107 protein-coding genes and 1 pseudogene (1 of these 108 running past the window's edge) are annotated in these 115343 nt (G+C 71.7%); 54 read left to right on the forward strand and 54 right to left on the reverse strand.

The window, feature by feature from the left end; translation table 11 throughout:
• Positions 1–589: cellulose-binding domain-containing protein (locus B0I31_RS23645; RefSeq protein ID WP_181320301.1), on the reverse strand; the 589-nt coding region annotated here is incomplete at its 3' end.
• Positions 590–800: 211 nt separating this feature from the next.
• Here B0I31_RS23645 and B0I31_RS23650 point away from each other — a divergent pair.
• Entirely contained in the window at positions 801–1658 is an 858-nt protein-coding gene (locus B0I31_RS23650) for an SDR family oxidoreductase (RefSeq protein ID WP_106617581.1), read from the forward strand.
• Between the two features lie 6 nt (positions 1659–1664).
• Here B0I31_RS23650 and B0I31_RS23655 read toward each other — a convergent pair whose 3' ends face one another.
• The 12 genes from B0I31_RS23655 to B0I31_RS23710 all read right to left on the reverse strand — a co-directional run bounded on the left by B0I31_RS23655 (position 1665) and on the right by B0I31_RS23710 (position 13802).
• Positions 1665–2216, reverse strand: a complete 552-nt coding sequence (locus tag B0I31_RS23655) for a GNAT family N-acetyltransferase (RefSeq protein WP_106617582.1) — start codon at positions 2214–2216, stop codon at positions 1665–1667.
• The gene (locus tag B0I31_RS23660) at positions 2213–3685 is read right to left on the reverse strand and encodes an ABC transporter ATP-binding protein (RefSeq protein ID WP_181320302.1); all 1473 of its coding nucleotides are present in this window, start codon (positions 3683–3685) and stop codon (positions 2213–2215) included. Before B0I31_RS23660 ends, B0I31_RS23655 begins: the two co-directional genes overlap by 4 nt.
• On the reverse strand, positions 3682–4452 hold the full coding sequence (locus tag B0I31_RS23665) for an ABC transporter permease (RefSeq protein WP_245950312.1): 771 nt from the start codon (positions 4450–4452) through the stop codon (positions 3682–3684). Before B0I31_RS23665 ends, B0I31_RS23660 begins: the two co-directional genes overlap by 4 nt.
• Complete coding sequence (locus tag B0I31_RS23670; protein ID WP_106617583.1) at positions 4449–5393, reverse strand: ABC transporter permease; 945 nt, start codon at positions 5391–5393, stop codon at positions 4449–4451. Before B0I31_RS23670 ends, B0I31_RS23665 begins: the two co-directional genes overlap by 4 nt.
• Positions 5390–6925, reverse strand: a complete 1536-nt coding sequence (locus tag B0I31_RS23675; RefSeq protein WP_106617584.1) for an ABC transporter substrate-binding protein — start codon at positions 6923–6925, stop codon at positions 5390–5392. The genes B0I31_RS23670 and B0I31_RS23675 overlap by 4 nt, the downstream gene beginning before the upstream one ends.
• Positions 6926–6936: 11 nt before the next feature.
• Positions 6937–7734 (reverse strand): class I SAM-dependent methyltransferase, encoded by a 798-nt coding sequence (locus B0I31_RS23680; protein WP_106617585.1) that lies wholly within the window; start codon positions 7732–7734, stop codon positions 6937–6939.
• A complete protein-coding gene (locus tag B0I31_RS23685) occupies positions 7731–8912 on the reverse strand; it encodes an MFS transporter (RefSeq protein WP_106617586.1) in 1182 nt (393 codons plus the stop codon). Before B0I31_RS23685 ends, B0I31_RS23680 begins: the two co-directional genes overlap by 4 nt.
• Complete coding sequence (locus B0I31_RS23690) at positions 8909–9910, reverse strand: enolase C-terminal domain-like protein (RefSeq protein ID WP_245950314.1); 1002 nt, start codon at positions 9908–9910, stop codon at positions 8909–8911. The genes B0I31_RS23685 and B0I31_RS23690 overlap by 4 nt, the downstream gene beginning before the upstream one ends.
• Positions 9907–10956, reverse strand: coding sequence for a PLP-dependent cysteine synthase family protein (locus B0I31_RS23695; protein ID WP_106617587.1), 1050 nt, complete (start codon positions 10954–10956; stop codon positions 9907–9909). The genes B0I31_RS23690 and B0I31_RS23695 overlap by 4 nt, the downstream gene beginning before the upstream one ends.
• A gap of 20 nt (positions 10957–10976) precedes the next feature.
• Positions 10977–11816: a Rossmann-like domain-containing protein gene (locus B0I31_RS23700; protein WP_245950315.1), complete on the reverse strand. Its 840-nt coding sequence runs from the start codon at positions 11814–11816 to the stop codon at positions 10977–10979.
• Between the two features lie 55 nt (positions 11817–11871).
• Entirely contained in the window at positions 11872–13128 is a 1257-nt protein-coding gene (locus B0I31_RS23705) for an ATP-grasp domain-containing protein (RefSeq protein WP_106617589.1), read from the reverse strand.
• A 143-nt stretch (positions 13129–13271) separates the two neighbouring features.
• The gene (locus B0I31_RS23710; protein ID WP_106617590.1) at positions 13272–13802 is read right to left on the reverse strand and encodes a CGNR zinc finger domain-containing protein; all 531 of its coding nucleotides are present in this window, start codon (positions 13800–13802) and stop codon (positions 13272–13274) included.
• Positions 13803–13841: 39 nt separating this feature from the next.
• Here B0I31_RS23710 and B0I31_RS23715 point away from each other — a divergent pair, with 39 nt between their 5' ends.
• Complete coding sequence (locus B0I31_RS23715) at positions 13842–14777, forward strand: EamA family transporter (protein WP_106617591.1); 936 nt, start codon at positions 13842–13844, stop codon at positions 14775–14777.
• 33 nt (positions 14778–14810) lie between these two features.
• Here the strand turns inward: B0I31_RS23715 and B0I31_RS23720 are convergent, their stop codons facing one another.
• The 3 genes from B0I31_RS23720 to B0I31_RS23730 form a co-directional block, all read right to left on the reverse strand.
• Positions 14811–15791, reverse strand: coding sequence for a hypothetical protein (locus B0I31_RS23720; protein ID WP_106617592.1), 981 nt, complete (start codon positions 15789–15791; stop codon positions 14811–14813).
• Between the two features lie 150 nt (positions 15792–15941).
• On the reverse strand, positions 15942–16313 hold the full coding sequence (locus tag B0I31_RS23725; protein WP_106617593.1) for an RNA-binding S4 domain-containing protein: 372 nt from the start codon (positions 16311–16313) through the stop codon (positions 15942–15944).
• Positions 16314–16541: 228 nt separating this feature from the next.
• Positions 16542–17726 (reverse strand): serine hydrolase domain-containing protein, encoded by a 1185-nt coding sequence (locus B0I31_RS23730; RefSeq protein WP_106617594.1) that lies wholly within the window; start codon positions 17724–17726, stop codon positions 16542–16544.
• Between the two features lie 135 nt (positions 17727–17861).
• Between B0I31_RS23730 and B0I31_RS42645 the strand changes: the two genes are divergently transcribed.
• Together B0I31_RS42645 and B0I31_RS23740 are read left to right on the forward strand one after the other, a co-directional pair.
• Complete coding sequence (locus B0I31_RS42645; RefSeq protein WP_106617595.1) at positions 17862–18977, forward strand: sensor histidine kinase; 1116 nt, start codon at positions 17862–17864, stop codon at positions 18975–18977.
• Positions 18974–19723, forward strand: coding sequence for a response regulator (locus B0I31_RS23740; protein WP_106617596.1), 750 nt, complete (start codon positions 18974–18976; stop codon positions 19721–19723). Before B0I31_RS42645 ends, B0I31_RS23740 begins: the two co-directional genes overlap by 4 nt.
• Here B0I31_RS23740 and B0I31_RS23745 read toward each other — a convergent pair whose 3' ends face one another.
• Positions 19724–19945, reverse strand: a complete 222-nt coding sequence (locus B0I31_RS23745; protein ID WP_106617597.1) for a hypothetical protein — start codon at positions 19943–19945, stop codon at positions 19724–19726.
• Between the two features lie 33 nt (positions 19946–19978).
• On the opposite strand from B0I31_RS23745, the gene B0I31_RS23750 reads away from it, so the two are divergent.
• Complete coding sequence (locus B0I31_RS23750) at positions 19979–20356, forward strand: hypothetical protein (protein ID WP_146173915.1); 378 nt, start codon at positions 19979–19981, stop codon at positions 20354–20356.
• On the opposite strand, the gene B0I31_RS23755 is transcribed toward B0I31_RS23750, so the two are convergent.
• The 3 genes from B0I31_RS23755 to B0I31_RS23765 are packed head-to-tail and all read right to left on the reverse strand — an operon-like array spanning position 20353 to position 23548.
• A complete protein-coding gene (locus tag B0I31_RS23755; protein ID WP_106617599.1) occupies positions 20353–21129 on the reverse strand; it encodes an ABC transporter permease subunit in 777 nt (258 codons plus the stop codon). The two genes, B0I31_RS23750 and B0I31_RS23755, sit on opposite strands and share 4 nt — an antisense overlap.
• Positions 21126–22628, reverse strand: coding sequence for an ABC transporter permease subunit (locus B0I31_RS23760; protein ID WP_245950317.1), 1503 nt, complete (start codon positions 22626–22628; stop codon positions 21126–21128). Before B0I31_RS23760 ends, B0I31_RS23755 begins: the two co-directional genes overlap by 4 nt.
• Complete coding sequence (locus tag B0I31_RS23765) at positions 22625–23548, reverse strand: ABC transporter ATP-binding protein (RefSeq protein ID WP_106617600.1); 924 nt, start codon at positions 23546–23548, stop codon at positions 22625–22627. Before B0I31_RS23765 ends, B0I31_RS23760 begins: the two co-directional genes overlap by 4 nt.
• Before the next feature lie 158 nt (positions 23549–23706).
• On the opposite strand from B0I31_RS23765, the gene B0I31_RS23770 reads away from it, so the two are divergent.
• Together B0I31_RS23770 and B0I31_RS23775 are read left to right on the forward strand one after the other, a co-directional pair.
• Complete coding sequence (locus B0I31_RS23770) at positions 23707–24849, forward strand: sensor histidine kinase (protein ID WP_219910768.1); 1143 nt, start codon at positions 23707–23709, stop codon at positions 24847–24849.
• Positions 24846–25514, forward strand: coding sequence for a response regulator (locus B0I31_RS23775; RefSeq protein ID WP_106617602.1), 669 nt, complete (start codon positions 24846–24848; stop codon positions 25512–25514). The genes B0I31_RS23770 and B0I31_RS23775 overlap by 4 nt, the downstream gene beginning before the upstream one ends.
• Before the next feature lie 46 nt (positions 25515–25560).
• Here the strand turns inward: B0I31_RS23775 and B0I31_RS23780 are convergent, their stop codons facing one another.
• On the reverse strand, positions 25561–26589 hold the full coding sequence (locus B0I31_RS23780; protein WP_106617603.1) for a LacI family DNA-binding transcriptional regulator: 1029 nt from the start codon (positions 26587–26589) through the stop codon (positions 25561–25563).
• A 379-nt stretch (positions 26590–26968) separates the two neighbouring features.
• On the opposite strand from B0I31_RS23780, the gene B0I31_RS23785 reads away from it, so the two are divergent.
• The 4 genes from B0I31_RS23785 to arfA all read left to right on the forward strand — a co-directional run bounded on the left by B0I31_RS23785 (position 26969) and on the right by arfA (position 31690).
• Entirely contained in the window at positions 26969–28279 is a 1311-nt protein-coding gene (locus B0I31_RS23785) for an ABC transporter substrate-binding protein (protein WP_181320303.1), read from the forward strand.
• Between the two features lie 69 nt (positions 28280–28348).
• A complete protein-coding gene (locus tag B0I31_RS23790; RefSeq protein ID WP_245950319.1) occupies positions 28349–29314 on the forward strand; it encodes a carbohydrate ABC transporter permease in 966 nt (321 codons plus the stop codon).
• Positions 29311–30177 (forward strand): carbohydrate ABC transporter permease, encoded by an 867-nt coding sequence (locus tag B0I31_RS23795; protein ID WP_106617605.1) that lies wholly within the window; start codon positions 29311–29313, stop codon positions 30175–30177. Before B0I31_RS23790 ends, B0I31_RS23795 begins: the two co-directional genes overlap by 4 nt.
• 7 nt (positions 30178–30184) lie before the next feature.
• Complete coding sequence (gene arfA / locus B0I31_RS23800; RefSeq protein WP_106617606.1) at positions 30185–31690, forward strand: arabinosylfuranosidase ArfA; 1506 nt, start codon at positions 30185–30187, stop codon at positions 31688–31690.
• 161 nt (positions 31691–31851) lie between these two features.
• On the opposite strand, the gene B0I31_RS23805 is transcribed toward arfA, so the two are convergent.
• From B0I31_RS23805 to B0I31_RS23820, 4 genes are all read right to left on the reverse strand, one after another.
• Positions 31852–34242: an ATP-binding cassette domain-containing protein gene (locus tag B0I31_RS23805; protein WP_425444400.1), complete on the reverse strand. Its 2391-nt coding sequence runs from the start codon at positions 34240–34242 to the stop codon at positions 31852–31854.
• Positions 34243–34353: 111 nt separating this feature from the next.
• A complete protein-coding gene (locus B0I31_RS23810; protein ID WP_106617900.1) occupies positions 34354–34761 on the reverse strand; it encodes a VOC family protein in 408 nt (135 codons plus the stop codon).
• Positions 34762–34771: 10 nt separating this feature from the next.
• Complete coding sequence (locus B0I31_RS23815) at positions 34772–35215, reverse strand: helix-turn-helix transcriptional regulator (RefSeq protein WP_106617901.1); 444 nt, start codon at positions 35213–35215, stop codon at positions 34772–34774.
• A gap of 101 nt (positions 35216–35316) precedes the next feature.
• Positions 35317–36354, reverse strand: coding sequence for a sigma-70 family RNA polymerase sigma factor (locus B0I31_RS23820; protein ID WP_181320304.1), 1038 nt, complete (start codon positions 36352–36354; stop codon positions 35317–35319).
• A gap of 78 nt (positions 36355–36432) precedes the next feature.
• Here B0I31_RS23820 and B0I31_RS23825 point away from each other — a divergent pair, with 78 nt between their 5' ends.
• The gene (locus B0I31_RS23825; RefSeq protein ID WP_106617608.1) at positions 36433–37248 is read left to right on the forward strand and encodes an alpha/beta fold hydrolase; all 816 of its coding nucleotides are present in this window, start codon (positions 36433–36435) and stop codon (positions 37246–37248) included.
• Positions 37249–37360: 112 nt separating this feature from the next.
• On the opposite strand, the gene B0I31_RS23830 is transcribed toward B0I31_RS23825, so the two are convergent.
• Complete coding sequence (locus tag B0I31_RS23830; protein ID WP_106617609.1) at positions 37361–38563, reverse strand: MFS transporter; 1203 nt, start codon at positions 38561–38563, stop codon at positions 37361–37363.
• 189 nt (positions 38564–38752) lie between these two features.
• Here B0I31_RS23830 and B0I31_RS23835 point away from each other — a divergent pair, with 189 nt between their 5' ends.
• Complete coding sequence (locus B0I31_RS23835) at positions 38753–39736, forward strand: hypothetical protein (RefSeq protein ID WP_146173916.1); 984 nt, start codon at positions 38753–38755, stop codon at positions 39734–39736.
• Here B0I31_RS23835 and B0I31_RS23840 read toward each other — a convergent pair.
• The 8 genes from B0I31_RS23840 to B0I31_RS23875 form a co-directional block, all read right to left on the reverse strand.
• The gene (locus B0I31_RS23840) at positions 39697–40092 is read right to left on the reverse strand and encodes a pyridoxamine 5'-phosphate oxidase family protein (RefSeq protein WP_106617611.1); all 396 of its coding nucleotides are present in this window, start codon (positions 40090–40092) and stop codon (positions 39697–39699) included. The two genes, B0I31_RS23835 and B0I31_RS23840, sit on opposite strands and share 40 nt — an antisense overlap.
• A gap of 29 nt (positions 40093–40121) precedes the next feature.
• On the reverse strand, positions 40122–41582 hold the full coding sequence (locus B0I31_RS23845) for an MFS transporter (RefSeq protein ID WP_106617612.1): 1461 nt from the start codon (positions 41580–41582) through the stop codon (positions 40122–40124).
• A gap of 73 nt (positions 41583–41655) precedes the next feature.
• Positions 41656–42144, reverse strand: coding sequence for a MarR family winged helix-turn-helix transcriptional regulator (locus B0I31_RS23850; RefSeq protein ID WP_106617613.1), 489 nt, complete (start codon positions 42142–42144; stop codon positions 41656–41658).
• Between the two features lie 51 nt (positions 42145–42195).
• Positions 42196–43539: a glycoside hydrolase family 6 protein gene (locus B0I31_RS23855; RefSeq protein WP_219910769.1), complete on the reverse strand. Its 1344-nt coding sequence runs from the start codon at positions 43537–43539 to the stop codon at positions 42196–42198.
• A gap of 241 nt (positions 43540–43780) precedes the next feature.
• Positions 43781–44395 carry a lamin tail domain-containing protein gene (locus tag B0I31_RS23860; RefSeq protein ID WP_106617615.1) on the reverse strand — a complete coding sequence of 205 codons (615 nt, stop codon included), beginning with the start codon at positions 44393–44395 and terminating at the stop codon, positions 43781–43783.
• A gap of 202 nt (positions 44396–44597) precedes the next feature.
• Positions 44598–45248 (reverse strand): response regulator transcription factor, encoded by a 651-nt coding sequence (locus B0I31_RS23865; protein WP_106617616.1) that lies wholly within the window; start codon positions 45246–45248, stop codon positions 44598–44600.
• Positions 45233–46390: a hypothetical protein gene (locus B0I31_RS23870; RefSeq protein ID WP_245950322.1), complete on the reverse strand. Its 1158-nt coding sequence runs from the start codon at positions 46388–46390 to the stop codon at positions 45233–45235. The genes B0I31_RS23865 and B0I31_RS23870 overlap by 16 nt, the downstream gene beginning before the upstream one ends.
• The gene (locus B0I31_RS23875) at positions 46383–47447 is read right to left on the reverse strand and encodes a sensor histidine kinase (protein ID WP_106617617.1); all 1065 of its coding nucleotides are present in this window, start codon (positions 47445–47447) and stop codon (positions 46383–46385) included. The genes B0I31_RS23870 and B0I31_RS23875 overlap by 8 nt, the downstream gene beginning before the upstream one ends.
• A gap of 385 nt (positions 47448–47832) precedes the next feature.
• Between B0I31_RS23875 and B0I31_RS23885 the strand changes: the two genes are divergently transcribed.
• The 3 genes from B0I31_RS23885 to B0I31_RS23895 are packed head-to-tail and all read left to right on the forward strand — an operon-like array spanning position 47833 to position 50890.
• Complete coding sequence (locus B0I31_RS23885; RefSeq protein WP_106617619.1) at positions 47833–49233, forward strand: serine hydrolase domain-containing protein; 1401 nt, start codon at positions 47833–47835, stop codon at positions 49231–49233.
• Between the two features lie 26 nt (positions 49234–49259).
• Positions 49260–50237 carry a sensor histidine kinase gene (locus tag B0I31_RS23890; protein ID WP_106617620.1) on the forward strand — a complete coding sequence of 326 codons (978 nt, stop codon included), beginning with the start codon at positions 49260–49262 and terminating at the stop codon, positions 50235–50237.
• The gene (locus tag B0I31_RS23895; protein ID WP_106617621.1) at positions 50234–50890 is read left to right on the forward strand and encodes a response regulator; all 657 of its coding nucleotides are present in this window, start codon (positions 50234–50236) and stop codon (positions 50888–50890) included. The genes B0I31_RS23890 and B0I31_RS23895 overlap by 4 nt, the downstream gene beginning before the upstream one ends.
• Here B0I31_RS23895 and B0I31_RS42650 read toward each other — a convergent pair.
• Positions 50860–51642 (reverse strand): MerR family transcriptional regulator, encoded by a 783-nt coding sequence (locus tag B0I31_RS42650; RefSeq protein WP_281262313.1) that lies wholly within the window; start codon positions 51640–51642, stop codon positions 50860–50862. The genes B0I31_RS23895 and B0I31_RS42650 overlap by 31 nt on opposite strands.
• 105 nt (positions 51643–51747) lie before the next feature.
• Between B0I31_RS42650 and B0I31_RS23905 the strand changes: the two genes are divergently transcribed.
• Both B0I31_RS23905 and B0I31_RS23910 read left to right on the forward strand, forming a co-directional pair.
• Positions 51748–52644 carry an ABC transporter ATP-binding protein gene (locus tag B0I31_RS23905; RefSeq protein WP_106617623.1) on the forward strand — a complete coding sequence of 299 codons (897 nt, stop codon included), beginning with the start codon at positions 51748–51750 and terminating at the stop codon, positions 52642–52644.
• On the forward strand, positions 52641–53492 hold the full coding sequence (locus tag B0I31_RS23910) for an ABC transporter permease (RefSeq protein WP_106617624.1): 852 nt from the start codon (positions 52641–52643) through the stop codon (positions 53490–53492). Before B0I31_RS23905 ends, B0I31_RS23910 begins: the two co-directional genes overlap by 4 nt.
• A 31-nt stretch (positions 53493–53523) precedes the next feature.
• Here B0I31_RS23910 and B0I31_RS23915 read toward each other — a convergent pair whose 3' ends face one another.
• Entirely contained in the window at positions 53524–54456 is a 933-nt protein-coding gene (locus B0I31_RS23915) for a hypothetical protein (protein ID WP_106617625.1), read from the reverse strand.
• 261 nt (positions 54457–54717) lie between these two features.
• Positions 54718–55356 (reverse strand): hypothetical protein, encoded by a 639-nt coding sequence (locus B0I31_RS23920; RefSeq protein ID WP_106617626.1) that lies wholly within the window; start codon positions 55354–55356, stop codon positions 54718–54720.
• A 17-nt stretch (positions 55357–55373) separates the two neighbouring features.
• On the opposite strand from B0I31_RS23920, the gene B0I31_RS40770 reads away from it, so the two are divergent.
• The 5 genes from B0I31_RS40770 (at position 55374) to B0I31_RS23940 (ending at position 59467) form a co-directional block, all read left to right on the forward strand.
• Positions 55374–55547, forward strand: a complete 174-nt coding sequence (locus tag B0I31_RS40770; RefSeq protein ID WP_181320306.1) for a hypothetical protein — start codon at positions 55374–55376, stop codon at positions 55545–55547.
• Positions 55548–55623: 76 nt separating this feature from the next.
• Complete coding sequence (locus B0I31_RS23925) at positions 55624–57114, forward strand: amidase (protein ID WP_106617627.1); 1491 nt, start codon at positions 55624–55626, stop codon at positions 57112–57114.
• Positions 57115–57148: 34 nt separating this feature from the next.
• Entirely contained in the window at positions 57149–58003 is an 855-nt protein-coding gene (locus B0I31_RS23930; RefSeq protein WP_106617628.1) for an NAD(P)-dependent oxidoreductase, read from the forward strand.
• Between the two features lie 485 nt (positions 58004–58488).
• Positions 58489–59001 (forward strand): hypothetical protein, encoded by a 513-nt coding sequence (locus B0I31_RS23935; protein WP_146173917.1) that lies wholly within the window; start codon positions 58489–58491, stop codon positions 58999–59001.
• A 109-nt stretch (positions 59002–59110) separates the two neighbouring features.
• Positions 59111–59467 carry a DUF6292 family protein gene (locus B0I31_RS23940; protein WP_106617630.1) on the forward strand — a complete coding sequence of 119 codons (357 nt, stop codon included), beginning with the start codon at positions 59111–59113 and terminating at the stop codon, positions 59465–59467.
• 150 nt (positions 59468–59617) lie between these two features.
• Here the strand turns inward: B0I31_RS23940 and B0I31_RS23945 are convergent, their stop codons facing one another.
• The 4 genes from B0I31_RS23945 to B0I31_RS23960 all read right to left on the reverse strand — a co-directional run bounded on the left by B0I31_RS23945 (position 59618) and on the right by B0I31_RS23960 (position 61946).
• A complete protein-coding gene (locus B0I31_RS23945; protein ID WP_106617631.1) occupies positions 59618–60190 on the reverse strand; it encodes a hypothetical protein in 573 nt (190 codons plus the stop codon).
• Between the two features lie 5 nt (positions 60191–60195).
• Positions 60196–61356, reverse strand: a complete 1161-nt coding sequence (locus B0I31_RS23950; protein ID WP_106617632.1) for an L-histidine N(alpha)-methyltransferase — start codon at positions 61354–61356, stop codon at positions 60196–60198.
• A gap of 43 nt (positions 61357–61399) precedes the next feature.
• Positions 61400–61636 carry a hypothetical protein gene (locus B0I31_RS23955; RefSeq protein WP_106617633.1) on the reverse strand — a complete coding sequence of 79 codons (237 nt, stop codon included), beginning with the start codon at positions 61634–61636 and terminating at the stop codon, positions 61400–61402.
• 130 nt (positions 61637–61766) lie between these two features.
• Complete coding sequence (locus tag B0I31_RS23960; protein ID WP_106617904.1) at positions 61767–61946, reverse strand: hypothetical protein; 180 nt, start codon at positions 61944–61946, stop codon at positions 61767–61769.
• 119 nt (positions 61947–62065) lie between these two features.
• On the opposite strand from B0I31_RS23960, the gene B0I31_RS23965 reads away from it, so the two are divergent.
• From B0I31_RS23965 to B0I31_RS24000, 8 genes are all read left to right on the forward strand, one after another.
• On the forward strand, positions 62066–62485 hold the full coding sequence (locus B0I31_RS23965; protein ID WP_146173918.1) for a hypothetical protein: 420 nt from the start codon (positions 62066–62068) through the stop codon (positions 62483–62485).
• 121 nt (positions 62486–62606) lie between these two features.
• Positions 62607–63041: a hypothetical protein gene (locus B0I31_RS23970; RefSeq protein ID WP_106617635.1), complete on the forward strand. Its 435-nt coding sequence runs from the start codon at positions 62607–62609 to the stop codon at positions 63039–63041.
• 151 nt (positions 63042–63192) lie between these two features.
• Positions 63193–64224, forward strand: coding sequence for a GDSL-type esterase/lipase family protein (locus B0I31_RS23975; RefSeq protein WP_245950323.1), 1032 nt, complete (start codon positions 63193–63195; stop codon positions 64222–64224).
• 139 nt (positions 64225–64363) lie between these two features.
• On the forward strand, positions 64364–65362 hold the full coding sequence (locus B0I31_RS23980) for an efflux RND transporter periplasmic adaptor subunit (RefSeq protein ID WP_245950325.1): 999 nt from the start codon (positions 64364–64366) through the stop codon (positions 65360–65362).
• Positions 65359–66096, forward strand: a complete 738-nt coding sequence (locus tag B0I31_RS23985) for an ABC transporter ATP-binding protein (RefSeq protein WP_245950327.1) — start codon at positions 65359–65361, stop codon at positions 66094–66096. Before B0I31_RS23980 ends, B0I31_RS23985 begins: the two co-directional genes overlap by 4 nt.
• Positions 66093–67400, forward strand: coding sequence for an ABC transporter permease (locus tag B0I31_RS23990; RefSeq protein ID WP_181320308.1), 1308 nt, complete (start codon positions 66093–66095; stop codon positions 67398–67400). Before B0I31_RS23985 ends, B0I31_RS23990 begins: the two co-directional genes overlap by 4 nt.
• A gap of 507 nt (positions 67401–67907) precedes the next feature.
• Entirely contained in the window at positions 67908–68720 is an 813-nt protein-coding gene (locus tag B0I31_RS23995; RefSeq protein ID WP_106617638.1) for a nitroreductase/quinone reductase family protein, read from the forward strand.
• A 155-nt stretch (positions 68721–68875) separates the two neighbouring features.
• Positions 68876–70384, forward strand: coding sequence for a chymotrypsin family serine protease (locus tag B0I31_RS24000; protein ID WP_245950328.1), 1509 nt, complete (start codon positions 68876–68878; stop codon positions 70382–70384).
• A gap of 1066 nt (positions 70385–71450) precedes the next feature.
• On the opposite strand, the gene B0I31_RS24005 is transcribed toward B0I31_RS24000, so the two are convergent.
• Together B0I31_RS24005 and B0I31_RS24010 are read right to left on the reverse strand one after the other, a co-directional pair.
• On the reverse strand, positions 71451–72248 hold the full coding sequence (locus B0I31_RS24005) for a family 16 glycosylhydrolase (protein WP_106617639.1): 798 nt from the start codon (positions 72246–72248) through the stop codon (positions 71451–71453).
• 233 nt (positions 72249–72481) lie between these two features.
• Positions 72482–73054, reverse strand: a complete 573-nt coding sequence (locus B0I31_RS24010) for a TetR/AcrR family transcriptional regulator (protein ID WP_106617640.1) — start codon at positions 73052–73054, stop codon at positions 72482–72484.
• A gap of 201 nt (positions 73055–73255) precedes the next feature.
• On the opposite strand from B0I31_RS24010, the pseudogene B0I31_RS24015 reads away from it, so the two are divergent.
• From B0I31_RS24015 to B0I31_RS40075, 12 genes and pseudogenes are all read left to right on the forward strand, one after another.
• Positions 73256–74056: pseudogene (locus tag B0I31_RS24015) on the forward strand (S1 family peptidase); the annotation flags it as partial.
• 87 nt (positions 74057–74143) lie between these two features.
• Entirely contained in the window at positions 74144–74422 is a 279-nt protein-coding gene (locus B0I31_RS42960) for a proprotein convertase P-domain-containing protein (protein ID WP_342751503.1), read from the forward strand.
• Positions 74423–74757: 335 nt separating this feature from the next.
• Positions 74758–76992, forward strand: coding sequence for a DUF6801 domain-containing protein (locus B0I31_RS24020; protein WP_245950332.1), 2235 nt, complete (start codon positions 74758–74760; stop codon positions 76990–76992).
• Between the two features lie 353 nt (positions 76993–77345).
• Positions 77346–78644, forward strand: coding sequence for an FAD-dependent oxidoreductase (locus tag B0I31_RS24025; RefSeq protein WP_146173919.1), 1299 nt, complete (start codon positions 77346–77348; stop codon positions 78642–78644).
• An 84-nt stretch (positions 78645–78728) separates the two neighbouring features.
• Positions 78729–80258 carry a sensor histidine kinase gene (locus B0I31_RS24030; RefSeq protein WP_106617642.1) on the forward strand — a complete coding sequence of 510 codons (1530 nt, stop codon included), beginning with the start codon at positions 78729–78731 and terminating at the stop codon, positions 80256–80258.
• Complete coding sequence (locus tag B0I31_RS24035; protein ID WP_106617643.1) at positions 80246–80887, forward strand: response regulator transcription factor; 642 nt, start codon at positions 80246–80248, stop codon at positions 80885–80887. The genes B0I31_RS24030 and B0I31_RS24035 overlap by 13 nt, the downstream gene beginning before the upstream one ends.
• 77 nt (positions 80888–80964) lie before the next feature.
• Positions 80965–82035, forward strand: a complete 1071-nt coding sequence (locus B0I31_RS24040) for a hypothetical protein (protein ID WP_106617644.1) — start codon at positions 80965–80967, stop codon at positions 82033–82035.
• On the forward strand, positions 82032–82838 hold the full coding sequence (locus B0I31_RS24045) for a hypothetical protein (RefSeq protein WP_106617645.1): 807 nt from the start codon (positions 82032–82034) through the stop codon (positions 82836–82838). Before B0I31_RS24040 ends, B0I31_RS24045 begins: the two co-directional genes overlap by 4 nt.
• On the forward strand, positions 82835–83164 hold the full coding sequence (locus tag B0I31_RS24050) for a hypothetical protein (RefSeq protein ID WP_106617646.1): 330 nt from the start codon (positions 82835–82837) through the stop codon (positions 83162–83164). Before B0I31_RS24045 ends, B0I31_RS24050 begins: the two co-directional genes overlap by 4 nt.
• The gene (locus B0I31_RS24055; protein ID WP_106617647.1) at positions 83161–84252 is read left to right on the forward strand and encodes a hypothetical protein; all 1092 of its coding nucleotides are present in this window, start codon (positions 83161–83163) and stop codon (positions 84250–84252) included. The genes B0I31_RS24050 and B0I31_RS24055 overlap by 4 nt, the downstream gene beginning before the upstream one ends.
• A gap of 268 nt (positions 84253–84520) precedes the next feature.
• The gene (locus tag B0I31_RS24060) at positions 84521–85279 is read left to right on the forward strand and encodes a bestrophin-like domain (RefSeq protein WP_106617648.1); all 759 of its coding nucleotides are present in this window, start codon (positions 84521–84523) and stop codon (positions 85277–85279) included.
• Positions 85276–86523 carry a PQQ-like beta-propeller repeat protein gene (locus B0I31_RS40075; protein WP_146173920.1) on the forward strand — a complete coding sequence of 416 codons (1248 nt, stop codon included), beginning with the start codon at positions 85276–85278 and terminating at the stop codon, positions 86521–86523. Before B0I31_RS24060 ends, B0I31_RS40075 begins: the two co-directional genes overlap by 4 nt.
• Before the next feature lie 7 nt (positions 86524–86530).
• Here the strand turns inward: B0I31_RS40075 and urtE are convergent, their stop codons facing one another.
• The 5 genes from urtE to urtA are packed head-to-tail and all read right to left on the reverse strand — an operon-like array spanning position 86531 to position 91128.
• Positions 86531–87226 (reverse strand): urea ABC transporter ATP-binding subunit UrtE, encoded by a 696-nt coding sequence (urtE, locus tag B0I31_RS24070; RefSeq protein ID WP_106617910.1) that lies wholly within the window; start codon positions 87224–87226, stop codon positions 86531–86533.
• On the reverse strand, positions 87226–88002 hold the full coding sequence (urtD, locus tag B0I31_RS24075; RefSeq protein ID WP_106617650.1) for an urea ABC transporter ATP-binding protein UrtD: 777 nt from the start codon (positions 88000–88002) through the stop codon (positions 87226–87228). Before urtD ends, urtE begins: the two co-directional genes overlap by 1 nt.
• A complete protein-coding gene (gene urtC / locus B0I31_RS24080; protein WP_106617651.1) occupies positions 87999–89039 on the reverse strand; it encodes an urea ABC transporter permease subunit UrtC in 1041 nt (346 codons plus the stop codon). Before urtC ends, urtD begins: the two co-directional genes overlap by 4 nt.
• A complete protein-coding gene (gene urtB / locus B0I31_RS24085; protein ID WP_106617652.1) occupies positions 89036–89911 on the reverse strand; it encodes an urea ABC transporter permease subunit UrtB in 876 nt (291 codons plus the stop codon). Before urtB ends, urtC begins: the two co-directional genes overlap by 4 nt.
• Entirely contained in the window at positions 89911–91128 is a 1218-nt protein-coding gene (gene urtA / locus B0I31_RS24090; protein ID WP_106617653.1) for an urea ABC transporter substrate-binding protein, read from the reverse strand. Before urtA ends, urtB begins: the two co-directional genes overlap by 1 nt.
• A 232-nt stretch (positions 91129–91360) precedes the next feature.
• Between urtA and B0I31_RS24095 the strand changes: the two genes are divergently transcribed.
• Positions 91361–92518 (forward strand): DUF418 domain-containing protein, encoded by a 1158-nt coding sequence (locus B0I31_RS24095; RefSeq protein WP_342751495.1) that lies wholly within the window; start codon positions 91361–91363, stop codon positions 92516–92518.
• A 15-nt stretch (positions 92519–92533) separates the two neighbouring features.
• Here the strand turns inward: B0I31_RS24095 and B0I31_RS24100 are convergent, their stop codons facing one another.
• Positions 92534–94630, reverse strand: coding sequence for a caspase, EACC1-associated type (locus tag B0I31_RS24100; RefSeq protein WP_106617655.1), 2097 nt, complete (start codon positions 94628–94630; stop codon positions 92534–92536).
• Between the two features lie 103 nt (positions 94631–94733).
• On the opposite strand from B0I31_RS24100, the gene B0I31_RS42655 reads away from it, so the two are divergent.
• Both B0I31_RS42655 and B0I31_RS24110 read left to right on the forward strand, forming a co-directional pair.
• Positions 94734–95633 carry a LysR family transcriptional regulator gene (locus B0I31_RS42655; RefSeq protein WP_146173921.1) on the forward strand — a complete coding sequence of 300 codons (900 nt, stop codon included), beginning with the start codon at positions 94734–94736 and terminating at the stop codon, positions 95631–95633.
• A 49-nt stretch (positions 95634–95682) separates the two neighbouring features.
• On the forward strand, positions 95683–96546 hold the full coding sequence (locus tag B0I31_RS24110; protein ID WP_342751496.1) for a maleylpyruvate isomerase N-terminal domain-containing protein: 864 nt from the start codon (positions 95683–95685) through the stop codon (positions 96544–96546).
• A gap of 72 nt (positions 96547–96618) precedes the next feature.
• Here the strand turns inward: B0I31_RS24110 and B0I31_RS24115 are convergent, their stop codons facing one another.
• The 4 genes from B0I31_RS24115 to B0I31_RS24130 form a co-directional block, all read right to left on the reverse strand.
• On the reverse strand, positions 96619–98823 hold the full coding sequence (locus tag B0I31_RS24115; protein ID WP_106617657.1) for a discoidin domain-containing protein: 2205 nt from the start codon (positions 98821–98823) through the stop codon (positions 96619–96621).
• A gap of 149 nt (positions 98824–98972) precedes the next feature.
• Positions 98973–100016, reverse strand: coding sequence for a LacI family DNA-binding transcriptional regulator (locus tag B0I31_RS24120; protein ID WP_106617658.1), 1044 nt, complete (start codon positions 100014–100016; stop codon positions 98973–98975).
• A 512-nt stretch (positions 100017–100528) separates the two neighbouring features.
• Positions 100529–102889, reverse strand: coding sequence for a glycoside hydrolase family 3 C-terminal domain-containing protein (locus B0I31_RS24125; protein ID WP_106617659.1), 2361 nt, complete (start codon positions 102887–102889; stop codon positions 100529–100531).
• 208 nt (positions 102890–103097) lie between these two features.
• On the reverse strand, positions 103098–104324 hold the full coding sequence (locus B0I31_RS24130; protein ID WP_106617660.1) for an ROK family transcriptional regulator: 1227 nt from the start codon (positions 104322–104324) through the stop codon (positions 103098–103100).
• A 186-nt stretch (positions 104325–104510) separates the two neighbouring features.
• Between B0I31_RS24130 and B0I31_RS24135 the strand changes: the two genes are divergently transcribed.
• The 6 genes from B0I31_RS24135 to B0I31_RS24160 are packed head-to-tail and all read left to right on the forward strand — an operon-like array spanning position 104511 to position 111718.
• Complete coding sequence (locus tag B0I31_RS24135) at positions 104511–106169, forward strand: ABC transporter substrate-binding protein (protein ID WP_106617661.1); 1659 nt, start codon at positions 104511–104513, stop codon at positions 106167–106169.
• On the forward strand, positions 106166–107266 hold the full coding sequence (locus B0I31_RS43120) for an ABC transporter ATP-binding protein (protein ID WP_106617662.1): 1101 nt from the start codon (positions 106166–106168) through the stop codon (positions 107264–107266). The genes B0I31_RS24135 and B0I31_RS43120 overlap by 4 nt, the downstream gene beginning before the upstream one ends.
• Positions 107263–108243, forward strand: a complete 981-nt coding sequence (locus B0I31_RS24145; protein WP_106617663.1) for an ABC transporter permease — start codon at positions 107263–107265, stop codon at positions 108241–108243. The genes B0I31_RS43120 and B0I31_RS24145 overlap by 4 nt, the downstream gene beginning before the upstream one ends.
• A gap of 3 nt (positions 108244–108246) precedes the next feature.
• On the forward strand, positions 108247–109239 hold the full coding sequence (locus B0I31_RS24150) for an ABC transporter permease (protein WP_106617664.1): 993 nt from the start codon (positions 108247–108249) through the stop codon (positions 109237–109239).
• A complete protein-coding gene (locus B0I31_RS24155) occupies positions 109236–110276 on the forward strand; it encodes an ABC transporter ATP-binding protein (protein ID WP_106617665.1) in 1041 nt (346 codons plus the stop codon). The genes B0I31_RS24150 and B0I31_RS24155 overlap by 4 nt, the downstream gene beginning before the upstream one ends.
• A 41-nt stretch (positions 110277–110317) precedes the next feature.
• Positions 110318–111718 (forward strand): GH1 family beta-glucosidase, encoded by a 1401-nt coding sequence (locus B0I31_RS24160; protein WP_106617666.1) that lies wholly within the window; start codon positions 110318–110320, stop codon positions 111716–111718.
• A gap of 140 nt (positions 111719–111858) precedes the next feature.
• Here B0I31_RS24160 and B0I31_RS24165 read toward each other — a convergent pair whose 3' ends face one another.
• On the reverse strand, positions 111859–113976 hold the full coding sequence (locus tag B0I31_RS24165) for a discoidin domain-containing protein (RefSeq protein WP_106617667.1): 2118 nt from the start codon (positions 113974–113976) through the stop codon (positions 111859–111861).
• Positions 113977–114155: 179 nt separating this feature from the next.
• On the opposite strand from B0I31_RS24165, the gene B0I31_RS24170 reads away from it, so the two are divergent.
• Both B0I31_RS24170 and B0I31_RS24175 read left to right on the forward strand, forming a co-directional pair.
• Positions 114156–114674, forward strand: a complete 519-nt coding sequence (locus B0I31_RS24170; protein ID WP_245950334.1) for a DUF305 domain-containing protein — start codon at positions 114156–114158, stop codon at positions 114672–114674.
• Positions 114675–114758: 84 nt separating this feature from the next.
• Positions 114759–115343: the 5' portion of a DUF427 domain-containing protein gene (locus tag B0I31_RS24175; protein ID WP_106617668.1), read on the forward strand. 168 nt of this gene lie beyond the right edge of the window; only the first 585 of its 753 coding nucleotides appear in the window; its start codon is at positions 114759–114761; its stop codon lies off the right edge, out of view.

Raw genomic sequence — 115343 nt, forward strand, 5'->3', positions numbered from 1 at the left:
TCGTCTGGTGCACACTGCCCGCGTCAGTCGGCCACGGACCACTGCCATCACCGCCACCACCAGGGTTCGACGACGTCGTAGTGGTCGTCGTCGTCGTAGTGCGCGACGTCGTCGAGGTCGAAGTGGAAGTGGAGGTGCCCGTGGTCGAGCCGGTGCACGCGACCCCGTTGAGCTTGAACGACGTCGGCGCGGGGTTCGAGCCGGACCACGAGCCGTTGAAGCCCGGCGTCGTGCTCGCGCCCGTGGCCAGGGAGCCGTTCCAGCTCGTGTTCCGGACGGTCACCGTGCTGCCCGACTGGCTGAACTCGCCACCCCACAGCTGGTCCACGCGCTGTCCGGCGGTGAACGTCCACTCCAAGGTCCAGGACGACAGCGCGTCGCCCAGGTTGGTGATCGTGACGTTCGCGCCGAACCCGCCGCCCCACTGGTTGGTCACGGCGTAGTCGACGCGACACCCGACCGCCGCGTAGGCGCTCTGCCCACCGGCCGCCACCATCGTCGCGGCCATCGCCGTCACCGAGGCCGCGGCCGTGAACGCCGCGAACCGACCGTTCAGCTTTCTCTTGCGCGTGCCAGTGCGCAGACTCATGCGTCGCCTCCTTGCGAGCAGGGCTGGTCGAACGGTTCTGGGAGCGCTCCCAACGCAGGTTAACGCGCAAAGCCGGGAATGGGGAGAATGTTCATGCACGTGAATTCGACGGACGCGGGAATCGCTTTCGGAACATTAGTCGAAAGTTGTCGAATGCCGGTGAATTCACCACGTCCGGCCGTCGCGGGCGCGGAGTGGGAGACTCGGCCGCATGTCGACTCCCCGGCCACCGATCGCCGTCACCGGAGCCACCGGGCAGCTCGGTGGACGTGTCGCCCGCCGCCTCGCGGACGCCGGCCGCGCCCAGCTGCTGCTCGTCCGCGACCCGTCGCGCGCGCCGGACCTGCCCGGCGCCACCGTGGCGAAGGCCGGTTTCACCGACCGCGACGCCGTGCGCCAGGCCCTCGACGGCATCCCGACCGTCCTCATGGTCTCGGCCTCCGAGTCGACCGATCGCGTCGACCAGCACCGAGCCTTCATCGACGCCGCCGCGGACGCCGGGGTCGGCCACCTCGTCTACGTCTCGTTCGCGGGCGCCGCCCCGAACGCCACCTTCACGCTCGCCCGCGACCACTGGGCCACCGAACGGCACGTCCAAGGCACCGGCACGGCCTTCACGTTCCTGCGCGACAACCTCTACGCCGACTTCCTGCCCGCCATGGTCGGCGACGACGGCGTGCTGCGCGGTCCCGCCGGTGACGGTCGGGTGGCCGCCGTGGCGCAGGACGACATCGCCGACGCCGTCACCGCGGTCCTCACCGACCCGGCCGCCCACGTCGACCGCACCTACGAGCTCACCGGGCCGGAGGCACCGACCCTCCGCGAAGTCGCCGCCGTGCTGTCCGAAGCCACCGGCCGGACGATCACCTACCACCCCGAGACCGTCGAGGAGGCCTACCGCTCCCGCGCCTCGTACGGCGCGCCGGACTGGCAGGTCGACGCCTGGGTCTCCACCTACACCGCCATCGCCAACGGCGAACTCGCCAGGGTCACCGACGCCGTGCCGACCCTGACCGGGCACCCGGCCACGTCGTTGGCGGACCTGCTCCGCCGACGACGTGACCGGTAGCGGTGCTCAGCGCGGCAACGGGATCTCGAAGTGGACGGTCTGGAAGGTAATCGGGTCGCCGTCACGGGCGTCGTGCACCTCCTCCGCCACCGACCGCCAGAACGGTTCCGCCCCGGCGATCCGGGTGTCGGTGTGCAGGTACAGCCGTTCGTAGCCGGGCGTGCGCGCCACGAACTCCGTCGCCACCTCGACCAACGCCCTGGCCAGCCCGGAGCGGCGGTGGTCGGGCCGCACGTACACGCGGAACAACTGCGCCGTGCTGCCGTCCGGGTAGCGCTCGGCCAGCCAGGCGGGGTGCGGCGGGCTGGCCGGCGCCGTGGCGCGCACGCCGGTGGTCGCCACCACCTCGTCACCCTTGACCGCGACGAACAACGCGTGGCGCTCGGGACGCTGGTAGGCGCCGTCCAGGTCGATCACGTCACCGTGCCACTCGGGCCGGTAGCCGTAGCCGAACTCCTGGTAGAACGTGTCCAGCATGACGCTGCGCGCACCGTCCAGATCGGACTGGAGCGCGCGCCGGACCTCATAGGGCCCGACTTCGCGGTGGTACAGGCTCATGTCTTCCTCTCCTCTGTTCCTTCCATTGAGCGGCCCAGCAGGCCGATGGTCACCGGATGGGTGGGGGAGCCCAGGACGTCGCCCGCCGGTCCCTGCTCGACGACGTGCCCGCGGTGCAGCACGGCGACGCGGTCGGCGAGCCGTGCGACGACGGCCAGGTCGTGGCTGATCAACACGACGGTGCAGGTCAGCGCGGCGAGCTGGTCGAGCAGGTTCGCCTGGGTCAGGGTGTCCAGGCCGGACGTGATCTCGTCGCACACCAGCACGTCCGGCCGGGCCAGCAGGGCGCGCGCCAACGCCGCGCGTTGCAGTTCGCCGCCGGACAGCCCGGCCGGGCGCCGCGTCACGGTCGCCTCGTCCAGCCCCACGACCGCCAGTTCCACCAACGCCGCCGCCCGTGCGTCGGCGACACCACCGAGCCGCGCCGCGGTCCGGCTCACCTGGTCGAGCACCGTCCGGTAGGCGTCGAACGACGCGCGGGCGTCCTGGAACACGTACTGCACCGCGGCCAGCTCCGCGCGGGAACGGCGGCGCAACGAGCGGGGCAGCGGACGGCCGTCCAGCAGCACGTCACCGGTGAACCCGGCGTGCAGCCCGGCGACGCACCGGGCGAGCGTGGTCTTGCCGCTCCCGGACCGGCCCACGACGGCCAGGCACTCGCCCGCGCCCACCCGCACGTCCACGTCGTGCAGCACGGTGGTGGCGCGGTGCCGCGCGGTCAGCGACCGCGTCTCCAACCCGGGCGGCACGGCAGGGCGCTCCTCGGGCACCGTGACACGGGGCTGCGCCGCCACCAGCGCGGCGGTGTAGGCCGACCGCGGCCGGTCGAGCACGTCGGCGGTCGGACCGGCCTCCACGACCTGGCCCGACCGCAGCACCACGACCTCGTCCGCCAACGCGCGCACCACGTCCAGGTCGTGCGTCAGCAGCACCAACGCCACGCCCTGCGCCACCACCGACGACAGCTCGTCCACCACCTCGGCCCGGGTGATCGGGTCCTGCCCGGTGGTGGGCTCGTCCGCGACCAGCACCGCCGGGTCACCGATGAGCGCCTGCGCCAGCACCACCCGCTGTTGCTGGCCACCGGACAGCTCGTGCGGGTAGCGGCGCAACAACTCCGCCGGCACCCGGGCCCGCCGCAACGCGGTCGCGATCACCGTGTCGCGGTCACCGGGGTGCAGGGCGGCGATCTCGCGGAACACGCCACCGAGCCGCCGCACCGGGTTCAGCGCCGCCGAGGGCTGTTGCGGCACGAACCCGACCCGCCCGGTCACCGTGACCCGGCCGCTCACCGCCACCCCCGGCGCGTGCTCGCTGAGCAGCGCCAGCCCGGTGGTCGTCTTGCCGCTGCCGGACGCGCCGACCAGGGCCAGCACCTGCCCGGCGGCCAGCGCGAAGCTGACACCGTCGACCAGCGTGCGCGACCCGGCGACCGCGCGCAGGTCTTCCACGTGCACCACCGGCGTCACGTGCGGGCCTCCTTCTTCAACGCCCGGTCGAACACCAGGTTCAGCCCCACCGACAACGCCACGATCAGCAACGCGGGCACGACCACGGCCCACGGCTGGAGGAACAGCCCGACCCGGTTGCGGTCGACCATGACGGCCCAGTCGGCGGCGTCCGGCGCCACCCCGACGCCCAGGAAGCTCGCCGACGCCACCAGGTACAGCGCGCCGGTCAGCCGCACGCCCACGTCCGCCGCCAGGGTCCGCAGCATCGACCGTCCCGTGTAGACGATGGAGGTCCGCCACCACGTCTCGCCCTGCAACCGCATCGCCTCCAGCGCCGGACGTCCGGCGACCTCCAGCGCGGCGGCCCGCGAGATCCGCGCCACGTCGGGGAAGTTGACCAGCGCCACCACGCCGACGAGCACCGGCAGACCGGGACCGGCGATGGCGGCCACCAGGATCAGCACGAGCAGCGACGGCACCGCGAGCAGCAGGTCCAGGGGGCGCATCAGCGCCTCGTCCACGATCCGCAGCCGGGTCATCGCGGCCACCACGCCCCACGGCACGCCGACGAAGTACGAGCAGACCGTGGCCAGCACCGCGACCAGCACCACCGTCTGCCCGCCCGCGAGCACCTGGTGCCACACGTCGCGGCCGACGAAGTCCGTGCCCAACGACGAGTTCGCCACGAACGGCGCGCCCCGCGTCAGCTCGTCCGGCACGAACCACGGCCCCGCCAGCGCCAACGCCAGCGGCACCAGCAAGAGCAGCCAGCCGACGCCCTTCACGCGATCGCCACCGATCGGGGCGCGAGCCGGAACACGAGCAGGTCCGCGACCAGGTTCACCACCACCGTGGTCACCGCGAACACCACCGCCAGCCCTTGCACCACCGGCAGGTCACGGCCCGCGACCGCGTCCACCAGGATCGTGCCCAGGCCGGGGATGACGAACACCGCCTCGACCACGATCACGCCGCCCAGCAACCAGTCGGTGGTCCGCGCCACCTGTTGCACGGCCGGTGCGAGCGCGCTCGGCAACGCGTGCGCGAACCGGACCCGCGTCACACCGATGCCCAGCCGGAGCGCGTGCCGGACGTGGTCGGACGCCAGCGCGTCGATCATCCCGGCCCGCACCAGCCTGCTGATCGAGCACAACGGCCGGGCGACCAGCACCACCAGCGGCAGCACCAGCACGGCGGGCTGCGCGAGCAGGTCCGCACCCACCGCCGTGGGCGGCAGCCACCCCAACTGCACCCCGAACACCGCGATCAGCACCACGGCCAGCGCGAACTCCGGGATCGAGTGCAGACCCACGGTGACCGTCGTGACCACCCGGTCCACCGGCCCGCCTTCGCGCAACGCCGCCAGCACGCCCAGCAGCACCGACAACGGTATGAGCAGCACCAGCGCGAGCACCGCCAGCACGAGCGTCGGACCCAGCCCGTCGTGCAGGAACTCCACCACCGGCCGACCGGAGATCAACGACACGCCGAAGTCGCCCCGCGCCAACCCGCCGACCCACTCGCCGAACCGCTCGAGCGGCGGCCGGTCCAGCCCCATCGCGGCGCGGATCTGCTCGATCCGCCGCGGGTCCGGGTTGTCGCCCGCCAACGCCACCGCCGCGTCCCCCGGCAACGCCTGCACCAGCAGGAACACGACGGTGACGACGGCGAGCACCTGGACCAGCCCGAGGGCCAGCCGCCGCACCGCGTACCGGCGCAGGCTCACCCCAACCACACCTTGTCGAACCGCGCCCAGTCGAGCGTGTTCGCGGGCGCGGTGGAGATGCCGCCCACGTTCGGCGCCGTGCCGACGATCCAGTCCGCGAAGCCCCACATCAGGTAGCCGCCCTCGGCGTGCAGGGAGCGCTGCATCTCCCGGTACACCTCGCCCCGCTGCTTGTCGTCCACAGTGGACACCGCTTTGTCGTACAGCGCGTCGAACTCGGGCCTGGCCCACTTGGTCACGTTGGTGCCCGAGCCGCTGAGCAGCCGTTGCGCGATGTGCGTCTCGATCGGCATCGCGCCGGACCGGAAGCTCGACAGCGAGCCGTTCTTGAGCGTGTCGGACCAGTAGCTGTCCTTGTTGCCGGTGACCACCTCGACGGTCAGGCCCGAGCCCTTGACCTGGTCGGCGAACACCGTGGCGGCCTCGACCATGCCCGCCGCGGCGGTGGAGGTGTCCAGCTTGACGGTCAGGCCCTCGGCACCGGCGCGCTTGATCAGGAACTTGGCCTTGTCCAGGTCGCGGGTGCGCTGCGGGACGTCGTCGGCGTAGTGCTGGTAGCCCTTGCCGAACAGGTCGTTGCCGACCTGCCCGCTGCCCGCCAGCACCGACTCGACCAGCTGCGGCCGGTCGGCGAGCAGGAACATGGCCTCGCGCAGGTCGCGGTTGTCGAACGGCGGCCGGTCGAGCTTCATCGCGAACGCCTGCACGGCGCTGTTGGGCGCGCGGTGGATCGCCATCCGGTCGCCCGCCGCGTGGCCGCGCGCGGTGGTCGGGGTGAGGTCGTGCGCGTACTCGACCTGGCCGCCGAGCAGGGCGTTCGCCCGCGCCGACTCCTCGTTGGCGATCACGAACTCCAGCTCGTCCAGGTGCGGCGCGCCCTCCCAGTACCCGTCGTACCGCTTGAGCAGGACCGACCTGCCCGGCTCGAACGAGGTGAAGCTGAACGGCCCCGAGCCGACCGGGGTGGTGAAGTCCTCGGTGCCGGCGGGCACGATGTACGCGCCGAACGCGGCCAGCACGTTGGGGAACTCCACGAACGGCCGCTTCAGCGCGAACTCCACCGTCCGCTCGTCCACCGCGCGGCTGTTCGGCAGGTCGATCAGCGCGAGGCTGGACTTGGCCCGGAACGCGCGGGCGGGGTCGAGGATGCGGGCGTAGCTGGCCAGCACGTCGTCCGCGCGCACCGGCTGGCCGTTGTGGAACGTGGCCTGCCGCAACGTGATCCGCCAGCGCGTCAGGGTCGCGTCGGGCTCCCACTTCTCGGCCAGTCTGGGCTGGGCGGAGACGTCCGGGCCGAGGTCGGCGAGCTTGTCGTAGAGCGCCTTGGACCGGGCGGCCTCCACGAACAGGTTCGCCAGGTGCGGGTCGAGCACCTCCTTGGCGCCACCACCGGCGAACGCCGCGCGCAGCCGCCCGCCGGTGCGCGGGGTGGACGCGGCGGTGGTCGGTTCGGCGGTGCCGCACCCGGCGAGGGCGGCGAGCGAGAGTCCGGCGGTGAGGCCGAGGAAACCGCGGCGGTTGAGGGAGTGCATGGGAGTTCCTTTCAGTGGCGCAGGCGCGCGACGAGGTGCAGGCGGTCGCCGGACAGGGCTTCGCTGAGGTCGGCGTCGGCCGTCCACGGTTCGTCGGTCCGCGGCCCCGGCGAGTCGAACAGGGCGAGCACGTCGAACCCGGCGTGGTCGAGGAAGTGCCGCAGTTCCTGCGGGAACAGCAGCCGCCACGCCGAGCGCTGCACCAGCGGCTGGGCACCGGGCCACCACCACTCGCGTCGGCGGCGCAGCAGTTGGGCCGCGTGGTCGATCCAGAGCCTGGTGTGCGAGGTGTAGGACACGCCTTCCCAGACGACCGTGCGGCTGCGGACGCCGTCGAGTAGTTCGGTGTTGCCGAGGAAGAACGCGCCGTTGCGCATCTCCGCCACCAGCAGGCCGCCCGGTTCGAGGTGGTCGCGGCAGCGGCGCAGGAACCCGTCCAGGTCGGCGTTCGTGTGGCAGTACAGCAGCGCGCTGTCCAGGCACGTGATCACGTCGAAGCGGCGGCCCAGGGCGAACGACCGCATGTCGCCGAGCACGAACTCCACCGCCGGGTGGTGCGCGCGGGCGTGTTGGACCATCCGCTCGGAGCTGTCCAGCCCGACCACCCGGTAGCCGAGGCCCGCGAGGTGGCCCGCGTCACGGCCCGTGCCGCAGCCGACGTCGAGCAGCGCGCGCCCCCCGCCGAACCGCGTCACGACGTCGTGCGTGAACCGGGCGGCGACGTGGTCGGCGTCCGGGAACTGGTGCTCGTACAGCGCCGGGTTGTCGGTCAGCAGGTTCTCGCCCGCCGGGTTCTCGTATAGCGTCATCGGGCCGCCTCTCGTTGCGGGGTCAGCACGCCACGCCGGTGCAGCCACGCCACGGCCGCCGCGCACCCGAGCCCGATGCCGACGCACAGCAGCGACGCCGCAGGTGCCGACCGGCCGAACACCCACCCGATCGCCGCGTTGCCCAGTGCCGCGGCGAGGCCGGACACCAGGTAGAACACGCCGAAGTAGGTGCCCGCCAACCCGGTGCGGCCGAACTCCGGGATCAGGTCGTAGACGAACGGGTGCGCGATCATCACGCCGACCGACAGCAGCAGCGCGGCGACCAGCACGGGCGTGACGCCGCCGAGGGGTCCGACGTGGGCCGCCGCCGTGGCGCCGAACCCGAGCCCCATGACCGCGAGCCCGAGCGCGATGGCCCGGCCGCGGGCGAACCGGCCCAGCGCCCTGGTGATGCGCACCTGCAGCAGCAGCGTGGCCACGGTGGTGACGACGAACAGCGCGGCGACGGCGAACGACGAGCCGGTCAGCCGCCGCGCCTCCAGCGGCAGCACCAGGTACAGCTGGTTCTGCAGCACGAACATGCCGGTGAGCGCGCCGGTGAAGGCCAGGAACCGCCGGTCGGACAGGCACTCGCGCCAGTCGTCCAGCACCGTGCCCTGGTGCGGCGCCGCGGGCCGGTCGGGCAGCACGACGGCCTGCGCGACCGTGAGCACGGCGAAGATCCCGGCCGCGACCAGCGCCGCGACCCGGAAGTCCCAGAGCATCAGCACGCCACCCAGCAGCGGCCCGACCAGCGCGCCCGCCTGCCCGTAGGCGTTGAACAGCGCGAACGCACCCGCCCGGTCGGACGACTCCTCGGCGATGTACGCGCGCACAGCCGGGTTGAACAGCGCACCGGCCAGTCCGCTGAGGACGGACGCGGCCAGCAGCACCGCCACCGACTCGCCCGCCGCGAACAGCCCGAACCCGACGGCCCGGACCGCGCAGCCCGCGATGATGACCCGGCGCGGCCCCAGCCGGTCCGACGCCGAGCCGCCGAACAGGAACAGGCCCTGCTGGCTCAGCGTCCGCACGCCGAGCACGGTGCCGATGGCCGCCACCGACAGGCCCAGCTCGCCCAGGTGCGTGGCCAGGTAGGGGATCAGCAGGTAGAAGCCGGTGTTCACGCCGAACTGGTTGACCAGCAGCAGGCGCACGGACCACGGGAAGCGCCTCATCGGGCGACCACGCCGAGCCCCGGTGCGCCGGCCAGCCGCAACGTGCCGTCCTCGCCGCCGATACCGGTCCACGGGTCGTCCGCCACCAGCAGGTGGCCGTCCAGGTCGACCCACCGGGCGTGCCCGGTCAGGTGCACGGCGGGCGCGATGCCCAGCGAACTGGCCACCAGGCAGCCGAGCATCACGTCCAGCCCGCACGCGCGGGCCACGTCGATGATCTCCAGTGCCGCGGTGATCCCGCCGCACTTGGCCAGCTTCACGTTGACCCCGTCGACCAGGCCCGCCAGCGCCCGCACGTCGGCGACCGCGGCCGCGTCCTCGTCCGCGATCAACGGCACCGGGCACCGCTCGCGCAGCCACGCCAAGTCGTCCCACCGGCCGGGCGGTAGGGGCTGCTCCACCGCGTCCACGCCGGTGAGCCGCTCGACCACCCGCACGGTCTCCTCGGCGGTCCAGCCGCCGTTCGGGTCGAGGATCAGGCGGGCGTCGGGTGCGGCGGCCCGGACCGCCGCGACCCGGGCGACGTCGTCCTCCGACCCCACCTTGACCTTCAGCACGGTGAACCCGCGCGCGACCAACCCGGCGGCCTGCGCCGCGGCCTCGGCGGGTGACCCGATGCCGATCGTGTAAGCCGTCGGTACGTCCGTCCACTGTGGAACGCCGACCGCCGCGTGCACCGGCACACCGGCTCGCAGCGCCACCAAGTCGTGCAACGCGGCGTCCACCGCGGCGAGCACACCCGGCGGCAGCTCGGGCAGGCGGGCACGCAGCTCGTCGGGGCTGTCGCTGGAGCCCACCACGGGCGCCAAGTCCCGCAGCAGCCCGGTGATCCGAGCCACGTCCAGCCCGTAGTACCGGCTGCTCACGACCTCGCCGTGGCCGCGAACCCCGTCCCAACCGACCACCACGCGCACGGCGTCACGGCGGGCCATGACCGACCGCGAGATGCGCAGCGGGGTCCGCAGCTCCAGCCCGTACACCGTCCAGTCGAGCCTCACGCGGACACCCCGACCGGCTTGGGCGCGTACACCGTGCGGCACCGGGCCCAGCTGGTGACCTCGATCTCGGCGGTGTCGGCGATCTCCACCGGCCGGTCCTCCGGCCGGCCCAACAAGCCCCGTGAACGGCAGAAATCGTCGTCGAAGATGGTGCCCAGGTAGCGGTGCGGCCCGTCCGGGAAGATCGTCACCACGGTCGCGCCCGGCTCGACGCGCGCCACCCACGCCGACACCAGAGCGACCGCGCCGGTGCTCCAGCCGCCGGTGACGAAGCAGTCCCGCGCCAGCCTGCGGCACGCGTCGACCACCTCCACCGGACCGAGCCAGTGCACCTCGTCGAACTCCTCGTAGGCGACGTTGCGCGGGTGGATGCTGCTGCCGAGCCCGCGCATGACCCGCGGCCGGGCGGGCTGGCCGAAGATGGTCGAGCCGACCGTGTCCACGCCGATCAGCCGCACGCCCGGCCAGTACCGGCGCAGGGACGCGACGACACCGGCGCTGTGCCCGCCCGTGCCCACGCTGCACACCAGCACGTCCGCGTGGTCGAGCTGGGCCGCGAGCTCACGGGCCAGCCCCGCGTACCCGGCGGGGTTGTCGGGGTTGTTGTACTGGTCGGGCCAGTACGCGCCGGGCAGCTCGCGCAGCACGTCCTGGAGCCGGTCCAGCCTGGCCTGCTGCCAGCCGCCGATCGGGTGCGGCCGGTCCACCACCTCCAGCCGGGCGCCGTGGGCGCGCAGGATCGCGCGCATCGACGGCTCCAGCTCGTGGTCGACCACCAGCACGACCGGGTGCCCCAGCGCCTGGCCTGCGAACGCCAACCCGAGGCCGAGCGTGCCGCTGGTCGACTCCACGACCACCGCGCCGGGCCGCAGCTCGCCGCGCTCCCGTGCGGCTAACAGCATCGCGACCGCCGAACGCGCCTTCATCCCGCCCGCGCCCAGGTATTCCAGCTTCGCCCAGAACCCGCCGTGCCGGTGGGGCAGCGGCGTGTCGACGCGGGTGACCGGGGTGTTGCCGAGCAGGTCGAACAGGTGTGGGTTGCGCATGCCCGATCGAGGAAGCACGGTCACCGGGCCCGCCCTGGTGCGGCGCGGTAGTGGTGCAGCGTGGTCGGGCCGCCGTGCAGCCAGAAGAACGGGTACGGCTCGGCCGACACCGCCGTCACGCCCGAGCCGAGGAACCACGGCACGATCGCGCTCGCCGTCTGGGCGAACACCACCAGCGGCCGGTCGGCGGCGACGGCCGTGCGCAGCAGCGGTTCGAAGCTGCCGTTGCCGACCGTCATGCCGGAGGCCAGCACCAGGTCGCAGTCGGCCACCGCGGCGAGCGCGTCGGTCACGATCGGCTCGCCCCACTCGGTGCGCCCGCCCTTGAGGTCGCACGGCACGTACCGCAGACCGCGTTCGCGCAGGTGGTGCAGCAGCGAGTTCACCACGCCGACGACCAGCACCCGTTGGCCCGGCACGGCGTCCAGCAGGTCGACCACGGCCGACGCGCGGGCCATCGACTTGGTCAGCGAGTCGCCCGCGCCGATCACGACGTGCCGCGCGGCGGCGAGGTGGTGCGGGTGCGCGTGCATCAGGTACGCGTCCAGCACCGCCGTGCGGATCACGGGGTCGGGGTGGGCGAGCAGGTCGGCGGCGCTCTCGCCGACGCAGTCGGTCACGGTCGAGTCGTCCGCGCAGTCGGGCTCGACCGCGCACGAGCCGACCGCGTCACCGATCCGGACGCTGATCACCGTGTTGCGGTACGCCCGGCCGCGCGAGACGTGCCGCGCACCCTGGCGGGTGGTGAACGCGACGCTCACCCGGCAGTCGGCCGGGTCGGGACCGATCGCGCCCGCCCGCGCCAGCGCGACGAGTTCCGTGACGCCCGACAGGGGGCGCCGGTCGGCCTGCGCGGTCACCCGGCACCTCCCGCGCGCCGAGCCCGCGGTGCGCCGACCTGGTCTGCCGGCGCGGTCACGCGACGTCCTCCGCGTAACGCACGTCCAGCGTGCCGACCACGCGCTCGGCCCTGGTGCGGGCATCAGCGTCGGGCGAGGTCACCATGACGTGCCCGAGGTAGCTGTTGTTGCTGGTCGGCTCGCCGGCGCGGTGCCCGGCGGGCTTGGCCGCCCAGTCGACCACCTCCGGGTTCGCGGCCAGGGCCTCGACGCCGTCGATCCCGGCCACCACCCCGGCGCGCGGCGGCAGCAGGAACGAGATGGCGGCGCTGCGCACACCGGTCTCGCGAGGCCGCAGGTCGGGCTGGCGGCCCACCGCGAGGTCGGCGAACACCGATGGCAGGTTGACGCCGGTCACGCGGCGGACCAGCTCGGTGATCTGGTTGCCGGCCGGGCGCGGGTTGACCTCGATCAGCCGCGGCCCGTCCGCGGTCAGCTTGATCTCGGTGTGCGCCACCGCGTGGTCCAGCCCCAACGCCTCGATCGCGCTCACGGCGGTGTCCACGGCCGCGTCCCGGTCGGCGTCGCCGAGCGCGGCGGGGAACATGTGGCCGCTCTCCACGAACCACGGCCGCCCGGCGATGCTCTTGTCGGTCACCCCGATGACGTAGGTCGTGCCGGCCGCGGTCACCGTCTCCACGCTCACCTCGGGGCCGACGAGCAGCTCCTCCAGCAGCACGGTCGGCACCCGTTCCTGACCGCGCGCGTTGACCGGGAACGCTTCCAGCGCCTGGTACGCCTCGCGCAACGCGGCCTCGTCGCGCACCTCGCGCACGTGCATCCCCGCGCACAGGTCGACCGGCTTGACCACCAGCGGGTACCCCAGCTCGGCGGCGGCCTTCGCGGTAGCGGCCCAGTCCTGCGCCAGCGCGAACCGGGGTCCGGGCACACCCGCCGCCGACGTGGTCGTGCGGGTGAGGTCCTTGCGGTAGGCGCGTTCGACGGCCTTCGGGTCGGCGCCGGGCAGGCCCAGGTGCGCGGCCACGGCGGCGACCGTGGACAGGTAGTAGTCGCAGGAGGAGATCACGCCGTCGAACGCCAGCACGCCGTGCAGACGGTCCACATAGGACAGCAGGGCGGGCACGTCGTTGGTCTCGGCGGTGAGCACGTTCTCCGCGGCCAGCAACGGGTGCGGGTGCGCGGGCGCGGACCGCAGGTAGTGCTGGAGGTCGCGGGTGAGGAAGGTGAACCGGTGGCCGGACTCGTGGATCGCTCGTGGCAGCAGCGAACTCATCGCGCCGACCCAGCTCTCGATCATCAACAAGTGCGCCACGCGTGCTCCTCCGAAAGGGTGGCCGGACCGGGACTGGGAGAATGGTAATCATTATCAGTCCGGGTGCGTGGCCCCCATTCGGGTGATGTGACTCACTGGGTTCGACTACGCGGCTCCTCGGTGGTCGACAATGCGAGAGGTCGTCAGTTCCTGCGGGCGCGGTAGGCGGCGACGGCGATCCGGTTGCCGCACGCGGTGCTGCAGTAGCGGCGGGAGCGGTTGCGGGACAGGTCGAGCACCAGTCCGCCGCACGTGTCGTCCGCGCAGACCGACAGCCTGCTCAGCTCGTCGGCGCGGATCACGTCGACCATCGCCATGGCCGTCTCGACGGCGATCCGGTCGGCCAGCGGCGTGCCGGGGTCGGTGGCGTGCAGGTGGTAGTCGAAACCGTCGTGCCGCACCAGCTGCGGCACCACGTGGTGCCCGGCCAGGATGTCGTTCACGATGGTAACGGCGGTGTCGCGGTCGCTGGTCAGCAGGCGGCGCAACGGTGCCCGCACCGCGCGGACCGCCTCCAGCTCGGCCGCGTCGTGGGTGCGCGAGCCGGTGTAGCCGTGCTCGGCGAAGAACGCGTCGAGCTGGGCCCGGTCGGTCAGCGTGTCCGGCTCCTCGGCCGAGTTCACCAAGGCGACCGCGGCGACCAGTGCCGCCGTCGTGTCATGGGTGAAAAGCATGTTGACAGATTACCGCTGCGGTCCATAGCGTCATGAGTCATGGCGACGATGACACATGACACGCAGGTGGCTGGGCGGCTGCGGGCCGGGTTGGGCTTCGCGCTGCTGTCGGCGTCGTCGTTCGGGCTGTCCGGCCCGCTGGCCCGCGGGCTGATGGACGCGGGCTGGTCCTCGGCCGCCGCGGTGGCGGTGCGGGTGCTGCTGGCCGCCGTGGTGCTGGTGCCGATCGCGGTGGTGCAGCTGCGCGGCCGGTGGCACCTGCTGCGCCGCACCGCGCCGCTGATCACGGCGTACGGGCTGGTCGCGGTCGCGGGTTGCCAGCTGGCCTTCTTCAACGCCGTCGCGCACATGGAAGTCGGTGTCGCGCTGCTGGTCGAGTACACCGCGCCGGTGGCCGTGGTCGGCTGGCTGTGGCTGCGGCACGGCCAGCGCCCCACCCGGCTGACCGTGCTCGGCGGTGTGCTGGGCCTGGTCGGGCTGCTGCTGGTGCTCGACGTCGTGTCCGGCGCGCGGGCCAGCGCGGTCGGTGTGCTGTGGGCGTTGGCCGCGATGGTGGGCGCCGCCGTGTACTTCGTGCTCAACGCGCGGGACGCGGAAGGGCTGCCGGGCACCGTGCTGGCCGCGGGCGGGTTGCTGCTGGGCGGTGTCGTGCTGGTGGCGGCCGGCGCGGTGGGGATCGTCCCGTTCGCGGTGTCGGCCGCGCCGGTCGGGTTCGACGGGTTCACCGTGGCGTGGTGGCTGCCGGTGCTCGCGCTCGGCGTGGTGACGGCCGCCCTCGCTTACGTCACCGGTATCGCGGCGACCCGGCGGCTCGGCTCGCGGCTGGCTTCGTTCGTGGCGCTGACCGAGGTCGTGCTGGCGCTCGTGTTCGCGTGGCTGCTGCTCGGCGAGGCGCCGGGCCTGGTCCAACTGGCCGGTGGCGTGTTGATCCTGGGCGGTGTGGTGGCCGTGCGGCTGGGTGAGCCGCGGTCGTAGCCGGCCGCGTCCTCTGCGCGGGAAGCGGTTGCGCTAGACCTGGCCCGGATCCCGTGGCCGGGCAAGCACCTCGCGCCTGGCCCGGGTGACGCGGGCCGCCAGGGTCGGGTGCCCAACCAGCACGCGTTCGGCCGTCTCGAACTCGCGCAACGCCTCGGCCTCCGCCTCCTCGGACCCCAGCGAGGCCAACCCGACGCCACGCCACAGCCGCAGCACGCCGACCACCGGCGCACCGGGCACCTCGCGCTCGATCACGGCGAGGTGCCGGTCCAGGCACGGCAGGGCGTCGGTCGCGCCGTCCCGCGACAGCACCACCGCGCACCACCGGTCGACGGCGTCGGCCGTCACCGACGCGGCGGGTGCGTGGCGCAGCAGGAGGTCGATGCCGCGGACGAGGTGCGGCTCGGCCTCGTCCACCCGGCCGAGGTCGTCCAACGCCTGCCGCAGGCTGTGGTGGCTCACCGCCGCGGCGAGCCCGCCCGGTGCGACCCGCTCGGCCAGTTCGACGGCGTCCCGGGCGGCCTGTTCGGCGGCACACCCGTCACCGCGCAGCCTGAGCGTGTGGGACAGCTCGTTGAGCGTGCCGACCACGGTCTCACCGGTGCGGTCCACGGTCCGCTGGATGGTCAACGCGTCGGTGAACGCCGTGACCGCGTCGTCCAGTGCTCCCGTGTCCCTCAGCGCGCCCGCGCGGCAGACGAGCACCTGCGCGTGCAGGGCGCTGTGCGGCTCGGCTCGTTCGACCAGGTGCAGCGCGTTCGTCACCGTTTCCAGCGCGCGGTGCGGGTTGCCGAGTTCCAGGTCTGCCCGGCCGTGCCCGGCCAGTGCGTGCGCGAGGAGGGTGGCGACTTCGCGGTCACGCGGGTCCAGCCCGTCCAGCTCGTACGCGGCGACGGTGTACAGGTGGGCGGCTTCGGACCACCGGCCCGCGATCACCGCCGAGTCGCCCTCGCGCAACCGCCAGCGCGCGAGCCCGACCCGTGCGTTCCGATCTTCCCGCCGCTTCCGGGCCACCGCACCTCCCAGCCGCCACGTGGGGACGCCGTCCTCCTCCGTGATCGTCTCGGCGCGACACCCCGTTAGGTGGACTTCAGCTGATTCACCCGAGCGGTCCAGGGTCGGCGAGGGCCATCCGGTCGTGCCCGGATCGGCCACGCGGTGGGCTCAGAACCCGCTGCCGCGGAACTTGTCCAAGACCCGCCGTTCCCGTTTGGTGGGGCGGCCCGCGCCGCGTTCACGACGGGCGACGGGCGCCGGTGCCTCTGTGGGCTTCGGCGGTGGCGGGGTCCGGTCGATGAAGCAACCGACCGCGTCGGCGGCACCGACGCGTTTCTGGATCACCCGGACAACCTCCACGATCCGAACCGTGTCACCCACCCGCGCACGCACTTCGTCACCAGGTGTGACCGACGTGGCGGGCTTGGCCGGCTTGTCGTTGACACGCACGTGCCCACCCCGACACGCCGCCGCGGCATCGGAACGGGTCTTGGTCAACCGGACCGCCCACAGCCAGCGATCCACACGGGTGGACTCCACACCTACATCATGGCCTGCTCCCACCCCACCGCACCCAACCGCCCTGCCACGGCACCCTCACCGCCCTGCCCCCCACCGCCCCGCCACCCCGTCTGTCGCCCACCGCCTGCCGCCGGCCCGACCGCCATCGACCGCTGCCCAGCTACCCCGTGCCCGGCCGCCGGCCGTCGCGCGGGCGTGATGCCGGGGGTGGGGCACCGCCCGCGTGTCCCACCCCCCGCCATCACCTCACTTCAGGCCGCAGAGGGCGTGGTCGATCAGGGGCGAGGTGACGTCGCCGGCCGGCTTGGGCGCGCCCGGCCTGGCCACCATCGAGTCGGTGTTGATCGACACGACCACGCTGCGCTCGCCGTCCGCCGTCACGCCGTTGCGGGTCTTGAAGCCCGGGATGTCGCCGCCGTGCGACCAGTGCCCGCCGCACGAGTTCGGGATCCACATGATCCCCAGCCCGTACTCGGCACCGGGCCACGCCGGGTCCAGGCCGGGCGTGCGCACGGTCTTCGTCATCTCGGCGAGCTGCGCCGGCCGCAGCACCTCGCCGCCGATCAGCGCCTTGAGGAACTCGTTCGCGTCCTCGGTGGTGCTGATCATGTCACCGGCCGCCCCACCCCACGACGGGTTGTAGCGCGTCACGTCGACCGCCCGGCCCCACCGCGGGTCGTCCGGGTCGGCTTCGAGGCCCTTCTCCGGGAACCGCTCGTAGGCGGTGGCGTGCGGCCTGGGCAGGAACGGTGACGTGCCCGGCAGGAAGGTGTCGCGCAGGCCGAGCGGTTCGACGATGCGGGTGCGGACCTCGTGCTGCCAGGTGTTGCCGGTGACCCGTTCGACGATCATCCCGGCCAGGACGTAGCCGGTGTTGGAGTAGTTCCACCGCTCACCCGGCGGGAAGTCCGGCCGCGACGCGACGGCGAGCGCGACGAGCTGCTCCGGCCGGTAGGTCCGGAACCGGTTGTCCTCGAACTCCGACTCCAGGAACAGCTCCGGCATCCTGCCCACGTAGTTGGTCAGGCCGCTGGTGTGCTGCAACAGCTGCCGCACGGTGATCCGCCTGCCGTCGTTGCCGTTCCCCGCCACGACACCCGGCAGCCAGCGCTCGACACTGTCCTCAAGGGACAGTCGTCCCTCACCGACCAGTTGCAGCACGGTGGCCGCGACGAACGTCTTGGTGTAGCTGCCGATGCGGAACTTCGCCCGCCACGGCACAGGCGTTCGCCGGTCGACGTCGCCGTAACCGCTGCGGACCCGCACGTCGCCACGCGGTGTGTCCACTTCCACCAGCACACCCGGCGCGCCCTGGTCCAGCAACGCGTCGGCGTGCCGCTGGAGGGTGTCGGTGCGGTGGCCGGCGTGAGCGGTGCCCGCCGTGGTGAGCCCCAGCACCGCGACCATCACTGTTGCGCAGAGTCGTTTCATGTCACCGAACGGTAGGCACGCACCGGGTCGGCGTCGTCGCCCCACGACGGGATCCTGATCTACCACCGTGGGGGTAGGGCGGGATCAGCCCACGGGCTGGCGACGGGTGAGCCCGCCCGCGACTACGTTGGGCCGGTGCTGGCCAAACTCAAGCCGATCCGGCTCGACCTGCTGCTCGCGGTGGTGCTGACGTCGTTGACCGTGGCGACCACGGTGAGCCAGACCGGCGGTGGGTCGGGCTGGGCGGCGTACGTGGTGGGTGCGCTCACCGTCGCGCCGATCGCGTTGCGCCAACTCGCGCCGGTGGCCACGATGGCGGTGATGCTGGGCGCGTTGGCGCTCTACGGCGTGGTCGAGTTCGGTGGCCTGCCCAGTGGCGGCGTCGGCGCGCTGGTCGGCATGTTCACCGTGGCCACGCTGCGGTCCCGGCTCGTGGCGGCGGTCGTGTTCCTGGCGGCGGTGGCCGTGGTCGTCGTGGCGTTCCTCGGACTGCCCGGTGTGGTCGTGTGGTCGGAGGTGGCGCAGTCGGTGCTGGTCGTGTCGGGCGCCTGGATGCTGGGCGAGGGCACGAAGCGGTGGGCGCGGCGCGTCGAGCGGCTGGCGCAGGAGGCGGCGCGGGCGGTGGCGGACGAACGGGTGCGCATCGCGCGCGAGCTGCACGACATCGTCGCGCACCACATGTCGGTGATCTCGTTGCAGGCCGGTGTGGCGCAGTACGTGCTGGACACCGACCTGGCGACCGCGCGCCGGGCGATCACCACGGTCGGTGACACCAGCCGCGAGGCGTTGACCGAGATGCGCCGCTTGCTCGACGTGCTGCGCGTGGACCACGAGGACGACTACCGGCCGCAGCCGGGGTTGGCGGCCCTGGACGAGCTGGTGGCACGTGCCCGGGGCGCGGGGTTGCCGGTGGACGTGGCCGTGACCGGTGCGGCGCGCGAGCTCCGACCGGGGCCGGACCTGTGCGCCTACCGGGTGGTGCAGGAGTCGTTGACCAACGTGCTCAAGCACGCCGGGCAGGCCGCGGCGCGGATCGAGGTCGACTACGGGGAGCAGACCTTGGTGGTGAAGGTGACCGACAACGGCCGGGCGGCTCGGGTCGTGCCGAGTCCGGACCACCAGGCGCACGGCATCCGCGGCATGCGGGAACGCGCCGAGCTGTACGGGGGCGTGCTCACCGCGGGACAGACGGCCGGGGGTGGTTTCGGCGTGGTCCTGCGGCTGCCGATGAGCGAGGTGGCGGCCCGGTGACGATCCGCGTGCTCATCGCCGACGACCAGGCGCTCATCCGCGCGGGCCTGGTCGCCCTGTTCACCGCCGCACCGGGCTTCGAGGTCGTGGGTGAGGCGGCGGACGGGGGACAGGCCGTGGCGATGGCGGCCCGCACCTCGCCCGACGTGATCCTGATGGACATCCGGATGCCGGTGCTGGACGGCATCGCCGCGACCCGGCAGATCCTGGCCGCGCACCGCGAGCCGGGCCACGAGGCCGATCACGACCCCGGCCGCGAAGCCGATCGCGATCCTGACCACGAGTCCGGCACCGGCCGGGCGGAGCCGCCCCGGATCGTCGTGCTGACCACGTTCGACCTGCCCGAGTACGTCTACACCGCGTTGGGCGAGGGCGCGTCCGGTTTCCTGGTCAAGGACACCCCGCCGGAGCGGATCATCTCCGCGGTCCGCACCATCGCCGCCGGTGACATCCTGATCGCGCCCCACATCACCCACCGGCTGATCGAGACCTACGCCCAGCACCACCGCGCCACCGCCGTGGGCGCCCCACAACTGGCGGCCCTGACCGCGCGCGAGACCGAGGTGCTGCGCCTGGTCGGCAACGGGCTCACCAACGGCCAGATCGCCCAACGCCTCGTGCTCAGCGAGGCGACGGTGAAGACGCACGTCAAGCGGATGATGGGCAAGCTGGCCCTGTCCAGCCGCGCGCAGGCCGTCGTGGTCGCCTACGAGAGCGGCCTCATCGTGCCAACGGGTTCCGGCTAGTCACCTCGCCGGCCGCTCCAACAACGGCACCACCCGCGCGGGCTCGGGCAGGTCCGGCATCTCCGCCGAGATCACCAGGTCACATCCGGGCGGCACGGACCCCTGCGGCAGGCAGCGCTCGACGCGCACCCCGGGCCGTTGGGGGCCGAGCACGGCCGGGTCGACGTGCCGACCCACCGTGGCGATCACGTCCACCGGCAGGTCGTGCATCCCGGCGAGCACGCGCAGACACCACCCGGCACTACCATCCGCGCCGTGGACAAAACTCGGGTCGGGTGCTGGTCGGTGATCGCGCTGGTGGTGGCGCAAACGCTCGCCACGCTGTTGTCCGGTGGCCTGGCCGAACTGCGGATCGTCGGCGTGGCCTTCAACGCCGCCGCCGCGTTCTCCGCCTACCTGGTGCTGCGCCGACCGGACCGCAACCGCTGGCCGCTGGTCGCCTGGACGGCCGGGTTCTTCGGCTGGCACGTGACCGGCCTGCTCACCCTGGCCGGCGTGGTGACGACCGGGCTGGACGCGGTGTTCACGGTCGGGAACGACCTGCGGCTCTCCCTGCTCTACCAGGTCGTCCTGACGACCCTGGCGGGCTTCGCCGTGCACCTGCTGCTGCCGCGGCCCGACAAAGCCCGCTAAGCGTCACGCAGCTGCAGCACCAGACCGCCGGCCAGCAGCGCACCCGCTGCCCACAGCCCCAGCACGCCCAGTCCCGCCCACGGGCTGATCGGCAGGGCGGCGACGTCCGTGGTCGCCTGCACCGCGAGCCCGGCCGTCATCGGGCTGATCCGATGCAGGCGCTTGAACCAGTCCGGATCGGACACCACCGCCGCCACGATCGGGAACAGGTACAGCAGCCCGAGCACCACCCCGATGGCCGCCGCCGCGTCACGCACCACAGTGGCCACGCCGACGCTCAGCAGGCCCACCAGCACCAGGTACAGCACCGACCCGACCGCCGCGCGCACCACCGGCCCGTCCGCCAGCGACAGCACCGCGTGCCCGTGCGCCTCGGTGAACCCGTTGCCCGGCAGGATGAGCCGCCCCGCCAGGACCGACACCAGCACCGCCACCGCGCCCGCCACCAGCACCAGCGCACCGACCACGGCGGCCTTCGCGACCAGCACGGTGGACCGGCGCGGCAGCGCGGCGAACGTCACCCGGATCATCCCCGTGCCGTACTCGCCGCCGACCGCCAGCACGGCCAGCACCGCGACCACGGCCTGCCCGAACGCGATCCCGGTCAGGCTGATCTTCGCCGGGTCCTGCCCGCAGCCGGTGCCCGAGCAGGTGACGGCGGACGACGCGACCACCCCCAGCGCCACGGTCAGCAGCACCACGGCGGCCAGCAGCCACCCCGTGCCCGGCACGGTGCGCAGCTTCGTCCACTCCACGCGCAGCGCTTCCTTCACGCGTCCCTCCGCCGCAGCACGAAGGCCGCCACGCCCAGCGCGACCGCCGCGTAACCGCACAGCACCGCGAACCCACCCAACGGGCTCAACGGGAAGTAACCGTCCGCGGGCGCATAGGTGGCCGTGACCTGCTCGTATTCCGGCAGGCTCTGCTGGACGGCGAACGCGGCGGCCGGCGTGACCCGCAGCAGCCAGTCGGACGGCCCGGTCGGCAGCACCGACGCGATCGCCAGGATGTACGGCAGCACGATCGCCACGATCACCAGCGCGACCGCGCCCGCGCTGCGCCGCAGCACCGTGCCCACGGCCAGGGTGAACACCGCCGCGACCGCGAGCAGCGCCGCCGTGCCGACGATCACCCGGAGCTCGGTCGCCATCGGCACCGGGAACAGGAAGAAGCCCTTGTCCTCCTCCACCGCCCGCACCAACGGCACCGTCACCAGAGCGCCGACCAGCCCGGTGACGAACGTGACCGCGCCGATCACCGCGGACTTCGCCGCCAGCACCCGGCCACGCCGCGGGCTCGCGGTCAGGCTCGTGCGGATCAGGCCGCGCCGGTACTCCGAAGTCATGAACGTCGCCGCCACCACGATGATCGCGATCAGCCCGGCGAACGCGCCCACCAGCCGTCCCTCGACCGTCTTGCCCAGCCCACCGCGCCCGGCCACGATCGGGGCGATGTCGCCCTCCCCGCGCACCGTCACGCCATCGGCGCTCACCTCCACGTCGCCGTCACCACGGCCGCCGACGCTGCCGCCGGTCCACGTCCGGTCCGGCCACGAGCCCTGGAGCCCGATCCGGTCGAACTCGGCGGTCGCCATCGTGGGGTAGCTGATGCCGCTGGTGCCGGCGAACGACTCGGTGACCACCTCGTGGTGCGGCGAGGTGGCGAACAGCCCGGCGCGCACGGTCTGCGGCAGCCCGGGCAGCCGGACCGTGCCGACGAGGTGCCAGGCCACGCCGTCAGCGGACTCGTGGCCGGTGATCGTGTCACCCGACCGGGTGAGCCGCAGCCAGCTCGGCACCGCGTCCAGCGTGCCCGCGATGTCGCCGGTGAAGTTGTGCTGCAGCCGCACGCCGTGCCCGCCGGTCAGCGTCAACGCGGCGTAGGGCGAGCCCGGGGTGGTGCTCTCCTTGAGGATGATCCCGCCCTTGGTCCACGGCAGCGTGTCCGCCACCGGCGTCCCACCGTCCGAAGAGGACACCGCGGTCAGCGACGTCACCCGGGCCGTGATGCTGCCGTCACCGGTGAACGACTGGTGCGCGAACGCGAAGGCGTCGACCACCGGCTCGCCGCCCGGCCCCCGCGTCGGCGTGCTGCCCGCGCACGGCTCGCCGTCCGGGCCGCTGCACGAGATGTTGCTCGCCGTCGCCGCGAACAACCCCATCAGCACGATCACCAGAGCCGCCGCGACCAGGCCGGACACCCAGCCGCGCACGGTGCGCAGCTTCGTCCACTCCGCCCGCAGCGCCTGCCCGAAGCCGTCCCGCCCGCTCACCGCGCGTCACCCGCCGCGTGGAACTCGACCGCGTCCCTGGTCAGCTCCATGTACGCCTCTTCGAGGGACGCGCGGTGCGCGGACACCTCGGAGAACGGCACCGAGTCCTCACCGAGCAACGCCACCACGCGCTCGCCGGAGAGCCCGGAGACGGTGAGCGTGTCCGTCGCGGTGACCGCGACCGTCGCACCGGCGCGGGCCAGCACCGTCATCGCGGCGGTGCGGTCGCTGGTGCGCACCGTGACCCGTGCACCGGACGCGGCCTCGATCAGCTCCGCCACGCCGACGTCGGCGATGACCTTGCCCCGGCCCGCGATGACCACGTGGTCGGCGGTGTCCTGCAGCTCGCTCATCAGGTGGCTGGACACCAGCACCGCCCGGCCCTCGGCCGCCAGCGCCCGCAGGAAGCCGCGCACCCACCGGATGCCCTCGGGGTCCATGCCGTTGACCGGTTCGTCCAGCACCAGCACCGGCGGGTCGCCGAGCAGCGCCGCCGCGATGCCCAGCCGCTGCCGCATCCCCAGCGAGTAGCCGCCCGCCTTGCGCCGGATCGCCGACGTCAAGCCGACTCGTTCGGCGACCTCGTCCACCCGCCGCGCGCCGAGCCCCTGCGAGTGGGCCAGCCACAGCAGGTGGTTGCGGCCGGTGCGGCTGGGCTGCAACGCCGACGCGTCCAGCAGCGACCCGACCTGCCGCAGCGGGTGCCGCAGGCTCCGGTACGGCCGCCCGCCGACCAGCGCGTGGCCCTCGTCGACCGAGTCCAGGCCGAGGATCACCCGCATCGTGGTGGACTTGCCCGCGCCGTTCGGGCCGACGAAACCGGTGACCTTGCCCGGTGCGACGGTGAACGTCATCCCGTCCAGCGCCACGGTCGGCCCGTACCGCTTGCGCAGCCCGGAGACTTCGATGGTTGCTTCCATGCCGGGAAGGCTAGGGAGCGGGGGTGGGCGGAGTCGTCACGCGAGAGAGCAATCTCCGCTCTCGCTGACGTGGGGGAGACGTGTCCCTCGCGTGAGGGATGCCGGTGTCACCGCGTGCGGTGACGCCCGCACGCGCGTCGGCGACGACAATGGTCCGCGTGAGCGACGAGGGGTGGGCACGGCGGTTGGGCGGCGGGACGCACGCGCCGGTGGCCGCCGTGGTGTCGCTGGGCGTGGCCGCGGTGGGCGAGTCGGTTTCCCGGGCCGTCGCGGGCGACGCCGACCCGCAGCTCGTCCTCGTGCTCGGGCTGCTCGCCCTCGCGACCACGGCGCCGCCCGCGTTCCTGCGGCCGATGCCGGCGGCGGTCGCCGTCTCGGCGGCGGGGGTGCTGTCGCTCGGGCTGTTCCACGGCCTCACGGTGGCGGGGCTGGTGGCGCAGCTGATCGTGCTGTACCGGCTGGGACGGGCGGGTGGCCAGGTCGTGGCGACCTGCCTGGCCGTGCCGTACCTGGTGCTGGCGCTCGTGCGCGGCGCGGACGCGATGACCGTGTTGGCCGCGTCGTTGGGGTTGACGGCGGCGTGGGTGGGCATCGCCCGGTGGGCGCGCGACGAGGCGGTGGTGCACCGGGCGGCCCGGCAGGCCGTGGCCGAGAGCCTGGTCGAGCACACCGCCCGGGGCGAACGGGCCCGGATCGCGCGCGAGCTGCACGACGTCGTCGCGCACCACATCTCGATGATCGCGGTGCAGGCGGAGACGGCGCGGTTGACCACGCCCGGCCTGCCCGCCGAGGGCGCGCGGCGGCTGTCGGAGATCGGCGACACCGCGCGGGCCGGGTTGACCGAGATGCGGCGGCTGCTGGGCGTGCTGCGGGAGGACGCGCCGTCCGACATCGCCGAACGGCACCCCCAGCCCGGGTTGCGGCAGCTCACCGAACTGCTCGACGACGTGCGCGACACGTCCGGCGCGGGCGCGCGGCTCATCGTCTCCGGCACGCCCGCCGGGCTGGACCCGGGCGTCGAGCTGGCCGCGTACCGGATCGTCCAGGAAGCACTGACCAACGCGCGGCGGCACGCGCCCGGCGCGGCGGTCGACGTGGAGCTGCACTACACCGAGGAGGCGTTGCGGTTGCGCATCAGGGACAACGGGCCCGGACCGCCCGCCGCGGCACCCGCCGGCGGGCACGGGCTGACCGGTATGCGGGAACGGGCGGCGGCCGTGGGCGGCCGGTTGCGCACGGGTCCGGCGGCCGTGGGCGGGTTCGTGGTCGAGGCCAGCCTCCCGGCGAGGGCGGCCCGGTGAGCGGCGTCCGGATCGTGGTCGCCGACGACCACCAGGTGATCCGCACCGGGTACGCCGCGCTGCTCGACACGCAGCCGGACTTCACCGTCGTCGGCACGGCGTCGGACGGCGGCGAGGCGGTGCGGCTGTGCCGGGAGCTGTCACCCGACGTCGTGCTCATGGACGTGCGGATGCCGGGCGTGGACGGCATCGAGGCCACGCGCCGGCTCAGCGGTCCGGAGGGGCCGCGGATCCTGGTCCTCACCACGTTCGACTTGGACGAGTACGTCTACGACGCGTTGCGCGCGGGCGCGGGCGGCTTCCTGCTCAAGGACGTCACGGCGGAGCGGCTGTTCGACGCGGTGCGGGTCGTCGCGGCCGGTGAGGCGTTGCTGGCACCGACCGTGACCCGCCGCTTGATCAGCGAGTTCACCCGCCTGCGGCCCGAGCGGGACGCACCGGTGAACGCCGCGGTGGCCACCCTCACCCCGCGCGAGACGCAGGTGCTCCGGCTGGTCGCCGAGGGCCTGTCGAACCCGGAGGTCGCGGCCCGGCTCGTGGTCACGGAGGAGACGGTGAAGACGCACGTCAGCCGGGTGCTGAACAAGCTCGGCCTGCGCGACCGGACCCAGGCCGTGGTCGCCGCCTACGAATCGGGCCTGGTCGTTCCCCGCTTCCGCACCTAGCACCCCGCGTGTCCTGCGTTCGGAACAGGTGAGTCGAACGTTCGGGTCAGGGCGTGGCGGTGCGGCCCAGGGTGCTCCGGCGGGCGATCAGCCGGTGTCCGGCGCGGACCTCGATGCCGGGTAGCGGCTCGGTGCTGCCGATGCGCGCGAGCAGCCGTTCCACCGCCGTGGCCGCGATGGCGACCTTGTCCGGCGAGATCGTGCTGATCGGCGGGTTGGAGTAGCGACCGTCCTCGATGTCGTCGTACCCGATGAGGGCGATGTCCTCGGGCACGCGCAGGCCGCGTTCCAGCACCTCGTGCAACGCGCCGAGCGCGACCAGGTCGCTGTAGCAGAACACGGCGTCCGGCGGGTCGGGCCGGTCGAGCAGCAGCCGCATCGCGCCCGAGCCGTCCGCCCGGTTGAACCTCGGCGTGTGGATGATCAGCGACTCGTCCACCCGCAACCCGGCCTCGGCGTGGGCCTGCCGGTAGCCGAGCGTGCGCAGTTGCGCGGCCTCGCCGGTCGGGTACGGCTGGTCGCCGATGGCCGCGATCCGGCGCCTGCCCAGGCCGATCAGGTGCGCGGTGGCCTCGCGGGACGCCGCCACGTCGTCGATGCCCACGTGGTCGAACGTGCCGTTGGACGACCGCTCGCCGAGCACGACCAGCGGCAGCGTGGGATCGCCGTCGTCCAGGTCCTCCTGGGCCAGCCCGAGCGGGCTGAAGATCATGCCGTCGAACAGCAGCGCCCGCGCGCCGCGGCGGATCAGCTCGCGCTCGTGCGCCGGGTCGCCGTCGGTCTGGTCGATCAGCACGTTGTAGCCGCGCTCGCGCGCCCTGGGGATGATCGCCTGCAGCAGTTCCGCGAAGTACGGCGTGTCCAGGTAGGGCACGACCACGGCGATCTGGCCGGAACGCCCGTTGGCCAGGTTGCGGGCCAGCACGTTGGGCCGGTAGCCCAGCTCCGCGATCGCCCGCTCCACCTTCTCGCGGGTCCGCTCGGTGACCCTGGCGTAGCCGTTGACCACGTTCGAGACCGTCCGCGCGGACACGCCCGCGAGCTCAGCTACGTCACGCAGCGTGGCGTCGCGCATCGTTCTCCTCCGTCGGACCGGCGCGGCGGCCCACCGCTGCAGCGCTGCAAAGGAGTGTGCATCGCGGCCTCCGCCACGACAAGCCCGGATGGCTCGCGCCGCGCAACCGTCTCAAATCTCGTTTGAATTAACTTCAGATGAGGTCTTGCAGCGCGGCAAAAGGCCGTCCATAGTGCTTTGCAGCGCAGCAAGACCGGTGCCACGGCGGCAGACACGGTCGGATCCCCGGGACCCGCCGGCTGTGGTGCGACACCCGGACCCGACCCCGAGGCACCAGATCGCGCCTCGCGGGGTCGCCGCTTACCTTGTACGTCTCGTTCACGCACCGTGATCGCGGTCGCGCATGCCCTCACGCATGCCGCGACGGAAAGGCGCACTCATGCTCGGCACCACCTGGTTGGCGAAACTCCGAGGAGGGCTCGCCGCCTGCGGCCTGCTCGCGGTGGCCGCGTGCGGCGGCGCGGGCGGCGAAGACGGACCCGTGACGGTGTCCGTCTGGGCGTGGTACCCGGAGTTCAAGGGTGTCGTGGAGGCGTTCAACGCCTCGCACCCCGACATCAAGGTCGAGTGGACCAACGCCGGCACCGGAGCGGACCACTACGCCAAGCTCAAGACCGCGATCACCGCGGGCAAGGGCGCGCCGGACGTGGCGATGGTGGAGTTCCAGCAGATCCCCACGTTCGTCATCCTCGACGCCCTGGCGGACATGGGCGAGCACGGCGCCAACGAGGACGAGGACCTCTACGCCGAGTGGGCCTGGAAGCAGGCCACCGATGGGGAGAAGGTCTACGCGATCCCCGTCGACGGCGGCCCGATGGCGTTGATGTACCGCAAGGACCTGTTCGACCAGCACGGCATCCCGGTGCCCGCCACGTGGGCCGAGTACGCCGAGGCGGCCGTGAAGATCAAGGCGGTCGACCCGGACGCGCACATCGCGAGCTTCGGCAGTGACGGCGGCTGGCTCAACGGCCTGATGTGGCAGTCCGGCTGCCGCCCGTACGGCTACTCGCACACCACCGCCAAGGACCAGGTGAAGATCAACCTGACCGCGCCGGAGTGCGAGCGGGTGGTCGACCTGCTCGGTGACCTGGTCGACAAGGGCCTCATGGCCAAGGACCCGTTCTTCACCGCCGACGCCACCGCCGCGCTGGACTCCGGCAAGTACTGGACGTGGGCCGCGGCCGGCTGGACGCCCGGCTACCTGGCGGGCTCCTTGAAGAACACCACGGGCAAGTGGGCGGTGGCGCCGATGCCGCAGTGGACCGCCGGCGCCGACGAGCAGGGCGACTGGGGCGGCTCCACGTTCACCGTGACCAAGCAGGCGAAGAACCCGAAGGCCGCCACGATCGTGGCCCGCGAGCTGTTCGGCAAGTCCGAGGCCGCCTGGGACATCGGGCTGAACAAGGCGTTCCTCTACCCGCTGGTCAAGGACATCGCGGCCGATCCGGCGTTCACCGGCAAGGCCTACGAGTTCTTCAACGGCCAGAAGGTGAACGAGATCTTCGTGCCCGTGTCGCAGAAGCTGGGCGACTTCCAGTTCACGCCGTTCCAGGACTTCGTGTACAGCGAGCTGGACGACCGCAGCGCCGAGGCGATGACGGGCGGCAGGCCGTGGGGCACGGTCCTGGAGGAGACGCAGAAGAACGTGGTCGCGTACGCCGAGCAGCAGGGCTTCAAGGTCAGCAAGTAACCCTCCGGCGACCCGCCGCGGCGCACCTGCTGCCGCGGCGGTCCGCGAGGCCAAGTCAGGAGGTTCACCGTGACGCGGTCACTGCCGATCACGGCGCCCGCGGCCGACGACCCGCCCGCGGCTCCACCGGTCGAGTCACGCGCGCGGCGGCGGTCGCGCCGGGTCACCGCGCACCCGGTGGCCGGGATGCTGTTCGTGCTGCCGTTCTTCCTCGTCGTCGTCGCGTTCCTGGTCGTGCCGCTGGGGTACGCGTTCTGGCTCAGCCTGTCCAGCAAGAGCCTGGCGCTGGGCACGCGGTTCAGCGGCATCGACAACTACGTGCGCGCGTTCACCGACCCCGTGCTGCTGGACGGCCTGCTGCGGGTCGTCCTCTTCGGACTCGTCCAGATCCCGATCATGCTCGGCCTCGCGCTGGCCGGCGCGCTCGTGCTGGACGCCGTCACGACGAAGTTCGCCCTGGCGTTCCGGCTCATCGCGTTCATGCCCTACGCCGTGCCCGCCGTGGTCGGCGCGCTCATGTGGGGCTTCCTCTACAGCCGCACGTTCGGCCCGTTCGCCGACCTGCCGACGCTGGTGGGCGGCGAGCCGATCGACTTCTTCAGCGTCTCGTTGTTGCTGGTGTCGCTGGGCAACATCGTCACGTGGGCGTGGACCGGCTACAACATGATCATCCTGTACTCGGCGCTGCAGGGCGTGCCGCGCGAGCTGCACGAGGCCGCGGTGATCGACGGCGCCACGCCGGTGCAGGTCGCGTTGCGGGTCAAGGTGCCCGCGATCAAGCAGGCCATCTCGCTGGCCGCGATCTTCACCGTCATCGGCACCATGCAGTTCTTCACCGAGCCGCAGATCATGGCCAGGTTCGCGCCGCAGATCTCGGCCGGGTACACGCCGAACCTCTACGCCTACAACCAGGCGTTCGCCTACTCGGACTTCCACTACTCCGCCGCGGTGTCCTTCGCGCTCGGGTTCCTGGTGTTCGTGGTGGCCTACGCGTTCGTGTTCGTCAACAACCGCAGGCGGGGGAAGCGCGCATGACCGTCGGCCGAGCGAACGACGGGACCAGGGTGGACACCCGGCTCCCGCACCTGTTGATGGGCGTGGGCATCCTGTACTTCCTGGTGCCGCTGCTGTGGGTGGTCATCGCGGCCACCAAGAGCCAGCCGGACCTGCTGGACAGCCCGGCGCTGTGGTTCGCCGAGTTCAACCTGTTCGAGAACATCGGGCTGCTGTTCCGCGAGGACGACGGCGTCTACGGGCGGTGGCTGGTCAACACGGCGCTGTACTCGGGGCTGAGCGCGTTGGGCGCCACGGCGCTCGCGGCCGCCGCGGGCTACGGCCTGGCCCGGTTCCAGTTCGTGGGCAAGCGGTTGTTCGAGACGGCGCTGCTGGGCATGATCATGGTGCCGGCCACGGCGCTGGTGCTGCCGACGTACCTGATCCTGTCGGAGGTGGAACTCGTCGACACGATGTGGGCGGTCATCCTCCCTTCGCTGCTCAGCCCGTTCGGCGCGTACCTGGTGCGCGTGTACGTGGCCGAGAGCGTGCCGGTGGAGCTGATCGACGCCGCCCGCATCGACCGCGCGGGCGAGCTGCGCATCTTCTGGCAGATCGCGCTGCCGATGATGCGGCCCGCGATCGTGACCGTCTTCCTGTTCACCCTGGTCGCGACCTGGAACAACTACTTCCTGCCGCTGGTCATGCTCAGCGACGCCGACCTCTACCCCCTCACCGTGGGCCTGACCACGTGGTTCAACACCGCGCAGCAGGAGGCAGGCACCCGGATGCTGTTCAACCTCGTGGTGACCGGCTCACTGCTGGCCATCGTCCCGCTCATCGTCGCCTTCGTCCTGCTGCAGCGCTTCTGGCGCAGCGGTGCGGCGGCAGGCGCCCTGAAGTAGGAGTCCCGTGCTCAACGCCTCCCTTGCCCTCAGCCCCGACTACGTCATCGCGCCCGTGCGACGCCGGCTCTTCGGGTCGTTCGTCGAGCACATGGGCCGCTGCGTCTACACCGGCATCCACGAACCCGGCCACCCGACCGCCGACGAGGACGGGTTCCGCGGGGACGTCCTGGAACTGACCCGTGAACTGGGGGTGGAGCTGGTCCGCTACCCCGGCGGCAACTTCGTCTCCGGCTACCGCTGGGAGGACGGCGTCGGCCCCGTCGCGCAGCGGCCCGTGCGCCGTGAGCTGGCGTGGCACAGCCTGGAGACCAACGAGGTCGGCATCGACGAGTTCGTCCGCTGGGCGCGCAAGGCCGACGTCGAGATCATGTACGCGGTGAACCTCGGCACCCGCGGTGTCGCCGAAGCTCTCGACGTGCACGAGTACATGAACCACGACGGCGGCACGCACCTGTCCGACCTGCGCCGTGCCAACGGCTCCGAGGAGCCGCACGGCGTGAAGCTGTGGTGCCTGGGCAACGAGCTGGACGGCCCGTGGCAGCTCGGCCACAAGACCGCGCACGAGTACGGCCGGCTGGCCGCCGAGACGGCCCGCGCGCTGCGGCAGGCCGAACCGGACCTGGAACTGGTGGCGTGCGGCAGCTCCAGCTCGTCCATGCCGACGTTCGGCGAGTGGGAGTCCACGGTGCTGGAGCTGGCGTACGACGAGGTGGACCACATCTCGCTGCACGCCTACTACGAGGTGATCGACGGCGACGTGGACAGCTTCCTCGCCTCGGCGGTGAACATGGACCACTTCATCGACAGCGTGGTGGCCACCGCGGACGCGGTCGGCGCGCGGCTCAAGAGCAGCAAGAAGATCACGCTGTCGTTCGACGAGTGGAACGTCTGGTACATGAAGCGGTTCCAGGCCGAGACGCGCACCGAGTGGGAGGTCGCGCCGCGGGTCATCGAGGACCAGTACGACGTCACCGACGCGGTGGTCGTGGGCAACCTGCTGATCTCGTTGCTGCGCCACAGCGACCGGGTTGCGGTGGCGTGCCAGGCGCAGCTGGTGAACGTGATCGCGCCGATCCGCAGCGAGCCGGGCGGTCCGGCGTGGCGGCAGACGATCTTCCACCCGTTCGCGCTGACGTCCCGGTTGGCGCGGGGGCAGGTGCTGCGGGTGGAGACGTCCTCGCCGACGTACTCGACGAAGCAGTTCGGTGACGTGCCGGTGGTCGACGCGGTCGCCACGCACGACGGGGAAACCGGTGACACGGTGGTGTTCGTGGTCAACCGGCACCGCACCGAACCGGTTGACTTGAAGGTGGGCCTGGCCGCGTTCGGCGACGTCGAGGTGGCCGAGGCCTGGACAGTGCACGACCCGGACGGCTCGGCCACCAACACCGAGACCGACCCGGACCGCGTCGTGCCGAAGCCGCAGGACACGACGCTCGTGGACGACTCCCTCCTCGTCGTCCTCCCCCCTGTCTCGTGGACCGCCGTCCGCCTGACCTCCACCTCCTGACCCGCGAGAGTCCAACGTCCAGCCCGCGAGAGTCCAACGTTCGGACACCCTGAATTCACCATTCGGACCGGGAGCTTGAGCTGGCACCGTCCGCTGAGCGTTGAATTCAGGGGTTCTGAGCGTTGGACTCTCGCGGGCTGAGCGTTGGACTCTCGCGGAGGTCAGGCGCCGACGTAGTCCGCCAGGTGCTCCCCGGTCAGCGTGGCGCGCTTGGCCACCAGGTCGGCCGGCGTGCCCTCGAAGACGATCCGGCCACCGTCGTGACCGGCACCGGGACCGAGGTCGATGATCCAGTCGGCGTGCGCCATCACGGCCTGGTGGTGCTCGATCACGATGACCGACTTGCCCGAGTCGACCAGCCGGTCGAGCAGGCCGAGCAGGTTCTCGACGTCGGCCAGGTGCAGGCCCGTGGTCGGCTCGTCGAGGACGTAGACGTCGCCCTTCTCGGCCATCTGGGTGGCCAGCTTGAGCCGTTGCCGCTCGCCGCCGGACAGGGTGGTCAGCGGCTGACCCAAGGTGAGGTAGCCCAGGCCGACGTCCACCAACCGGTCGAGGATCTTGTGCGCGGCGGGCGTGCGCGCGTCGCCCTCGCCGAAGAACGCCTCGGCCTCGATCGCGGACATGGCCAGCACCTCGGCGATGTTCCGGCCGCCCAGCGTGTACTCCAGCACGGAGGCCTGGAAGCGCTTGCCCTCGCAGTCGTCGCACGGGGTCTCGACGGTCGCCATCACGCCGAGGTCGGTGTAGATGACGCCGGCACCGTTGCACGTGGGGCAGGCGCCTTCGGAGTTGGAGCTGAACAGCGCGGGCTTGACGCCGTTGGCCTTGGCGAACGCCTTGCGGATCGGTTCGAGCAGCCCGGTGTAGGTGGCCGGGTTGCTGCGCCGCGAACCGCGGATCGCGCCCTGGTCGATGACGACCACGCCGTCGCGCCCGGCGACCGAGCCGTGGACCAGCGAGCTCTTGCCGGACCCGGCGACGCCGGTGAGCACGCACAGCACGCCGAGCGGGATGTCGACGTCGACGTCACGCAGGTTGTGGGTGTCGGCGCCGCGCACCTCCAGCGCCCCGGACGGCGTGCGCACGGACGGCTTCACCGACGCCTTGTAGTCCAGGTGCCGCCCGGTGAGGGTGTCGGCGGCGCGCAGGCCGTCGACGGTGCCCTCGAACACCACCTCGCCGCCGCCCGTGCCCGCGCCCGGTCCGAGGTCCACGACGTGGTCGGCGATCGCGATCACCTCGGGCTTGTGCTCCACCACCAGCACGGTGTTGCCCTTGTCCCGCAGTTGCCGCAGCAGGGCGTTCATCCGCTCGATGTCGTGCGGGTGCAGGCCGATGGTCGGCTCGTCGAAGACGTAGGTGACATCGGTGAGCGACGAGCCGAGGTGGCGGATCAGCTTGGTGCGCTGCGCCTCGCCGCCCGACAGCGTCCCGGACGGACGGTCGAGGGACAGGTAGCCGAGCCCGATGTCCACGAACGAGTCCAGCGTCCGCCGCAGGTTCGCCAGCAGCGGCGCCACCGAGGGCTCGTCCAGCCCGCGCACCCAGTCGGCCAGGTCGCTGATCTGCATCGCGCACGCGTCGGCGATGTTCTTGCCCTTGACCTTGGACGACAGGGCTTCCTTGGCCAGCCGGGTGCCGCCGCAGTCGGGGCACGTCGTGAACGTCACGGCCCGCTCCACGAACGCGCGGATGTGCGGCTGCAGCGAGTCGACGTCCTTGGACAGGTAGGACTTCTGGATCGACGGGATCAGTCCCGAGTAGGTCAGGTTGATGCCCTCGATCTTGATCTTGGTCGGTTCTTTGTGGAGCAGGTCGTGCAGTTCGCGCTTGGTGTACTTGCGGATCGGCTTGTCCGGGTCGAAGAAGCCGCAGCCGCGGAAGATGCGGCCGTACCAGCCGTCCATGCTGTAGCCGGGGATGGTCAGCGCGCCCTCGTTGAGCGACTTGCCGTCGTCGTACAGCGCGGCGAGGTCGATGTCGTTGACCGAGCCCATGCCCTCGCACCGCGGGCACATGCCGCCGAGGCGGTTGAACGTGGCCTTCTCGGCCTTGGTCTTGCCGCCGCGCTCGACCGTGATCGCGCCGCTGGCCTTCACCGACGGCACGTTGAACGAGTACGCGTTGGGCGGGCCGATGTGCGGCGAGCCGAGCCTGCTGAACAGGATCCGCAGCATCGCGTTGGCGTCGGTGACGGTGCCGACCGTCGAGCGGGGGTTCGCGCCGAGCCGCTCCTGGTCCACGATGATCGCGGTGGTCAGCCCTTCGAGGACGTCGACCTCGGGCCGTGCCAGCGTGGGCATGAAGCCCTGCACGAACGCGCTGTAGGTCTCGTTGATCATCCGCTGCGACTCGGCCGCGACCGTGCCGAAGACCAGCGAGCTCTTGCCCGAGCCGGACACGCCGGTGAACACCGTGAGGCGGCGTTTCGGGATCTCGACGCTGACGTCCTTGAGGTTGTTCACGCGCGCGCCCTGCACGCGGATGAGGTCGTGGCTGTCGGCGAGGTGCGGCTCGGGCGACGGCGCGGTCTTCCTCGTGGCCATGCTGATCCTGTCTCCATCTATCTCGGGCGCGTGGACTTCTCGGGCGCGTGCCTGGGGTGTGCGTCGGATGTGCCGTCACCCCGCCCGCGGCGGGCGTGGGGTGACGGCACGGCGGGGTCAGCTCTGCTGGATGCGGACCAGGTTGCCCGCCGGGTCGCGGAACGCGCAGTCCCGCACGCCGTAGGGCTGGTCGGTCGGCTCCTGGACGACCTCGGCGCCCGACGCCTGGAGCTTGTCGAACACGCCGGCGAGGTCCTTGGTGGCCAGGTTCACGCCGCCGTAGGTGCCCTTGGCCATCATCTCGACTATGGTGCGGCGCTCGTCGTCGGTGATGCCGGGGTCGACGGCCGGCGGGTGCAGCACGATGGACGTGTCGGGCTGGCCGACCGGGCCCACCGTGATCCAGCGCATGCCCTCGTAGCCGACGTCGTTGCGGACCTCGAAGCCGAGCGCGTCGCGGTAGAAGGAGAGCGCCGCCTCCGGGTCGTCCTGCGGGAGGAAGCTCGAGTGAATGGTGATGTCCATGGCGGTCACGCTAGGTGAGGCTCCCGGCGGGCGCTTCTCGATTCCTGACCGGTCTGGTGACCTGCTTGGCCACGCACGCCGGCATGCCCTCGGCCTCGGCGGTCGCGTGGCGCCGGTACTCGCTCGGCGGCACGCCGACCAGCTCGGTGAACCGGGTGCTGAACGTCCCCAGGGACGAGCAGCCGACCGCGAAGCAGACCTCCGTGACGCTGAGGTCGCCCCGGCGCAGCAGCGCTTTCGCGCGCTCGATGCGCCGCGTCATCAAGTAGGAGTACGGTGACTCACCGTAGGCGAGGCGGAACTGTCGGCTGAGGTGCCCGGCCGACATGCTGACGCCGCGCGCGAGCGCCTCGACGTCCAACGGCTGCGCGTACTCGCGGTCGATCCGGTCGCGGACGCGGCGCAGCCGGGCGAGGTCGCCCAAGCGGTGCGCCTCGGCGGATCTGCTGGTCACGTGCCCGATGGTGCCACACATCGCGCACCCGGTGGCGCGTGCCGCCGGCTGGTCACGCCGCTCGGTGACGCCGGCTGGTGACGTGCCGCCGACCGCCGGCGTCACGGCAGCGACGCGGGTAGCCCGAACGCCGGGAAGTGGGCGCCGTCCACGAAGGACGTGATCTCGCGGATCCGGTCGCCCCGCAACGTCAGCACGTCGATCGACCACGCCAGGTACGCGCCCGCGCCCTCGTCCCACAGGTAGCAGGCGGCGGCGGGCTGGCCGTTGGCGCCGGTCGGGAGGTGCCGCCACGGCGGGCACGACGTCAGCGGCACCCGCACGGCGAAGTCGGTGACCGCCTCGATGCCCCGGTACCAGTGCGGCATGGGCGGCATCGACCACGTCACGTCCTCGGTGAGCAGCGCGACCAGGGCGTCGGCGTCGCCGCGCTCCAACGCGGTGGAGTAGTCGGCCACGACCTGCCGCAGGCGCGCGTCGTCGATCAGCCGCAACGTCCGCTGCCTGCCGCGTTCGGGCACCTTCTCGGCGACGACCCGCCGGGCGCGGGCCAGCGCGGAGTTCACCGACGTGGTGGAGGTGTTCATCATGGTGGCGATCTCGGCCGCCGAGAACCCCAGCACCTCGAACAGCAGCAGCGCCGCCCGCTGGTTGCCGGGCAGGTGCTGCAGCGCGGCGACGAAGGCCAGTTCGACGGCTTCGCGCCGGTCGTAGCACCCGGCCGGCCCGCCGTCGCCCGGTCGCGCGTCGGGGTAGGGCCCGAGCCACGCCACGTCGGTCGCGGGACCGCCGTCGACCACCGCCCGTTCGCTGGCGGGCCCCAGGTCGACCGGCAGGGCCCGCCGGCCGCGGCTCTCCACCGTGTCCAGGCACGTGCGGGTCGCCACCGCGTACAGCCACGACCGCAGCGAGCTGCGCCCGGCGAAGCCGGGCAGCCCGCGCCACGCCCGGAGCAGGGCGTCCTGGAGGGCGTCGTCCGCGTCGTGGGTCGAGCCGAGCATGCGGTAGCAGTGGGCGTGCAGGTCCCGGCGCAGCGGCTCGACCAGGCGGGTGAACGCGGCACCGTCGCCCTCGCGGGCACGCGCCAGGTCGGGGTTCTCGACCGCCGTCGCCGAACTCGCCGGAAGAACTTCGCTCACGAGCGACGATTCTGCCCCACCCGGGGAGTCACCACCGGTGGACGAGCACTTCAGGACAGTTCCGAGGAGGATCCCCGAATGACCGAGACCGCCACCACCGACACCCTGCGGGTGCCCGACGCGCTGCTGCACTACGAGCTGCGCGGCCGGGGCCCGTTGGTCGTGCTCGTCGCGGCGCCGATGGACGCCAGGTCGTTCGAGCCGCTGGCCGACCTGCTCGCCACCGACCACACCGTGCTCACCACCGACCCGCGCGGCATCCACCGCAGCAAGGTCGACGACCCGGACCGCGACGCCACGCCGGAGCTGCGCGCCGACGACCTGGCGCGGCTGATCCGGCACGCGGACGCGGGTCCGGCGGCCGTGCTGGGTTCCAGCGGCGGCGCGGTCAGCGTGCTGGCGCTCGCGCAGGGGCACCCGGAGGTCGCGCACACCGTGATCGCGCACGAACCGCCGCTGGACCAGCTCGTGCCCGACCGGGAGGACCTGCTGCGGCGGACCGACGAGATGGTCGCCACCTACCTGTCCGGCGACGCCGTGGGCGCCTGGCGACAGTTCCTGTCCATCGCGAACATCCACATGCCGGACGAGGTGGTCGAGCACGTGTTCGGCGGCGAGCGCGACCCGCAGGACCTCGCCGACGAGCGGTTCCAGTACGAGCACATGCTGCGGCCGACCGTCCGGTGGGTGCCCGACTTCGACGTGCTGCGCGCGGCGTCGAGCCGGATCGTGGTCGGCATCGGCGAGGACTCGGGCGGCGAGCTGTGCGAGCGCACGTCGAAGGCCTTGGCCGAGGGGCTCGGTGTGGAGCCGACGATGTTCCCGGGTGGCCACATCGGGTTCGTCGACGACCCGGAGCGGTTCGCCACCCGGCTGCGTGAGGTGCTGCGGTAGACGAACCGGAGCCCCGCGCCGCGCCCGGCCGCGCACCTCCCGCGTGCTTCCCACCCGGGACGGTCCGCGGTCGGGCTGCGTGAGGAGCTGGCGCGGACGCCGCCCCCGCCGGTTAGAGCCGTGCCACGCGGCGGTGGTCGACCACGACGGACAGCGCGGCCACCGCCAGCCCGGCCAGGCTCAACGCGACCCCGACCCACGCGGTCGAGGTGTAGCCCCAGCCCGCGCCGATCGCCAGGCCGCCCAGCCACGCGCCCGCGCCGTTGGCGATGTTCAGCGCCGAGTGGTTGGACGACGACGCCAGCGACGGCGCGTCGGGGGAGGCGTCCATCAGCCGGACCTGCAACGCCGAGGCCAGCACCTGGGACACGAGCCCGATCAGGAACACCGTGCCGAACGCCATCACCGGCGAGGTCGCGGTCAGCGCGAACACCACCAGCACGACCGTCACCGCGATCAGCGAGCCGAACACCGTGCCCATGACCGAGCGGTCCACGAACCGGCCGCCGACCGTGGCGCCGAGCGTCATGCCGAGCCCGAACACCGCCAGCACCCACGGCACGGCGGACGTCGACAGCGCGGTGACCTCGGTGGTGATGGGGGAGATGTAGGAGTAGACGGCGAACATGCCGCCGAACCCGATCATGCCGGTGAGCAGCGCGAACCACACCTGCGGCCGGCGGAACGCGCTCAGCTCGGCGGCCACGCTCGCGTCCCTCGGCGCCGGGACGCGCGGCAGCCACTTGGCCACCGCCAGCGCCGTCACGACCTCGATCACCGCCACCGCGAGGTACGCCACCCGCCACCCGATCTGCTGGCCGGCGGCGGTGGCGACCGGCACGCCGACCAGGTTGGCCACGGTCAGCCCGACCATGATCCGCGCGACCGCCGTGCCCCGGCGCTCCGGCGGCACGAGCGTGGTCGCCACGACGGCCGCGATGCCGAAGAACGCGCCGTGCGGCAACCCGGCCACGAACCGCGCCGTCATCAGCAGGCCGGTGTCCGGCGCGATGGCGGACAGCCCGTTGCCGACGGCCAGCGCGATCGTCAGCCCGATCAGCAGGCCCTTGCGGGGCAGCTTCGCGGCCAGCCCGGCGATGAGCGGCGCGCCGACCACCACGCCGAGCGCGTAGAGGCTGATCGCGTGGCCCGCGGTGGGGATGGAGATGTCGAACGTGGCCGCCATCTGCGGCAAGAGGCCCATGGTGGCGAACTCGGTCGTCCCGATGCCGAACCCGCCCAGCGCCAGGGCGGCCATCGCCGCCCCGCCGCCCTTGCCCCGACGGGTCACAGTGGACTCGACGGTCGCCGTCATGCGTCGCTCCTGTCAGCTGTCCCGAGTCGACAGTGACCACGCGACGTAGGTTGCTTAGCTACTGAAACGATTTTACCGGCCACCGCCGACCCACCCCGCACCTCACGGCCGTGCCGCTGCTCACACGGCCGGAAGTCGATGGACGGCGTCACGCCTGTGTGCCGTAATACCGGCGTCGAAGGGGGATCTGTGTTTTCACGACGGGTGAAGCCGCGGGCGCACGCCGAGTTGGTGCCGGCGCGCGAGGACGACGTCCTGGTGTCCGCGGGCGTCGGCCCGCACGGCGAGGTCGTCGCCCTGTGGTCGACGGCCGAGGGGCGTGAGGCGCTGCTCGCCTACGACGGTGGCCCCGGCCGGCCGGCGTTCGCCGCGACGCGCGCCGAGCACCCGGTGGCCGCCCGGCTCACGGTGCGTGACGCTGTCGTGGAGGTCGCCGGCCTGACCCTCGCGCACTGCCAGGTCCAGCCGTTGCCGGGCGACCGGTTCCTGGTCGTCGGAGGACGGTGCCGGTGGCGGCCGGAGGGCGCCGAGCACAACGCGCAGGTGATCGACTCCGCCGGCGACGTCGTGCGCACCGCCGTGCTCGGTGACGGCATCGGCCACCTCGCGACCACGCCGACCGGTCAGGTGTGGGTCGGCTACTTCGACGAGGGCGTGTACGGCAACTTCGGCTGGGGCGGTCCGGGTCCCGATCCGGTCGGCGGGCCGGGCCTGGTCCGGTTCGACCGGGACCTGCGGCGGGCCTGGGCGTTCCCCGGTGACGGCGACGCTCCCTCGATCGACGACTGCTACGCGCTGAACGTCGCCGGCGAGACGGCTTGGGCCAGTTACTACTCCGACTTCCCGGTCGTGCGCGTCGGCGACGGCGACCGGGTCGCGGTGTGGGCGAACGAGGTGGAAGGCGCGGGCGCCGTGGTCACCGACGGAACGCGGTGCGCGCTCGTCGGCGGTTACGGCAGGGACCACCACCTGGTCCGGATCGGCGAGTTGACCGGGGAGGGTCGGTTCGAGGTCCGGCACACGCGGCGGTTGGTGATGCCCGGCCCCCGTTCACCTTCGCGGTGGACGATGGCCGGGCGCGGGGACGTGCTGCACCTGATCTCGGGCACGTCCCACTACCGGGTGGACCTCGATCAGCTGTCGGCCTTCGGGATGTCCAGCGCCGTGCCGTAGAGCCGGGTCGCGGGGAACGTGATGGTCAGCCGGCGGTCCGGTTCGAGGTCCGGGCCGTCCGTCGTCTCGACCAGCTCCGCGTCACCTTCCACCGCGGCGAACGACCACACGTCCGGTCCGCTCACGTGCAGCGCGACCCGGGGGTTGGCGCGGATCTGGCGTGCCTTGAGCCGGTCCGCCGTGGTGGACACGCGGATCACCCGCTCCTTCGCGTCCCACTGGTACAGCACGGTGGACAGGTGCGGGTGGCCGCTGCGCTTCACGGTGGCCAGCACGCCGAACTGCTGCGCGCCGAGCAGGTCCACCAGCTCGTCGTCGGTCAGGGTGCGGGGCGCGGGGCCGGCGTTGACAGTCATGTCGATCTCCTTCGGTGCGGGTTCTTCAGTCAGCGGGAACGCTTGCGCAGGACGATCAGGGCGACCGCGAACGCGGCGGCCAGCAGCGCGGCGGCGACGGTGAACGCCACGTGGTACCCGGCGGTCAGGGCGGCGGGCTCGGTGACGCCCGACGCCAACTCCTCCCCGGTCCGCGCGGCCGCCAGCGTGGACAGCACGGCCACGCCCACCGCCATGCCGACCTGCTGCGTGGTGTTGAACAGGCCGGACACCAGGCCCGCGTCGTCCGGCTTCGCGTCGGACATGCCCAGCGACGCCAGCGCGGGCAGCACGAGCCCGCCACTGGCGATCAGCAGCATGACCGGCAGCAGGTCGGTGACGTAGTCGGCGTCCACCGGGACCACCGTCAGCTTCACCATCGCGCCCGCCAGCAGCACCAGCCCGACCAGCAGCACCGCCCGTTCACCGAACCGCGTGTTCAACCGGGCCGACACGAACAGCGACACACCGCCGATCGCGACCGCCGCCGGCAGCATCGCCAGCCCCATGCCGAGCGCGCTGTAGGCCAGCACCTCCTGCATGAACAGCGCCACGATGATCTGGAACGCGAACATCGCCGACAACGTCAGCACCTGCACCAGGTTCGCGCCGACCACGTTGCGGGAACGCAGGATCCGCAGCGGCATCAGCGGCGTCCGCGCCCGGGCCTGCCGAACGGTGAACGCGGCCAGCAGCGCCACCGACAACGCGCCCAGCCCGAGCGTGTGCGGCGCCGTCCACCCGTGCTCCTCGACCTTGACCACGGTGTAGATGCCGAGCATCAGGCCGCCGGTGACCAGCGCCGCGCCGAGCACGTCGGCACCGGCGGACAGGCCCGCGCCCCGGTCGGCGGGCAGCACGCGGATCGCCAGCAGCACGGTGGCCACGCCGATCGGCAGGTTGATGAAGAAGATCCAGTGCCAGCTCAGCGCGTCGGTCAGCACGCCGCCGAGCACCTGGCCGATGGACGCGCCCGCCGCACCGGTGAAGCTGAACACGCCGATCGCCTTGGCGCGTTCGGCGGGGTCGGTGAACAGGGTGACCAGGATGCCGAGCACGACGGCCGACGCCATCGCGCTGCCCGCGCCCTGCAGGAACCGGGCCGCGATCAGCAGGCCGGGCGTGGTCGCGGCGCCCGCCAGCAGCGACGCGGCGGTGAACACGACGTTCCCGGCCAGGAACATCGCCTTGCGGCCGATCAGGTCGCCGAGCCGCCCGGCGAGCAGCAGCAGGCCGCCGAACGCGATCAGGTAGGCGTTGACGGTCCAGCTCAGCCCGGCGGGGGAGAAGCCGAGGTCACGCTGGATGGCGGGCATGGCCACCGTGACGATGCTGCCGTCGAGGATGGTCATCAGCATCGCGGCGGACAGCACGACCAGCGCGGACCAACGGCTCGCGCGGGGCTTGTCGGGCGCGGAGCCGAGCGCGGTGTCGAGTGGTGTTGCGAGTGGGGGTTCGAGCGGGGACGACATGGGTCTCTCCTGTTCCGGGCGTGACAGGAGGAACCGTAGCGGATAGTTTTGTTACAGACAATCTCTTTCGGGCTTACCTGCTGCTCTCGCGGGCCCGGCGGGCCGTCTGCGGTGCCGGGATGGGGGTGGCCAAGTGGCCGTTGACCAGCAGGTTCAGCGCGTGCAGGAGCGCTTCGCGATCTTCGCCCGGCAGCGAGTCGAGGGCGGCCCGGTGCACGCCGTCCACGATCGCCTGGCTCTGCCTGGCCAGCTCGGCGCCCTTCTCGGTGACGGCGACGATCCGGGCCCGCCGGTCGGTGCCGGACGGCCGGCGCTCGGCGAGGCCGGCCTTCTCCAGCGCGTCGACGGTGACCACCATCGTGGTCTTGTCCATGTCGCCGATCTCGGCCAGCTGGATCTGCGTGCGCTCCTCCTGCAGGGCGTGCACGAGGACGCAGTGCATGCGCGCGGTCAGGCCGATCTCGGCCAGCGCCGCCGCCATCCGGGTGCGCAGCACGTGACCGGTGTGGTCCAGCAGGAACGACAGGTCGGATTCGGTGCGGGCTGGGGCCATGGCGGACATGGCCCCAGTCTAGCTACCAGGACAACACCGGATTATCCGCAAGAGATCGAGTTACGCCACCGGTGGGTGGGCGTTGCGCAGCAGTTCCCGGAACTGCGCCGAGTGCCACTGGCCGGCCGGTGGCGCGTCCCGCCACGCCCCGGTCGGGCGTGTGCTGCCACCGGGCCACCCCTGGTAGTCCGGGTCGCACTCGCGGTTGAAGTTCTCGTCGGCGATCGGCAGCGGGATGCTCGCGCCGTCCGACTCGCCCGGCGGCTTCATCCACACGTACGCGTCGGTGTTCGGCCGGGGCGCGGCGACCGGCCGCTCGCCCAGGCCCGTGCCGACCTGGTTGCACCAGTTGGAGATTCGCAGCCTGCGGTCGATCCGGCTGGTGTCGACGTAGACGTCCACGCTCGTCTCCGGGCCGGGCGCGGTCGGCCGGTTCGGGCCGCCCCAGCCGTTGCGCGAGGTGTCGACCAGCACGCCGACGCCCGGGTCGAAGCCCGCCGCGACCGCCTCGGCCCGGAAGAAGTCGGCGAAGGACAGCTCGTCGAGGAACGGGTTCCAGTCCACCCACCTGGTCTGCTGGATGTGCTGCCCGTTGATCATCGTCTTGACGATGAACTCCTCGCGCAGCACCGAGTAGTCGGCGGTGTTGGTGATGAAGCCGTGCACGGTGCCGAGCCTGCTGCCGCCCGAGGTCGCCGCCTTCGCCAGCAGCCCCAGCGTGGGCTTGCGGTTGTCGTCCCAACCGATGTTCCCGTGGTGGGTGATGTCGAGGTAGCTGTAGACGTTGCGGATCGCGCCGAGCTTCGCCAGCGCGTACCCGATGCCCTCGGTGTAGGAGCCGTTGGCCTTGACGGTCTCGCAGGCCTGGGTGGCCCACGCGCGCGGCAACGTGTGGGTCACCAGGTACGGCAGCGAGTTGGGCTCCACGACCGCGACGACCCGCAGCCGCGAGTACGCCGGGTGGGCCAGGATCGCGGCGATCGGGTCGACGAACTCCTGCTTGTAGCGCGGCAGCTCGTTCGCGGCGAGCCGGCCGTTGGTGGCCAGCCGGCCGCAATCGCGGCCGGGCAGGTTCCACAGCACGAGCTGGACCAGGGTGGCGCGCTGCCGCAGCGCCTCGTCCAGGTGCGCGCGCAGCCCCATCTTCCCGTTCGTGCCCTGGATGGACTCGATGCTGTCCAGCCACACGCCGGTCGGCTGGCCGGCGACGGCCGCGCCGCCCGGTTCGGCGGCGGCCCGCGCGGACCACTCCGGGTTGACGTAGGCACGGGCGCCGACGTACGGGTTGTCCACGCGCGGCGACCAGTGGGGGACCGTGCTCGCGCCGGCCGGGGCGGCGACCGCGAGCCCGGCGGCGACCGCGACCGCCGTCAGCACGTGGCCGACGCGTAAGAGAGACCTCATGGACTGCATACCTCCGGTTGATCACAACGATGTGAGGGAGGCGGTGTGCTGCCACCGTACCGCGATCGCGCGACTACCGGCCGTGATCGCGCGGAAGCGGCTTCGGTGGCGGAAACTCCCGGCGGACCGGCGCCGGGTCGACGCACGACCCGCCGGGAGCACCCTTTCCGCGCCGGACGTCATCGGTCGGCGGTCGTGACCGTTTTTCCGCACGTCGCGGCGGGCTGGTGACGCGGTGGAATCACGGAGTGGGCAGCGCGGCGGTTCCGTAGCTGAACCGGGAAATCGGGTTCCCGTTCGTGTCCCGCAATTGTGCGGTGTCACCCTGGTCATTCCCGATCGGGCGGCCCTTGCCGCAGGAGAAACCGCCCCACTGCGGGTGGACCTGATTGGTATAGATCCGGATGCGCCGGCCCGGTTGCGGCACCGTGCCGGGCGGGAACGTGAAGTCCTGCCCCGGGTCGTCCGCGCCGAGCACCCAGTTCGAGATGTCGCCGGGCACGCTGCCCCGGTTGACGATCTCGACGTACTCGTCGGCCTGGCTCGTCTTGACCTGGCCCTTGTGCTGGACGTGCGTGATCGCGATCTCGGGGCGGCCCGCCTTGGCGAAGATGGCCACCACGTCGGCGCTGTTCGCGCCGTTCTCGGGGCTGATGAACTTGCGGACGACCTGCCCGCCCTGCTTGAAACCGCTGATGACGACGGCGTACTCGTCGCCGTCGGCGGTCACGGTCTGGGGTGAGACGAACGTGGGCAGGTGACGTGGTCCGTGGCCGGTCCGGAGAGGTTGGGCGGGGTGACGCTGGTGCTCGGCCAGGTGCCGGTGGTCGTGGCGCTGCTCATGGGATTCGATCATTCGCCCGCGCGGAGGTGATCGGTAATACCGCGTTGAGGTGAGGGCATTCACAGGCATTCGCGTGCGATGCCGAGCCGAGTGGGCCGCACAGGTCCCCGTGCCCTCATCCGGGTCGGCGGTGACACCTGGTCGGCCCAATTGCCGCACAAATGCGTATTCGTCGGGGCGAACGGCGTCCGGTCCCCGTGGTCGGAGGGAGTGGTCAGAGGTCGTCGACGCCGATCAGCCCGTCCTGGATCGCCCGCGCCACCAGCGCGGCCTTCGTCGGCGCCTCCCGCCCGATCAGCGCGTACTTGACCCGGATCCGCTCCAGGTGCGAGTTCACCGTGCTCAGCGAGATGCCCAGCCGCTGCGCCACGAAGTCCTTGGACTCCGACTGGAACCACTCGACCAGCACCTCGACCTCGCGCGCCGACAGCGCGGGCCGGTGGTCGGACCGGTCACCCGCCAACGCGCCCGCCAGCGACGGCGGCGTGTACGGCCTGCCCTCCGCCGCCGCCCGGGTCGCCTGCACCAGGTGCTCCGCGCCCTCCGCCTTGGTCAGGTAGCACAACGCGCCCAGCTCCAGGCACTGCAACGCGATGTCGTCGTCGGCGCGCATCGAGTACACGACGACCCTCCGACCGGCCTCGACCAGCCGGCGAAGGTCGCCGAGCACCGGCGTCGGCCCGCCCAGGTGCAGGTCGAGGATCACCACGTCGGCGGTCGCGCCCTCGCCCAGCCACGCCGAGCGCACGTCCTCACCGCCGGCCACGACCCTGATCGGTGGCGTGCCGGAGGACAGCCAGTAGGCGACACCCGCGCGCACCGCCGGGTGGTCGTCCACCACCACCGCGCTCAGCTCGTCCGCCATCGGGCCTCCATCCGCGTGTGCCGACCGTACGTGCCGCCTTCGACCTCGACCCGACCCCTCGCGGTTCCCACCTCGACCTCGGCATCGGAGACGACGGCCACCCGCACCTCGCCCTCGGTGCGCAGCAGGCTCACCCGCGCCCGCTCCCGTGCCGCCGACAACGCCTCCACCAGCGGCCCGGTCAGCTCCCGCCGCACGTCGGTCGGCACCGGCACGGGCGCGCCGCTGACCGCGAGCGACACCGCCACCCCGCGCCGCTCGGCGACGTGCACGCACGCCGTGACCTCGTGCACCAGCGGGTCGGGCACGTCGTCGTTCTCGGCGAACAACCGGCGCAACTGGGTCGCGGCGAGCGCGCACCGCCGCCGCGTGTCGTCGTCCCGGGGGTCGAGCACACCGTCGGCCAGGTCCGCGAGCAGCGGCAACGTGCTGCCGAGCTGCCCGGCGAACCCGGCGCGCAGGTCCTGCTCCCACTGCTCGGCCAACGCGGCCCGCGTCGCCGCGCGCTCCCGTTCGGCGGCCACCTCGACGGCCTGGGCCGCGTTGCGCAGCATGAACCGGGTCATCACCAGGGCGCCGAGCTGCAGGCTGGTCACGCTGAGCACGACCACGCCGACGTTGCCGACCGCGGCCCGGTCCGGCGTGCCGGCGAGCAGCCACTGCCCGACGCCGAGCACGATGTGCGCCGCCTGCGCGGCGAGCAGCGCGGGGACGCGGTCCAGCAGCAACAGCAGCAGCGACCACCCGATCTGTCCCCACGACCAGTGCGCCGGCCCGAAGTGCGCGTACGACGGCAACACGGCGGTGGCCACCGCGGAAGCCGCCATCACCGCCACCACACCACCCACGACCACCACCCGCGGCAGGGGTTCGCGGCGCACCACCCAGACCGCGCACAGCAGCGTCACCGACACCAGCACCGCCAACGTCACCCGCGCGGCCGGGTGGTGCGGGTAGGTGAGCAGGGCGCCGAAGCCGAGGCTCGCCTGCAGCACGGCGGTGACGCCGAGCAGGATCAGCCGCACGCCGGCGAACACGTGCCGCTCGGCCTCACGGCTGTCGTCGCCGCGACCACCCTCGTCCCGGCCCCGGGAGAGCACCGGGCCCGCCCACGACCGCGCCCCGACCCGTTGATCAATCATCGGGCCACGCCAACCGCACCGTCGTCCGACCGGGCCGCGACGTCACCTCGGCCCGCCCGCCGACGGCCGCCATCCGCTCGACCACCGACCCGCGCAGACCCCGCCGGTGATCCGAGACCGCGCCGACGTCGAACCCCGGACCCGCGTCGGTCACCTCCACCTCGACCCCGCCGGCGGTCGCCCGCACCCGCAGCCGCGCCGCACCCGTCCCCGCGTGCCGCTCCACGTTCGTCAACGCCTCCCGCACCGCCCGCACCAGCGCCAACGCCACCGAAGCGGGCAGCAGCACGCTCTCCCACCGCGCGTCGACCTCCAGCGGACTGCGTTCCACCACCGCCCGCAACGACGAGCCGACGTCCACCGCGCTGTCCCGCGGCACACCCGACCCGCCGGTCAGCAGCTCCAGGTCACGGCGCGCGTACCCGGCGACCTCCGCCGGATCGGACTCCCGCCCGTTCACCGCCACCACCAGGAACGTCGCCGACGCCGTGTCGTGCAGCAGCGCCAGGTACTCGCGCTCACGCCTGCGCCGCTCCAACGCCACCGCCTCCTGGCGCTCCAGCGCGGCGCGCCGCGTCCGCAGCTCGTCCACCCGCCGTGACGACCGGCGCAGCAGCAGCAACGCCAACCGCGCCAACACGCACTCCACCACCACCCGCAGCGCCACCCCGCCGTCACCCCACACGGCGGTCAGGTAGACGGTGAGCAGCGCGGCCGTGGTCGGCACGGTGACCTTCGGCCCCCACTCCCACTGCAACGTGATCGCGGTGGTGGTGAGCACGTTGAGCGACCACGCGCCCGTGGCACCGAACTGCTCCTGCGCCGCGCACAGCGCCACCACCCGCACGATCGACAGCGCGAACGCGGCCCGCGGCGACCTGAAGTCCGCCACCGCGCCGATCAGCACCAGGCCGAACAGCCCCAGGCCCAGCGGCAGGACGTCGGTCGGCACGGACAGCACGCCGAACGCGCTGATCAGCGTCACCCCGACACCGCGGACCGGCCCGGCGAACCGCGCGAAGGCGGTCAGGAGCTCGGTCTCGACCTGACCTGGCATGCGGCGAACCCTAGCCGCACGGTCCGGGGTGGACGGCGGGTGACGTGCCCGCGAACGCCCGAGAGCGCTCCCATGACAACCGCGGACAGAATCCCCCCCGGGTCTTCCGGCCCACCCGCCCGGTTGGGCAGACCCGAGGGGCAGTCGACAGCTCGGGGGACGCGGTGCGGGTGCTCACGGCCGGGATGGCGATGGTGCCGGCGGCGGGACTGGCGGTACCGGCCACCGCGTCGGCGCGGGGCGCGGTCGGGCACGTCGACCCGCTGATCTGCCCGTCCGGCGAGGACTTTTTTGATCTTCGGCTTGTCCCTATGACTTTCGTCAGGGGTCACCCGCACCCGTGGCCTGACGCCTGACGACGTCCGGCATTCCTAGCTTCACCGGCATGAAAGCCATCCTGACCAGCGTCACGGCCACCTTGGCGCTCCTCGCACCCACCCCCACCACCATCGACGACTACCTGGCCGAAGTCATGCACAACACCGACCTACCGGGTATCTCCGTAGTCGTCACCCAAGGCGACCGCGTCCTGCACACCGCCGGCTACGGCCACGACTCCGAAGGCGCACCCGTCACCGCCGACACCCCGATGCGGATCGCGTCGGTGAGCAAGTCGTTCACCGCCATGGCCGTCATGACACTGGTGGAGGACGGTCGGATCGCGCTGGACGAACCGGTGGCCGACCAGCTTCCCGGCTTCACCATGGCCGACCCCCGGTTCACCGGCGTCACGGTCCGACACCTGCTGAACCAGACCTCCGGCTTCTCCGACACCACGATCGACATCCCCGCGCTGGAGTCCACCACCTCCCTGGCCGACTACACCACCGAGCTGTCCTCCGGTTCGCTCGCCGCCGACCCGGGCACGCACTACGAGTACTGCAACGTCAACTACGACCTCGCCGCACGCCTGGTCGAAGTGGCGAGCGGCCAGGCCTTCGGCGACTACCTGCGCCAACACGTATTCGACCCACTCGGGATGTCGCGCAGCACCGTGTCGGCGACCGAGATCCGCCCGGCAGACGGCTACAACTCCGTCTTCGGCGCCTGGCTGAGCCGGCCCGAACTGCCGGGGTTCCTCGACTCCAGCGGCGGTGGCGGTGTCATCACCACGGCCGCCGACATGGGCAAGTGGCTGATCAGCCAGACCGGCAACGGCCCGCGACTGGTCTCACCCGAAGGTCTCCGCACCATGCACACTTCGTCCACTGTGGACGAGTACGCCATGGGCTGGGTCCCCGACGAAGGCCCGGACGGCGTGCGGCGACTGCTGCACCCCGGCAACCTGTTCACCTACTCGGCCGTGCAGGCGATCATCCCCAGCACCGGCCACGGGTTCGCCGTGCTCGCCAACAGCGCGGCGTTGCAGGACGAGACCTACGACATCCTCAACGGCCTGATCGCGGTGACCCAGGGCCGCACCCCCGAACCGACCGGCGGCAACCGGCAGCTGATCGAACTCGTCCTGGGCGCCACCACCCTGCTCGCCGTGGCCCTCGGTGTGCTCGGCGTGTGGCGGTCGGCCCGCTGGGCACGACGCCGCGCGGGCTCCGCACCGTGGCGCGTGGCGCTGCGCTTCCTGCCACTCCTCGCGCCGGTCACCGTCCTCGCCGCCTACCCGGACCTGACCTCGATCCTGGTCGACGGCCGCACCGTCACGTGGGCGCAGATGACCTACTTCCCCCTGCCGCTGACCATCACCGTCGTCGTGATCGCCCTGGCCTCCGCCGCCACGGCAACCGCCCGCCTGCTCAGCCTGCACCGACTCCGCACGACGGTCCACTGAGGATGGTTCCCGGTAATGTCCGCACCATGCGCAACAGCACGGTCCTCGCCGCGCTCGCACTCGCGGGCCTGGTCAACGGGCTGGCCACGGACGTGCTGCCGGTGTGGCGGCAGTTGCTGTACCCGACCCTGGCCGTGCTCGTCCACCTGCACGGACGGCACCTGCCGGTGCGCCGAGGCGAACTGGTCATGGCCGCCGTGGGCGCACTCGGTGTGGCAATCGCCGCCGTGCGGGTGTGGGAAGGCGTCGGGGCCTTGGCGAGCCTCGGCCTGTTCGTGGTGCTGCCGTGGCTGGCCGGTCGGTTCCGGCGGCAGCAGGCGGAGCTGATCGCGGTGGGACGGGAGCGGATCGTGCAGCTGGAACGGGCACAGGAACTGGTCGCCGAACGGGCCCGGCTGCGCGAGCGTGCCCGGATCGCGGCCGACATGCACGACTCGCTCGGCCACGAACTGGCGTTGATCGCGCTGCGCGCCGGTGCGCTGGAACTGACCGCCGACACCGAGCCCACCCGCCGGGCCGCCACCGGCCTGCGCGAGTCGGCGGTGACCGCCTCGGAGCGACTGCGGCACACAGTCGGCGTGCTGCGCGAGGGCACCACCACGTCCTTCGAGCCACCGGACGAGACCGTGCAGGCTCTGGTGGCACGGGCAGCGGAAGCAGGCCTGCCGATAACCCTGACCGGCGACTGGGCGGCCCTGCCCGGCGAATGCACGCCACTCCCACCCCTCATCGACCGCGCCGTGCACCGTGTCGTCCAGGAAGCGCTGACCAACGCCGCCCGGCACGCGCCCGGCGCACCCGTCACCGCGCACCTCGCCCTGACCACCGACCACGTGCAGGTCACCGTGTCCAACCCGGTCGCCCAACCGCCACCGCCCGGCGCCGGCAGCGGTTTGGCGGGCCTGGCCGAACGGGTCCGGCTGCTCGGTGGCACGCTCCGACCGGGCGCGCACGACGGCCGGTTCACCGTGACGGCCCGACTGCCGCGGGAGGGTGGGGCATGATCCGGGTGCTGCTCGCCGACGACGAGGCGATGGTGCGGGCCGGGGTGAAGGCGATCCTCGACACCGACCCCGGCATCGAGGTGGTCGCCGAGGCCGCCGATGGGCAGGAGGCGGTCGAACTCGCCCGCGTGCACCAGCCGGACGTCGCCCTGCTGGACATCCGCATGCCCCGCCTGGACGGCCTCGCCACCGCCGCCGAACTGCGGCAGACCGTGCCGGACGTCGCCATCGTCATGCTCACCACGTTCGACGAGGACGAGTACGTGGCCCGCGCGCTGGGCGAGGGCGCAGACGGGTTCCTCCTCAAGGCCGCCGACCCGAGGGAACTGCTGATCGGCGTGCGCGCGGCCGCGGACGGCGCGGCCTACCTGTCACCCAAGATCGCCCGGCGCGTGGTGGCCGGCCTGCGCGGCGGTCGCCTCACCCGCCACGACCAGGCGCGCCAACGGGTCGCCGCCCTGACCGTACGTGAACGCGACGTGCTGGCCCTGGTGGGGGAGGGGCTGTCCAACCAGGACATCGCCCGCCGCCTGGCCGTCGCCGAGGGCACGGTGAAGGCTCATGTCAGCGCGATCCTGCAACGCCTGGAGGTGACCAACCGCGTCCAGGCCGCGATCATCGCCTACGACGCGGGGCTGACCACCGCCAGGTAACCGTGCAACGCCGCCGCGCCCTCCAACATCGCCCTGGCCCGCCGCCCCAACTCGACCTCCCGCGCGGTGATGGCCGCCCGCAACGCCTCCGCACCACCCGAACTGCGGAACTCGTCCATGATCGGCTTGATCGCGGGCAGCGGATACCGGCTCTGCCGCAGCATCGCCACCAGACGCGCGTCACGGACCTCGGTCGGCCCGAACCGCCGGTGCCCGTCGCGGTCACGCCCCGGCGCCAACAACCCGGCCGCCTCCCACACCCGCAACGCCGAAGGCCGCACACCGAGCCTCGCGGCCAACTCCCCAACCCTCAACCCGGCCCGCGGCACGCCGACGGACCGCCGCCCTGCCTCCACCCTCACCCCCGCCTCCCGCGCCACCCCCACCGCCTCCGCCCCCACCTCTCGCCCCACGCCCGCCGCCTCCCGCGCCACCGCCTCCAATGCCTCCGCCGTCGCCCGCAACCCCAGCCGCTGCCCGTGCGCCGCCGCGTGCTCCGCGTCCACCCGTGCCACCGCGGCGTCCGACGAGCCCGCGTGCACCAAGCGCATGATCGCCTTGGCCGCCTCCCACCCGTACCCGCGCCCCAACGCCCGGTACGTCGTCAACGCCCGCCGGTGCCGCTCGTCGAACACCCGGTACCCCGCCGGCGAACGTTCGGCCGGCGGCAGCACCCCGGCGTCGAGGTAGTTGCGCACCTGCTGGGCCGAGATGCCCGCGGCACGGGCCAGATCCACCGGGCGAAGCCCCACCGCACACTCCTCCACGTTCAACGGGAATTTGAAGGTTATCCGACCTCTTCCAGCTACCACTCCCGAAAACCTTAAACGTAGGACTTCAACGATACGGTTGAAGTCATGGAAACCGGCGACAACCAGCGGAAACCCCGCGTCGTGCGCACGCGCGACCTGCGCATGCGGTACGGCTCCACCGACGTGCTGAAAGGCGTGGACCTGACCGTCGAACGAGGCGAGGTGGTGGCGCTGCTCGGCCCCAACGGCGCGGGCAAGACCACGACCATCGAGATCCTGGAGGGCTTCCGCAAGCGGTCCGGCGGCGACGTCGAGGTGCTCGGCGTCGACCCGGACCACGGTGACGAGGCGTGGCGGGCCAGGCTGGGCGTGGTGCTGCAGTCGTGGCGCGACCACGGCCGGTGGCGGGTGCGCGAGCTGCTGTCCTACCTCACCCTCTTCTACCGGCCGTACCGCGAGCGGGTGTTCGACCCCGACGAGCTGATCGGACTCGTCGGCCTGACCGACCACGCCGACCGGCGGATCGGCACGCTGTCCGGCGGGCAACGGCGGCGGCTGGACGTCGCGGTCGGCCTGGTCGGGCAGCCCGACCTGCTGTTCCTGGACGAGCCGACCGTCGGCTTCGACCCCGAGGCGCGGCGCGGGTTCCACGAACTGGTGCGCCGCCTGTCCGGCACCACCATCCTGCTCACCACCCACGACCTGGCGGAGGCGGAGAAGCTGGCCGACCGCATCGTGATCCTGGTGTCCGGCCGCGTCGTCGCCGATGGCACGGCGGCACAGCTGGCCGCCCGGATCGCCGGCAAGGCCGAGGTGCGGTACCGCCTGCACGGCGAGGAGCACGTGCTCTCGGTCGCCGACTCCACCTCCTACGTCCGCGAGCTGTTCGAGGAGCACGGCAAGGCGGTGGACGACCTCGAAGTGCGGCGCGCGAGCCTGGAGGACGTGTACCTGGCGCTGGTGCGCGAATCCGAGCACAAGTCCGAGGCGGTGGTCGCGTGAACGGGCGTGCCGTGGCCGTGCGCGCGGGGGTGCGTCGCGGCCGCATCGAGTTCCGCCACACCATGACCAACGCGGGCGAGCTGGTGGGTTGGCTGTGGTTGCCGGTCGTGGCGCTGATCGCGATGTACGCGTTCGGCGACGGTCCGGTGCCCGGCGTGGACTTCCCGTTGGGCGCGCACGCCGTGCCGGGCATCCTCGCGATGAACGCCGTGTTCACCGGCCTGATGGGGTTGGCGATGGCGCTGACCATGGACCGCGAGGACGGCACGCTGCTGCGGGCGAAGGCCACGCCGAACGGCGTGCTCGCCTACGTCGTCGGCAAGGTGCTGGGCAAGGCCGCGTTGACGGTCGCCGTCGTCGTGCTCGTCCTCGTGCCCGCGATGCTGCTGTTCGACGGCCTGCGACCCGGCCGGGCGTCCACGTGGGTGAACCTGGTGTGGGTGCTGGTCCTCGGCCTGCTCGCCGTCCTGCCCCTCGGCGCGATCGTGGGAGCGCTGTTCGGCAACACCCAGAGCCTCGGCTTCGTCACCCTGCTGATCATGGGCCTGGTGGCGGTGTCGGGCGTGTTCTACCCGATCACCGCCCTGCCGGGCTGGGTGCAGTGGATCGGCCAGGCGTTCCCGCTGTACTGGCTGGGACTCGGCCTCCGGTCCGCCCTGCTGCCGGACGCACTGGCCGCCGCCGAGATCGGCGGCTCGTGGCGGCACCCGGAGACCGTGATCGCACTCGGCGCGTGGACCGCGCTCGGCCTCACCCTGGCTACCGTCGTCCTGCGCCGCATGGCCCGCCGTGAATCGGGCTCCTCCGTCGCCGCCCGCCGCGACCAGGTGGCCCAGCGGCTCGACTAGGCCGTGCGCGTGCGCCGACCACGATCACCGCTCAGCCGAACAACGTCGACAGCTCCCCACGCTGCGACGCGGCGAGCACCCGACCCACCCGGGCATCCGACGTGGTCGGCGCGAGCACCCGCACCACCCCGGTCTGGTCGGCGGGCTGCTCCACCGACGCACCGCCCAGCACCTCCGACCACGGCGGGGCCTCCAGGTTCGTCCGCACGAGGTCCATGAGCGCCTTGGGGTTCTCGTCCGGCACGCAGACGACCTCGGTCGCCTCCCCGTCCGGCGTCGTCCGCACCCCCGCCGCCACCGGCAACCCGCTCTTCGGCTTGCTGATCACCGCCGCCGACACGTCACCGAGGCACCGCGCCAGCTCACCGATCATCGGGTCGTCGGCCAACGACTTGTCCCCGGGCGCCTCGGTGACCCACTTCAACGCCTCCCCGCTGACCGACCGCCGCACCGCCCCCGACTCCACCCGGACCCGCTGGAACCCGGTCACGATCCCGGCCTCCGCCAACGGCCCGTCCGGGTCGATCCCGTTGTCCTCCCCGGTGACCCAAGTCCCCGAAGCCTCCCGCCGCCCACCCAACCCGGCGAGCTTCCCCTCCACCGCCGCCACGTCCACCTCCATCCGCAGCACAGCCGCCCACGTCGGCGGCTGCCCCACCCGCAACGCCGTCGTGGCCTCGGCCGGGTCGAACCCCACCAGCTCGGGCAACACCGGACTGTGCCCGGCGAGATCGGAGTACCCGTAACCCAGCAGGCCGCGGAAGCGCTCAGCGTCCTTGCCCGACAACGCCCGCACCGCCGCCACGTCGCCGTACTCGACCAGCACGGACGACTCGGCAGTGGCCCGAACCCCCGCCAGCGCGCCCAGCAACCCCGTCTCGGGCGCGCCCTGCGGCACCCCGGCCTCCGCAACGCACCCGGTCAACAGGACAGCGACCAACGCCACGCTCGAACGCTTGTTCACCAACCGAATGCTAGGGCGGCAACCACCCCCACACGCCCCTTTTCAACGAAGCCACCACCCGCTGCCCACCCCGCCTAACCGCGCGAACACCACCCCCGCCACACCACCCCCGCTCACTGCTGCCACCGAGCGCCTCCCCGACACCTGCCCACGCCTCCCCGCCGCCGGGCCGGCCGTTTTCTCCGGCTAACGTGAGAAATGCGATGTGGGTTGTCAAAGGTTGCATTCTTCGCCCAATCGAGTGAGTCGAGCGACCCCTGCTCACTCCACCGGTATCTCCACCGCGATCTCCTCACCCAATCGGGCACCCCCGGACAGGTCCAGTTCATCCCCGCTCCAGAACCGCCCCGGGTCGTACCAGTTCGCCCGACGCCCAGCCGGCAGCAACCCCATGGCCTCGTACGTCACCGCGACCACCTCCGCGCAATACGCCGTCTCCAAAGACGCCGCCTCCGAAGACCTGCGCAAGTTCGGCAACCGCCCCCGCAGCCACCGCGAAGCCAACCGCGCCGTGGACGGGAACGGCGTCCCGTTGAGCCGCGCCACCGTCTGCAGCACGGCATCGTCCTCCTCACGGGTCGTCGCCCGGTCGAGTTGCCGCAGCCACGCCCGCTGCCCGTACTTGCGCGCCCAAACCAGCACCGCGTCCCGCAAGTCGTGCAACTGCACGCCCCGGTGGTGCGTACCGGTCCACACGTCCGGCAGCGAGCGGCCCAGTTCGGCGTGCCACATCAACGGCGGCAGATCCTCGACGGCGACCGTCATGCCCACGTGGTTGACCGGGCTGTTCGTGGTCACCCGGATCGCACGGTCGGCGACCGAGCTGCCGCGGAACAACCACACGTCACCGGTGCGGGTCAGGTCGACCGCCTCGTCCAGACCGATCTTCGTTCCAGCCATCCCGGTAGCCTAGGCAGATGCGCTGGTGGAAGCTGCTCGGTCTGGCCGGTGTCGCGGGTGTCGCCGCGACGGGAGTGGTGATCGCACGCGCGGAACGCAAGCGCCGCGCCTACACACCCGACGAGATCCGCGAACGCCTGCACGCCCGCGTGCGCGAAGCCGCCACCCGCGAGAACGACGCGGGCAACTGATCCGCGACACCCGGAACCGAAGCAGCCGACCAACGGCGGGTTGACCGGGACCGGTCCCCGGGTCTGGGCTACCACCATGCGATCCCTGCTCGCGGCCCTGCTGTGCGTGCTCGTCATCGCACCGCCGGCCAACGCCCACACCCGCCCGGTCCCGAACCTGGACGCGGCCACCATCCCGCACCTGATCCGCCGGATGGACGCGGGCACCCTCACCTCCGTCGACCTCACCCGCGCCTACCTGCGCCGCATCGACACGGTCGACCGCAAGGTCCGCGCGGTCGTCGCGGTGAACCCCGGAGCACTGGCCCAAGCCGCCGAGAGCGACCGCAGACGCAAGCAGGGACGCGCCAGAGGCCCGATGGACGGCATCCCGGTCCTGCTGAAGGACAACATCGACACCAAGGACCTGGGCAACACCGCCGGTTCCCGTGCCCTGCGCGTGCCACCGCGCGACGACGCCGAACTGGTGCGCCGCCTGCGTGCCGCCGGCGCCGTGGTGCTGGGCAAGACGAACCTGTCCGAGTGGGCGAACTTCCGCTCCACGTCCTCCACCTCCGGGTGGTCGGCGGTCGGCGGCCAGACCAACAACCCCCACGTGCTCGACCGCAACCCGTGCGGGTCTTCGTCCGGCTCGGGCGCGGCGGTGGCGGCGTCGTTGGCGCAGGTCGCGGTCGGCACGGAGACGGACGGCTCCATCGTCTGCCCCTCCGGTCAGAACGGCATCGTCGGCCTCAAACCCACGCTCGGCCGGGTCAGCGGCGACGGCATCGTGCCGATCTCGTCCCACCAGGACACCGCCGGCCCGATGGCGCGGCACGTCGTGGACGCGGCGATCCTGATGTCCGCGCTGGAGGGCGAGGGCGTCGACTACGCGTCCGACCTCGGCTCGGCGACGTTGCGCGGCAAGCGGATCGGCGTGTGGCGCAAGGCCGGACGCAACGCCGAGGCCGACCGGGTCGTGGGGGCGGCGGTGGACGTGCTGCGACGGTCCGGTGCCGTGGTGGTGGAGGTCGAGCTGCCGTACCAGGAGCAGGTCGAGGCCGCCGAGTTCCCGGCGCTGATCACCGAGTTCAAGCACGACCTGGAGCAGTACCTGAAGACCCGGCCGGGCGTGCCGCGGACGTTGGTCGAGCTGATCGCGTTCAACGAGGCCGACCCGGTGGAGCTGGACAAGTTCGGGCAGGAGCTGTTCGTCGAGGCGGCGAAGGCACCGCCGGTGACCGACCCGACGTACGTCGAACAGCGCCGCACCGCGACCACGCTCGCCCGCCGTTCGATCGACGAGGTGCTCGCGGCCCACCGGCTGGACGTGATCATGGCCCCGACGAACGGACCGGCGTGGCGGACCGAGTACGGCACCGGTGACGCCTTCGAGCTGGGGTCCTCGACGCCCGCGGCGGTGTCCGGCTACCCGAACGCGACCGTGCCTGCCGGGTTCGCGGGGCCGTTGCCGATCGGCGTGTCGTTCATGGCGGGTCACCGGGCGGACGCGACCGTGCTGCGCTTCGCCGCCGCGTTCGAACGAGCCGCGCACGCCCGCCGGGCACCCACCTACCTGGCCTCATGATGCGGTCCACCGTCCTTGGTGGAATCTTGGGGCCATGCGCGTGGTGGTGTTGGGAACGGGTCTGATGGGCGCCGGGATGGCGCGGAGCCTGCTGCGGTCCAAGGTGGACGTCGTGGTGTGGAACCGCAGCGTGGCCAAGGCGCGTTCGCTGGCCGACGACGGCGCGCTGGTCGCCGACGACCCGAAGAGCGCGGTCGTCGGCGCGGACGTCGTGATCACCATGCTGTTCGACGCCGACGCGACCGCGGGGGTGATGGCGGAGGCGTTGCCTTCGGTCGGGCACGGCGCGGTGTGGGTGCAGTGCGGCACGGTGGGGCTGGCCGGCGTCGAGCACTTGGCGGAACTGGCCGCGACCTACGGCGTGCCGTTCGTGGACGCACCCGTGCTGGGTACTCGTGCGCCCGCCGAGCAGGGGAAGTTGACGGTGCTCGCGGCCGGGCCGGTCAGCTTGCGGGAGGTCGTCGCGCCGGTGTTCGACGCCATCGCGATCCGCACGGTGTGGGCGGGTGAGCGCGCGGGCGACGGGCAGCGGCTGAAGCTGGCGGCCAACTCGTGGGTCCTCTCGATCACCGCCGCGACCGCGCAGGCCGTGGCCTTGACGCGGGGGTTGGGGCTGGATCCCGACGCGTTCCTCGAGGCGATCGCCGGAGGTCCCGTGGACAGCACGTATGCGCAGGTCAAGGGCCGATCAATGATCGACCGCGAGTTCCCGCCGTCGTTCGGGGTGGACGGGGCGGTCAAGGACAGCGAGCTGATCCTGGCCGCGATGGCGGCGACGGGGATCGACGACCGGCTGATGCGGGTGCTGAACGACCAGTACCGGATGGCGGCCGAGCGGGTGGGGGAGGGCGCGGACATGGCGGCCGTGATCGAGGCGTTCGGACCTTGAGCGGGTGTCACACGACTGGGCGAAGAGTGCAACCTTTGACAACCCAAATCGCATTTCTCACGTTAGCCGGAGAAAACGGCCGGCCCGGCGGCGGGGAGGCGTGGGCAGGTGAAGTTGAGCGGTCTCTGCGGGAGGCACTGCGGGTGGTCTGAGACGGGCACTTGAGGCCGATGAGTGGCCGCGGGTCCAAGGCTGAGGCCGATGAGTGGCCGCGGGTCCATGGCGCGTGCAGGGCCATGGCGAGCGCAGGCCCACTGCGGGCGCGGTGGGCGAGGATCCATGGCGGGCGCGCGGGCATGGCGGGCACGTGGGCATGGCGGGCACGTGGGCGCGGTTGGCGGGGGCGTGGCGGTCGGGGGCTGGGTCTGAGGGCCGGGGCTGGGCTGGGGGTGTCCAGGGCCGGCAGGTGGGAGCTACCGTCGAACCGGGTACCAGTGGGTGACGGGTGCCGGTCGGTGGAGGTGGGCGGTGTGGGGTCGGGTGGGGTGATCGCTGCCGCGGCGTTGGCCGGGGCGGTCGCGGTGGGTGCGGGTGGGGTGGTCCCGGACGATCCGGACGAGATGTGGCGTGACGCCGGGCTCCGCGTGGTCGATCGGGTGACTCGGGCCGATGGTGAGTGCGTGTCCCACTCGTTCGGGCAGGTGCGGGAGTTGTTGCAGGCGGTGCCGTGCGTGGCGTTGGACCGGATGTTGCTCACCGTCACGGACGACAGGGGTGGGACGGCGGTCGTGTTCGTGGCCTGGGTGGAGTTCGACGACCGTGACAAGGCGCGGGAGTTCAAGCGGGTCGAGGACATCCACGGGACGGGTGACATCACGCCGCTGTCGGGCTCGTTGCTGAGGATCGCGGACGTCCCGTTCACCGCGCACAACTACGACTCCGACCTGGTCGACGGCGTCACGGTGGTGATCGCGGAGGCGGAGAACGTGGCCGGTGGGTTCACCTCGGAGTACTTGGACGACATCGCCGGGGTCGCGGTCGGCACGCCACGTCCCTGACCAACAATCCGGACGTCCGGGTTTCGAAACCCCACGGTCGGGCTACCCCGGATCGCGCCGCGTGGTCGGCGTGGACCGTGAACCTCGGGGGCGGGGATGGTGATGCGTGATGGAGTGGGAGATCGATGACGAGAGCGCGGTACGCGCGCTGCTGGCCTACGTCTCGGACGTGACGCGGGCGCTCGGGCTGAGCGGCGAGTCTTCGTGCGTGCAGGCCGACACCTCGCGGTTGGGTGCCTACCTCGCCCTCGACGGTCACCTGCCGGGGTTCTCCGACCGGGACGTCGCCCTGCTGTGGGAAGAGGGTCGGGGCTGGTCGGTGGCGGTGGAGAGCGACAGTGCCGAGCCGCCGTTCGTGCTGGCCAGGCTGCGCGGACCGGTCCGGCCGGAGCCCGTGGCGGTGGCGCGGTGGGTCGCTCGACTGAACCTCGTGCACGACGACCGCGAACTCCTGGCCGCGAGCTGACCGCCGGTCAGGCGCCGAGCATCGACCAAGCGCTGAGCGCCCGGCCAAGCCGGCCGAGCGCGAGCGTCGGCCGGGCGCCAAGCGCCGGTGAAGCGCCGAGCCAAGCGCCGAGCGCGAGACAAGTGCCGAGCGCCGGCCGGGCGCCGAGCGTCAACGCCGCACGGGTAGCCCGCCGAGGGTGGCCTGTGCCTCGTCCAGCAGCGTCCGCACACCCTGGAAGAAGCTGCTCGCGCTGTGCAGCGCGGCGTGGAACTGCTCGGCCTTCTCGTCGGACGGGCTGGTGAACACGAGCATCTCGGTCAGCTCCAACCGCCGGTTCACCGACGCCACCGCCGTGCGCCACCGGTGCAGCAGGTCGATCAGCTCGGCGTCCCGGTGCGGGCTGAGCGCACCCGACGACAACGCCGAGTCGACCGCCGATTGCACCAGCCGCGGGTACACCCGCCTGCCGCGCGAGCTCGACGCGCTGAACGCCTCACCGTCGAGCGTCTCCCGGTTGCGCGCCATCTCCAGCCTGATCGAGTCGAGCGCCTGCTTGCGCTGCTCCCGCTGCGTCGCCCACCGCTCGGCGAAGATGCCGGTGATGCCCGCGAGCAGCGCCAGCGAGTTCACCGCCGGTTCCCACCGCTCGCCGGGCGGCGACACGACGAACCAGCTCAACCCCAGCGCCATCGCCACCGCGAGCGCGCCGAACGTGAGCGCCGTGATGGCGATGCGGGTCATCGGCGTCAGTTCTCCCAGATGACGCGGGCCACGTCGTCGTCCGGCCTCGGCGCGGGCACCGGCTCACCGGGCGCGAGCAGCAGCAAGTCCATCCCGAAGCCCTGGGCCGAACGCGGCACGGCGAAGTCGGAGTGCGTGCCGGTGACCTTGCGCATCCCGGCCGCGCGCACGATCGGGTCCAACGCCTTGCGCGCGTACTTGCGGGTCAGGTACAGCCGGATGGTGTCGCGGTCCGGGAACGCCACCCTGGTCCGGTCCGGCAGCATCATCAGGATGTCGTCGCCGGTCTGGTTCTGGTAGACGACCTTCACCTTCAACGCCCGGTCGCCCTCGACCGAGCCGCGGAACTGCACGGCGTCCACGTTGATCGTCAGGTCGGTGTTGTGCAGCAACGCGCTGGTCACGAACTCGCGGTAGGCGCGGCTGCGGGCGTATTCCTCGACCGCGTCGCGGGCCAGGTCGTCGCTCAACGCCTCGGTGGTGGCGACCTCCAGCAGGAACAGGTCCTGCGGCCGGACCAGCGCGGTCAGGTTCGCGAGCAGTTCGTCGTCGTGGTCGAAGTTCGCCAGCGTGTTGCCCAGCAGCGAGTACAGCACCGGCTCGTCGCCGACCAGCCGGTGGACCAGTTGCCGCAGCTCGGCCAGGTTGTCGGTGATGGAGAAGTCCAGCTGCACCGGCACCACCCGGTGCCCGCGCAGGCCGACGCGGTGGGTGGCCTCCTGGGTGCCGAGCCGCAGCATTTCCGAGCTCATGTCCACGGGCAGGTAGAGCAGCCCCGGGTTGCGCTCGAGCAGGTGCTCCAGGATCAGCCGGTCCTTGTGCCCGGTGCCGACGCCGAAGCTGACGTGGTGGAAACCCTCGCCGATCCGGCCGCGCACCCGGCCCCACCGGCGGGTGAACGAGTCCAGGCTCTGCTTCATCACCAGGTAGAACGGGTCGGCGCAGGCGTGCGCCCAGGCGATCGTGGGCCCGATGCCCCAGTAGGCGTAGCCGGAGGTGATCTGCTTGCCGTCGCCGTTGGACGACGGTTTGCCGAGCAGGTCGCCGGTCAACGCGGCCAGCTTGTCCCGCTGGTCCTCGCCGACGAGCACCAGCGACCAGGCGAAGTCCGACTCGTCGATGGCCCTGGCCAGGTCGCCGACCAACCGCCCGTCGCTCGCCGTCACTCGGCTGCCTCCTCCGCTGTGGTCCGCCCGTGAAGCTTACCGATCACCACCGACAACCAGCCGGCTTTTCGCTACGGCGGGTGAGCCGGTGGCCACGCGCAAAGCCCTCGCCGGGACGGTTCCGCACACCTGCCACCTCGGTCAGCCCCACGACCTCGCCAGTGGCCTCGTCCACGGCCGCCACCACCCGCTGCTCCACGTCCTCGGCACGCGGCTCCGCCTCGTTCTCCGGCACCCGTTCGACCGTCCACTGTGGAAGGGCGAGCTCGGTCGTGCCCATCGGCGCGTCGTGTCCCCTTCACCCCGTGTGCGGCCACCGCAGCACCGCCGTCGCCCGTTTTCCTTTCCTGGCAAAGAAAAAGGGGCCGCGGGCACTGTGCCCACGACCCCTAGGGGACGGCCGCCGCGCTTCACCGGGAAACCGGTTGCAGCTCGCGGCCCGACGCGGCCAGGTGTTCCCACGTCCGGCCGCGCTGGCTGGGCGGCGCTTCGCCGTCCGCCGTGCACGTCGGGTACACCAGGCCGTACGGGACGGGTTGGTGGAAGAGGTCTCCGCTGCGGATGTCGATCAGGTCCCGCGACTGCGCCATCACGACCTCCCGACACAAGAGGTTGAGGTGCCCATGATCCTGCTCCTCGTCGAACCGGTGGGGACCTCTCGAATACCCCGTGAGCTGCACTGATATGCCCGATTCGTTGCTGCGTAAGAGTGAACTCGGCAGTCACCGCCCGCGGTGGGCGGCTCCCGGTCCGGCGCTTCGGGATGGTGCTCGACGACCTGCGCGCCCTGTCCAGCGGCCGTCCGCTCGTCGCCGAGGGGTGGGGTCTGCGGCCGGAAGTCGTCGCACCGCCGCTCGCCGACCCGCGGCAGGCCGTGTTCCTGGTGCCGACCGAGGCGTTCCGGCGACGCCGGCTGCGTGACCTGCCCAGGGCGGCGCAGGTGTCCGCCGAGGTGAGCGACCCGGACCGCGCACAGGCGAACCGGCTCGAACGGGACCGCCTGCCGGCCGCGGACGTGGTGGACCGGGCCCGGGAGCACGGGCTGCGCGTGATCGAGGTCGACGGCCGGCTCAGCGTGGGCGGCCTGACCACGGTCGTGGCCGACCACTTCAGCCCCTGGCCGGGCTGATCCGAGGCACCGTGGACCCCGCCGCCCGACCGGGGGTGCGGCGGGGGCCCACGGCGGCCTCTCTCCATCACCGCTGCTTTCCGTTCGACAACAGGACACCGCCCACCGCAGGATGGGCGCCATGCCCGACATCCCGACACCGAGGCTGGTCGCGCTCTGGGCGGCCGTGGACGCCGTACCCGTCGAGGACGCGCCCGGCTGGGCCGCGCACTGGCTGGTCGCCGGGCACGACGGTGACGACGTGCGCACGCTCGCCGGCCTCAGCGGCAAGCACGCCGGCGAAGTCCGCGACGTGCTCCCGGCCGCGTTGGCCGACTGCGGCGCGTCGATCCCGTCCGCCGACGTGGCCACCGCCGCGCTGTCCTTCACCCGCGTCGCCCGGATGTTCACCGACGATCGGGCCGGCTACCGGTGGGCGGCGCAGAAGGCCGCCGAGATCGTCGAGGACTCGCCGACCCACGCCGTCGCCGGGCTGCCGCTGAGCACGCTGACCGACTCCTCCGACGAGGCCGAGGTGTCCCGGGCCTGCGCCGAGCACCTCGCCACCTGGGGCTGATCGCCGCCACGCTCCTCTGTGGACGACCCGCCGGCGGCCTGCGGACAGCCGAAGGCCCGGCCAAAGCAGCCGATCGGACGTTGTCGGCGCGTTACGCGCGCCCTACGGTCGGATGACGTCCGATCGACGGCAACACCCTTGGAGGCCTGCGGTGTCGCGGAAACAGGTTGGCGCCGTCGTCGGCGCGCTCTTGCTCACCGGCTCCACCTTCCTCGCGCTCCCCGCCACGGCCGGCGCCGTGGACGACCGGCAGACCGCCGTCGTGTCCCTGGGCGACAGCGCGATGTCCGGCGAAGGCGCCGGGTCCTACGAACCGGGCACCGAAGGCCAGAACGGCAACTGGTGCCACCGCTCCACCCAGGCCATGGTCCACCGCACCCAGCTCGCCGACCGGACGTTCAACCTGGCCTGCTCGGGCGCGGACTCGGCCAACGTGTCGCTGGCCGACACCGTGCACTACACCGAGGGCTCCCAGGCGCGGCGGCTGATCGACATCGCCCGCCAGTACCGCGTCACGACGGTCGTGGTGCAGGTCGGCGCGAACGACGACGTCCGGTTCGCCGACACCATGGTCGACTGCGTCGCCGCGTGGGTGAACCCGTTCGGCCCGAGCTGCCGCTCCGCGCTGGAACGCGAGTGGCCCGGCAGGCTGGCCGGCATGGCGCCGAAGGTCGAGAACGCCCTGCGCGACGTCCGCACCGCCATGACCCAGGCCGGGTACGCCACCTCGTCCTACAACCTGATCCTCACCTCGTACGCCTCGCCGGTGACCGAGAAGATGGACCGCTACCTGCACGGCCCGCAGGGCTGCCCGCTGCGCCTCGCCGACGCCGCCTACGGCCGCACGGTCGCCGTGCCGCAGCTGTCCGAGGCACTGCGCGGCGTGGCGACCCGTGCGGGCGTGAAGTTCCTCGACTTCTCCCGCGCCACCGAGAACCGCGAGGCGTGCAGCAAGGGCGAGAGCTCCGCGGGCGAGTGGCAGCGCAGGCTGACCGTCGACCCCTACGCGTTGGTGACCGGCGGCCTGGACGCCATCGGCCTGCACCTGGCCCAGCAGTCGTTCCACCCGAACGCAGCCGCCCACGCGCAGCTCGGCCGCTGCCTCACCGAGTTCGTCAACGGCGGCACGGGCTCGGCTCGCTGCCTCGCCGGCGCCGACGGCAACCTGCACGCCGTCGCATAACGCCCTGACCACCGCGAATCGCTCCCACCCCAGCCGAGGTGGGAGCGGTTTCGGCGTTGTCACGCAACCCCGATCAGCCCGCCGGCGTCATATGGGTAAATTGGCGAGACCGGATAGGGGAATCGCTTTGGGGGGACCGGTGTCCGAAAAAACCTTCGTCCGCGTGTGCGGACTGGTCGCGGCGGTGCTCACCGCGGCCGCGTGCACGTCGACCGGCGCCGAGCCGCTCAACCCGGAGTTGGCGCCACGCGGCACCGTGCAGACCACGGCCAAGCCGACCAGGCAGGACCTGTCGAACAAGGTCGGCCTCACCGGCAAGGTCACCATGAACCCGCTGTTCGGCGTCGTCGCGCCGGTCGCAGGCGAGGTGCGCTACTGGACCGTGCCCGAACCGACCGGCACGCCGACCAAACCGACCCGGATCGCCACGGTCTGGCTGGACGGCAAGCCCACCAACGTCGACGTGCCCGCCGGCTCCACGTTCGGCGGACGCCTGGTCGACGACCGCGCCAAGGTCACCGCGGGCATGCCGATCGCGTCGGCGAAGTACGCGGGCTACGGCATCGTCGCCGACCTCGACGGCGAGCAGGCCTACCAGATCTCCGACGCCGCGCAGGGCACCGTGCAGGCGCAGATCAAGAACGGTCCCGGCCCGTTCCCGTGCACCCTGCTCGGCACGATCGCGGCACTGCCCGAGGGCACCGTCCCCGCGCCGCCGCCCGTGCCCGACACCGAGGCCACCGGCGCCGACACGCCCGCGCCGCCACAGCCGCAGCAACCGCAGGCGCCCGGGAACTCCTCCGAGCCGACCGGCCTGCGCCTGGTCTGCACCGCGCCCGCCGACGTCAAGCTGATCAACGGCGCCACCGCCACCCTCGAACTGGTCACCGCGTCCGCGCGCGACGCGCTCGTCGTCCCGGTCGAGGCGGTCGCCGGCGGCCAGGGCAAGGGCAAGGTCGACGTGGTCGCCGCGGACGGCTCCAAGCAGACCACCGACGTCGAACTCGGCCTCACCGACGGCAAGGTCGTGGAGATCAAGTCCGGTCTCACCGGCGAGGAGACCCTCGCCGTGCCCGGCCCGAACCTGCCACCGGGCGAGCCCGCGGGCGGCCCGATCCCGTCAGGGGTCGGCAAGTGACCACGTCACCGCTGCTCGTGCCGCCGCCCCCGGCGGCACCGCCGTTGATCCACCTCACCGGCGTCACCAAGACCCTCAAGGGCCAGGACCAGCCGCGCACCATCCTCGCGGGCGTCGACCTGACCGTGCACCCCGGCGACAGCGTCGCCATCCTCGGCCGCTCCGGCTCCGGCAAGAGCACCCTGCTCAGCCTGATCGGCCTGTTCGACCGGCCGGACGGCGGCCAGTACCTGCTGGGCGACCGGGACATCACCCGCATCCCCGAACGCAAGGCCGCCGCGCTGCGCAGCGCCGAGTTCGGGTTCGTGTTCCAGCGCTTCTTCCTGCTCAAGCACCTCACCGCGGCGCAGAACGTGGCCATGGCGCTGGTCAACGGCCAGGGCTGGCTGCCGCGGCGCAAGCGCAAGGCCAAGGTCCTGGCGGCACTGGAACGCGTCGGCATCGCCCACCTCGCCAAGCACAAGCCACCCCGCCTCTCCGGCGGCGAACAGCAACGCGTCGCCATCGCCCGCGCCCTCGTGCGCGAACCCCGGATCCTGCTCGCCGACGAACCGACCGGCGCCCTCGACACCGAAACCGGCAACCTCGTCGTCGAAGTGCTGCGCCAGGCCACCGACGTGGGCTGCGGGCTCGTCCTGGTCACCCACGACCACGACCACGCGGCGAAGATGGGCCGCGTGCTGCACCTGTCGGACGGCCTGCTGCGGCCCGCCGGACAGCGGGTGGTCGCGTGATCAGGCTCTCGGGCAGGCTCCGGGCGTCGCTGATCATCGGCGGCCAGGGCATCCGGGCCCGCAAGCTGCGCACGTTCCTGTCCATGGTCAGCCTGTTCCTCGGCGTCCTCGCCGTCGTCGTGGTGCAGGCCGGCGCGGAGATCGCGAACCGCGCCATGCTCGCCGACATCGAGCTGTACCAGGGCAAGGACGGCACCCGGCAGATGTACCTGTCGCCGGAGGGCCAGACCGTGCCGGTCGCGTTGGAGGTGCTGCGGGGCCGCACCGACGCGGTCGCCATGACCAGCACGCGGGCGATCATCGGCGAACCCGGCGTGAAGCCGATCAACGAGGGCGGCGGGCCGATCGACCAGCCCGGCGGCTACGGCCCGTCGATGATGTGCGACGCCAACGGCTGCTACCCGATCGACGACGGCACCAGCGGCGCACCGCCCGGCCAGGCGGTGGAACTGCAACTGGTCGGCCTGACCGGCGACATCCGCCAGTTCCGGCCGTTCCGCCCGTCACAGGGCCGGTGGCTCGACTTCGGCGGGCAGCCGTCGCTGTCACCCGGGCTCGTGCTCAACGAGGAAGCCGCCAAGGCCTTCACCCGCTACCACGTGCCCGCCGAGATGAGCGTCGACGGCGCGACCGCCAACCCGACGCCGCGGATCGTCGGCGTGATCGACGACGGCGGCTACCAGCCCACCGCCTACGTGCGCTCCGACGAGCTGATGAACTGGCTCCCGACGACCAGCCTGGGCGACACCAGGTCAGGGCCGGGCCTGCAGGTGCTCATGACGCCGTCCGCGGTCGAGGTCGAGCACGTGCTGCGCGCCAGGCTGGTCGCCGCGGGCACGCCCGCCGACCAGGTCCGCGTCACCACGGTGGAGACGCTGAAGCAGAGGTCCACCGAACTGGCGCTGATGCGCTGGATCTTCCTCGGCATGGCTGCGCTGGTGCTGCTGATCGGCGTGGCGGGCATCCTCAACGTCGGTTTGGCGACAGTCGGCGAGCGCATCGAGGAGTTCGCGCTGCGCCGGGCAGTCGGCACGCCCCGGCTGCTGCTGGCCGGCATCGTGCTGGCCGAGACGCTGCTGACCGGCCTGCTCACGGCGGCGTTGGCGATCGGCGCGGGCGTGGTGGGACTCCAACTCGCGCTGACGGTGTTCGGCTCGCGGTTCCCGTCGCTGGAAGGCACGGCGTTCCCGTGGCAGGCGGGCGTGGCCGGGGTGATCGCGGGCCTGGTGGCCGGCATCCTCGGCGGCCTCGTCCCGGCGCTGCGGGCGGCCCGCATCCCGATCGCCACGGTCATGCGCGCCTGAGCCCGGTGCCGCCGACCGGCTCCAACGCCGTCCCCTCGCCCGCCACCGCGTACTCCACGCCGTGCGGGCAGGGGGGCGGACGGGGATGGCGTCGGAACCGGGGGGCGTGCGCGTGGACACGACAGAAATAGGCCACGGGGCACGTCACCGGTCGTCGCACAAAGGCAGAAGTTGCCCGACTGCGCATTCACCGGATAAGCTCACGCCCGTGACTGCCGGGTCGGCCATGGGCCATCAGCGAGAGAGTCACCCGGCCAAGGTTTGACCGCCGGGTGGGCCAGAGGCCCGCCGCACGCCAGGGTTTCCCGGGTTTCCGCGCAGGTAGGCGCGACGCACCCGTTCTCCCACACCAGCGCTTCGGCGCACACACGCGCTTGCCCTTTTTGTCGCGATCCCCGTCCCGGGGACCGCTGTGGCCGCGCGCCTCCACAAAACCTTCACCGAAAACCACGGCGCCATTCACCCGTGGTGATCCGGTCATGCCCAAAATCAGGAGACGAACCGCAGATGGATTTCAACCAGCAGGTGATCGACGAGTTCCGCGCCAACGCGGGCCGCGTCGGCGGACCCTTCGAAGGAGGCAGGCTCATCCTGCTGACCACGACCGGCGCCCGGACCGGCGCCCGGCACACCAACCCCGTCGGCTACCTGCCAGACGGCGACCGGATCGTCGTCATCGCCTCCGCCGGCGGCTCACCACGACACCCCGACTGGTTCCACAACCTGGTGGCCGACCCGGTGGTCCAGGTCGAGGACGGAGTCTTCACCTACGACGCCGAGGCCACCGTGCTGGACGGCCCGGAACGCGACGAGCTGTGGGCGCGGGCGGTCGAGTCCGACCCCGGCTGGGCCGAGTACCAGGCCAAGACGACCCGGCGGATCCCCGTGGTGGCGCTGAAGCAGGTGTCCGGCGGGCCGCCGAACGCGTCGACCTGGGGCGCGGCGCTCAAGCTCGTGCACGACGCGTTCCGCCGCGAACTGGACACCATCCGCCGTGAAGTCGCCTCGTCCCAGCCGACCCTCGGCGCCCAGCTCAAGGTCAACTGCCTGACCGCGTGCCAAGGACTGAGGTTCCACCACACGGCCGAGGACACCGGCACGTTCCCCGCGCTGCGCGAGCGGTTCCCGGAACTGGCACCCACGCTCGACCGCCTCGGCGCCGAGCACGAGCACCTCGCCGCGCTGTTGGCGCGGCTCCAGCAGACCCTCGAACGCGGTGACGCCGCGACGCTGCGCTCCGATGTGGACGGGTTGATCGACTCGCTGGAGGCACACCTGACCTACGAGGAGGAGCAGCTGATCCCGTTCCTCGACGCGTGACGTCAACCGATCCGGTGACACAGCGCCGTCGATGACAACCGATCGCCCACGCCAGGACATGTAGTCAGTAGAACCACCCGTCCTCGCCGGCTCGACCGAAGTCGTCAGTCCACATCAGGTTGAATAATCATGTTTCCGATCCACCGAGCAAGGAGATGTCCGTGGGTAGAGCAAGGGGCTTGGGGGCCCTGGTCGCCTCGCTGGTCGTCACGGCGACCGCGCTGAGCGCGACCGGGGGAGCCACCGCCGCGCCGACGGCCCGCACCACGCTGAACCCGGCGGCGGTCGCGGAGTCCGTGCGGTACCTCGTCGACAGCTACGGCGTCAGCGAGCGGGAGGCGCTGCGCCGGCTCGAACTGCAGAACGAAGCCGTGCGGCTGGACCGCGTGCTGCGCACCGAGAACGCGGCCGAGTACGGCGGCATGTGGCTGGACCAGACCACCGGCGAGCTGGTGGTGGCCATGACCGACCTGGCCGCCGCGGACCGGCACCTGAAGGACGTGCCGGACCGCGAGCACGTCCGCACGCAGCCCGTGCGGCACTCGTTGGCCGACCTGACCGCCGCCAAGAACCGGATCGCCGCCAAGGTCGGCGCCGGAGCCGACGCGGTGTATTTGCCGGCGGTCAACGAGCGTGACAACGAGGTCGTCCTGTGGGAGCGCTCGTGGGTCGCGGGGGAGAAGGCGTCGGCGGCGCAGGAGGGTGACGCGGCACGGCGGGCGCTGGCCGACGAGACCGGCAAGCCGGGCGGGTCGGACCGGTCCGGTGGGTCCGGTGGGTCCGGCGTGACGGTGCGGGCGAAGGTCCTGCCCAAGCCGGAGCCGATGTCCGCCACCTATCCCGACGTCGGCGTGTGCCACCCGGTGTCCTGCGTGAACCACGGCCCCATGCGCGGCGGTCTGCGGCTGGACATGAAGCGGGACAACGGCACCTGGGGCGGCTGCACCGCCGGCTTCAACCTGCGCTCCACCGGCGGCGGCCACCCCAGCAAGGCGTGGGTGCTCACCGCGGGCCACTGCATGGCGACCAAGACCAACAACACGCCGACGCAGCACAACGGCGTGCCGGTGTTGCAGCAGCACGGCATCGAGAAGAACTCGTACCCGTACGACTACGCGGCCGTGCTGTACGTCGACACCCCGACCCGCCACACGTGGCTGGAGAACCACACGGGCCGCAACCGCGTCCTCAAGTACTGCCGCAACGGTGGCGCGGACAGCAACGCCGACACCCCGTGCGGCGAGCAGGCCACGTCGGTCGACGAGTACATCACCGGTATCCACCCGCTGTCCGAGGTCAAGGCGGGCTGGGTGGTGTGCGCGTCCGGTTCCGGCGCCAGCTCCGTCGACTACCCGGGCATCGTCGACAGCGGCGCCGGCGCGGGCTACCTCGTGGGCACCCGCTGCGGCCGCGTCCTGTCCACCGACGTCGGCATCAACACCGACATCTGCGCCCGCCCGGGTGACAGCGGCGGCCCACTCTTCAGCCAGGTCGACCACACGGCGCTGGGCATCCTGGAAGGCAGCCAACAAGCCCGCCACGGCGTCTGCTACGCCGGTGAGCTGAACAACTACGTCCCGATCGACACGATCCTGACCGACCTGAACTCCCACTACGCCGCCATGAGGGCCAAGTTCGCCGTAATCACCACCCCAAACGGCTAACCGACCCACCCCCAACAAACCCCACCCCAGACGGCCCGCCTCCCCTCCACAGGACAGGCGGGCCGTCCCCTCCCACCTCCTCGCCACCCACTCCCAGCCCGACCCCACCTCACCGACCCCACCTCACCCCTCCCAGCCCCTCTCCGCCCCCTCCAACCCTCGTGCCACCAACTCCCACCCTCTTCACACCGGCGGCCCCCTCCCACCGCCTTCGACCGCCCACCTCGCACCCTCTTCACCCCACAACCGCCCTCCCACCTCCGCCGGCTACCCACCGCGCACTTGTCTCGCGCCGCCGCCGCCCTCCCGCCGCTGTCGGCTGCACGCCTCGCACTCGCCTCGTGCCACAGCCGCGTTCCCGCCGCCGGCTACCCACCTCACCGTCCTTGCGCCACAGCCGCCCTCTCGCTGCTGTCGGCTGCACGCCTCGCGCACCACCTTGCTCGCGCCACTGTCCGGGCGCCCTCTCCTCGCGCGGCCAGCGCCCTCTACCCGTTGGTCCACCTGTCATCCCCATGACCAACCCAGCCCGCATCCAGCCCACCACCAAGCCATCCAGCCCAGCGACCAAGCGCACGGGCGATCCGGTGACGACCAAGCGGCGATCTCAGGCGGGCGATTCGGCGGCCCCAAGCGGGCGATCCGGTGGCGCGTGGCTGGCGTGCGCGAACCCCCACCAGCGTGCGCTTCCACCCGCAGGCACGCCGCGAGCCCTTCGGTCGCGGCCGACCCGAGCTGTGACCGCCCTTGAGCTGTGGCCCGAGCCGCCACTGATCGCGAACGGACCGCAGGTCTGGGGCAAGGGCTGCCCACATGCCGCGCGCCGTGCCTTGCCGCCTCCTTCTTTCCCGGCAACGTCAATGGTGCGCTGAAAGTTTCCCGGTGATGTCACCCATCGGGGTGGTCATCGGTGTGCCCGGCCACGGTGGGCCGGCGCGGGTGAAGGTTGGCAGCGGCGCGTTCTATCTTGCACGTGGTGGCTGAAGGTGCAAGTCGGTCCTAAGTGGTCCTCGTCGGCGAGCCCGGGGCGAGCGGGCTCGCCGACGAGGTGGTGGGTGCACCGAGGTCAAGCGCGAGTGCGGCCTACGTAGAGGTTGCGTGCGCGGTAGAAGGTGTCGGTGGTTGGGCCGGATGTGCCGGAGGAGCCTTCCATCTGCAGGTTGATGATGATCCACATCGGCTTGCCGACGAAGTTCGCGCCCCGGTGCTGGCCGACCCACGCGCCGTCCAGGTAGTAGTGGATGTCCACGTCCGTCGCACTGACCTTGGCGATCCACGCCCGATAGGTGTGCCAGGACCCCGGTGACGACACCGGGCGAATGGTGTTCGACCAGCCGCCCGAGGCGTTCTTGTACGTGTTGAACCAGTTCCGCGCGTCACCCTTGTACTCCAGGATGTCGCTCTCCGGCGGCCACGAGTTGGCGCCCGTGAGCCAGAACGCGGGCCACGTCCCCCGTGTCGACGGCGCCTGGAACTCGCCCCTCACCTCCCAGTTCGGGAACCGGTCGTCGACCAGCACGTGCTGCTTGGCGTGCACCGCACCGGAGTGGTAGCGGATGGGCAGGTGCGGGTCGGCCGAGCTGTTGCCCTCGTCCCAGTTGATCCGGGTCGCCTTGATGACCAGCGTCGACCCTTCGAGGTACACGTGGTTGTGGTCGGACGCGCTCGCATACATGCGGGCCGTGCCGTTGTGGTCAGAACCCCACGGGTAGCGGTAGTTCCAGACCGATTCCAGGGTGCTGTAGTTCGCGAACGAACCGTTGATGACGGTCTCCCAGGCGGCAGCCCGGCCGAGCCCGGACGTGCCAAGGGCGGCCAGTCCGGCGCCACCGGCCACCAGGAGACCGCGTCGACTCACTGTCACGGGAAAGCCCTTTCCTCGACGTCGTTGACGAGGCGGTGTCGACTCCCGAACGTAGGGACGACCCGGTCCGGCGTCAACGGGCGCTGGGCGGCCCCCGAGGGGCGAGCGGCCGTCTGGAACTCGGCCACCACCGCGAAACGACACCACCGTGACGTAAGTGCCGCGCTCCCGAACGCACCACCGGGTCGAGCCTGATCAGCCACTCACCACCAAAGCCGGGTGCACGCCAGGCTTCAGTAGTGGCGGATGCCCTTGGCCAGCGTCTTCGCCCACGGCGCGTCGACCGCGTCCGCGTCCACCGCCACCACCAAGTGGCACAACATCCCGCGCGCGAAGAACTCCTGCACCTGCTCCTCGCTGCCATCGGACATGCCGCGCACGTACTCGACCGTCCGCGCCACCCCGCGCTGGACGACCTCGCGCACGGCCGGCTCGGAGATCGCCGCGCACTGGGCGTGCATCTGGACCCGCAGCAGCGTGTTCTCCTCCGAGATCAACCGGGCGTAGGCGTCGCCCATCGCGTACAGGACCGCCTCCGGCGAGCTGCCCTTGGCCGCCGCGACACCGTCCGCGAGGCTTTCCCTGATCCGCGCGAAGCAGTGCTCCACCACGGAGAGGAACAACGCCTCCTTGTCGGGGAACAGCCGGTAGACGTAGGCCTGGGAGATCCCGGCGGACTTCGCGACCTCGCCGGTGGTGGTGCCGTAGTAGCCGCGCGCGGCGAACGCGCCCAGAGCGGTGCGCAGGACCGTCTCGCGACGTTCCTCGGCGGTCGACAGGCGACGTTCGCTCGATGCTGCAGGCATGAGTGTAATCAACCACTCACACCTCCCGAAGTCAAGCCGGCGCCGGACCGCACAAGTCCCGTCGATCGACGGATTGTGAGCGGACGGTCCACCGAGGACGATGAGTCGCCGGCAGAGGGGCCGGCTGGATAGCTCCCAGCGATCTCGACGTCCGGCCACCCTGCGTCCGCACACCTCGGCCGGGCGCGGGAAGGATCAACCGTGCGCGACTCCGTCAGAAAGACGCTTGCCCTCGGTGTGGGCATCGTCGCCGTGCTGGCCGCCTTCGGCGGGCAGGCGGTCGCCGCTCCGCCGCCGCCGGACACGGGCACCCCCACGCCCATGGTCGTCGGCGGCACCCAGGCCACCAAGGGCGAGTTCCCCTGGATGGTCCGACTGTCGATGGGCTGCGGCGGGTCGATGCTGACCGACCAGCTCGTGCTGACGGCGGCGCACTGCGTCACCCGCACCGGCAACAACACCTCCATCACCGCCACCTACGGCGTGGCGGACCTGCAGGACACGTCGCGCGTCACCCGCACGTCGACCTACGTGCACCGCTCGCCCACGTATGCGACCGCCACCGGCGGCGACTGGGCGATCATCAAGCTCGCCAGCCCGATCACCGGCGCGGCGCTGCTGCCCATCGCCACCACGGCGACCTTCAACACCGGCGTGTTCACCGTCGCCGGCTGGGGCGCCACGCGCGAGGACGGCGCCCAGTCCCGTTACCTGCTCAAGGCGAACGTCGACTACATCGACGACACCACGTGCAAGAACTCCGGCGCGTACTACGCGGACCTGATCCCGGCCGCCGAGCTGTGCGCGGGCGTGCCCGCGGGCGGTGTCGACACGTGCCAGGGCGACTCGGGCGGCCCGATGTTCCGCCGCGACAACAGCGGCGCGTGGATCCAGGTCGGCATCGTCAGCCACGGCAACGGGTGCGCGCGGCCGGGCAACCCCGGCGTCTACACCGAGGTCAGCACCTTCGCCGCGGCGATCAACCAGGCGGTGGCCGACCTCGGCGGCACGCCGCAGCAGCCCGGCAAGGTCTTCGAGAACCTCACCAACGTGACCATCCCGGACGCGGGCACGGCCGTCTACAGCAACGTGACCGTCGCCGGCGTCACGGGCAACGCGCCGTCCACCCTGAAGGTCGGCGTGGACATCAAGCACACCTGGAGCGGTGACCTGGTGATCGACCTGGTCGCGCCGGACGGCTCCACCTACCGGTTGAAGAACTCCAGCAGCTCCAGCACGCCCAACGTGGTCACCACCTACCTCGTGAACGCCTCCTCCGAGGTCGCCAACGGCACGTGGCGGCTCAAGGTGCAGGACGTCTTCGACCAGGACACCGGCTACGTGGACGCCTGGCGGCTCACCTTCTGACCAGAACACCAGAACCCGCACCACCGACGACCGCGCGCCGAGCACTCGGCGCGCGGTTTGTCATCTGGATGCCGAAAGTCCTTCGGTAAATGTGCTCCGCAGTGCTAACCGCACAGTTTTCGCCTGAAATCGTCCTGTGTCTCGTCCGTGCAGGTCAAGGGCAGGGTAATTGTCCGCAGATGACAATTTCTCGCCCTGTTCGAGAATGGTCGATCAGTAGTCTTGCGCAAGTGTTGCGACGTGGTTAATTTCCCCCTTGCAGCACGTCTGCGAACCATTCCAACTCTGCCCCTCATTTGCCGGCGTGCGCGCTCGGCGTCAGGGAGGACGTTTCCGTGAGACACAGCAGACCACTCACCAGGCTCGGCGCGGCGGCCGTCACCACCATGGTCGTCGCCGGCCTCGCGATCGGCGCGGGCACCGGCTCGGCCGCGCAGGGCGACCTGACCCAGACCTACACCTGCCCGTTCCCCCTGATCGGCGACCAGAACGTCACGGTCGGCATCAAGACCACCCAGCCCGGCACGGTCGTCGCCGGCGCGTTCACCCCGAAGCTCGACATCACCGCCGTGTCCGACGCGGGCGCGACCGCGACCCAGGGCCTGCGGCTCGTCGGCGCCGAGACCATCCGCGGCACGGCCCGCGCCACCTCGAAGGTCACCGCACCCGGCGACCAGGGCGCGCTCACCGTCCAGGTCGCCGCCGACGTGCCGAACCAGCCGATCCCGGCCATCGGCAACGCCCTCGTGCTCGACGCCGCCGGCTCCGCGCCCGGCCTGCGCTTCGACCAGCCCGGCACGGCCACCGTCGAGGTGACCGACCTGGTGCTGGAGATGACCCCGCTGCGGGCGGACGGCACGCCGACCGACCTGGGCACGTTCGTCGCCGACTGCACGCCGACGCCGAACCAGGACACCGTGCTGCAGACCTACACCGTCACCGGCACGGCCGTCACTCCCGAGGCACCGGCGGGCACGGGCGGCACGCCGCCGCTGCGCCAGGTCTACAACTGCCCGTTCCCGTTGATCGGCAACCAGAACGTCACCGTCGACATCGACACGGACCTGCCGGCCGAGATCGGCGTCGGCGCCTTCACACCGCAGATCGACATCACCGCCGTGTCGAACGCCGGACCGACCGCGACGCAAGGGCTGCGGCTCGTCGGCGCGGAGACCATCCAGGGCACGGCGGTCGCGACGTCGCTGGTCAGGTCGCCCGGGAACCACCAGGCCGTGGCCGTGCCGACAGCCGTGCCGAACCAGCCGATCCCGGTCAGCGGCGACCTGGTCATCAACGCCGCCGGCACCGCGCCCGCGCTCCGGTTCGACCAGCCGGGGACGGCCACGCTGTCCGTGCACGACCTCGTGCTCACCATGACCCCGAAGCGGGCCGACGGCACCGACACCGGCCTCGGCACGTTCGTCGCCGACTGCACGCCGGTCGACCCGGGACAGCGCACGGTGCTGCACACGTTCACGGTCGTCCCGGCGGCGGACACCGAGGCACCCGGCACCCCGTCCGGCCTGACCGCCGGCGAGACCACGCCGACCAGCGTCCCCCTGTCGTGGACCGCCGCCACCGACAACATCGGCGTGACCGGGTACGACGTCTACAACGGCAGCACGCTCGCCACCACAGTGGACGGCACCTCCGCCACCGTCGAAGGCCTGGACCCCGACACCGAGTACACGTTCACCGTCGTGGCGAAGGACGCGGCGGGCAACCGTTCGGCGGCCGGCGCCCCCGTCACGGCCCGCACCAAGGCCACCCCCGACACCGAGGCCCCGACCACCCCGGCCAACCTCCGATCCACCGCCCAGACCGAGAACAGCGTCACGCTCGCCTGGGACGCGTCGACCGACAACGTCGCCGTCACCGGTTACGAAGTCCACAACGGCGCCTCATCGGTGCCCACCACCGACACCGCGGCCACCGTCAACGGCCTGGCGCCGGACACCGAGTACACGTTCACGGTCGTGGCGAAGGACGCTGCGGGCAACACATCGGCCATGACCGCCGCGCTGAAGGTCCGCACGAAGGCGAGCCAGGGCCCGCCGACCGTCGAGTACGGCTACGGCCTGACCGGCAGCACGAAGATCAAGGCGGCTGACGGCACGGTCGCGCTGGCCGGCGGCATCGACGCCGCGCTCAACCTCGCCACGGGCGCGTTCGACGCCGACCTGACGCTCGACCCGACCTCGGGCCGGTTCCGCGCCTTCGGCTTCGTGCCGGTCAAGGCGAAGATCCAGTTCGTGCAGGCGGCCAAGACCACCGGCACGTTGGCGGGCGGGGTGCTCAAGTCGACGTCGAGCGTGACGGTGAAGCTGCCGCACATCACCGTGCTCGGCATCCCGATCAGCACGAGCCCGGACTGCCGCACCAAGACCCCGGCCTCGATCCCGCTGGAGTCCAAGCCCGGCTTCGACCCGCTCGCCGGCGGCACCCTGGTGGGCACGTACACGCTGCCCGCGCTGACCGGCTGCGGTCCGCTCACCGGGCTGATCAGCGGCGCGACCTCGGGACCAGGCAACACGATCGAGGTGAAGCTGTCACCGCGCCCCCAGCGCTGACCCCCACCACCTGACCGCGTGGCCCCGCCCGGACCCACACCTCCCGGCGGGGCCACCGCCCACGGCAACCACCCAAGGCAACCCCACCGCCCACCGCTAACGGCAACCACCCACCGCAGCTCCCGGCCGCAGCTGCCTGTCGCAGCTCGCGGCGGAGCCACCGCCCATCGCAACCCCGGGCCGGCCGTTTTCTCCGGCTGACGTGAGGAATGCGATTTGGGTTGTCAAAGGTTGCACTCTTCGCCCGGTCGAGTGACACCCACCTCGGACCAGGTGGCCAGGTGCGCACGGCCGAATAAGTCCTGCGCACAGCCGGATAAGCTGCGGGCCGCCATCCCTGTCACAGTCGCCGAATGACGGATGCGGTGGTGTTGGGTGCGAGCATGGGCGGGCTGCTGGCGGCACGGGCGCTGGTCGGCTTCTACGACCGGATCACGGTGGTCGACCGGGATCCACTGCCGGCGGACGCCGGTCATCGGCGTGGTGTGCCGCAGGCCAGGCACTTCCACACCATCCTCCTGCGCGGCAAGGAGGCGCTCGACGACATGTTCCCCGGGCTGACCGGCGATCTGGTCGCGGAGGGCGCGATCCCGGTCGGCTTCAACGCCGATGCGCGTTTCGTGCTCGCCGGCCACACCATGGTGCGCGCGGTCACCGGGGCGTCGGACATCCAGGCGACGCGGCCGATGCTCGAAGGCGCGGTCCGCGCACGGCTCGCCGACCTGCCCGGCGTGAAGCTCGTGCCGGGCTGCGACGTGCTCGGCCCGATCGTCGAGCACGGTCGGGTGACCGGCGTGAAGGTCAGCCGTGACGGCACGGAGGAGGTGCTGCGGGCGGACCTCGTGATCGACGCGATGGGCCGGTCCGGACGGGCCAGGTCGTGGCTGGAGTCCCTCGGCCTGCCGACACCCGCCGAGGACCGGATCGACGTCAACATGGTCTACGCGAGCCGGCTGGTCCGCCCGGCCACGCCGTTCCCGGACAAGCTGGTGCTGGTGGGCCCGGTGCCCGGCAGGCCGACGGGGTTCGCGTTCGCCGCACAGGAACACGGCCAGTGGATGGTGACCCAGGTCGGCATGGCGGGCGACCACCCGCCGACCGACGAGTCGGGTTACCTGGCGTTCCTCAAGCGGTCCGCGCCGCCGGACGTGCAGGACGCCGTCGCCGCCTCCGAGCCGCTCACCGAGATCCGCACGCACCGGTTCCCGGCCAGCCTGCGCCGCCGCTACGAACGACTCCGCCGGTTCCCGCCCGGCCTGCTGGTGTTCGGTGACGCGATGTGCAGTTTCAACCCGATCTACGGTCAGGGCATGACGGTCGCCGCAATGGAATCGGAAGCGTTGCGCAAGTGCCTGCGAGACGGCGACACCGATCTGGCACGACGGTTCTTCCGCGCCGCGGGCAAGATCATCGACCCGGTGTGGCAGCTCAACGCGCTCGGTGACCTGGCGCTGCCGGAGATCGTCGGCCACCGGTCGGTGGCGACCAAGGCGTTGAACCGGTACGTCGCCCGGCTGCAACGGGTCGCCGAGCACGACCCCGTGGCCGCCACCGCGTTCATCCGCACGATCGGCCTGCTCCAGCCACCTTCGGCGATCCTGCGCCCGGACGTGCTGGCCCGCGTCGTGATGGGCGGCCGGCGCCACACCTGAGCCCCGGGAAGCGGTCGAGGTGGGAGTGAGTGGTCTGCGACCAGGCGGGTCGGAGGTGACCGCCGAACGGCTACCTTGGGCACCATGCTGCTGCCGTCCGCGATGCTCGCGGTGAGCGCTGTTTTCGTGACGGCCGGTGTGATCGGTCGCCGGGTGCAGCCGCGCAACCGGATCGGGTTGTTGTTCGTGCTCATCGGGATCGGCTGGTTGCTCGACTACACCGTCGACGACGGGTCGTTCCTGTTGTTGCTGGCCTGCAAGGTGTGGCCGGCGGTGCTCGGGCACGCGTTGCTGGCGTTCCCGACCGGCAGGTTGCGCACGGCACCGCGGCGGTTGGCGGTGGCCGCCGGGTACGCCGAGAGCCTGGTGCTGGGGGTGGCGTTCGAGTTCGAGCGCCAACCGTGGGCGGCGGCGGTGATCGGGGCCGAGACGGCGGTGACGGCGGTCATCGGGCTGTCCATGCTGGGCCTTCAGCTGCACCGCTGGCGGGTCAGCAGCATGGCGCAGCGGCGGACGCTCACCGCGATGCTCGGCGCAGCGGCGGTGGCGATCACCGCGTTCGTGGTGTGGGAACCGGTGGAGCGCGCGGGCCTCGAACCGCCGCTGGTGGTGCTGATGCTGGCGTTGAGCGGTATCCCGTTCGCCTACCTGGCCGGGTTGCTGCGCCGCCGGATGGACCGCGGCGAGGTGGCCGACCTGGTGGTGCGGCTCAGCGGCGACAGCAGGCACCACGGGGTGCAGGAGGCGCTGGCCGCCACGCTGCACGACCCGAGCCTGCGGGTGGCGTACTGGGTGGCCGAGCAGGAGCGCTACGTGGACGTGGACGGGCGGCCGGTCGCGCTGGACTCCGTGCACACCAGGGTGGACCGGGGCGGCGCGCCGGTCGCCGTGCTGCTGCACGACCCCGTGCTGGACCTGGAACTCGTGGACGCCGCGTGCGCCGCGGTCGGCCTGGCGCTGGAGAACGAACGGCTCACCGCCGAGCTGCGCGCCAAGGTCAGGCAGCTGGCCGAGTCGCGGGCGAAGGTGTTGCGGGCCGCCGAGGACGGGCGGCGGAGGCTGGAGCGCGACCTGCACGACGGCGTCCAGCAGCGGCTGCTGTCGGCGGTGATGACGCTGGGCCTGGCGGAGACCGTGCCGCCGGAACGGGCGCGGGCGCTGGCCGCCGAGGCCAAGCAGGCGGTGCTGGCGACCATCGAGGACGTGCGGGCGGTGTGCCACGGCATCCACCCGCCGGTGCTGGCCGAACGGGGCCTGCACGGCGCGGTCCGCGAGCTGGCGGCGTTGGCCGAGCCGAGGGTCGACCTGACGCTGGACCTGCCGGAGACCGTGCCGCCGCTGGTGGAGACGACCGCGTACTACGTTGTCGCCGAGGCGCTGGCGAACGTCACCAAGCACGCCGAGGCGTCCCGGACGAAGGTCGTGATCCGCGGCGCGGACGGGCGGCTGGTCGTGGAGGTCGACGACGACGGGCGCGGGGGAGCGGACCCGGTGCACGGCACGGGTCTGCGCGGCCTGAGCGAACGGGTGGAAGCGAACGGGGGGACGATGCGGGTGGTCAGCGCGGCGGAGACGGGCACGAGCCTGCGGGTGGTGCTGCCGTGCGGGTCGTGATCGCGGAGGACTCGACGCTGCTGCGCGAAGGGCTCGCGCGGCTGCTCGCCGAGGCCGGGTTCGAGGTGGTGGCGGCGGTGGAGGACGCGCCGTCGCTGGTGGCGTCGGTGGACGAGCACCGGCCCGACGTGGCCATCGTGGACATCCGGATGCCGCCGACGCACACCGACGAGGGGCTGCGGGCGGCGGTGGCGCTGCGCCGCCAGTACCCGGCGACCGGTGTCCTCGTGCTCTCGCAGTACGTCCGGGTCAGCTACGCGGCCGAGCTGCTGGACGCGGGCGCGGACGGCGTCGGCTACCTGCTCAAGGACCGGGTGTCGGACCTGGCCGAGTTCACCGCCGCGATCCGGCGGGTCGGCTCCGGCGGTTCGGCGTTCGACCCGGACGTGGTGAGCCGGCTGCTGGTGCGGCGACGCGACGACAGCGACGACCGGCTGACCGAGCGGGAACGGGCCGTGCTCGCGCTGATGGCGGAAGGGCGCACCAACCAGGCCATCGCGCAGCGGCTGTTCATCGCCGAGCGGACCGTGGAGAAGCACTGCACCAGCATCTTCACCAAGCTGGACCTGTCCGCGAGCCCGCACGACCACCGCCGCGTGCTCGCCGTCCTGCGCTACCTCAACGCGTGAAGGGGTGCGGTTAACCGCACCACGCGGTAGGGGTGGCACGATTCCCGCGCACCCCTGGCCGGGGCCACGCTTGCCCCATGACACTGGGGCGCGAAGTCGATGTCGACGTGGCGGCCGGGGGCTCGGCGACGAGCGGACGACCCCGGGCCGGCTACCGCACGGACCTGATCACGGTGCTGCTCGGGACCTGGTTCTCGATCGGCCTGTTCCTCGACGCGTGGGCGCACTCGAACGTGCCCGAGCTGGAGTCGTTCTTCACGCCGTGGCACGCGGTGTTCTACTCGGGCTTCGCCGCGACCGGCGCGTGGATCCTGTGGGTGCTGTGGCGCAACCACCAGGAGGGCAGGCGCGGCTTGGACGCGGTGCCGGTCGGCTACGGCCCGGCGGTGCTCGCGCTGCCCGCGTTCGCCGCGGCGGGTGTCGGCGACTACCTGTGGCACACGTTCATCGGTATCGAGCAGGGCATCGACATCCTGTTCAGCCCGACCCACCTGGTGCTGATCTCGTCGATGATCGTGATCCTCACGACGCCGCTGCGCACGCTGTGGAGCGACCGCGACGTGGTCGCACCGTCGTTGCCGCGGTTCCTGCCCGCCGGCCTGGCGCTGTCGTTCACCGCGTCGCTGGTCCTGCTGTTCGCCGGTTACGCCGACGCGACCGTGTTCACCGGTGAGCAGGTGATCAGGGCGTTCACCTTCGACAAGGGCGCGGGCGGTTCGGGCCGGGCCGTCGAGCTGGCGGCCTCGATCATGTTCACCAACCTGATCATGCTGCTGCCGCTGCTGCTGGCCGTGCGCCGGTTCCGGCTGCCGTTCGGCGCCGCGACGCTGCTGGCGTTCGTGGTGATGCTGCTCAGCACCGCCGTCGCCAACTACACCAACATGAGCACCGCGATCGGGTTCATCGTGTCCGGTGTGCTGATCGACGTGCTGCTGCTGAAGCTGAACCCGTCCGAGGAGCGGCGCACGGAGTACCGGATCTTCGCCGCCGCCGCGTCGTTCGTCACGTGGGCGGTGTTCTTCGCCGGGGCGATCATCGACCAGGGCACCACGCCGAGCGTCACCGAGATGTGGACCGGGGCGCCGATCATGGCCGCGCTGCACGGCCTGCTGATGGCGGTGGTGCTCGTGCCGACCGCCCGCCGGTGAGGGCGCTGCTGCTCGCCCTCGCCCTGCTGGCCGCCACCGCGACCCCGGCCCAGGCGCACGCCGGCGGCCTCACGCCGCAGGACCACCTGAGCCGGGTCACCGGGATCGACCCGCCGCTGCCCGGCGTGACCGCGGCGATGGTCGACCACGGCACCCGGCTGGAGGTCCGCAACGGGGGCACCGACCCGGTCGCGGTCGGCGGGGCCGACGACGGGACCCGAGTCGCCGACCACGTGATCGGGCCGGGCGAGACCTACCGCTTCCGCGACGAGCGCACCACCGCGTCGCGGTGGGAAGTCCCGCTCGGCACGTCGGTGATCAAGGGCCGGGTGGACGTCACGCCGGGACCGAACCCGTTGTGGTGGCTGCTGATCACGCTCGCGCTCGCCCTCGGCGGCTACGTCCTGGGCAGGCGGCGGGCACTGCTCGCGGTCGGCGTGGTCGTGGTGACGGCGGGGCACGTGTGGCACGCGGTCGGCTCGACGCTCGCCGTGACGGGCCAGCCGTTCGTGCCGCTGCTGCTCGGCGCGAGCGGCGTGGGCCTGGTCGCGTGGCCCCTGACCGTCGTCGCCGTGGTGGCCGCCGCCCGGCGCAAGCCCGCGACCGCGTTCGTGGCGGCCGTCGTCGGCGCGATGCTGGTGGTGGCGGGGATACCGGACTTCGACAGCTTCCGGTTCTCCCAGCTGCCGTTCGCCGGTCCGGCCGACCTGGACCGGCTGCTCGTGGCACTCACGCTCGGCGGCGGGCTCGGCCTGGCCGCGGGCGGATTCGACTACCTGAGAAGGACTGGTTCCACCCCATGAGGACCCTCTTCGCCCTGCTGACCGCGCTGCTCGTGCTCGCGGGCTGTTCGTCCGCGCCGCAAGCCCCGCCACCGGCCGGACCGCTGGTCCTGCGGCTGTCGGTCGACCAGGCGTCGCCGCAGCGGGTGGAGGCCGTGCGCGGGCAGGCCGTCGAGCTGACCGTCACCAGCGAGGAACCGGTGGACGTGCACGTGCACGGCGTCGACGTGCTGGCCAAGGTGGAGAGCGGGAAACCGGCCGTGCTGGAGTTCACCGTGGACCGGACGGGCACGTTCGACGTGGAGGCGCACCCCGACACGCTGCTCGTGCAACTGGTGGTGCGGTGACCGTTCTCGCCCACGGCGTCGGCGCCCGGCACGACCTGCCGCTGCCGCTGGACCTGGTGCTGCAGGGCGCGGCGGTCGCGCTGCTGGCGTCGTTCCTGGCGCTGGGTCTGCTGTGGACGAAGCCCCGGTTCACCGCCGCCGAGCCGGGTCCCGACCGCGACCGGTGGCCGGTGCGGCTGCTGGTCGCGGTCGGGCTGGTGCTCGTGCCCGCGCCGGCGTGGCCGCACCTGGTGTTCGTGCTGCTGTGGTTCGGCGTGGCGGTGCTGTCGGTGCTGCTGGGCCCGGTGTGGCGGGTGCTCAACCCGCTGCGCCTGGCCGCCCTCGTCACGCTCGGCCGCCCCTACCCGGAACGGCTGGGCCACTGGCCCGCCGCGCTCGGCCTGCTCGCGTTCACCTGGGTCGAGCTGGTCGAACCGGACGCGCTGCCGTGGTTCCTGGTCGGGTACGCGGTGGTGAACGTCGCGGGCGGGGTGGTGTTCGGCCGCACGTGGTTCGAGCGGGCCGACGGGTTCGAGGTGTTCTCGACCCTGCTGGGCAGGCTGTCGCCGCTGCGCGGCAACCCGTTCCGCGCCCTCGTCGCCACGCCGGTGCGGCCCGGCCTGGTCGCGGTGGTGGCCGTGCTGCTCGGCTCGACCGCGTTCGACAGCGTCGGCTCCACCCCGACCTGGGAACGGCTGTCCGTGCCGGACACCGCCGGGCTGGTGGCGGCCGTGGCGCTGGTCGCGGGCACCTACCTGCCGGCGTGCCGGTCGTTCGGCGGGCAGCTCGCCCACTCGATGGTGCCGATCGTGGCCGGGTACGTCGTGGCGCACTACTTCTCGCTGCTGGCCGTGGAGGGCCAGCGCGCCGTCGCACTGCTGTTCGGCGCCACCGGCTTCGTGCCGGACGACACCCTCGCCTCACCCGTCCTGGTGGCGTCGGTGCAGGTGGGCGCGGTGCTGGCCGGGCACCTGCTGGCGGTGGTGTCCGCGCACGACCGCGCCTTGCGGCTGCTGCCGCCGAGCAGGCACTTGACCGGTCAGGTCCCGCTGCTGGTGCTCATGGTCGGCTACACCTCCGGTGGATTGGCCCTGCTGTTCGCGGGCTGAGCGGTTACCGTGGGAGATGGCGACGTTCTGTCGTGACGCAAACCGCTCGATTGGGCTAAACAATTAGCTCAATGGGCTGGATTTCGCCGCATTCCAGCGGCTTCGCACTGGTGTTCATGGTGGTGTGGGGTGAGCGTGTCACCTGAGAGATTGGCGTTTCCTGGCACTCGGATGAACGTTCTTCTCACCGGATCGGGTCGATCACTAGCTTGCGTGTGAGTGAAATCGGCGGATCTGTGGAATTCATCCGAGTGGCGAAAGGGTGTCGATGAGCATTTACCTCACAGGTCTGCTGTGGGTCGGCGGCGCGGCCGTCGTGGCCGCCGTCATGGCTTACTTGATCCGCAAGTACGGCGAGTTGGAAGGCCGTTCGGCGAACAACGAGGCCGCGGGCCAGGTGTTCACGATCGTGGGCGGCCTGCACGCGGTCCTGGTGGCGTTCGTGCTCATCGCCCTGTTCGACGCCGTCAACCAGGCGAGTGACGCCGCGTACCGGGAGGCGGACGGCCTGGTCGCCGCCACGTGGGCCAGCGACACGCTGGGCGGTGGCGCCGGCGCCGAGGTGCGCGAGCTGTCCCGCGCGTACGCGGAGACCGTGATCGACGACGAGTGGCCGGGCATGGTGGCCGGCACGTCGTTCGAGTCGAGCGGCTGGTCGCAGCTCGACCAGCTGCGCCGGGTCGTGGCCGAGGCTCCCGCGGACGACGAGTGGCAGGCCGACCGCAAGTCCGAGGCCGCGAACCAGCTGTGGCAGGTCTACCAGGCCAGGCAGGAACGGCTGGACGCGGCCGGTGGCGGGGTCAGCTCGGTGGTGTGGTTCGTGCTGATCGCGGGCAGCGTGCTGGCCATCGGCCTGCCGCTGCTGTTCGGCGGGCCGCGCATCCGCACGCACGTGCTCATCGTGGCCACTCTCGCGGCCACCATCACGCTGCTGCTGTACGCGACCTACCAGCTGCAGAACCCGTTCGGCGGTGGCGCCGGGGTGAGCCCGGACGCGTTCGAGGCCGCCGTGGAGCGATTCGGATGATTGAAGCGTTCGAGCAGGTCGTGTGCACCGTCATCCAGGTCGAGGCGGGGGCCCACGGCCCCTCGACCGTCTTCCGGGTGCGGTTCCCGTCCGGCGAGACGGCTTCGCTGAACACCCTCGACGTGCGGCTGAACGCGATCGGCTTCTCCGCCCGGCAGAACCTGGTCTACGGCGTGGACCAGCGCGGCAGGCTCGTCGCCCTCGACCGGACCGGCCGGGTGGTCGGCAAGCCGACGCACCCGTCGCCCGTGCTGCTGCACGCGACGGCGGGCGCCGTGGTGGGCGAGCGGCTGGTGGTGCGGTCCGGGCCGTGGCTGCACTCGGTCGACATCGACCCGGGCAGCCCGACGTACGGGCACGTCGTGCACGACGCGTGGCTGTGGCCGTGGGACGGGGTGACGGTCGACGATTTCGACCTCAACCCGGCGGACGGCCTGCTCTACGGCGTCGCCACCCGCTCGCACGGTCACGGCGTGGTGGTCAGCATCGACCCGCGCACCGGCAAGACGAGGCCGGTGCCCGGTGTCGGCAGGCTGCCCGGTGGCAGCGGCTACGGCGCGGTGACGGTGGCGCCGGACGGCGCGCTCTACGCCACCAACAACCGGCACGGCGGGCGCAGCACGTTGTGGCGGGTGGCGCTGGACGGCTCGGGCGTGGTCACCGAGATCTCGTCGCGGCAGGCCCTGCACACCATCGACTCGTCCGGCTGCCTGCCGGACATCCCCACGCCGACCACCACCCCCACCACGACGACCACCACCCCACCGACCACGACGACAACAACAACCACCACCACCACCACGACCACGCCACCGACGACTACGACGACCACCACGACGACTCCCAGCCCGCCGACCACCATCACCACCACCACGACGACTCCCAGCCCGCCGACCATCACCACCACAACGACTCCGCCACCACAACCGACAACCACACCACCCCGGATCACCACCACGACGACGACCACCACGATCCGCCCGGCACCCGCGGTCCCGCCGCCGATCCTCCCGCCGCCGCGGATCACCCCGCCACCCGTGCCGCCGCCACCCCCGCCGCCGGAACCGCCCGTGCCGCCGCCACCGCCCCAGCCGGTCGACATCGAGGTGCCGGACCGGCGGGTGGAGACGATGGCGCCGACCAACAACGCCGTCCGCGACCAGCGCCGCTGGGGCCTGGCCCTGATGGTCCTGATCCTGGCGGCGGGCGCCCTCGCCCGCCAAGCCGCGAGCAGGCGGCGGTAACCCCCGGTCAGACGGCCAGCATCCGGCGCACCTCCTCGTCGTGCAGCTCCTCCGCGGCGCCCGCGCGCACGACCTCGCCCGCGTCCATCACGACGAAGCTGTCGGCCAGCCGCAACGCGAAGTCCAGGTACTGCTCCACCAGCAGCACGGTCAGCCCGGCCTCCCGGTGCAGCCGCTCGATCGCCGCCTCGATCTCGTCGATCACCGACGGCTGGATGCCCTCGGTCGGCTCGTCCAGCAGCAGCAACCGCGGCCGGGTGATCAACGCCCGCGCGATCGCCAGCTGCTGCCGCTGCCCACCGGACAGCAACCCGGCCGGCCGCTTGAGGAGCTGCCGCAACGCCGGGAACACGTCCAGCGCCTCGTCCACCGCCGCCGGCTCCCGGTGCGCGGTCGCCTCCAGCGTGACCTGGAGGTTCTCCCACACGGTCAGCTGCGGGAACGAGACGTGGCCCTGCGGCACGTACGCCATGCCCGCCCGCACGCGCTGGTGCGTCGCCAGCCGCGTGATGTCCCGCCCGTCGAACGTGATGCGCCCGGCCGTGGGCGTCAAGGTACCCATCACGGTCTTGAGCAACGTCGTCTTGCCGACCCCGTTGCGCCCCATCACGCACACCAGCGACCCGGCGGGCACCTCCAGCCCCACGCCGAACAGCACCCGCGCCCGCCCGTAGGCGGCGTCCACCCCGGACACCGACAGCATCACGTCACCGCCTTCCCCTTGGCCCGCCCCAGGTACACCTCGCGCACCCGCGGGTCCTCCTGCACCTCGGCGACCGACCCCTCGCGCAGCACGTGCCCCTGGTGCATCACGGTGACCTTGCGCGCGTACCGCCGCAGGAACTCCATGTCGTGCTCCACCACGACCACCGTGTGCGTCGAAGCGATCCGGTGCAGCAGCTCACCGGTCCGCTCCCGTTCCGACCGGCTCATGCCCGCCACCGGCTCGTCGAGCAGCAACAGCTTCGGCCGCTGCACCAGCAGCATCCCGATCTCCAGCCACTGCCGCTGCCCGTGCGACAGCACACCGGCGGGCTTGTCCGCCAACGCCGTCAAATCCGCCGCCTCCAACGCCGAGGCCACCGCGTCGGACACGCCGCGCCGCCGCCGCAGCAACGACCGCAGCGGCAGCCGGAAGCTGTCCGCGAGGTCCAGGTTCTCCACCACGGTCAGCTCTTCGAACACGGTGGCGGTCTGGAACGTGCGGCCGACGCCCAGCCGCACGATGTGGTGCTCGCGCCGACCCACCAGCTCCCGGCCGCCGAACCGCACGCTGCCCGCCGCCGGCTTGGTCAGCCCGGTCACCACGTCGATCAACGTCGTCTTGCCCGCGCCGTTGGGCCCGATCAGGAACCGGAGCTCGCCTTCCTCGACGGTGAAGTCCAGCCCGTCGATCGCCGCGAAACCGTCGAACACCACGCGCAGCCCGCGCACCTCCAGCAACGCCGCCGGCGGAGTCGGCGATCCCACCCCGGTCATGCCGTCACCTCCACCGGTTTGCGCCCGAACCGCTCGCGCACCGACTCGACCACGCCCGCCAGTCCCTTCGGCGCGAACACCAGCACCAGCACGAACAACCCGCCCTGCAGGTACAGCCAGCCCTCGGCGAAGTCCTCGCTGAACAACGTCTTGGCGTAGTTCACCGCGATGGCGCCCGCGATCGCACCGGCCAGCACGAACCGCCCGCCGACCGCCACGCCGACCAGCAGTTCCAGCGACGGCACGATCCCGAGCATCGCGGGGGAGATGATGCCGACCACGGGTACGAACAACGCGCCCGCCAGACCCGCCATCACCGCCGAGACGGTGAACGTGATCGTCTTGACCAGGGCCGGGTCGTAGCCGAGGAACCGCACCCGGTCCTCGCCGTCGCGCACCGCCACCAGCAGCCGCCCGAACCGGCTGCGCACCAGCAGCTTCGCCACCAGGAACAGCACGCCCAGCACCAGCGCCGCGATCGCGTACACGGCCCGCTGCCCGTTCGGGTCGGTGAGGTCGAGCCCGAAGAACCCGGTGAAGTTCGTCATCCCGTTCGTGCCGCCGGTCAACCCCTGCTGGCCGACCAGCAGGATCACGAACGCCGCCGCCAGCGCCTGGGACAGGATCGCGAAGTACGCGCCGCGCACCCGCTGCCGGAACACCAGCAGCCCCAGCAGGAACGCGACCAGGCCGGGCACCAGCACCACCGCCGCCAGCGCGAACACCGGGTTGCCGAACGGCTTCCACAGCGCGGGCAGCTCCTCGACCCCGCTCCACACCATGAAGTCCGGCAACCCGGCCGACCCGGCTTCCTCCAGCTTCAGGTACATGGCCATCGCGTAGCCGCCGAGGCCGAAGAACACGCCCTGCCCGAGCGTCAGCATCCCGCCCTGGCCCCAGGCCAACGCGATGCCGACCGCGACGATCGCGAAGCACAGGTACTTCGCCAGCAACCCGAGGCGGAACGGCGACAGCGTCAACGGCGCCAGCGCCAGCAGCACCACGCACACCACGAGGGAGATGCGACCCCACGTCATACCAACGCCCTCCCCTTCAGCACGAACATGCCCTGCGGCCGGACCTGGAGGAACGCGATGATCGCCACGAACACGAGCACCTTGGCCAGGCTGGCGTCCGTCCAGAACTCCAGGTAGCCGTTGAGGAAGCCGAGCGCGACCGCCGCCAGCACCGCGCCGCGCAACTGGCCCAGCCCACCCGCGACCACGACGAGGAACGCGTCCACGATGTAGAAGGTGCCCAGGCTCGGGCCGACCGGGCCGACGAGCGTCAACGCGACGCCCGCCACCCCGGCCAGCCCCGAGCCGAGCAGGAACGTGAACCGGTCCACCCGTCCGGTGGCGATGCCGCTGTACGCGGCCAGCTCCCGGTTCTGCACCACCGCCCGCATCCGGCGACCGGCGGGCAACCTGGTCAGGTACAGCCACACCCCGACCACGCACACCACGGCCAGCCCGATGATGAACACCCGGTTGTAGGGCAGGCGCAGGCCGAGCACGTCCACGCCGCCGACCAGCCAGCCCGGTGCCGTCACCTGCACGTTGGGCGCGCCGAACAGGTCACGCGCCAGCTGTTGCAGCACCAGGCTCACGCCCCAGGTCAGCAACAGCGTGTCCAACGGCCGCCCGTAGAACCGCCGGATCAGCGACCACTCCAGCAGCAGCCCCATCAGCCCGGCCACCGCGAACGCGACCGGCAGCGCGATCAGGAACGACTGGCTGGTGACGCCCTGCAACAGGAACGCGGTGTACGCGCCCGCCATGATGAACTCGCCGTGCGCCATGTTGATCACGCCCATCTGGCCGAACGTGAACGTCAGCCCGAGCGCGATCAGCAGCAGCACGGCCGCGATGCTCAGCCCGATCGGAAGCTGGTTGGCCAGCGCGCCCATCAGCTGAGACCCCCGGCCCAGTCGTAGCTCCTCAGGTACGGGTCCGGCTTGATCGGGCCGGGGGAGGACCACACCTCCTTGATCTGGCCGTCCGCCTGCACCAGGCCGATCCGCGCGGTCTTGGCCACGTGCTGGTTGTCGCCGTCGATGGTGGTCGTGCCCTCGGGCGCCTCGATCGTGATGCCGCCCGCGGCCTTGCGCACCGCCTCGACCTCGGTCGTGCCCGCCTTCTTCACCGCTTCCGCCCACAGGTAGACCGCGTTGTAACCGGCTTCCATCGGGTCGGACGTCACCTTGTCCGCGCCGTACTTCGCCTTGAACGCCTTGACGAACGCGTCGTTCGCGGGCGTGGTGGTGGTCTGGTAGTAGTTCCACGCCACCAGGTGCCCGGCCACATTCTCCGGCCCGATGCCCTTGACCTCTTCCTCGGCGACGCTCACCGAGACCACCGGCGTGGTCTGCGGCGTGATGCCGGAACCGCGCAGCTGCTTGAAGAACGCCACGTTGCTGTCGCCGTTGAGGGTGTTGAACACCGCGTCCGGCTTGGCGTCGGCGATCTTGTTGACGAGAGTGCTGTACTCGGTGTGCCCGAGCGGCGTGTACTCCTCGCCCAGCACCTCGATGCCCTTCGCGGCGGCGTACGCCTTGATGATCTTGTTGGCGGTGCGCGGGAACACGTAGTCGCTGCCCACCAAAAACATCTTCTTCTTGCCCTGCGCGGCCAGGTAGTCCAGCGCGGGCACGATCTGCTGGTTCGTCGTCGCGCCGGTGTAGAAGATGTACGGCGAGCTCTCCAGCCCCTCGTACTGCACCGGGTACCACAGCAGCGCCTTGTTGCGCTCGAACACCGGCAGCATCGCCTTGCGGCTGGCCGAGGTCCAGCCGCCGAACACCGTCGCCACCTTGTCCTGCGAGATCAGCTTCTGCGCCTTCTCCGCGAACGTCGGCCAGTCCGACGCGCCGTCCTCGGTGACCGGGACCAGCTTCTTGCCCAGCACACCTCCCTTCGCGTTGATCTCCTCGACGGCCAGCAGCTCCGCGTCGCGCACGGTCACCTCGCTGATGGCCATCGTGCCGCTCAGCGAGTGCAGGATGCCGACCTTGATCTCGTCACCGGAGGCACCCGCGCCGCCGCCGGGCTCGTCGACGCAGGCCGTGGCGAGCAGGGCGGGCAGCAGGAGGGCGGTCAGACCGCGGCTGAAGGTTCTGGAACGCACCGGCGGCTCCTTTCGAGCAGGTGGAACCGAGAAGCTATGAACCGCGTGTTGCGTGCCTGGCGCGCGCGGTTACGTTCGTGTGGCCAAGTGCGCACGGTATGTACTTGTGACCTTCCCCGCTCACCAACCGCAGTCGCCGTGTCATCCGTTCGGCCGCCGGCATCGTCCGAAGGTGCGACACGGCCGGGCACCTTCGGCCGACGATCGCGCACCGTCCCTCGTCCTACGTTCGGTGGCGAGAAACGGATCGGGGGCGGACATGGGTGGGCGGATCGCGTCGCTGGACGTGCTGCGCGGGGTGGCGATCCTGGGCACGTTCGGGACCAACGTGTGGGCTTTCACGCACCCGCGAGGGGTGACGGGTTTCCTGGCCGACTTCGGCTCGGGCGCGGGCGACACCGCGACGGCGTTGCTGCAGATGATCACGAACGGCAAGTTCCTGGGCCTGCTGTCGATCATGTTCGGCATCGGCCTGGCGATCCAGCACCGCTCCGCCGTGCGGCGCGGACAGCGGTGGCCGGGCTGGTACCTGTGGCGCTCGGCGCTGCTGCTGTTCGAGGGCCTGCTGCACTACGTGCTGGTGTTCGAGTTCGACGTGCTGATGTTCTACGCCGTGGTGTCCGTGCTGGTCGCGTACCTGGTGGGGCGCGGGCCGCGCGTCCAGGTCGCCTGGATGGCGGTGCTGGGCGCGGTGAACCTGGCGGTCGTCGGCCTGATCACCCTGGCGCTGCTGACCGGCGGCACGACCATCGGCGACCCCGGCTTCGTGCTGACCACGGACAGCTGGTGGGGTGGTGTGCGGGCCAGGGTCGAGTACTTCGCGGTGTTCCGCGCCGAGGGTTTCCTGGTGCTGCCGTTGAGCGGCCTGCTGTTCCTGGCCGGTGTGCGGCTGTTCCAGGCGGGCGCGCTGGAGGACTCGGCACGGGGCGCCCGGATCCAGCGGCGGCTGGTGGTGTGGGGCCTCGGGCTCGGCGTGCCGCTGAACGTCACCACCACGCTCGCCGGCGGCGACTGGTTCGCCGTGGACCGGTACGTGTGCGCGCCGCTGGTCGCGTTCGGCCTGCTCGGCGCGATCACCGCGCTGGTCAACCGGATGCGGGCGGAGCCGGGACCGGTGCGCCGGGGCGTCACGGCGGTCGGCCGGTCGGCGATGAGCTGCTACATCGGGCAGAACCTGCTCGCGTCCGCGCTGTGCTACCCGTGGGGACTCGGCCTGGCTCAGCGGTGGGGCCACCTGGGACCTTGGTTCACCGGGGCGGTGTGGCTGCTGGTCGCCGCGCTGCTGGTGGTGGGCGCGTCGTGGTGGATGCGCCGCTTCCCCCGCGGCCCGGTGGAAACCGTGTGGGACTGGGCCTACCGCGCGCCGCGACGCCGGTCGGTCGCGGCCTAGGGGTGGTGGACCGGGTCAGGTGATCCAGACCCGGTCCACCACCCACCAGGCGACGGCGGCCAACACCCCACCGGCGCCGACGACCGGCACCGCGGCCCACTCGATGATCGCCAGGACGCTTGCGGTCACGACACCACCGCCCACTGCGCCGATGTGTCCCACTCGCCTCCGGTCCTTATTGTCCGCAGCGACGGACGGCTTGGGCGGTATGCGCTTGGGCCGCAACCCCTTGGCGTCCACGCGGTCCCGCACCCAGACCCACACCTCATTCTCCTTCCAGAGCGGTCCGTACGGTGAGACTCCGGCCAGGAATCGCCCGTTGCCGCTCAGCGCGGGCAACTGCAGGTCGGTGGGGATCGTCCGACTGGTCTTCCCGTCCGCGACGCTGCGGAGTTCGACCCCGTGCCACCCACGGCAGATAAGAACGTTGAGCTCCGGCCCGAAAGCGACCGGGCCGAGGAACCTCGACTCGTCGAGCTCCGCGGAGCTGACCACCTCCCAGGTGTCGGCGCGCCACACCCTGACGGTCTTCTTCGACGCTGCGGCCAAGAGCAGCCCGTACTTCAACGCGACGACCCGCACGCCAGGGAGGTCCGTGGAGCCGATCCGCGTCCAGGTCGTCGTGTTCCACAGGTCGATGCGCTCGTCGTCCGTCGCGACCAACAGGCGTGGGGTGTCGGGGCAGAACCGGACGTCGCGGAGGTCGCGGAACACCGGCTCGTCGAGGGCCTGCCAGCGATCACCAACGGACTGGAAGATTTTCGTGGCACCCCGCGAAGTGACGGCGAGTAGCGTGCCGTCGTGGTTGAAGCCCACCCGGTCGACGTACCCGGCGACGGTGACGGAGGCCACCGCAGTCCATGTCTCCGTGCTGAAAACGGTAAGGCGCTGGTAGGACGACACCGCAACCAGTCGGTCGTCGGGGCTGAACGCGCGGAACACCCCGTCGGTCAACTCGAAGATCGCTCGCCAGCCCTGGGTGCTTCGAACCCACTTGCCGGCGGCCAGCATGGACGAGTCGTGGCTGAACACCACCCTGCGGTTCGCGCGCCCGACGACGCCGTTGGCGTCGAACTCCGGTACGGACCGCCGAAGCACTGTCCGGATCGGCTGATCGGCCAGGACCGCGAGCGGCGGCGGGGTGATCGGGCCCGGTGGAGGTGCGGTCGCTGCGGCGGGACGGGGCGGGGTCTTGCGCGCAGCAGGGGGAACCTGGCTCACGCTCTTCTCGAGCACGCGCAGCGCCGCGAGTGAGACCTGGTCACCCTCCTGGGCCAGCTCGCGCAGGATGCGCAACCCTGCCCGGCGGAAACCGGCCTTCGGGCTGCGCAGGAGTCGGCGCAGCTCGTCCGGCAGCCCAGGGGGTAGCGGCGTGCCCGCATAGGCGATCCGCAGGTCGCCGGACAACGTGCCGCTGCTCGTCGGCGTCTGGTCGGGGTTCGTGCGGCGCACCCGGTCGTAGACGTACCGGTAGAGGTCGAGGGCGCTGATCTCGCCGTCGTGGTCGAGGTCGGCGTCGCCGGTCCGCAGGCCGTCGATGATCGCCTTGGTGAAGACGGACGGCTCGGCGCGGTCGTCGACGTGGTCGCCCACCGGCTCGTAGGCGTACTGGATGTGCGTGGACGCGGTCATGACCGCGCAGCCGCGGCCTTCCACCAGCTGCTGGACGACGTCGACGTCCTCGGTCGCGCGCGGCAGCATCCCGCTGGGGAAGGCGCCGCCGTAGCAGCAGTCGAGCCACACCACGACCTGCCCGGCCAGGCTGTCGTCGATCTGCCTGCGGACGAACGCCGCGTCGAGCGAGGTGGTCGCGAGCACGGTGTGCCGGGTGTCGGTGGTGACGAAGTGCAGGTCGCCGAGCCTCGCCTTGACCCCGTGACCGGAGAGGTAGAGCAAGACGAGGTCGTCGTGCCGGGCTTGGCCGAGCACGGTCTCGATGCGCTCGCGCAAGTGCTGCACGGGCTCGTTGACCAGCACCTCGGTCGCGAAGTCCCCGATCGCCGGATCGCTCAGGACCATGTCCAGCTCGGTGGCGTCGAGGCGCGGCGCGCGCAGGGCACCGAAGGTCGGATCGCGATAGGTGTCGGTGGCGATCAGCAACGCGCGGCGCATGGGACGAGATTAGGGAGTGCGGCGCACGGTCGGCGCGATTCGCGCCGGGATCACCGGAACGGTCCCGCAGTGGCGGCACAGGCCCGGCACATACGCTTCCGGCATGAGTCCCCTCGACGTGGACACCAGGGTGCTGCGGTACTTCGTGGCCGTGGCCGAGAGGTTGAGCTTCACCGCGGCGGCGCGCGACCTCTACGTCTCGCAACCCGCGTTGAGCAGGCAGATCAGGCAGCTGGAAGCCGACCTCGGCGTCGAGCTGTTCGTGCGGACCGGCCGGGAGATCCGGCTGACGGCCGCGGGCGGCGAGCTGCTGCGGTCGGCCCGGACAGCGCTGGACGACTGGCGTGACGCGGTGCGGGTGGTGCGTTCGGTGGCGGCGGCCGAGGCGAACGTGCTGCGGGTCGGGTTCGTCGTGTCGGGCGGCGGCAGCGTGGCGCGACGGGCCCGGGCGGCGTTCGCCGAGCAGCGGCCCGACGTGGCGGTCGAGCCGAAGCGGTGCGACTGGGGAGCCGAGCCGGACGCCCTGCGGCAAGGGGTGGTCGACGTGGCGTTCGTGTGGCTGCCCGCGGACACCGCCGGCCTGCGCGCCCGCGTGGTGGCGACCGAGGCCCGGTACGTCGCCCTGGCCCGTGACCACCCGTTGACGGCACGGGAGTCGGTGGGCATCGCGGACCTGCGCGACGAGCCGCTGATGTGGACGCGCAAGGCACCGAAGGAGTGGGTCGACTGGTGGGCGGTCAACCCGCGGCCGGACGGCCGGGAACCCGTGTGGGGACCGGAGAACGACAACGTGGACGAGATGCTGGAGCACGTCGCGACCGGCGCGGCGGTGTGCTTCGGCCCCGAGTCGATGGCGGCCTACTACGCGCACCCCGACCTGGCGTGGCGGCCGGTCACCGACATCGAGCCGCTGCGGATCGCGATCGCGTGGGTGCCGGAGACCGTCAACCCGGTGGCGCACGCCTTCGTGGCGGCCACCTTGCGGCTGAGCAGCGCAACCTAGAAGAAATCTGACACTGTTACGGTTGGCGGGTCGACTGGGGGAGGTTGCCGTGGGGGACGTGTCCGAGCAGTGGCCCGTGGTGCGGGACGTGCTGTCCGAAGTGACCGGGCGGTTCGCGGACCTGGTCCGCTCCGCCGAGCCGAGCGCGCTCGCCACCCCGGACTGGACGGTGGCCGACACGGCGGCGCACGTCGTCGCCATCGCCTCCATCTACACCACGTTGCTGGCGCCGGACGGCGCCGAGGTCGCCGATCCCGTCCTGGCCGCGCGCATCCCCACCGTCACCGTGGACACCGTCGCCGACCTGAACGACCTGGCACTGCGGCGGTTCACCGAGCGCGACCCCGCCACGCTGGCCGCGATGATGCGGTCGACGGTGGCCACGATCCTCGAGACGACCGAGGGGACCGACCCGACCCGGACCGTGCCGTGGCTGGGCGACTCCCGGGTGCCGGTCGCGGGCGTGCTCGCCCACCTGGTCAACGAACAGCTCGTCCACGGGTGGGACATCGCCCGCGGCGTCAGCGCGCCGTGGCCGATCCCGGCGCGCGAGGCCGCGTTGTTCTTCGAGCTGTTCATCGTCGGCATGATGCGCAACGACGTCGGCGGCGTGCTCGGCGACGCACCGACCGGCGACCGCCGCATCGCCGTCGCCTTCCGCTCCCGCCACACCACCCCGGTGACGCTCGTGCTGCACCGCGGCCGGGTGTCGCTCGACCCGGACGGGCCGGTCGACGTGCGCCTGACGTTCGACCCGGCCGTGCTGAACCTGGTCCTGTTCGGCCGGGTCAGCCGCACGCGCGCCGCGCTGACCGGCAAGCTGCGCGTCGGCGGACCCCGCCCGTGGCTGCTGCCCGCGTTCCTGCGCACCGTGCGGCTGCCGACGAACGCCGTGCCGCTGTCCGCGGACTAGCGCGGGCCGCCCGCAACGCGCACCGCCCCGCCGAGGACGGAAGCCTCGGCGGGGCGGTTCAGCCGCGACAGGTCACGGGTAGTTGACGACGTACCGCTGCTGCGTGGCCATGTTCGCCGCGCCGCCGATGCCGTTCACCACGTTGTCGATCGTGCCGACACCGCCGAGCGACACCGTCACCAGGTCGTGCAGCCGCACGCCCGGCCGGTTGGGCACCTCGAACCCGTTGGCCGTGCGGATGCTCGGGTCGGCCTGGTTGAACGAGTACACGCCCATGCCCCAGCCCTCGTGCGTGGTGACGTGGTCGCCCACCTTGTACCCGGCCCAGCCCAGCTGCGAGCCGTTCATCCACGCGGCCTGGTTCGGCGGGTCGTACGGCAGCTCGTTCTGGTAGAAGTACGTGCGGCCGCCGTTGCCGTTCCAGATGGTGTTGTACTGCTGGTAGTGCTCGACGAACAACCCGTACGCGGTCACGTTGTCGCCGTTGACGATCACGCCGTTGCGGCCGGTGTTGGCGGTCCAGCCGGTGGGGCCGGTGCCGTGGTCGGCGCGCCACACCCACGTGTGGTCCACGATCACGTTGTCACTGTTGATCTCCAGCGACGTGGTCGCCTTGCCCGCCTGCGGACCACCGACCCGCAGGTACACGTCGTGCATCGACGTCGGGTTGGTGGCGTGCGAGGCCGACGAGTTCGTCGGGCCGAGCTGCAGCAGCACGGGCGAGTTCTGCACACCGGCGTCGACCAGGAAACCGGCCAGCTTCACACCGTCCACATCGGACACCGCCATCGCGGCCTTGCCGGTGTCGGGGGAGAGCGTCGCCAAACCGAGGCCGAGCACCACGGTGTCCGGCCGGGTCACGTTGATCGTGTCGGTCAGGCGGTGCACACCCGGCGTCAGCAGCAGGTGCTTGCCCTGCGCCAGCGCCGCGTTGGTCGTCGACACCGGTGTGCCCGGCTTGACGATGAAGAAGTCCGCCAACGAGATCGACTGACCGGCGGGCGCACCCGACTCCCAGCTCGTGCCGCGCGAGTTGTGCCGCAGCGCCGGGACGAACACCTTGTACTCGCCGTTCTCGAAGTACAGGAACGGCTTCTCGCGCACCACCGGCGTGGTGTCGACCGTGGTGTGCGACGGGTTCGGGAAGTGCTGCGCGGGCGAGCCCGGCGAGCCGACGAACACCATGTTCCACACCGAGCCGTTCCAACCGCCCGCCAGGTTGCTGTTGCGGGTCAGGAACTGCTGCTGCGAACCGGACACCGTGACGCCGTCGATCTTGCTGTCCACGATCAGGCCGCCGGACGCCCAGCCGTCACCGCCGTTCCACAACTGGACCTGGCCGGACAGGTGCATGCGCCGGTACGACGCCGCCTGCGACACGGCCCACCGCTCGATCTGGCCGGCGGGCAGGTTGACGAACATGTTCTCGGCCTGCCGCCAGAAGTTCTGCGTGGCGTTGCCCAGGTTGTTCGGGTTGTCGCCCTGCTGCAACCAGTCCGCCTCGACGCGCACGTGGCCGTTGAGCCGCACGTCGTCCGGGCGCAGGCCGAGGCCCGCGACCTGGGTGTAGAAGCGGAGGTTGACGTCCGCGTCGTACACGCCCGGCTTGTACAGCACCGCGTACCGCTCGGAGCCGAACTGGTTGGTCTTCATCTGGGTGGAGATCTGGTCCAGCCGCGACTGCATCGCGGCCCGGTCGTAGCCGGGGCCGTAGATGAGCACGTTCGGACCGAAGTCGGGGTTGCGCGGGTCGGTCGGCGGGATCACCACACCGCCCGTGGTCTCGGTGTTGACGGCCAGCTCCCACAGTGAGTAGCCGTAGCCGGTGGCGCGCGCCGTGCCGTGCACCCGCAGGTAACGGCCGGTGCCCGTGACGGTGAGGGTCTGCACGCCACCGGTTCCGGTGGTGGTCGAGTAGACGGTGTTCCAAGTGGACGCGTTGTCGGACAACTGGATCTGGAACGCCCGACCGTACGCGGCCTCCCAGTTCAGCGTCACGCGGCACACCGTCTGGCTGGAACCGAGGTCCACCTGGAGCCACTGGGGGTCGGCGAACGCGCTGGACCAGCGGGTGCCGGTGTTGCCGTCGACCGCGGCGACGGCAGGGGTGCCGCCGTGCTCGACGGACGACGCCGTCACCGGCCGGTTCAGCGCGGCGTTGGTCGTGCCGCACTCGGCGGCCTGCGCGGACTGGGTGATCACGGGGCTGAGCACCGCGGCGACGCCGAGTGCCAGCGCGGCGGTCAGGACCCGTGACAGGGAACGGGGAGAGCTCATGGTCCTACCTGACGAGGTAAGGGGCGCGAGAAGGCCCGGAGCTGTGCCTCCGTGGCACCGGAGGCGCTGAGAGAGCGCTCTCTCGGAGCGTAACGTCGATGTTGCGGAAACGTCAACGACGGTTCAGGCGCGGGTTCCGGGCCAGGTCTCTAGGCGGAGTCCCGCAACACCAGTTCCGGCTCGAAGATGACGGACTTCGGGCGCAGTCCCGGTTCCTCGACGTGGTCCAGCAACAACCGGGACATCCCGGCCGCCATGTCCTCCACCGGTTGCCGCACCGTCGTCAGCCGCGGGCGGCAGGACAGTGCCGGACTGCTGTCGTCGAAGCCCATGAGGGCCACGTCGTCCGGCACGCGCCGGCCGTGCTTGTGCAGCACCAGCAACGCGCCCTGCGCCATCAGGTCGTTGGCCGCGAACACGCCGTCGATGCCGGGGTGCTCGGCCAGCAGCCGTTCCATCGCGGCCTCGCCGCTGCCCGACGTGAACCCGCCCTCGGCGATCGGCACGTACGGGAAACCGTGCCGCGCCATGGCCTCGCGGAACCCGGTCAGCCGGTCCTGCGACGCGGGCACGTCCAGCGGGCCGGTGATCGTGGCGACCTGCGTGCAGCCACGGTGCACCAGGTGGTCGGCGGCGAGCCTGGCCCCCGCCTGGTGGTCGAGGTCGACGTAGCTGATCGGCACCGGTCGGGCGGGCCGCGCGAACAGCACGGCGGGCAGCTTCGCCTCCACCAGCCGGGCGGGCAGCGGGTCCTCGGCGTGCGTGGAGACGAGCAGGGCGCCGTCCGCGCTGCCCTGGCGCAGGAACGCCAGCACGTCCTCCCGGGCCGGTTCGGTGTCGGCCACCATCAGCACCGGGTGCACGCCGCGGGTGCGCAGGAAGCCCAGCACACCGCTGGCCACCCGGCCGAAGAACGGGTCGGCGAACACGCGGGCGGCGAACGCGTCCTCCTCGCCCGGGTCACCCGCGCCGGACACCACCAGCGCGACCGTCCCGGCCCTCTTGGTCACCAGGGAGCGCGCCGCGCGGTTGGGCGCGTACCCGGTCTTGTCGACGGCCGCGCGCACGACTTCCTGGATCTTGCGGTCGACGTTGCGGGTGCCGTTGATGACGCGGGAGACGGTGGCGCGGGACACGCCGGCGACCCGCGCCACGTCTTCCAACGTCGGCGGGGTCGTCGGCGGTCTGCTCATGCCGCCATTCTGCCATGCCCGGAGAGCGCTCTCCTCTTCTTTCACCGCGTGTCCTACCTCCCGAACGCGCGAGTCGAACGTTCAGGACCCGTGAGTTCAACACTCAGGCGCGAGAGTCGTACGTTCAGGGCGCGAGAGTCCAACGTTGGGAGGGTGAGAGTCCTACGTTGGGGAAGGGTGAGTTCAACGTTCAGGGTGGTTGGGTCCGGCTCGATTTGACATGGGGCCCCTTACGGGTACTCCAGGCAGGCCAAAGCCGGGCAGGCCTGGCGGATGAAGCGCCCGCCAAGCCTGTCCGGCTTCGACCAGCCTGAAGCATTCGAACCCCAGGTAAAATCGGGCCTCTGCGGTTGGTTGCGCGCCCGTTGGGGTGTCGCTGGGCTGGGTGAATAGTGCAACCTTTGACAACCCGAATCGCATTTCTCACGTTAGCCGGAGAAAACGGCCGGCCCGGCGGCGGGGAGGCGTGGGCAGGTGGGGTTGGGGTGGTTGTGCGGGGGTTTTGTGGTGGGTCAGTGGTGGATGGTTAGTGGGGTGTTGGCGGATGATGGGCCGATCAGCAGGGTGAACTGGCCGGGCTCGGTGGTCCAGCCGTCCGGGGTCCAGTGCTGGTAGGCCCGGGCGGGCACGGGGATGTGCACGTCGGTGGTTTGGCCCGGGTCGGCGGATGCGATGGCCCAGGCGGCGAGCCAGCGTGCGGGACGTTCGACGGTGCTGTCCGGGCGGGTCACGTAGACCTGCACGACCTCGCGGCCGGGGCGGGGGCCGGTGTTGCGGATGCGGACTCGGACGCCGGAGGTGGTGGGGGTGGCGTCCTCGTAGGTCCAGGTCGTGTAGCCCAGGCCGTGGCCGAGCCAGTAGGCCGGGCGGGTGGTGGAGCGGTGCCAGGCGCGGTAGCCGAGGTGGAGGCCCTCGTCGTAGCGCAGGACGCCGTGGTCGGGTAGGACGTTCGACACGGGCAGGTCGCGTTGGGTCGCCGGCCAGGTGGTGGGGAGGCGGCCGCCCGGTTCGCGGAGGCCGAAGAGGACGTCGGCCAGGCCGTGGCCGGCCTCTTGGCCGGGGAACCAGGTCAGCAGGACGGCGGACACCTCGTCGCGCCACGGCAGCTCGACCGGGCCGCCGGAGTTGACCACGACCACCGTGCGGTCGTTCACGGCGCGGACCGCGCGCACCAGTTCGTCCTGGCGTCCCGGCAGGGCCAGGGACGTGCGGTCGAAGCCCTCGCTCTCGATCTCGTCGGTGGTGCCGACCACGACCACGGCGACGTCGCTCGCGCGGGCCAGGTCGACGGCGTGGGCCAGTTCGTCGGCGTCGCTCAGGCGGGGTGGGTCGGCCGCGAGGACGGTCGCGGTGCCGGTGTGTTCGCGCAGTTCACGGCGGGCCACGAGGTCGACGGTGGTGCCCGCGGTGAGGTGTGCGGTGGCCTGGCGGTACGGCGGGGTCAGGTGGATGACGGCCGGGTCGTCGGTGTCGAGGGGGACGTCGGAGTCCACCAGGCGCTCGCCGTCGACGTCGAGGGTGAGGCGGCCGAAGCCGGCGACGGAGATGGTCCACTCGCCGGTCACGTCCACCGCGAGCCCGCCGTGGATCTCGACCGTGTGCGCACCCTCGACCAGCGGCACCTCCAGGATGCGGCCGAGCAAGCGGTGTTCGGTGGTCAGTTCGGTTCCCTCGGCGTCGAGCAGGCGGACCAGCACGCCGGGTTCGTCGTGGTGCGGGTGCCGGGCGTTGGCGGTGGTGAGCGGTGAGGGGCGGTTCTGCAGCCGGACGCCCGCGGTGTGCACGACGTCGGCGACCTCCTCGATGCCGTCCAGGAACGACACGACCGACTCGGGGTAGACCCCCGCGCTGCCACCGCCCTGGATGCGGGCGGTAGCAGCGTTGGGACCGAGGACGGCGACCTTCACGCCGGGGGACAGCGGAAGGGTGCCGTCGTTGCGCAGCAGCACGGTGCTCGCCGCGACCGCCTCGCGCAGCAGGTCGTGCGGCGCGGTGACCTCGGGTTTCGGGGGTGTCGAGCCGTTGAGCGCGCCGACCCTGGAAGCCAGTCGGAGGAGACGTTCGAGCTTGCGGTCCAGGGCGCTCTCGGGCACCTCGCCGTTCTCGACGGCGGCGACCAGGTCGTTCCACGGGCTCTCCGGGCCGGGCATGGCGAGGTCCTGGGCGGCGTTCGCGGACGGCGCGGTGGAGCGGACCGCGCCCCAGTCGGAGACGACCAGGCCGTCGAAGCCCCAGGAACCCTTGAGCGGCTCGGCCAGCAGCGGGCTCTCCGACATGGTGGTGCCGTTGACGCCGTTGTAGGCCGACATCACCACCCACACGCCCGCCTCGACCGCGGCCTCGAACGGGGCCAGGTAGACCTCGTGCAACGTCCGCTCGTCCACGTCGGCGTCGAGCGTCATGCGTTCGGTCTCGGAGTCGTTGGCCACGTAGTGCTTGGCGGTGGCCGCCACCCCGCCGCTCTGCACGCCGGTGATGTAGGCGGCGCCGATGCGCGCGGTGAGCACGGGGTCTTCGGAGTAGCACTCGAAGTGCCGTCCGGCGAACGGTGACCGGTGCAGGTTGAGCGTGGGTGCGAGCAGCACGTCGACGCCCTTGCGGCGTGCCTCGGACGCCAGCAGCACGCCGAGCCGTCGCACCAGGTCGACGTCCCAGGTGGCGGCCAGCGCGGTGGGGGAGGGGAGCGCCAGGGACGTGCTGCGTTCGTCCCAGCCCTGGCCGCGCACCCCGATCGGCCCGTCCGACACCACGATCGACCGCAGCCCGATGTCCGGCTCGTCGTGCGTCCGCCAGCCGGTGGCCCCGGTCAGCAGCCGCACCTTGCGCGCCACGTCCAACTTGCCGACCAGCTGGTCGAAGTCGGGCTCGTCCACGCCACCACCCCTTGCCTCGGAGAGCGCTCTCCCGCTCAGCGTCGGCCCATCCGGCCCGCCGTGTCAACCACTCCGAGTGTTCAACTCACGCGTTCTGAGCGTTGGACTCACGGGTTCTGAGCGTTGGACTCTCGCGTTCTGAGCGTTGGACTCTCGCGGTCGGGAGGTAGGACACGCGTGACGGGAAGGTAGGACACGCGGGAGGTGGTCAGGCGATGTCGGCGCGGGAGGCCGGTTTGCGGGGGTCGGCGGCGCGGTCGAGGAGGGCGGCGACGGGCAGGGTGGCGGCGCCCACGGCGACGGCGTCCGGGCCCAGGCGGCCCAGTTCGATCGAGATCTGCTCGTACGGGTGCCGCAGGGCGTGGGCGCGGGTGGCGGCGACGATCCGGTCCAGCTGGTGGGCGCCCAGCGCGAGGCCCGCCCAGCCGCCGAGCACGATCCGCTCCGGGTTGAACAGGTTCACCAGGTTCGCGATGCCCGCGCCCAGGTACCCGGCGGTCTCCTCCAGCACGCGGGCGGCGGTCTTCGAGCGGGGTGCGGCGTCGATCAGCGCGGCCACCGTCGACTGCTCGTCACCGCCGGGCAGCTCACGTCCACGGGCCTTGCGGTAGCGGTCGAGGATGCCCTCGGCGCCCACGTACGCCTCCAGGCAGCCGAGAGCACCGCAGCGGCACGGCCGACCGCCGTACACGATGGTCGTGTGCCCCCACTCGCCCGCCGAGCTGGTGGCACCCCGGTACACGCCGCCATCGGTCACGACCGCCGCGCCGACACCGGACCCGATGAGGGCTATCACCACGTGCCGCGCGCCACGCCCGGCACCGAACCACATCTCGGCCTGGCCCTGCGTCTTCGCCCCGTTCTCCACGTACAACGGCCACGCGGACTCCGACGCCGCGGCGACCAGCTCCTCCAGCCGCACGCCGTCCCACCCGATGGTCGGCGCGTGCACGACCGCGGTCGCGCCTTGTTCGACCGTCCCCGGCACGCCGATCCCGACGCCGAGCACGGTCGACGCGGCAACCCCGGCCGAAGCGACCACGTCGCGCACGGCCGAAGCGATCAACGACGCCACCGCGGCGGGCGACGACGGCGACAGCGCGTGGTCGAACGCGGCCAGCTGGGTCAGCGTCAGGTCGAACAGCTCGACCTTGATCCCGGTCTCGCCCACGTCGACCCCGATGACGTGCCCGAACGCCGGGTTGACGCGCAGCAGCACCCGTGGCCGGCCGCCGTCCGAGTCGACCGAGCCCGCCTCGACCACGAGCCCGTCGTCGACCAGCTCGCCGGTCACGTTCGACACCGTCGCCGCCGACAGCCCGGACAGCCGGGACAGCTCGTACCTGCTCAAAGGCCCGTCGAAGAACAGCGTCGACAGCAGCGTCGACCGGTTCTGCCGACGCAGGTCGCGGACGGTGGTGCGCTTCGGTGCCACGCCACGGACCTTAGTTTGCGACTTAAAATTAGTCTAAGTTTGTAACCTGTTCGTGATTGACGTGACTTGGCTCACCGGGGTTGAGTCTGCAACGACACGAGGACGCGTCCAGCGTCCCAGCCGCGATGGCACCCGCGGCCCGCACTCACGAGCGCTCGCCCTTCACCAGCCCGACAAGGAGAACCCATGCGACTCAGGCGAACGTCCGCCCTCGCCGTCGCGGCAGCCCTGCTGTTCTCGGCCGCCTGTTCGACCTCGAACCCCGGTGCGAACAGCACGAACGAAGGCGTGCTCAACGTGGGCATGCCGAACGGTCCGCAGACCGAGAACAACAACCCGTTCCTCAACACGTCCGCGGCCAGCTCGCTCGGCTACCGCCGGCTGCTCTTCGAGCCGCTGGCGATGGTGAACGAGACCAAGCCGGCGGACAAGCCCAAGCCGTGGCTGGCCACGGAGTGGACGTGGTCGGACAACTACCACAAGTTGAGCCTGACCATCCGCGACGGCGCGACGTGGTCCGACGGCAAGCCGCTGACCGCCGAGGACGTGGCGTTCACCTTCGAGCTGCTGAAGAAGAACCCCGGCCTGAACGTCGACTCGGTCCCCTACGACACGGTCTCCTCCTCCGGCAGCAAGGTCGACGTCGGCTTCCCGAAGTCGCAGTTCGTCAACCAGAAGAAGATCCTCGAGCAGCTGATCGTGCCCAAGCACATCTGGTCGACGATCGCCGAGCCGAGCACGGACACGGTCAAGAACCCGGTCGGCAGCGGCCCGTACACGCTGAAGTCGTTCACGCCGCAGACCGTCACGCTGACCGTGCGCGACTCGTACTGGCAGGAGCTGCCGAAGGTCAAGGAGGTCCGCTACACCTCCTACAGCGACAACAACGCGCAGACCACCGCCCTGGCGACCGGCGCGTCCGAGTGGAGCTTCGTGTTCATCCCGAACTACGAGGCCGTCTACACCTCCAAGGACCCCGAGCACTACAAGCTCTACTTCCCGCCGGTGCTCGGCATCCACGGCCTGTGGTTCAACACCAAGGTCAAGCCGTGGGACAACCCGGCCCTGCGCCGCGCGGTCAACATGGTGATCAACCGCGACGACATCTTCCTGCAGGGTGAGGCCGGGTACTTCTACCCGAAGGTCGACAACATCACCGGCATCCCGACCCCCGCCGGCGACTCGTACATCGCGCCCGAGTTCAAGAGCGAGATCGTCACGGTCGACGTCGAGGCCGCGAAGAAGGAGCTGACCTCCGCCGGCTTCACCTTCGAGGGCGACAAGCTGAAGGACCCGGCGGGCCAGCCCGTCACGCTGAAGATGACCGTGCCGTCCGGCTGGTCGGACTACGTGACGAACCTGGAGATCATCAAGGACAACGTCTCCAAGATCGGCATCGAGGCCACGGTCGACCTGCCCAACGCCGACGCGTGGAGCAAGGCGCTCGACGTCGGCGACTTCCAGGCCGCGCTGCACTGGACCAACAACGGTCCGACGCCGTACGACATCTACGAGAACATCATGAACGGCGCGCTGTTCAAGCCGATCGGCGAGGGCGGCATCAACGGCAACTACGGCCGTTACGAGAACCCCGAGGCGACCAAGCTGCTCAACGAGTACGCCAACGCCGCCGACGACACCGCCCGCAACGCGGCCCTGCACCAGCTCCAGCAGATCTTCGTGCGGGACATGCCGGTCGCCATCACCTCCGCGGCCAACGCGGGCGGCCAGTACAGCACCAAGAACTGGGTGGGCTGGCCGGACCAGTCCGACCAGTACGCGCCGCTGCAGCCCACGCTGGAGAACGCGCTCGACGTCGTCCTGCACCTGAAGCCGGCCGCATGACGACGAGCACCGCACCGTCGGCCTCCGGGACCACTGAGGTGGTCCTGGAGGCCGATGGCCTGACCAAGCACTTCCCGGTCCGCAAGCGCGGGCGTGAGCTGCTGTCGAAGACCAAGCGCTCGGTGCGCGCGGTCGAGGACGTGACGCTCCGGCTGCACCGCGGCCGGGTCACCGCGCTGGTCGGCGAGTCCGGTTCGGGCAAGTCGACGGTGGCCCGGTTGCTGGCGCAGCTCTACCCCCAGACCTCCGGTGCGATCCGGCTGCACGGCGAGCCGGTCAGGACCAAGGGCGGCAAGCGCTTCCGGGCGTACAGCAAGCGGGTCCAGATGATCTTCCAGGACCCGTTCGCCTCGCTGAACCCCGTGCACACGGTGCGCTACCACCTGACCCGCGCGCTGAAGATCCACGGCAACGCGGGCAAGACGCCGCAGGAGCTGGAAGAGGCGCTGGCCCACCTGCTCACCCGCGTGCAGCTCACCCCGCCCGAGCGGTACGTGGACAAGTTCCCGCACGAGCTGTCCGGCGGCCAGCGCCAGCGCGTGGCCATCGCCCGCGCCCTGGGCGCCGACCCCGAGGTGCTGCTGGCCGACGAACCGGTGTCCATGTTGGACGTATCGATCCGGCTCGGTGTGCTGAACCTGTTGCGAGACCTCAAAGAACGCCTGCACCTGGCGATCCTCTACATCACCCACGACATCGCGTCGGCGCGCTACTTCGCCGACGAGACGTTCGTGATGTACGCCGGGCGCGTGGTCGAGGGCGGTGGGAGCGAGACCGTCACCCAGCGGCCCGCGCACCCGTACACCCAGCTGCTGATCGAGTCCGCGCCGGACCCGGACCGGCCCGCCGCGCAGGAGAAGGACGGCGGCACGGGCGAGCCGCCGTCGCTGATCAACCCGCCCGAGGGCTGCCGCTTCAACCCGCGCTGCCCGCACGCCATGAAGGTCTGCGCCGAGAAGGTCCCGCCGCGGTTCGCCATCGGTGACGGTGACGGCCACTTCGCCGCCTGCTGGCTGTACGGAGACGACCTGGCCGAGGGTGACAAGGTCAAGCTGCGCGTCGCCGGGGTGCGGCACGGCGGCGAGGAGGTGTTGTGAGCTACCTCCTCAAGCGGATCGTGTTCTACGTGTTCACCGCGTGGGCCGCGATCACCATCAACTTCTTCATCCCGCGCGCCATCCCCGGCGACCCGGTGCAGGCGCTGATCACCCGGTCACGCGGCCAGATGACCACCGAGGCCGTGCAGTCGCTGTACGTGCTGTTCGGGCTGGACAAGGACGCGAGCCTGGCCGAGCAGTACTTCAGCTACCTCGGCCAGCTGCTGCGCGGCGACCTCGGCCTGTCGTTCACCTACTTCCCGTCACCGGTGTCGCAGGTGCTCGGCGACGGCCTGCCGTGGACGCTGGGCCTGGTCGGCATCACCACCGTGCTGGGCTTCCTGATCGGCACCGCGCTGGGCACGGGCATCGGCTGGCGGCGCGGCTCGTGGGCCGACGCGCTGATCCCGGTGACCACGTTCGTGTCGTCCATCCCGTACTTCTGGCTCGGCCTGATCGCGATCGCGCTGCTCACCGGCCCGGACAGCTTCTTCCCCGCCTCCGGCGCCTACGACAACGGCCTGGTGCCCAACCCGGACCTGGAGTTCATCGGCAGCGTGGTGCAGCACGGCATCCTGCCCGCGTTCACCATCCTGGTCTCGTCGATGGCGGGCTGGATCCTGTCCATGCGCAACATGATGGTCACGGTGGCCTCCGAGGACTACGTGACCGTCGCGCACGCCAAGGGCCTGTCCGACCGCCGGGTGATGGTGGGGTACGCGGCGCGCAACGCGCTGCTGCCCAACGTCTCCGGCTTCGCGCTGTCGCTCGGCTTCATCGTCGGCGGCACGCTGCTGGTCGAGATCGTGTTCTCCTACCCGGGCCTGGGCCTGCAGCTGTTCCAGGCCGTGGGCGCCAAGGACTACCCGCTCATGCAGGGCATCTTCCTGATCATCACGCTGTCCGTGCTGCTGGCGAACTTCCTCGCCGACGTGGCCTACCTCGCGCTCGACCCGCGCACCCGACGGGAGGGCTGAGCCATGACCGTGGTTCCCACCACCGGAACGGCCACCCCGGTCGCGGCGCCGGTGAAGCGCCGCAGGCTGCGGTTCGTGGCCAACCCCAAGGCCACCACCGGCCTGGTCATCCTGGGCTTCTTCGCCCTGGTCGCGATCATCGGGCCGTGGATCGCGCCCTACGACCCCTCGGGGCGCAGCAACGACCTGCTCCAAGGGCCCTCGGCCGCGCACTGGTTCGGCACGACCCACCTGGGCCAGGACATCTTCAGCCAGGTCGTGGTCGGCACCCGCAGCGTCATCGTCGTCGGGTTCATCGCGGGCATCGTGGCGACGATCCTGTCGGTCCTGGTCGGCGTCACGTCCGGCTACCTCGGCGGCGCGGGCAGCGAGCTGCTCTCCGCGTTGTCCAACGTGTTCCTGGTGCTCCCCGCGCTGCCGCTGATGATCATCATCACCTCGACGCTGCCGGAGACGAGCACGCTCACCATCGCGCTGGTCATCGGCTTGACGTCGTGGGCCTGGGGCGCGCGCGTGCTGCGGGCGCAAACGCTGTCGTTGCGCGGACGCGACTACGTCGAGGCCGCGCGCGCCACCGGCGAGAAGACGTGGCGGATCATCCTGTTCGAGATCCTGCCCAACCTCACCGCGGTCATCGCCTCCGGCTTCGTCGGCACGGTCATCTTCGCGGTCACCCTGGAGATCACGCTGGCGTTCATCGGCATCGGCGCGGGCGGCGACTGGAACTGGGGCACGGTCCTGTACTGGGCCCAGAGCCAGCAAGCCCTCGCGCAGGGCGCGTGGTGGTGGTTCGTGCCCGCCGGCCTGGCCATCGCGCTCCTGGGCACCGCGCTGTCGCTGGTGAACTTCGGCATCGACGAGTTCGTCAGCCCGCGGCTGCGCGGCGGCGGCAAGACCAACGTCAAGACCGCCGACGGCCACACGGTGCGGATGCGCGTCGGCTTCACGCCGGTGCTCGCGACGAAGGCCGGCCCCGAGGGAAGGGAGACGCCGTGACCGACGCGGTGCTGGAGATCCGCGGCCTGAACGTGGACTACGGCCTGGGCGAGGACGCGGTGCACGCCATCCGCGACGTCGACCTCACCCTGCACCGGGGCGAGGTCCTCGGCCTGGCGGGCGAGAGCGGCAGCGGCAAGTCGACCCTGGCCTACGGCCTGACCAGGCTCCTCCCGCCGCCGGGCGTGATCACCGGCGGCGAGGTGCTCTACCACCCGGACGGCGGCGACCCGGTCGACGTGCTCCGGATGGACCACGCCGCGCTGCGCAGGTTCCGCTGGGCGGAGACCGCGATCGTGTTCCAGGGCGCGATGAACTCGCTCAACCCGGTGCACCGGATCTCCACCCAGCTCACCGACGTGATCAAGGCGCACGACCCGCGCGGCACGAGCGCGGCGCGCCTGGCCCGCGCCCGCGAGCTGCTGCACCTGGTCGGCATCTCCGCCGACCGGCTGGAGAGCTACCCGCACCAGCTGTCCGGCGGCATGCGGCAGCGCGTGATGATCGGCATGGCGCTGGCGCTGGAGCCGAAGGTCGTCATCATGGACGAGCCGACCACCGCGCTGGACGTGGTGGTGCAGCGGCAGATCCTGCGCCAGCTCGTCGAACTGCGGGAACGGCTCGGGTTCTCGGTCGTGTTCATCACCCACGACCTGTCCCTGCTGGTCGAGTTCTCCGACCGGATCGCGATCATGTACGGCGGCCGGATCGTGGAGGAGGCGGCCTCGGCCGACCTCTACCGCGACCCGCTGCACCCCTACAGCCACGGCCTGCTCAACTCGTTCCCCGCGCTGCGCGGACCGAAGCGCGAGCTGACCGGCATCCCCGGCTCACCGCCGGACCTGCGCGGCATGCCGTCCGGCTGCGCGTTCCACCCACGTTGTCCGCACGCAATGGAGCGCTGCGGTGTGGAGGTCCCGGTGCTCGGCGTTCCCCCGGACAAGTCGACCACCGCGCACGTCGCGGTGGATCAACGGAGTCCCGCCGACCGCACCGTGGCCTGCTGGCTGCACCCCGTTCACGACGACGGGTTCTGACCCCGTTCACGACAACGGGTTCCGACCTCCGAGGGAGATCCATGGACACCACGGCGCCGACCGTCGGGCTCGACCCCGCGATCGACACCCTGCCCGCCTCGTTCCGCTGGGGCGTGGCGACCTCCGCGTACCAGATCGAGGGGGCGCACGACGAGGACGGTCGCGGACCGTCCATCTGGGACACCTATTGCCGGACGCCCGGCATGGTGCACAACGACGACAACGGCGACGTCGCGTGCGACCACTACCACCGCATGCCCGAGGACGTCGCGCTGATCGGCTCCCTCGGCGTGGACACCTACCGGTTCTCCGTCGCCTGGCCGCGCGTGCAGCCGGGCGGCCGGGGCCCGGCGAACGCACCCGGCCTGGCGTTCTACGACCGGCTGGTGGACGAGCTGCTCGGCAAGGGCATCACCCCGTGGGTCACGCTCTACCACTGGGACCTGCCGCAGGAGCTGGAGGACGCGGGCGGCTGGCCGGTGCGCGACACCGCCTACCGGTTCGCCGACTACTCGATGCTCGTGTTCGACGCGCTGTCGGACCGGGTGCGCCACTGGACCACGCTCAACGAGCCGTGGTGCTCGGCGATGCTCGGCTACTACGAGGGCCGCCAGGCGCCCGGTAGGCAGGACTTCGAGGCGGCCATCCACGCCGTGCACCACCTGCTGCTCGGCCACGGCCTGGCCACGCAGCGGATGCGCGAGGCGGCCACCGAGCCGATGGAGTTCGGCATCACGCTCAACATGAGCCACGCCAGGCCGGCCACCGACAGCGAGGCCGACCACGACGCGGCCCGCCGCGCGGACGGGCTGTCCCGGCGGATCTACCTCGACCCGCTGGTGCGCGGCCACTACCCGGCCGACGTGGTGGACGACCTGGCCGCGCGCGGGGTGAAGATCCCCGAGGAGCCGGGCGACCTGGAGATCATCAAGCAGCCGATCGACGTGCTGGGCGTGAACTACTACTCCAGCTCGAAGTTCTCCGGCGTGGACGAGGCGGGCAACACGGAGGACGCCGAGGGCGTGCCGGTGTGCCGGGAGGTCCGCTACGGCCGTCCGGTGACCGCGATGGACTGGGAGATCGTGCCCGAGGGCTTCACCAACCTGCTCGTGCAGATCGGTGAGGAGTACCCCGGCGTGCCGATGGTCATCACGGAGAACGGCGCCGCGTTCGACGACAAGGCCGACGAGAGCGGGTTCGTCCAGGACGACGACCGCACCGCGTACCTGGAGTCGCACATCGCGGCCGTGGCCAAGGCCCGCACGGCGGGCGCGGACGTGCGCGGGTACTTCGCGTGGTCCCTGATGGACAACTTCGAGTGGTCCTACGGCTACGACAAGCGGTTCGGCCTCGTGCACGTGGACTACGACACGCAGGTCCGCACGCCGAAGAGCAGCGCGCTGTGGTACCGCGACACCATCCAGCGCGTTCGCGGCAGCTGACGGAACGAACGAGGGGCGTGCCACGGGTGTTCCGCGGCACGCCCCTCGACCGCGCGTCGTCGCCGGAGTGGCCGCGCTCGGTGGCGCGACGGCCGAAGGGCCGGGAGGAGTTCGTCCCCCCGGCCCTTCGGTGTTCCCCGTCAGCGCCGGTAGACGCCGAACTCGTAGAGCGAGTAACCCCAGCCGGTGCCGCGCTGCGTGGCGTGCAGCCGCACGTACCGGCCGGTGGCCGTGACGTCGATCGAGTCCACGCCACCGTTGCCGGTCGTGGTGCCGTGCACCGGGCGCCAGGTCGTGCCGTCGTCGGACACCTGGATCTCGTACGCCCGGCCGTACGCGCCCTCCCACACCAGCTGCACGTGCTGGAACGTGGTCACCGCGCCCAGGTCCACCCGCAGCCACTGCGGGTCGGCCCAGTCGGTGGCCCAGCGGGAGCCCGCGTTGCCGTCAACGGCGTTCGACGGCGGGAACGGCGCGCCGTCACCCACCTGCTGGTAGGACGACGCCGTGACGGGCTTGTTCAACGCCACGTTGGTGCCCGCCGGCTGCGGCGCGACCACCCGCACCGACTTCGTCTCGATGCCGATGTTGCCCCGGCCGTCCTCGGCCATCACGTACACCTTCCACACCCCGAGCCGGTCGGGTGCGGTGACGGTCAGCCGGTTGCCGTTCACCTGCACGGGCGCGCCCGCCAGGCCGCCGCTGTTGTCGATGTACTTGCTGTTGAACGCCGCCGACCAGGTGATCGGGTCGCCGTTCGGGTCGCTCACGGCCACGTCGACGTCCAGCCGGGCGCCCGCCGGGACGCTGGTGGGCAGGTTCATCGCGGTGATCACCGGCGGGGTGTTGGCCGGCGTCGCGCCGCCGAACGCCCGCTGCACCGAGTAGAACGACAGCCGCTTCTTGCCCGCCGGGGTCAGGTTGAACCACACCGCGCCGAAGTCGTACTCCGTGCCGTAGTGGAACAACGTGCCGCCGAACGACACCCCGGTGTGCCCGGTGATGCACTCCCACGCCCGCGTGTAGCCGTCCCGCTTCTGCACGTCGGTCGGCTCGCTCGGCACCCCGTTGACGTCGTTGGGCACCTCCCACTCGCCGGCCGGACCGGCTTCGGTGAGCAGGTACGGCTTGGTGTAGCCGCCGTTGATCCAGTCCTGCCGGACCTGGCACACGTTGCCGTAGGAGTTCACCGAGTAGACGTCGAGGTCGGGCGCGTGCGCCTTGAGGTAGACCCAGGCACCGGTCCACGCGTCGGTGTTCGTGACGGGGTGGTTGGTGTCGATGGCGTGGATGGCGCGCGCGGCCTCGTTGACGTACTTGGCGTACGCGACGCGCTGGTTCTCCAGCTCCGTGCCGGAGTAGCAGTTCTGCAGGCCCAGGATGGACTCGTTGCCGACGTTCCACATGAGCACGCCGGGGTGGTCCTTATAGGCGGTCACCCACTGCCGGATCGTGTTCAGCATGTCGTTCTTGTAGGTGGCGTCGGTGACGTAGTTGACGCAGCCGCCGGAACCGGGTCCGCCGCCGGGCTGCAGCCAGAAGCCGGTCATCACCTTGATGCCGTTGGCCGCCGCCGCGTCCAGCAGGGGCTTGGTGGTGCCGTCGGTGCCCCAGGTGCGCAACGTGTTGACGCCCATGGACTTCAGCTCCGGCATGTACCGGGCCGCGTCGGCGGCGGGCGGTCCCCAGGTCAGGCCCTTGACCGTCCACGGCTGACCGTCGACCGTGAGCTGCCAGTTGCCCTGGGAACCGGTGACGTGCACGCCCGTGCCGGGCGGGGGAGTGGTGCCCTGGGTGCCGTAGACGCGGAACTCCCACAGGGAGTAGCCGTAGCCGTTGGCGCGCTGGGTGCCGTACACCCGGACGTACCGGCCGGAGCCGGTGACGTCGAAGCCCTGCCTGCCGCCCGTGCCGGCGGTCGTGGTGTGGACGGTGGTCCAGGCGTTGCCGTCCGCGGAGACCTGGACCTGGAACGCCCTGGCGTAGGCGGCTTCCCAGTCCAGCTCGACGCGGCTGAGGGTCGAGGTGGCGCCCAGGTCGACCCGCAGCCACTGCGGGTCGCTCCACGCGCTGGCCCAGCGGGTGCCCGGGTTGCCGTCGACGGCGGCGGACGCGGGCATGCCGGGTCCTTCGGTCGAGGACGCGGTGGCGGGCTTGCCCTGGGAGAGCAGCACGGGTGCGGCGCTCGCGGTGCCCGGGACCACTGCGAGTCCCAAGAGCAGCGCCAACACCGTGCTGGCGGATCGGAGGCGGTACATGGCGTCTCCTGCCGGATTGTCGGGTCGAGGTGCGGGAGAGCGCTCTCTCAACCCGGCTCGAAGTGTTACGAACGGACTTCGGATCTGTCAATGAGTGCGGTCTTGACACTCGCCGGGCCCGGCGGGCAAGCTCATGTGGGAGAGCGCTCTCCCAGCCGCGTGTCGGCAGGAGGACAAAGGTGTCCCGAAAACTCCGCTTCCCGGCCGCGGCCGCCCTGGTGGTGCTGGCGGCCTGTTCGACCCCACCGTCCCCGCCACCGACGTCGTCCGCGTCGCCGTCGCCGTTCAACGGCACGGACACGGCGTGGATCCAGCTGATGATCCCGATGAACGAACAGCTGCTGCCCGCCCTGTCCCTGGCACCACCCGCCCTGGCACCGTTCGCGGCGGAGCTGAAGGTGTCGCACGAGCAGGAGTTGGTGCGGCTCAAGCGGTTGCGCGACCGGGCCGGCCTGCCCGACGAGAACGTGCACGCGGGCCACCAGATGCCGGGCCTGGTGTCGGAGGTCGACCTGGCGGGCCTGCGCCTGGATCCCTCCGGCCTGCCCGCGAAGCTGCGCGAGCACCTGGCGCAGGGCGCGTTGCTGGCCCGGGGCGAGCAGGACAGCGGCGCGGACCAGGAAACCCGCGACCTGGCGGCGTCCATCGCCACGGCCCGTGCCGAGCAGACGTCCCGGCTCGGTGCGGTGTCGCCGTAGTTCCCGGCACCAGCGGCCGGTTGGGCAACACCGGAGAAGGGCGGCGGCTGCCCGGCGACCTCACTCGGGCGTAGTTTCGGAATCATGAGTGCTGCGGAACGCGGACGCGTGCGGGTGGAGACCGGGACCAAGCGGGTCCGGGCCTACTTGGCGGGTGAGCTGGTCGTGGACACCACGCGACCGGCGTTGGTGTGGGAGAAGCCGTACTACCCCACGTACTACTTCCCGGCGGAGGACGTGCGGGCGACCCTGGTGCCCACCGGTGAGGTGAAGCGGTCGCCCAGCCGGGGCAACGGGCAGGTGTTCGACGTCAAGACCGGCACGGCCACGGCGGCGGGCGGGGGGCTGCGGTACCCGGACTCGCCGCTGGAGGCGTTGCGCGACCTGGTCCGGCTGGACTGGGACGCCATGGACGAGTGGTTCGAGGAGGACGAGCCGGTCTACGTGCACCCGCGCGACCCGTACACGAGGGTCGACGCGCTGCCGAGCAGCAGGCACATCCGGGTGGAGGTCGGCGGCGTCGAGGTGGCGAACTCGCACCGCCCGGTGATCCTGTTCGAGACCGGCCTGCCCGCCCGCTACTACCTGCCGCTGACCGACGTCCGGCAGGACCTGCTGCGGCCGACCGACCTGCGCACGAGCTGCCCGTACAAGGGCACCGCCGAGTAC

The sequence above is a fragment of the Saccharothrix carnea genome, assembly GCF_003014735.1.
Taxonomy (GTDB): Bacteria; Actinomycetota; Actinomycetes; order Mycobacteriales; family Pseudonocardiaceae; genus Actinosynnema; species Actinosynnema carneum.

Coding starts and splice junctions, on each gene's coding strand:
- B0I31_RS23650 (WP_106617581.1), top strand. CDS start 801: ATGTCGACTCCCCGGCCACCGATCGCCGTCACCGGAGCCACCGGGCAG.
- B0I31_RS23655 (WP_106617582.1), bottom strand. CDS start 2,216: ATGAGCCTGTACCACCGCGAAGTCGGGCCCTATGAGGTCCGGCGCGCG.
- B0I31_RS23675 (WP_106617584.1), bottom strand. CDS start 6,925: ATGCACTCCCTCAACCGCCGCGGTTTCCTCGGCCTCACCGCCGGACTC.
- B0I31_RS23680 (WP_106617585.1), bottom strand. CDS start 7,734: ATGACGCTATACGAGAACCCGGCGGGCGAGAACCTGCTGACCGACAAC.
- B0I31_RS23685 (WP_106617586.1), bottom strand. CDS start 8,912: ATGAGGCGCTTCCCGTGGTCCGTGCGCCTGCTGCTGGTCAACCAGTTC.
- B0I31_RS23695 (WP_106617587.1), bottom strand. CDS start 10,956: ATGCGCAACCCACACCTGTTCGACCTGCTCGGCAACACCCCGGTCACC.
- B0I31_RS23710 (WP_106617590.1), bottom strand. CDS start 13,802: ATGCTTTTCACCCATGACACGACGGCGGCACTGGTCGCCGCGGTCGCC.
- B0I31_RS23715 (WP_106617591.1), top strand. CDS start 13,842: ATGGCGACGATGACACATGACACGCAGGTGGCTGGGCGGCTGCGGGCC.
- B0I31_RS23730 (WP_106617594.1), bottom strand. CDS start 17,726: ATGAAACGACTCTGCGCAACAGTGATGGTCGCGGTGCTGGGGCTCACC.
- B0I31_RS23765 (WP_106617600.1), bottom strand. CDS start 23,548: ATGGAAGCAACCATCGAAGTCTCCGGGCTGCGCAAGCGGTACGGGCCG.
- B0I31_RS23780 (WP_106617603.1), bottom strand. CDS start 26,589: ATGCGCGACGCCACGCTGCGTGACGTAGCTGAGCTCGCGGGCGTGTCC.
- B0I31_RS23785 (WP_181320303.1), top strand. CDS start 26,969: ATGCTCGGCACCACCTGGTTGGCGAAACTCCGAGGAGGGCTCGCCGCC.
- B0I31_RS23795 (WP_106617605.1), top strand. CDS start 29,311: ATGACCGTCGGCCGAGCGAACGACGGGACCAGGGTGGACACCCGGCTC.
- B0I31_RS23810 (WP_106617900.1), bottom strand. CDS start 34,761: ATGGACATCACCATTCACTCGAGCTTCCTCCCGCAGGACGACCCGGAG.
- B0I31_RS23825 (WP_106617608.1), top strand. CDS start 36,433: ATGACCGAGACCGCCACCACCGACACCCTGCGGGTGCCCGACGCGCTG.
- B0I31_RS23830 (WP_106617609.1), bottom strand. CDS start 38,563: ATGACGGCGACCGTCGAGTCCACTGTGACCCGTCGGGGCAAGGGCGGC.
- B0I31_RS23840 (WP_106617611.1), bottom strand. CDS start 40,092: ATGACTGTCAACGCCGGCCCCGCGCCCCGCACCCTGACCGACGACGAG.
- B0I31_RS23845 (WP_106617612.1), bottom strand. CDS start 41,582: ATGTCGTCCCCGCTCGAACCCCCACTCGCAACACCACTCGACACCGCG.
- B0I31_RS23850 (WP_106617613.1), bottom strand. CDS start 42,144: ATGTCCGCCATGGCCCCAGCCCGCACCGAATCCGACCTGTCGTTCCTG.
- B0I31_RS23855 (WP_219910769.1), bottom strand. CDS start 43,539: ATGAGGTCTCTCTTACGCGTCGGCCACGTGCTGACGGCGGTCGCGGTC.
- B0I31_RS23860 (WP_106617615.1), bottom strand. CDS start 44,395: ATGATCGAATCCCATGAGCAGCGCCACGACCACCGGCACCTGGCCGAG.
- B0I31_RS23865 (WP_106617616.1), bottom strand. CDS start 45,248: ATGGCGGACGAGCTGAGCGCGGTGGTGGTGGACGACCACCCGGCGGTG.
- B0I31_RS23870 (WP_245950322.1), bottom strand. CDS start 46,390: ATGATTGATCAACGGGTCGGGGCGCGGTCGTGGGCGGGCCCGGTGCTC.
- B0I31_RS23875 (WP_106617617.1), bottom strand. CDS start 47,447: ATGCCAGGTCAGGTCGAGACCGAGCTCCTGACCGCCTTCGCGCGGTTC.
- B0I31_RS23885 (WP_106617619.1), top strand. CDS start 47,833: ATGAAAGCCATCCTGACCAGCGTCACGGCCACCTTGGCGCTCCTCGCA.
- B0I31_RS23890 (WP_106617620.1), top strand. CDS start 49,260: ATGCGCAACAGCACGGTCCTCGCCGCGCTCGCACTCGCGGGCCTGGTC.
- B0I31_RS23895 (WP_106617621.1), top strand. CDS start 50,234: ATGATCCGGGTGCTGCTCGCCGACGACGAGGCGATGGTGCGGGCCGGG.
- B0I31_RS23905 (WP_106617623.1), top strand. CDS start 51,748: ATGGAAACCGGCGACAACCAGCGGAAACCCCGCGTCGTGCGCACGCGC.
- B0I31_RS23920 (WP_106617626.1), bottom strand. CDS start 55,356: ATGGCTGGAACGAAGATCGGTCTGGACGAGGCGGTCGACCTGACCCGC.
- B0I31_RS40770 (WP_181320306.1), top strand. CDS start 55,374: ATGCGCTGGTGGAAGCTGCTCGGTCTGGCCGGTGTCGCGGGTGTCGCC.
- B0I31_RS23925 (WP_106617627.1), top strand. CDS start 55,624: ATGCGATCCCTGCTCGCGGCCCTGCTGTGCGTGCTCGTCATCGCACCG.
- B0I31_RS23930 (WP_106617628.1), top strand. CDS start 57,149: ATGCGCGTGGTGGTGTTGGGAACGGGTCTGATGGGCGCCGGGATGGCG.
- B0I31_RS23940 (WP_106617630.1), top strand. CDS start 59,111: ATGGAGTGGGAGATCGATGACGAGAGCGCGGTACGCGCGCTGCTGGCC.
- B0I31_RS23945 (WP_106617631.1), bottom strand. CDS start 60,190: ATGACCCGCATCGCCATCACGGCGCTCACGTTCGGCGCGCTCGCGGTG.
- B0I31_RS23955 (WP_106617633.1), bottom strand. CDS start 61,636: ATGGGCACGACCGAGCTCGCCCTTCCACAGTGGACGGTCGAACGGGTG.
- B0I31_RS23960 (WP_106617904.1), bottom strand. CDS start 61,946: ATGGCGCAGTCGCGGGACCTGATCGACATCCGCAGCGGAGACCTCTTC.
- B0I31_RS23970 (WP_106617635.1), top strand. CDS start 62,607: ATGCCCGACATCCCGACACCGAGGCTGGTCGCGCTCTGGGCGGCCGTG.
- B0I31_RS23995 (WP_106617638.1), top strand. CDS start 67,908: ATGGATTTCAACCAGCAGGTGATCGACGAGTTCCGCGCCAACGCGGGC.
- B0I31_RS24000 (WP_245950328.1), top strand. CDS start 68,876: ATGTCCGTGGGTAGAGCAAGGGGCTTGGGGGCCCTGGTCGCCTCGCTG.
- B0I31_RS24010 (WP_106617640.1), bottom strand. CDS start 73,054: ATGCCTGCAGCATCGAGCGAACGTCGCCTGTCGACCGCCGAGGAACGT.
- B0I31_RS24025 (WP_146173919.1), top strand. CDS start 77,346: ATGACGGATGCGGTGGTGTTGGGTGCGAGCATGGGCGGGCTGCTGGCG.
- B0I31_RS24030 (WP_106617642.1), top strand. CDS start 78,729: ATGCTGCTGCCGTCCGCGATGCTCGCGGTGAGCGCTGTTTTCGTGACG.
- B0I31_RS24040 (WP_106617644.1), top strand. CDS start 80,965: ATGACACTGGGGCGCGAAGTCGATGTCGACGTGGCGGCCGGGGGCTCG.
- B0I31_RS24050 (WP_106617646.1), top strand. CDS start 82,835: ATGAGGACCCTCTTCGCCCTGCTGACCGCGCTGCTCGTGCTCGCGGGC.
- B0I31_RS24060 (WP_106617648.1), top strand. CDS start 84,521: ATGAGCATTTACCTCACAGGTCTGCTGTGGGTCGGCGGCGCGGCCGTC.
- B0I31_RS40075 (WP_146173920.1), top strand. CDS start 85,276: ATGATTGAAGCGTTCGAGCAGGTCGTGTGCACCGTCATCCAGGTCGAG.
- urtE (WP_106617910.1), bottom strand. CDS start 87,226: ATGCTGTCGGTGTCCGGGGTGGACGCCGCCTACGGGCGGGCGCGGGTG.
- urtD (WP_106617650.1), bottom strand. CDS start 88,002: ATGACCGGGGTGGGATCGCCGACTCCGCCGGCGGCGTTGCTGGAGGTG.
- urtC (WP_106617651.1), bottom strand. CDS start 89,039: ATGACGTGGGGTCGCATCTCCCTCGTGGTGTGCGTGGTGCTGCTGGCG.
- urtB (WP_106617652.1), bottom strand. CDS start 89,911: ATGGGCGCGCTGGCCAACCAGCTTCCGATCGGGCTGAGCATCGCGGCC.
- B0I31_RS24100 (WP_106617655.1), bottom strand. CDS start 94,630: ATGCGCCGCGCGTTGCTGATCGCCACCGACACCTATCGCGATCCGACC.
- B0I31_RS42655 (WP_146173921.1), top strand. CDS start 94,734: ATGAGTCCCCTCGACGTGGACACCAGGGTGCTGCGGTACTTCGTGGCC.
- B0I31_RS24115 (WP_106617657.1), bottom strand. CDS start 98,823: ATGAGCTCTCCCCGTTCCCTGTCACGGGTCCTGACCGCCGCGCTGGCA.
- B0I31_RS24120 (WP_106617658.1), bottom strand. CDS start 100,016: ATGAGCAGACCGCCGACGACCCCGCCGACGTTGGAAGACGTGGCGCGG.
- B0I31_RS24135 (WP_106617661.1), top strand. CDS start 104,511: ATGCGACTCAGGCGAACGTCCGCCCTCGCCGTCGCGGCAGCCCTGCTG.
- B0I31_RS43120 (WP_106617662.1), top strand. CDS start 106,166: ATGACGACGAGCACCGCACCGTCGGCCTCCGGGACCACTGAGGTGGTC.
- B0I31_RS24150 (WP_106617664.1), top strand. CDS start 108,247: ATGACCGTGGTTCCCACCACCGGAACGGCCACCCCGGTCGCGGCGCCG.
- B0I31_RS24160 (WP_106617666.1), top strand. CDS start 110,318: ATGGACACCACGGCGCCGACCGTCGGGCTCGACCCCGCGATCGACACC.
- B0I31_RS24165 (WP_106617667.1), bottom strand. CDS start 113,976: ATGTACCGCCTCCGATCCGCCAGCACGGTGTTGGCGCTGCTCTTGGGA.